Source organism: Listeria sp. ILCC792, from assembly GCF_900186135.1.
Lineage (GTDB): Bacteria > Bacillota > Bacilli > Lactobacillales > Listeriaceae > Listeria > Listeria goaensis.
Genome location: NZ_FYBO01000007.1, coordinates 1 through 115,343, shown reverse-complemented (window position 1 = coordinate 115,343; position 115,343 = coordinate 1). Strand labels below are relative to the sequence as shown.

Genomic DNA, 115,343 nt, shown 5'->3' with positions numbered 1-115,343 from the left:
AGTGATTCTTCCACGAGTTAAATCATACGGGGAAAGCTCAACTGTCACTTTGTCCCCAGGTAAAATACGGATGTAGTGCATACGAATTTTACCAGAAACAGTGGCAAGCACTTTATGACCATTTTCGAGTTCTACATTGAACATCGCATTTGGTAAAGTTTCTTGAACAACGCCTTCCACTTCGATTACATCTTCTTTAGCCATATGTTCGCTACCTCCTTCTCGGTTACTAGACCACTTGGTTACTAAATTTTATCAGTGTAAAACTTGATTACATGAAAAAACGGTAAACAAGCCAAAACTCGTCGCATATTTGCAACGTTTTCGGTGTTTTTAGACAACCCACAGAGTGAATCCGTAATGCCGAGATTTTGAGCAAACATTACTCAAAGTTAAAGCTCGATATAATCTTTCGGATGATCTTCAAATGGTTCTCTCGTTCATCATGATTTGCTATGATGCTTTTATTCCACTGCCAATTATCCATTATACTACAATCCAATTGAATTTGCACGTATTAATTTGTTAGCAGGGCAAGCACTTTCCGCACTTAGAAAGCAGCAAGAATCTTGTCCACATCCGCAAAAACATCATTGATATCTTGTTCACCGTTTACGTTGTGAAGCTTACCTGTTTCTTTATAGAAATTAAGAAGAGGTTCTGTTTGTTTCATATTGACATTCAAACGATTTTCAACAGTTTCTTTTTTGTCATCTTCACGTTGATAAAGTTCTGTTCCATCCACGTCACATTTACCTGCAACTTTGGGTGGATTATAAATTTCATGATACGTGCGACCACAAGTTTTACAAATCCAGCGGCCCGTTAGGCGTTTCATCAAAATTTCTTTATCAACATTAATGTTAATGACAGCATCAAGTTCTGTTCCTAAATCTTTCAATATGTTTTCCAGCTCTTCAGCTTGTGCCACTGTGCGTGGAAAGCCATCTAATAGAAACCCGTTTCTTGCATCATCTTGAGCTAAACGTTCACGAACAATACCATTTGTCACTTCATCGGGAACTAAATCACCTTTATCCATGTAAGACTTAGCTTTTAGTCCTAAATCTGTTTCATTTTTCATCGCTGCGCGGAACATATCCCCTGTAGATATATGAGGGATATTATATTTTTCAACAATTTTCTCAGCTTGAGTACCTTTTCCAGCTCCTGGTAGTCCCATTAATACTAATTTCAACTATTTCGCTCCTCGGCTACGCGCAGGGGCCCTGCTAGGTAATCCTAAGCAAGTGCCTGCGTGTTATTTGATGAACCCACGATAATTCCGTTTCACAAGTTGACCTTCGAGTTGTTTCGTTGTATCTAGTGCTACGCCGATTACGATTAGAAGACTTGTACCACCGATAGCGAGCGTTTGAGGAAGACCAAAAGCGGTCGTACCGATAGTTGGAATTACAGCAACTGCCGCTAGGAAAAGTGCACCAACAAATGTTAGACGGTAAAGTACCGAAGTAAGATATGCTTGTGTTTCTCTACCTGGGCGTTTACTAGGGATATATCCACCTTGCTTCTTCAAATTGTCAGCCACTTTTTCAGGGTTAACTTGAATGAAAGCATAGAAATAAGTGAATGCGATAATTAGTGCTACATATAAAATCATGCCGATAGGTTTCGTATAATCAAACACATTTTTGAGCACAGCAACAACTTCATTACTACTATCAAAGAAAGTAAGAATGGTTTGTGGTGTGATAATAAACGCACTCGCGAAGATTACCGGAATAACCCCAGCAGAGTTAAGTTTAAGTGGCAAATGAGTTGCCTGAGCACCAGCTTGCTTGTTACCTGCAACACGTTTTGAATATTGAATCGGGATTTTACGTAAAGCTTGTTGGAAGTAAATAACTACTACTACGATTAGAAGTGCAGCTAGTGCGATTCCAGCAAGAACTAAAATGTGTAGGAAAAGCTGATCTCCAGCTCCTTCGATTTGTTGTACGTAAACTTGACGAACACCATCAGGAATACGTGCAACGATACCAGCAAAGATAATAATGGAAACCCCATTACCAACACCTTTAACTGTAATTTGTTCCCCTAACCACATAAGGAACATTGTACCTGTCATTAGTACAATCGCAATTAGAATGTACTGTGGAATTGACGCATTAAAAATCAAAGTAGATCCTGAAAGTCTGTTAAAGCCATATGCCATACCAAACGCTTCTACTAAACCTAAAATGATTGTTAAATAACGAGTAAGTTGGTTGAGTTTTTTACGACCCATTTCCCCTTGCTTCGCCCATTCCGTAAGTTTAGGAACAACATCCATTTGTAATAGTTGAACAATGATGGACGCCGTGATGTACGGCATAACACCCATTGCTAAAACGGAGAAGTTTTTTAATGCTCCACCATTAAATGTGTTTAGAAAGCCAAAAATCCCGCCTTCCATCGTTTGTTGCAATGCAGCAGCATTCACCCCAGGCACGGGCACGAATGTTCCAATACGGAAAATAATTAACATCGCAATTGTGAAAAGAATTTTTTTACGGATATCAGCTACTCTAAAGAAGTTGACTAACGTTGAAAACATTAGATCACCTCAGTTTTCCCGCCAGCGGCTTCGATTGCTTCCTTAGCAGCTGTGGAAAATTTATTTGCTTTCACTGTAAGTTTTTTCTCAATAGATCCATTTGAAAGGATTTTAATACCAGATTTTGCATTACGCACAATACCAGTTTCAATTAATAATTCAGGTGTTACTTCTGTACCTTCTTCAAAGCGATTTAAAACATCTAAATTCACAACTGCGAATTCTTTACGGTTGATGTTCGTAAATCCACGTTTTGGTATACGGCGGAATAATGGAAGTTGTCCACCTTCAAAACCTAAACGTACACCGCCGCCGGAACGAGCTTTTTGCCCTTTATGTCCACGACCGGAAGTTTTACCGTTACCAGAGCCTGTACCACGACCAACACGATTACGCTCTTTGCGAGAACCTTCAGCAGGCTTAAGTTCGTGTAGTTTCATGTCAAGCACCTCCTCCTAATTCTAGTTTATTACATTTGAAAATTTCGCTTAAACTTCTTTAACGTCCAGAAGATGACTAACTTTGTTAACCATCCCACGAATTGCAGGATTATCTTCTTTAACGACAACGGAATTTGTTTTACCAAGACCTAACGCTTGAACAGTTTTACGTTGTGGTTCGGGACGACCGATTAAGCTACGTTTTAGAGTGATTTCTAATTTAGCCATAATGATAATTCCCTCCTTATCCTAGCAATTCTTCTACAGTTTTGCCACGAAGTTTTGCAACTTCTTCAGCTTTTTTAAGTTGTTTGATACCGTCGATTGTAGCGCGCACCATGTTGATAGGTGTATTTGATCCAAGTGATTTGGAAGATACATCTGCAACACCAGCAAGCTCAAGTACGGCACGAACAGGACCACCAGCAGTTACACCAGAACCGGCGCTCGCAGGTTTAAGAAGGATTTCTCCCCCACCGAAGTGACCTACAACTGTATGCGGAATTGTTGTGTCAACAGTTGGTACGAATACCATGTTTTTCTTCGCATCTTCAACAGCTTTACGAATAGCGTCTGGAACTTCTTGTGCTTTACCAGTACCGAAGCCCACGTGACCGTTTTTATCACCAACAACAACAAGTGCTGTGAAGCGGAAACGACGACCACCTTTAACTACTTTAGCAACACGGTTGATTGTAACAACGCGTTCTTCTAAATCTAATTTGTTTCCATCAATAATTTCAGCCATGCAAGGTTTCCCTCCTTCTTATTAGAATTGTAATCCGTTTTCACGAGCAGCTTCAGCAAGAGCTTTTACGCGACCATGATATAAGTAACCTCCGCGGTCAAATACAACAGCAGAAATTCCTTTTTCAGAAGCACGTTTTGCGACTAATTCGCCAACTTTGCTAGCAGCGTCAACTTTTGATTCGCTTGATGCGAAATCTTTATCTAAATTCGATGCACTTACAAGTGTCACGCCATTTACATCATCAATTAATTGAGCGTAAATATTTTTATTAGAACGAAAAACGTTTAAACGTGGACGACTTTCAGTTCCAGTAATTTTAGAACGAACACGAGCATGTCTCTTTTTACGAACTTTATTTTTGTCGATTTTGGTAATCACACGACTCACCTCTTCTCTAATAGCCTATGCGGCATTATTTACCAGTTTTACCTTCTTTACGGCGTACATATTCGCCTTCGTAACGAATACCTTTGCCTTTGTATGGCTCAGGCGGACGTACAGCGCGAATATTCGCAGCTAGTTCACCAACGTGTTCTTTATTGAAGCCTTTAACGATAATTTTCGTATTAGCAGGAACATCAATTTCTACACCTTTTGGCGCTTCGAATTCTACTGGATGAGAGTAACCTACGTTAAGAACAAGTTTAGAACCTTGTTTTTGTGCACGGTAACCGACACCGATTAATTCTAAAGTTTTTTCGTAGCCTTCAGATACTCCGACAACCATGTTATTTAAGATTGCACGAGTCGTACCATGAAGAGCACGATGAGTTTTATTATCAGTTGGACGGGAAATGTTAATTTCGCTTCCTTCAATATCAATTTTAATGTCTGGGTTAAACTCTTTAACGAGTTCACCTTTAGGACCTTTAACTGTAGCCTTAGCTCCGTCAAGTGTAACAGTTACACCAGCAGGAATTGTAATAGGCTTTTTACCGATACGGGACATTTATCGCACCTCCTTGTGTTATATATTTCTTACCAAACGTATGCTAGAACTTCTCCACCGACTTGTTTAGCGCGAGCTTCTTTGTCAGTTAAAACACCTTGCGAAGTTGATACGATTGCGATACCAAGACCGTTAAGTACTTTAGGCACCTCATTTGATTTAGCGTATACACGCAGACCTGGTTTACTGATACGTTTCAAACCAGTGATTACACGTTCGCCAGACGGACTATATTTTAAGAAAACACGGATAGTGCCTTGTTTGTCGTCTTCGATATACTCAACATCGCGTACAAAACCTTCACGTTTCAGGATTTCAGCGATTTCTTTCTTGATTTTAGACGCAGGTAATTCTAATTTATCATGCTTTACCATGTTCGCATTACGGATACGAGTTAGAAAATCTGCAATTGGATCTGTCATCACCATGTGTAATTACCCTCCTTCCTTAAACTTTAACTTACCAGCTTGCTTTTTTTACGCCGGGAATTTGACCTTTATAGGCAAGTTCACGGAAACAAATACGGCATAATTTGAATTTGCGAATAACGGAATGTGGACGTCCACAACGTTCGCAACGAGTATACGCTTGAACTGCGAATTTTGGTTCGCGTTTTTGCTTAGCGATCATTGACTTTTTAGCCACGTTTTCGCCTCCCTACTTTTAATTATTGATTATTTTTGAAACGGCATTCCAGCTAGAGTTAATAACTCACGGGATTCTTCATCAGTTTTGGCAGTTGTAACAATAACTACATCCATACCTCGAACTTTAGATACTTGATCATAATCAATTTCAGGGAAAATTAATTGTTCTCTCACACCCAGCGTATAGTTCCCACGGCCGTCGAAAGCTTTTTTCGAAACACCACGGAAGTCACGTACACGTGGAAGTGAAACAGTAATTAATTTGTCTAAGAAATCATACATACGCTCACCACGAAGCGTTACTTTAGCACCGATTGGCATTCCTTCACGAAGACGGAAACCAGCGATAGAGTTTTTTGCTTTTGTGATTACAGGTTTTTGACCAGTGATTAAAGCTAATTCTTCAACAGCACTGTCCAAAACTTTAGCGTTTGCTACTGCGTCACCAACACCAGTGTTGATTACGATTTTTTCAATTTTTGGTACTTCCATAACGGAAGAATAGTTAAACTTGCTCATCATAGCAGGAACAATTTCCTTAAGATAGCGATCTTTAAGGCGATTCATGTAATGTTGCCTCCTTCCTCAAATACTTATTTATCGATTACTTCACCGGATTTTTTAGCTACACGTACTTTTTTATCGCCTTTTACTTCATAGCCTACACGAGTAGGTTCACCAGTTTTAGGGTCGATAAGCATTACGTTTGATACGTGAATTGGTGCCTCAACATTCAAGATTCCACCTTGTGGATTGATGTTGGAAGGTTTCGTATGTTTTTTCACCATGTTAATTCCTTCAACAATTACACGATCTTTTTTCGGAAATGCAGCAAGGATTTTGCCGGATTTGCCTTTATCTTTACCAGTAATAACTTGTACTTTATCACCTTTTTTGACATGCATAAGTTTTAGCACCTCCTTGGTTTGAAACTTGTTTTTTAAAGAACTTCTGGAGCTAAAGAAACGATCTTCATAAAGTTGTTTTCACGAAGTTCGCGAGCAACAGGTCCAAAAATACGTGTTCCACGAGGACTTTTATCATCACGGATAATGACACATGCATTTTCATCAAATTTGATGTAAGAACCATCTTGACGACGTGCTCCACTCTTAGTACGAACGATTACTGCTTTAACAACTTCACCTTTTTTGACAACGCCGCCTGGTGTTGCTTGTTTAACGGTACACACGACAACATCGCCAATGTTAGCAGTTTTGCGTCCTGATCCACCTAGCACTTTAATAGTTAACACTTCACGTGCGCCAGAGTTATCAGCCACTTTCATACGACTTTCTTGTTGAATCATTAGGACACCCTCCTTCCAGAATAACGGGTAAGAAATAATTTCTTATTTTTATAATAAACGTTAGATAATTACTGCTTCTTCTACTACATCAATTAAACGGAAACGTTTAGTTGCGGATAGAGGACGAGTTTCCATGATACGAACGATATCGCCAGCTTTAGCAGTGTTATTTTCATCATGCGCTTTGAACTTTTTCGAATACTTAACGCGTTTACCATACAAGCCATGCTTTTTGTATGTTTCAACTACTACAGTGATTGTCTTATCCATTTTGTCGGATACTACGCGACCTGTATAAATTTTACGTTGATTACGGTCAGTCATGCATTAAAACCTCCTTACGATTTTCTTTTTAAGCAAGTTCTCTTTCTTTAACAATTGTTTTCATGCGCGCGATAGATTTACGTACTTCTCTAATACGTGCAGTATTTTCCAATTGTCCTGTAGCTAATTGAAAGCGCAGGTTGAAAAGCTCTTCTTTTAGCGCTTTTTCTTGATCTTTAATTTCGGTAGTGGATAGTTCACGGATATCATTAGCTTTCATTTGCTTCACCACCAATTTCTTCACGTTTTACGATCTTAGTTTTGACCGGCAGTTTGTGTGACGCAAGACGTAACGCTTCACGCGCAACTTCTTCAGGTACACCTGCGATTTCGAACATAATTTTGCCGCGTTTAACTGGGCTTACCCAGCCTTCCGGAGCACCTTTACCTTTACCCATCCGAACCCCGATTGGTTTAGAAGTGTAAGATTTATGAGGGAAAATTTTAATCCAAACTTTACCGCCACGTTTCATATAACGAGTCATAGCGATACGAGCAGCTTCGATTTGACGGTTAGTAATCCAAGAAGCTTCAACCGCTTGAAGACCGTATTCACCAAATGCTACTTCAGTTCCGCCTTTTGCACGTCCGCGCATGTTACCACGAAACTCACGACGATATTTAACACGTTTTGGAACTAACATTATTATTTTCCTCCTTCCACATTGTTTTTCTTCGTAGGAAGGACTTCACCGCGATAAATCCAAACTTTAACGCCTAGTTTACCGTAAGTTGTGTCAGCTTCTTCCCATGCGTAGTCAATGTCTGCACGCAATGTATGAAGAGGTACTGTTCCTTCGCTATAATGTTCAGCACGAGCGATATCAGCTCCGCCAAGACGACCAGATACTTGAGTCTTAATTCCTTTAGCACCAGCGCGCATAGTACGTTGAATTGCTTGTTTTTGTGCACGACGGAAGGAAACACGACCTTCAAGTTGTCTAGCAATATTTTCTGCAACAAGTTTAGCGTCTAAATCAGCACGTTTAATTTCAACGATATTGATGTGTACGCGTTTGCCTGTTAATTCGTTAAGTGATTTACGAAGTGCTTCAACTTCAGAACCACCTTTACCAATTACCATACCAGGTTTTGCAGTGTGAATTGTAATGTTTACACGATTAGCTGCACGTTCGATTTCAACACGTGAAACAGAAGCATCAGCAAGACGTTTTGCGATAAAATCACGAATGCGTAAGTCTTCATGTAAGAAGTCCGCATATTCTTTTTCAGCGTACCATTTAGAATCCCAGTCACGAATGACACCGATACGCATACCTATTGGATGTACTTTTTGACCCAACGTTATCCCTCCTTCACTTCAGATACCACAACTGTGATGTGGCTAGTACGTTTATTAATTGCACTTGCACGACCTTGTGCACGTGGACGGAAACGTTTAAGAGTTGGACCTTCGTCTACGAAAGCTTCAGATACAACTAAACTATTCACGTCTAAATCATAATTGTGCTCAGCATTTGCCATAGCAGATTTTAATACTTTTTCAATGATTGGTGAAGCCGCTTTTGGAGTAAACTTCAAAATTGCGATTGCTTCGCCTACTTGCTTACCTCGGATTAAATCAATAACGATTCTCGCTTTACGAGGAGCAATACGTACCGTTTTGGCAACGGCTTTTGCGCTTGTAACTTCATTTGCCATTTAGATAGCCTCCTCTCGAATTATCGTCTAGTTTTCTTATCGTCTGCCGCGTGGCCACGGTAAGTACGAGTTGGTGCAAATTCACCTAATTTATGTCCTACCATATCTTCTTGGATATAAACAGGAACGTGTTTACGTCCATCATATACAGCGATTGTTTGACCTACAAATACTGGGAAGATTGTGGAACGACGAGACCAAGTTTTGATAACTTGTTTTTTGTCGCTTTCATTAGCAGCTTCCACTTTCTTCATCAAGTGATCATCGACAAAAGGTCCTTTTTTCAAACTACGACCCATGACGGAACCTCCCTTCGTATAGTCAGGCAGCTCGGAGCATTTCTCCGTGCTGTCCTGCTAACTTTAATTTAATCATATTAACCCAGAAATTATTTACCTTTACGACGACGTACGATAAATTTATCGGAGTTATTGTTTTTCTTACGTGTTTTGTAACCAAGAGTTGGTTTACCCCATGGTGACATTGGAGATTTACGTCCGATTGGCGCTTTACCTTCACCACCACCGTGTGGGTGATCGTTAGGGTTCATAACGGAACCACGAACCGTTGGGCGTTTGCCTAACCAGCGGCTACGTCCAGCCTTACCGATGTTGATAAGTTCGTGTTGTTCGTTCCCAACTTGACCGATAGTAGCACGGCAAGTAGCAAGAATCATGCGAACTTCACCAGAGTTAAGGCGAATAAGAACATATTTCCCTTCTTTACCAAGTACTTGTGCACTTGTGCCGGCAGAGCGAACTAATTGTCCACCTTTACCAGGTTTTAATTCGATATTATGGATAACTGTACCCACTGGAATATCTTTAAGTTCTAAAGCGTTACCGACTTTAATGTCTGCTTCTGCTCCAGAGTAAATTGTTTGGCCTACTTCAAGACCTTTTGCTGCGATGATGTAGCGTTTTTCTCCATCAGCGTAGTTGATTAACGCAATATTTGCTGAGCGGTTAGGATCGTATTCGATTGTTGCTACACGACCTGGAACGCCATCTTTATTACGTTTGAAATCGATCACACGGTATTGACGTTTATGTCCACCACCGTGATGACGAACAGTTAACTTACCTTGGTTGTTACGACCAGCCTTCTTTTTCATAGGACGTAGTAAAGATTTTTCTGGAGTACTCGTTGTAATCTCAGCAAAATCAGAACTTGTCATATGACGGCGGCCGTTTGTGGTAGGTTTGTACTTTTTAATCGCCATTTTTTTCCCTCCTCGTTAGATTTTTTTATTCTAAACGTTCGTTTTAAACTTCAAAAAGTTGAATTTCTTTACTGTCAGCACTCAATGTAACAATCGCTTTACGACGTTTGTTTGTGTAGCCAACGTAACGACCCATGCGTTTCTTTTTACCTTTGTAGTTCATAACGTTTACTTTTACAACGTCAACTTCAAAAATTTCTTCAATCGCATGTTTAATTTGAGATTTTGTCGCGCGAGTGTCTACTTCAAAAGTATATTTCTTGTCATCAAGAATACTTGTAGATTCCTCCGTTACGACTGGGCGCTTAATGATGTCGCGTGCATCCATTACGCAAGCACCTCCTCTACTTTTTCGACAGCTGCTTTAGTAATGATTAATTTATCATGACTAGCAACTTCTAGTACTGAGATACTTTCAGCTGGGATAACTGTAATGCCTTGGATATTGCGGGCAGATAATTCTACGTTTTCGCTTTCTCCAGCAACTACAATTAGAGCTTTAGAATCTACAGAGATATTTTTAAGGAAAGCTGCAAAATCTTTTGTTTTAGGCGCATCAAACGCTAAGTTTTCAAGTACAAGAACGTTTTCGTCTTTCACTTTAGAAGATAGGATTGATTTAATCGCTAAACGGCGAACTTTCTTTGGTAATTTGTATGCATATGAACGAGGTGTTGGGCCGAATACGACACCGCCTCCACGCCATTGCGGGGAACGAATCGAACCTTGACGAGCACGACCAGTACCTTTTTGACGCCATGGTTTACGTCCACCACCACGTACTTCAGAACGATTTTTTACTTTATGAGTTCCTTGACGTAAGGAAGCTCGTTGGCTCAAAATCACATCAACAACTACTTTTTCATTCGGTTCGATACCGAAGACAGCATCATTCAATGTAATTTCGCCAGCTTTAGAACCATCTTGTTTAAGTAAGCTTAGTTTTGGCATTCGTTAGTCCTCCTTTCCAAATAAATTATTTTGCTTTAATAGCAGTTTTAATTTGAACTAATGATTTTTTCGCACCAGGAACGTTACCTTTAACTAAAAGTAAGTTCTTTTCTACGTCTACTTTAACGATTTCCAAGTTTTGGATAGTGATTTGATCTCCACCCATACGACCTGGAAGAAGTTTATTTTTGAAAACACGGTTAGGCGCTACAGGACCCATTGAACCAGGGCGACGGTGGTAACGAGAACCGTGAGCCATAGGCCCGCGAGATTGTCCGTGGCGTTTAATTACACCTTGGAACCCTTTACCTTTCGATACGCCGGTCGCGTCGATGATGTCACCTTCTGCGAATACGTCTACTTTTACTTCAGAACCAATCTCATACTCGTCTAAGTTAACATCGCGGAATTCGCGAATGAAGCGCTTAGGAGTAGTATTGGCTTTTGCTACATGACCTTTTTCGGGTTTGTTTGATAAAACTTCACGTTTGTCTTCGAAGCCGATTTGTACTGCTTCGTAGCCGTCAGTTTCAACAGTTTTCTTTTGAAGTACTACGTTGTTAGCCGCTTCAATTACTGTTACTGGAATTAATTCTCCATTTTCAGTGAAAACTTGAGTCATCCCTACTTTTCTACCTAAGATTCCTTTGGTCATGAGTCACACCTCCTGTTAATAGTTAATTTTTTTCGGACAAAACATGCCCAAGAGTTTATTAGAGTTTAATTTCGATATCTACACCGCTTGGCAAGTCTAAACGCATCAAGCTATCCACAGTTTGTGGTGTTGGATTAACGATGTCGATTAAACGTTTATGCGTACGCATTTCGAATTGTTCGCGCGAATCTTTGTATTTGTGAACCGCACGTAAAACTGTGTATACAGATTTCTCTGTTGGAAGTGGAATCGGACCAGATACAGAAGCACCAGAACGTTTCGCAGTTTCCACAATTTTTTCAGCTGATTGATCCAAGATACGGTGATCATAAGCTTTTAAACGAATACGAATTTTTTGTTTTGCCATTATTTTCCCTCCTTCTCGCCTACTTTTAAAATAGACATTCTCCATGGAAATTACCTGAGTACCCGCCATGGCAAAGCGGCCGGGTGTGTCAGCAACCTTCCACTTCATCACATCTTGCGCCCCAATAGCTTAGGGGTGCTCATACAAAAGGGCAGACGGATGCCTACTCATTTGCACTTTATCTATTATACACGTGTTGAGGCTTGTAATCAACCGCTTTTTGAAAAAAGTTTGACTTTCTTTTCATTGTAAAAACAGGCGTTCGTTTCTTTCTTGTTTTTTAATAAACTATTGGCGCGAAGTAATTGCTTGCTCCGCACAAATTAAGGCCGGCCAAAACGGTGAAGGGAGTTAAAAAAAGAGCCTATATGGCTCTTTTCGCGGAGTTTGGGCAATTATTTTTTATAAACCGAAAGAATCCATGACGTTAAAAGTTGTTTTGGCATCATTATCACTACCAAATAATAGATTCCAGTTAATCAGATTTACGTTTTGTACATTTTGTCCCATGAAGCGATATTTTGTCGTCTCATTTGCTTTTGGAATATGCATACCCGTTTCGTTAATCACTTTTCCAAGGTCAATATCTACATCTACTAAGATACGAGATTCTACAATATAGGAGAAACGCGGATTTTTAAAGATTAGAGTATTATCTTCTATAGAAAAGTCTTGTTGCATATATTTGTAACTTTTCATTGTGATTCCCGTTGCTTTTTGTCTGAATTTCGCCGTTACTGCTTTTTTGAAAGAATCCGTTTTACTGATTTCTTCAAATTCTTGCGGTAATTTTAGCGTATAGTAGGTTTGGTCGGCAACTCCCCCGCCAAAACCATACTGTGCGTAATAATTTAAGGACAATACTCCTGTCGCATTATTTTTAGCATCGTAGCTAATTCCTGATTTCGCTGCGGTTCCTTTAATTTTTAGCGATCCACGCTCATAAACTGATATCCCTCTAGCTTGAATCATCTCGTTATCTGAAGCTAGGGCTGTTCCAGCCGGTGAACCCGCCACTATCATACCCGCAATTAAGCATGGCGTTACTATCGTCTTTGCTAATTTTTTCTTATCCATCTTTTATTTGACACTCCTCATTCTTATATTCCTTACTCCGCCAAAACATTATACTTTAAACCTATATAGGTGTAAATATACCCTATTTTTCAGATTATTTTTCAGATTTTTATGTAATTGTACAAAGAATGTTCATAAAGCTGTTGTTTTTGGAGTTTTGCGCTATAGCTAAAAAGTTGTTTTACATATAAGGTATACTTAAAATCATGCTATAAAACACAATCGTATTTGGATTTGAACTCAATTTTCGCAAAAAAAATCTAAAAATCTTCAAAAAGTGAAGATTTTTAGATTTTAAGTACGCAATACAATTAGCATGGCTGTCAATAAAATAAGAACAAACAATGCGATTAAATCATTGAGATGGAAATGGAGAATTTTAAATCGCGTCCTACCTTTATCTCCTTGATAGCCGCGAACTTCCATAGCGTCTGCTAATTCTTCGGCCCGGTTGAATGAGCTGACAAATAATGGGATAAAGATGGGGACGACGACTTTCATTTGCTCAAACAAATTGCCTTCACCAAATTCGACTCCGCGTGCGCGCTGAGCTTTCATAATTTTATCCGTTTCTTCCATTAAAGTTGGAATAAATCGCAGAGCAACGGATAACATGAGCGCGATATCTTGAACTGGCATTTTAACATATTTAAAAGGTTGTAAAAGATACGCAATTGCGTCGGTTAAGTCCATTGGCGTTGTCGTGAGTGTAATCGCTGTTGATAAAATAATGATGAGCGTAAAACGAATGAATACATAAATACCATTTATAATACCAAAAGAAGAAATGACGAATGGACCGAAATCTAAATAAATCGTACCGCCACTCGTGAACAGCATTTGCATCATGACTGTAAACAGAATTAGCCAAATGAGCGGCTTGACACCTTTTATAAAAACTTTGATTTTAATGCCCGTCATCGTAATAACCATGAGCGTAAATAAAATCATAAGCGCATAAGTTTGGATGTTATTCGCTAAAAATAGAATGCCGATGAAATAAAAACCTGCTAGCAATTTCGTTCGCGCATCTAACGCGTGGATAAGCGATTGACCAGGAACAAAACGACCAAATATAAGTTTGTCTATCATTTTCGCCCTCTCCTTTAATGCGTGAAATAAACGATGCCAACACTAAGCGCCATCAAGACGGTTAACGATGCGTTAATCATCACAAAATTTTTAATGCCAATAACAAACGTTTTCGCTTTCACCTGCTCTTGATTGAATTTTTTCAAATTGTTGTAAACTGGTAGGATTACGATAAGCGAAAGCAGCATGACTGGGTGCAGGTATCCAAGCAGGACGGCTACTACTACGGCTAAAAACGACGCGTAATAAAGCACGTTGAACAAGAGAACCCCCATTTTTCTTCCAATATAATAAGGAAGTGTATAGCGATGGTTGCGAATGTCTTCATCGAGATCGCACAAGTTATTCGCGAGCATGATGTTTCCGATTGTGAAAATGCACGGTAGTGAAACGACGGCGATTTGAATAATTTCGAGCAGGTTGAAGCGAATGTTGATCCACTCGCCTTGCCAGATGAGATTGGCAATTCCTGCGTCAAACGCGTTTACATAAATGGCGAGAAAAAAAATGCCGAACCCCATCGTCACGCCGGAAAAAATTTCGCCAAGTGGCATGCGCGATAGCGGCACAGGACCGAACGTGTACAAAATCCCGATGCAGAAACATACAAAACCGATTAGGAGGACGAGCAAGTCGGTTCTAAAAACGAGCCAAATCCCTAGCCCTGTTGCGATGAAAAACATCGCAAAAATTAAAATGATGACCGTAAGTTCCGGAATTTCCTTTTGTCCAATTATATTACTTGTTTTGCGAAAATCATAGTCGTGATTATTTGTTGCTTTGCGGTAGTCCATATAATTATTAATGGTCGTTGTTGTTAAATCAAAAATCAGCATTGCGAGGAAGAAAATAATGGTATTTTGCCAGTTGAACACTTGATACTCATAAAGCACGTATAACGTCCCAAGCATAAATGGATATACGCTTGCAATTTTCGTGCGGATTTCAACCAGTTCTAAAAACGTCCGAAACGACAATTATTTCTCCCCCTTTCCATCTAGCTCGGCCATTTTAAACGCCTTATCAGTAAGTTCAAATTTATCTTTTAAGCCATCTGTGACATACACTTGCTTATCTTTCGTTACGAAAATCGCTTCCACGTCTTTAAATGAATCGACATATGCCATACCATCTTTGACGCCTTTCATGAAGACGGCGGTGGAAAGTCCATCACCATCGATTGATTTTTTCGAAACGATGCTAACACCTGCCAGTTCATTGTTGCACGGGTAACCTGTGAACGGGCTTAAAATGTGGTGATACTTCACCCCGTCAACTTCCAAATAGCGCTCATAAATGCCGGAGGTTACGACCGAAATATCCGAACCAGGCAGCTTCCCAATTGTTTGTCCGCGAGTTTCAAACGGATTTTGAATACCAATCGTCCAGTTGCCACCTTTTGGATTGTCGCCGCGCACAAAAATATTGCCGCCTAAATCAATGATCGCAGATGTTACGCCCTCGCCTTTCATGACCTTGTTTACCTCATCAGCAATATAGCCTTTCGCAATACCACCAAGATCAAGCGCCATGCCTTTTTCAGGCAAATAAATGGTTTGTTCTTCCTTGTTCATTTCAACTTTCTTATAGTCAATTAGCGGTAAGACAGCTTGAATTTCAGCTTCTGTTGGTTTTTTGGCATCTGAAAAACCGATGTGCCATAAATCCGTTAATGGTCCTACCGTAATATCAAAATCGCCGTCAGAAGCTTTGCTGTATTTAATACCTTCTTCAACAAGATAAAACATATCTGATGTCACTTTAACTGGTTTTATCCCTGCATTTTGATTGACTTTATCAATTTCAGATTTGCCTGCATCACTCGTCGTAATTTCAGCGGCTAGCTTTTTAATGCGTTCAAAGCTCTTGTCAATCGCTTCTTCTTTGCCTTTATCATAGACTTTCAACGTAACGACTGTTCCCATTAAAAATTCCGTTTTCGAATATGGCTGATCGAGCAGCTCGACCTGTTCTTTTTCCCCAGAGCATGCACTTAGTAATAAAATAAAAATAAGTCCTGTTAAAAAAACGATTTTCTTCATGCGCGAACACCTTTCAAACTTTCTATTGCTTCTTACACTATAGCGTAAAATCCGTTCAAACGCTATATTAAAACACCCTTAAAGTTCGCATAAACTTTAAGGGTGTCACTATGTTTTAAGTCAATTGCTAAATCTTATTCTTCTTCAACTTTGTTATACACTTTAATTGTATCAGTGTCGCCATTTTGAGCGGCATTTTCAAGTTGTGCAGCGTAAATTCTGAATTGGTTAGAAGAACTTGTAGCACCAGAAACTGTATCTACTTCAGCTGGGCTTTGTTTGTCAACTAAAGATTTGTTTAATGCTGGAATGTATTCTTGTGGACCAGTACCAGATTTCGCTTTCATGTTCTTTTCATAGTCAGCATCGTCAGTTTTCTTTTGTCCATCTTCGTTTACATAGTTGTAATCAGAAGTTACGATTTTACCATCTTTAACTTCCATAGCGAAGACAGCGCGGTATCCGTGTGCATAGTTTTGTTCTTCAAGGTTATATTTACCATCTTGAAGTTCAGCACCGTTGTTGATAGAAATTGTTGTAGTATCAGCGCGTTGTGCAGCTTGAATTAATTGGTTAGCATAGTTGATGAATGTATCAGAAGAATGAGTTGCTCCTGTTACAATGTCTACACCAGATGCAGATTGCGATTTAACTAATGAATCGCTTAATTGTTTTAAGTATTCTTGAGGGCCTGTCCCCACTTTGTCTTTCATTGCTTTTTCATAGTCAGCGTCTTCAGATTTCAATTCGCCGTCTTTGTTTTTATAATCGTAGTTAGCTTTAGTGATTTTACCATCTTTAACTTCGATTGATGCGAAAGCTTTCCAGCCTTTATCATCATAATTTTTTTCTTCTAGTTTGTAAGTTCCATCAGTCATTGTACCATCAGTTTTAGCTTCAGTTTTTTTCGTTTCAGACTGTTTTGGTTCCTCACTAGATTTTTTGTCGGAACTGTTATCGTTCCCACAAGCTACTAATAACATACTGGACGCTGCAACTACTGTAAGGCCCATTGCCACTTTTTTCAATTTCATAATTTGCTCCCACCTTTTGGTTTAATTAAAATGTTTGTGATATCACGAGCAATATAAGATGCACTGCGAAAGCGATATCACGATACATACAAATAATAACATCTAGCACTTAGTTTGTCTAGATTTTTCAAAATTACTTAATTCCATAAATTTTCAAAAAATGACGTTAGACTTATGTTTTGATCCAACTTTGCAGATTTAATTGTATATAAAAAACAAAATAGACCTTTCGCCTACTTAAAACGAGGAGTTTTTAACCATAAAAATTGGCTTTTTTATAAGAAAGAACTATTTTTATTTTTTATGCACTTATTCCTATATATTGTGTAGACAATCCCCCCTGTTTTCTGTTACACTATGTTAGGTTATTACTATATTTTGGTTATTGAACTAATACTATTTTTGTGAAAAAATAAACAAGGAGTTGAGAAAGCATATGCCTGAAAAAAATATCGTTCTAATAGGGGCAGGGTATGCAGGTGTACATGCAGCTAAGAAATTAGCGAAGAAGTACAAAAAGGATAAAGATGTTAAAATCACGCTTATCGACCGTCATTCGTATCATACGATGATGACTGAATTACATGAGGTTGCAGGTGGACGTGTAGAGCCAACTGCTATTCAGTATGATTTGCGTCGTTTATTCAATCGCACGAAAGTAAATCTTGTTACTGATAACGTGACAAACGTTGACCATGACAAAAAAGTCGTTGTAACAGAACATGGTAGCTATCCGTTCGATTATCTAGTGTTAGGTATGGGCGGCGAACCAAACGACTTCGGTACTCCGGGTGTTGCTGAAAACGGCTTCACATTATGGTCTTGGGAAAATTCCGTTCGCTTGCGCACTCATATTGAAGAAACTGTAACAAAAGCGAGTCGCGAACAAGACGTTGAAAAACGTAAAGCTATGCTTCGTTTTGTTGTTTGTGGTTCTGGTTTCACCGGCATCGAAATGGGCGGCGAATTACTTGAATGGAAAGACCGTCTTGCAAAAGATAACAAAATCGATAAAGACGAAATTGAATTGATGGTTGTCGAAGCTGCTCCAACAATTTTGAATATGCTTGAACGCCGTGATGCTGATAAAGCTGAAAAATACATGGTGAAAAAAGGCATTAAAATTCTTAAAGAAGCTGCAATTGTTGAAGTTAAACCTGAGAGCATCGTTTTAAAATCAGGCGAAGAACTTCCGACACATACTTTAATTTGGACAGCGGGTGTTCGTGCTAACTCCGATACGAAGGATTACGGTATGGAAACAGCTCGTGCTGGACGACTTAAAGTTAACCAATACATGGAAGCTGAAAAATTCGAAAACACTTATGTTATCGGTGACCTTGCTTACTTCGAAGACGAAGAAGGAAAACCAACTCCTCAAATCGTTGAAGCAGCCGAACAAACAGGTATGACTGCTGCGAAAAGCATTATTGCTGAAATCAGCGGCGGACAAAAAGAAGCTTTCCACGGTAAATACCACGGTGTTATGGTTTCCATCGGTGCCAAATACGGCGTTGCTCACTTAGGTAGCATGCATTTATCTGGTTGGTTCGCTATCTTTATGAAACACATGGTAAACTTGTACTACTTCTTCGGGATTCGCAGCGGTTACTATATGTGGCAGTATATCGTCCATGAGTTCTTCCACATTCGCGATCATCGTAACATTTTCCGTGGCTGGACTTCACGTTACGGAAACGTACTTTGGAGCTTACCACTACGTATTTATCTTGGTTGGTTCTGGGTTGATGAAGCACTTGCAAAAATTTATGGTGAAAGCACATGGGACAAAGTTAGCCTTACAAACTTAAAACCATTATTCCAAGGTTTAGGTCCTGATTCTTGGTTGACTGCTGAAACATCGAAAATGCCATTCTCTTGGTTGCAAACTGCAGCAACATCAGGCGCGAGCCAAGCTGCTGGAGATGCAGCTGGTGAAGCGGCGCAAAACGTTACAACTCCAATCTTCAGCCACATGCCTGGTTGGTTTGAATGGATTATGAAAATTATCATGCCAAATCAAGACGTAGCGGTATTTATGCAAAAAGTAGTTCCTTTCGTGGAATTAGCTATTGGTCTTGCACTTGTTGTTGGTCTATTTACTTGGTTAGCAAGTATCGGAAGTATCGGTTTCCTAGCTATGTTCACATTAAGCGCTATGCTTGGTTGGGACAAATTCTGGGCGCTACCTGCTTCTATCGCCATGTTAAACGGTGCTGGACGCACATTTGGTTTAGACTACTGGGTTGTTCCTTGGTTCCAAAAACACCTAGGCCACTGGTGGTATGGTAAACCTCGCGCTATTTATCGCGATTCAGGCAAATAACGATACGATTTCGAGATAAGCGAGAGGCTCGTCCTTTCGCTTATCTTTTCTTTTCATTTAAGGTATATTTTTTATACGAAATCCTTTATAATAAGGTTAGAAAAAATGTTTAGAGGGGGCAAAGATGTGAAACCATATTTAAAAATGATTCGTCGCTTTGATGTTATTATCGTTATTACGCTTAGTCTGCTCTCTTTTCTGCCTCTAGCTATTTTTTCTTATGTGCAAGCAAATGCGCCAAATAACGGGGCGGATAAAACGCTTGTAGCGGTTATTACGGTAGACGGGAAAGAATATAAGCGCGTTGATTTGACGGGGCACTCTGGAACAGATACTTTTACGGTTACGCAAGAAGATGGCGACTACAATACTATTGAAGTTAAAGATGAAAAAATCAGGATTAGCAAGGCGAATTGTGGGGATCAAGTTTGTGTCCGCACAGGCGCGGTTGGGAAACTAGGCGAAACGATTGTTTGTTTGCCGCACAAGTTGGTCATTGAGGTTAAAGCGACTGACGGGACATCAAATGATGACGACATGATTATTTCTTCTTAATTTTTATAAAAAAGGATTGTGAATTTTGATGACTAAAAATAAACGCCTTGTTTATATAGCGCTTTTGGCGGCTCAAGCGGTTGTCATTAGCTTGCTAGAACGAGCGATTCCTTTTCCGTTTGCTTTTGCGCCTGGCGCTAAACTGGGGTTATCGAATATTATAACGTGTATTTCACTTTATACGTTATCGACGAAAGATGCTTTTATGATCGTCTGTATTCGTCTTGTGCTTTCGACGCTTTTAGGCGGGACAATTTCGACGTTTTTATATAGTGCGGCGGGGGCTTTGCTTAGTTTCGTGGGCATGTGGGCGGTTCAAAAGCTTGGTCCAAAGCGCGTCAGCATTATTGGCGTGAGTACGACTGGCGGGATTTTGCATAATGTTGGTCAACTTGTTGTGGCCAGTTGGATTGCTGGATCGTGGAATGTTATGCTTTATTTGCCGGTACTTTCGTTTATTGGGATTTTATCGGGGATTGCAATTGGGATTGCAGCAAACTATTTACTTCAGAATGTGCAAACATTGCGCACTTTTTTCGATGCTAAACAAGAACGCGCTTTAATAAATAAAAAAGGAGTTTCATGATGCAACTTCATTCCATGTGGGCTTCGTACCCAGATTTAGAAACTGATTTAAAAGATGTATTAACTACAATTGAAAAAAACATTCAAATTCGCGACAAGCGTGTTAACCAAAATGTAAAATCACTGATTCATGCGGGCGGTAAGTTGCTTCGTCCGGCATATGCACTTTTGATGGCAGAAATTGGGCCGAATTACGAACGCGAACGGGCGGTTTCGGTTGCGGCAGCACTTGAAGTTTTGCATATGGCTACGCTCATTCATGATGACGTGGTAGACGAGTCACCACTTAGACGCGGGGAGCCTACGATTCATTCGCGCTACGGGAACCATTACGCGGTTTATACAGGAGATTATTTATTTACGGTTTGCTTTAAAATTTTGTCGAAGCATTCGGATTCATTGCAAAACATTGAGTTTAGCAGTCGCAATATCGAGAAGATTTTGATGGGCGAGCTGGATCAAATGCGGATGCGCTATAATCTTGATGTGTCGGTGAAGGAGTATTTATCGCGGATTTCTGGGAAAACGGCGCAACTTTTTGCGCTTAGCTGCTATTCTGGTGCAACAGCGAGTAAGGCTCCACGAAAAATGGCGATAAAAGCTTGGAATATTGGGCACTATTTGGGGATGGCTTTCCAAATTATTGATGATGTTTTGGATTATACGAGTACTGACTCGGGGCTTGGGAAACCGGTTTTAAACGATGTTTTGCAAGGTGTTTATTCGCTTCCGCTTATTTATGCGATGCGCGGACAAAAAAATGAGTTTGAACCTTTGCTCTCTAAAAAAGAAGCGATGACTGATGACGATTTGAAGGCGCTTCTCGAATTAATCGAAAAACATGAGGGTGTTGAAAAAGCGTTTGATTTAGCGCAAAAATACACGAAAAAAGCGCAAAAAGAAATTTCGAAATTGCCAGACGGGGCCTATAAAACGACGCTTGAGCGTTTGACGAGCGAGATTTTAACGCGGAAAATTTAATTTTTTCTGCACACATGTGTTTGTGAATTATTTTTCAAAGGAGGAATTAGCATGAAACGTTTCAGTCTTCTTTTTATTTTACTTTTTACATGCGCCTACCTTTCTGCATGTTCATCTGGCGAAGCAACAGAAACGATTAAGCCGGTGAAAGATAAGACAGATATTTCCATTCGGGTCGCAACGGACGTTCATTATTTGGCGCCTGAATTAACCGATTTTGGCGAGGCTTTCAAAACGTATGTAACTTCTGGTGATGGCAAGGCGCTTCAAGTGAGCGATGAAATGACCGATGCCTTTTTGGCTGATGTGTCAAAAGACCAGGCGGATATTTTGATTTTGAGTGGCGACTTAACGAATAACGGGGAACGGAAAAGCCATGAGAACTTGGCAAAGAAGCTTGAAAAAGTTGAGAAATCTGGTACCGATGTTTACGTCATTCCAGGCAATCACGACATTAATAATCCGTGGGCACGGAGTTTCAAAGCGGATAAGCAGTACAAAACGGACAGCATCACACCCGAGGAATTCGCAAAAATTTACGAGAATTTCGGCCTAAAAGAGGCGGTTTTAAAGGATAAATTTTCTCTTAGTTATTTGGCGCCTGCTTCAAAAGATGTCTGGCTACTTATGCTTGATACGAACCATTATAAGAGCAATATGCAGCTTGGCTCACCGCAAACTGATGGCGGCTTAACGACGGGGACGCTTGAATGGATTAAAGAGTGTGCTGATTTAGCGAAGGCGAATAATGTAAAAATCGTTCCGGTGATGCACCACAATTTAATGAATCATAGCGAAATTCTGCAACAAGGTTATACGATTAATTATGCAGAGGACGTCCAAAATGCGTTCAAGAAAGCGAATTTCACATTTGCACTAAGCGGGCACATTCATACTCAAAACATCGCGACTGACGGCAAACTCACAGATATTACAACAAACGCGCTTTCTGTCTACCCACATAAGTACGGAAAAATCACTTATTCGGGAGAAAAGGCTCTTTTTAATTATCAAACGGGGAAAGTTAATTTAGAGGAATACGCCAAACAAAATAATCTGACGAGCGATAAATTCCTTTCTTTCAACCAAAAAGATTATGATCAGTTTTATTTAAATGGTTACGGAAAAGCGATGGAGGACCTCGCAACGAGCGACGATTTTGACAGCTATTCTGAGCAAGAAAAAGAGGCGATGGCCGATACGATGGCGCTAAACAATCTCTCTTATTTTGCTGGTGTTGCACCGCCAAAATCGGACGGGTTAAAACTATGGCAAAGCGCGCCAAATAGTTTCCTGAAGAAGTACGTTATCAGCACAAGTGGCGCACCGAAACGGTCGAATGATGAGTGGACTGGGAAATGATTAATCATTATGCCTCTTCGTCACAGGCCATTTTAGATGGTGACAGCTTCATCAGATGAATAAAAATCGAGCAGAAATTGCCTTTTCTGCTCGATTTTCTTATATTCAATTGGTTATTTCCGTCTTAGCAGAAGCCCGCCAGTTCCGAGCATTAATAATCCGGATAGGCTTATGAGAAGGCCTGCGCTATCTCCTGTATGTGGCAGCGAAATGGTGGTTTGGTTTTCGATGCGCACAATTAATTTTTGCCCAACGTAAACGTTTTCGCTCGGCAAATTGTTCCACATCATTAGTTGTTTTGGCGTCGTTTTAAAGGAAGTTGCGATACTTTTTAGCGTGTCGCCTTTTTTTACTTCATAGTAGTAAATCTTTTCACCGTTTTTCTCCACAGTAGTAGTTGGTGGTTCGGTTGTGGCTTCTTCCATGTTAGGTGTTGGTGTTACTTCTGGCTTTGGTTCTGGGGTAGACGTTGGTGGCGGTGTTGCTTCGCCCCCGCCTTTCCCGCCGTTACTATAATCATTCACGGTTGAGTTTCGGGAGTAAATTTTAATGTTATCGCCGTATAACGTTGCATTGTTTTTATAACTTGTCTGGCCGCCGTTCACCTTCGTTTGATACGTGATGACAACCGATTGCTTGCTGAGCGACCCGACATCAATGCGGAAAGCTCGGTTTTGCACGTTTACTGTCTGCGTATATGTTGCCACTACTTTTTTATTTTCATCGCGATAACGTACTTGTACAGGGTTGATTAGCTCATGTCCCGGGCCAATCGTATCGATTACATAGCCGTTCTCAATGTCAAGCAGCGCATTATTAACTGTCACCGTCCAATTGATTCGGTCCGGCTGCTTCGTGTCGATGCGTCCTTGCTTGTAAATGACAGAAGTCCCCTCACTACTGCCACCACTTGTTGTATCTTTGACTAAAACGGATTTCACGACAGCCTCGTTTTGAACTGGGAAGGTCAGCTGATTCTCGCTACCCAATTGGATTTTTTCAACATTGAATTTCGCCCAAAAAAACATACTTCCTTGAATATTTTGATGCGTTTCAACAAAATTAGTAAACGTTAGTGTTAGCATTCCCGTTGTAGAGTTCGTCTCCGCTAGCGCAACCACATTCCCCTCTGAATCCTTCAATTGAAACGGCGCATAACTTACCATAGTCAGCTGTTCCGGCAGCGCGATCGTCATTTGATCCCCCGTATGCACTTGCTGGTTCACCTTAAAGTCATACACCACTTTCACCTTATCCGTTTTGCGGAATTCTGAGCTTTCTTTGCCTGAAACATTTTCTAAGCTCACATTTGTAAAAAATTGCGACCCATAATCTACCGCCGCTTGCGCACGAAATGGTAGAACAATTCCTATAAGTAAAATAAGAATCGCAACATAAAAAAGCTTTTTCATCTAAAGTCCTCCTTTATTCAGTGATTGCGCCACCTCCTATTAGTTCCCAAAGTAGGACACAACAAAACCTGTTCAGTATTGAACAGGTTTTGTTTGTAGAAAACGTATACTAGACTTATGACAACGGGTTTAATTTAATTACTCGAACTATTTGCTGCAGCAGCGCTAGCCGCCGCGGCTGCGGCCGCTGCACTTGCTTGCTCAATGGCAATTAAGACGTGCACACTGACCATTAAATTTTCAATTTGCGCTTGGTTCATTTTTCCAGTCACTTCTTCAGTATACAGACTAAGCGCAAGTGCCGTATAAAATGTTTTTCCGAAAAACTTTAATCCCGAAACTTGGCTAAGCTCTGAAACGAGTTCGAAAAAGTGCGCATCCAGTTTGGCCCCGTCATTTACATACGCTAAAATTCCAATGGTATTATAGTATAGTTCCTTCACTTTAATCCCTTTTTTGTCCAGCTCATTTAAAAGCGTTCTGACACGCGTCACAAATATGCGATCCTTTTTACCATAAAGTAGGGCTGCTGTTGCCGCAAGCGCCTGCAAGCCATTGTTTTTATGGAAATCCAAGTCCGCAAACTCTTGGAAATAAAACTCTACAATGTCAGCAATTTCTTGCGCCGAGAGCGAGGTATCAAGCGATGCTAGCATCACACTTGCCGTTGCATCTTCTGGTCCGGTTAAAAAAGGATGAAATTTTTTGAGGCATGTATAAATTTCCTTCGCCCGTTTTGCTGTCGCTACACTATCCGCATTCTCCTGTTTCAAAAGTAAATATGCCGCAAAATAGGTGAACTCTGACCTGCCAAATTTCACCTCAACCAGTTCGCGGTAATGCTGAATGAGGCGCAACACATCCGACCTATCATCGGTTCCATCGGCTACTAAAAGCCCCGCTAGCGACGCCCGAACATTTCCATTCAGGGCGGTAAAAAAGCCTAATTCAGATTTTATCGCGCGGTCCGCGGCAAAAAATCGTTCTGCATCGACTAACTCATTTTTCCCCGTAAAAAGTCTTGCGATTAAAAAACGAATTCGTTTATCTACAAAGTTTACTTTACTTTTCCGAATCCGTTCATAGTTTTCGGAAAGCAGTTGTGTTAATTCATCTACATAACTTAATTCATTTGCCAATTCGCTACACTCCTTTATCTTGCATCCATAATAAGTATACCAATTTTAGACGTAAAAAAACCAGCGGAACTATTGTCCCGCTGGTTTTAAGTTATTGTTAATTATTTTTGAATGCTGGAAACAACGCCAGCTCCTACAGTACGTCCACCTTCACGGATAGAGAATTTAGTACCGTCTTCAATCGCGATTGGCGCGATTAGTTCAACAGTTAATTCTACGTTATCGCCAGGCATAACCATTTCAGTACCTTCTGGTAAAGTAACGATACCAGTTACGTCAGTTGTACGGAAATAGAATTGTGGACGGTAGTTATTGAAGAATGGAGTATGACGTCCACCTTCTTCTTTAGATAAAACATAAGTTTCAGCTTTGAAGTTCGTGTGTGGAGTAATCGAACCTGGTTTAGCTAATACTTGACCACGTTGGATATCTTCACGCGCAACACCACGAAGCAATGCACCAATGTTATCGCCAGCTTCTGCATAATCAAGAAGCTTACGGAACATTTCTACACCTGTAACAGTTGTTTTGGAAGTTTCAGTTTCGATACCGATGATTTCGATTTCATCACCAACACGAACTTCACCACGCTCAACACGTCCAGTTGCAACTGTACCACGACCAGTGATAGAGAATACATCCTCAACTGGCATCATGAATGGTTTAGCTTTATCACGTTCTGGAGTTGGGATATAAGAATCTACTGCATCCATTAATTCGTAGATTTTTTCTTCCCAAGCTGCGTCACCTTCAAGAGCTTTAAGAGCAGAACCTTTAATTACAGGAATATCGTCACCAGGGAATTCGTATTCAGATAATAGATCACGAACTTCCATTTCAACTAATTCTAATAATTCTTCATCATCAACCATGTCGCATTTGTTTAAGAATACAACGATGTAAGGAACACCTACTTGACGAGAAAGTAAGATGTGCTCACGAGTTTGTGGCATTGGGCCATCAGCAGCAGATACTACTAAGATCCCACCGTCCATTTGTGCAGCACCAGTGATCATGTTTTTAACATAGTCAGCATGTCCTGGGCAGTCAACGTGTGCATAGTGACGGTTTTCAGTTTCGTACTCTACGTGTGCTGTAGAGATTGTGATTCCACGTTCGCGTTCTTCTGGAGCACCATCAATTTGGTCATATGCAGAAGCTTGTGCAAAACCTTTTTTAGATAAAACAGTAGTGATAGCTGCTGTTAAAGTAGTTTTACCATGATCGACGTGTCCAATTGTACCAACGTTAACATGGGGTTTAGAGCGGTCAAATTTTTCTTTTGCCATTTTATAAAATCCTCCTCAATGTTTGAAAAAATGATATTTAAGTCACTAAATGAAATTCATTTAGTAGATACTTCTAACTAATGTTATACAAGAAATCGAGCAAAAATGCAATTCATTGCGTTAAATCAGAAGAGATTAATCTTCGTCTTTATTTCCACCGTTTTTCTTGATAATGTCTTCTGCAATAGATTTAGGAACTTCTTCATAGTGGTCAAATTGCATTGTGTAAGTACCGCGACCTTGAGTTGCAGAACGTAAGTCAGTTGCATAACCGAACATTTCAGCAAGTGGAACGAAAGCACGAACAACTTGAGCGTTTCCGCGAGCTTCCATACCATCTACACGTCCACGACGGCTTGTGATGTTACCCATGATATCACCAAGATATTCTTCTGGGATAACAACTTCAACAGACATGATTGGTTCTAAAATAACTGGATCACATTTTTTAGCAGCATTACGAAGCGCCATGCTTGCAGCTACTTTAAATGCCATTTCGTTGGAGTCAACGTCATGGTAAGATCCATCATATAGTTTTGCTTTGATATCAATTAACGGATAGCCTGCAAGTACACCATTATCTAGTGCGCCTTCAAGACCTGCTTGGACAGCTGGAATGTATTCACGTGGAACAACCCCACCGACAATTGCATTTTCAAATTCAAAACCTTTACCTTCTTCGTTAGGAGCGAATTCAATCCAAACGTGACCATATTGACCACGACCACCAGATTGACGAACGAATTTACCTTCGACTTGTGCTGATGTGCGGAATGTTTCACGGTAAGATACTTGAGGCGCACCTACGTTAGCCTCAACCTTGAATTCACGTTTCATACGGTCAACAAGGATATCTAAGTGAAGCTCACCCATACCGGAGATGATAGTTTGTCCAGTTTCCGTATTTGTTTCAGTACGGAAAGTTGGATCTTCCTCTGCTAATTTAGCAAGAGCTTGACCCATTTTATCTTGGTCAGCTTTTGATTTAGGCTCAATCGCAACCGAGATAACTGGTTCTGGGAATTCCATAGATTCTAAGATAATTTGGTTCTTTTCATCACATAGAGTGTCCCCAGTTGTAGTATCTTTAAGACCTACAGCTGCAGCGATGTCACCAGAGTAAACGATATCGATTTCCTCACGGTGATTGGCGTGCATTTGTAGGATACGACCTACACGTTCACGTTTACCTTTAGTTGAGTTTTGTACGTAAGAACCAGAGTTCAAAGTACCAGAGTAAACGCGGAAGAAAGTTAAACGACCTACATAAGGGTCAGTCATAACTTTAAATGCTAGAGAAGAGAATGGTTCCTCATCACTTGCATGACGTTCAGATTCTTCACCATCAGGTAAAACACCTTTGATAGAAGGAACGTCAGTTGGTGCTGGAAGGTAATCGATAACAGCATCAAGCATTGGTTGAACACCTTTGTTTTTAAATGCTGTACCACATACTACTGGATAAAACTCAACTGCAAGTGTTCCTTTACGGATCGCTGCTTTAAGCTCATCTTTCGTAATTTCTTCACCTTCAAGATATTTCATCATAAGTTCTTCATCAAGTTCAGCAACTGCCTCGATTAGTTTACCATGATATTCTTCAGCAAGATCTTTCATATCTTCAGGAATTTCTTTAATATGAGGATCGTTACCTAAATCGTCTTCATAAAATAGTGCATTCATTTCAATTAAATCAATGATACCAGTGAAAGTATCTTCAGCACCGATTGGTAATTGAATTGGATGTGCATTTGCATCAAGACGATCATGTAAAGTGCCTACAGAATATAAGAAATCTGCACCAATTTTATCCATTTTGTTGACGAATACTACACGAGGAACCCCGTAAGTAGTAGCTTGACGCCAAACAGTTTCTGTTTGTGGTTCTACACCAGATTGTGCATCTAGAACCGCAACAGCGCCATCAAGTACACGAAGTGAACGTTCAACTTCAACTGTGAAGTCTACGTGTCCCGGTGTATCGATGATATTTACGCGGTAACCATTCCATTGTGCTGTTGTCGCAGCAGAAGTGATAGTGATACCACGTTCTTGCTCTTGCTCCATCCAGTCCATTTGGGAGGCACCTTCATGCGTTTCACCAATTTTGTGAATACGCCCTGTATAGAAAAGAATACGCTCAGTAGTAGTAGTTTTACCCGCATCAATGTGCGCCATAATACCAATATTACGAGTCTTTTCTAAGGAGAACTCTCTTGCCATGTTTTCTTTCTCCTTCCATAAAACGTTTTTTAGGCGATTAGCCTTTTCGAGTTTAATTTATGCTGATAAAACTTAATATTACCAACGATAATGAGCGAATGCTCTGTTTGCATCTGCCATTTTATGAGTATCTTCACGTTTCTTAACAGAAGAACCCGTATTATTAGCAGCATCCATGATTTCGCGCGCAAGACGAAGTTCCATCGTTCTTTCACCACGAAGACGTGCATAGTTTACTAACCAACGAAGACCAAGAGTAGTACGACGATCTGGACGCACTTCGATTGGAACTTGATAGTTTGCACCACCGACACGACGAGCTTTTACTTCAAGAACTGGCATGATGTTTTTAATCGCTTGATCAAAAACTTCCATCGGATCATTACCAGTTTCTTCTTTAATGATGTCAAAAGCAGCGTATAAAATTGCTTGGGATTTTCCACGTTTACCATCAACCATCATTTTATTAATTAAGCGAGTTACCAATTTCGAATTATAAATAGGATCTGGCAACACGTCACGTTTAGCAACAGGACCTTTACGAGGCATTGGATATCCTCCTTTCATAAGGATAGAATTTTAAAAAATTATTTACTTGCTTTAGGTTTTTTCGTTCCGTATTTAGAACGACTTTGTCCTCTATTTTCAACACCAGCAGTGTCAAGAGCACCACGCACGATATGATAACGTACCCCTGGTAAATCTTTTACACGTCCACCACGAATAAGAACAACACTGTGCTCTTGTAAGTTGTGTCCGATACCTGGGATATAAGCCGTTACTTCGATACCGTTACTTAAGCGCACACGAGCATATTTACGAAGCGCGGAGTTAGGTTTCTTTGGAGTCATTGTACCAACACGAGTACAAACACCACGTTTTTGCGGTGAATTCACGTTAGTAAGTTCACGCTTGAAAGTGTTAAGCCCTTTGTTAAGTGCTGGAGAGTCAGATTTCTTAGATTTAGATTGACGCGGTTTGCGAACTAATTGGTTAATAGTAGGCATTGGATAGGTTCCTCCTTTCTCGGTTTAGTAGTTCCACACATCCAGGTGGTTCATTTTTTCGAAAAAATAAAACTGCTGTAGATGCGTACTACAACATTCATTATTTCAAGACCTCTATAGGTGAGGCACCTTGAATATAGTAACACTTGACGGGTTTCATGTCAAGTGCTTTACGTGAGTTCCTTCTGTATCTTGCCAAAGAAATTGAAAGAAAGTAAAATAGGCTTAGACATAACATACATTGGAGGCTCAAGATGGCTTTAACACAAAAAAGAAAAGAACTTTGGACCATGTTTTTTTCTATTATTTCTTTATTTATACCATTTGGACTAATCATTGCAATCCCTACATTAATAATTAGCAGAAACGCAGTGCGGACTAATCCAAACACTATTAATAAGAGTACAAAAATCATTTCCATTATAAGTATTGTATTATCAACTGTCATCATTGTACTAATGTTAATTGGTGCCATAACTTTTTTTCTATCAAAAGGTAAAATTAATTGACCAATATCTAAGTTATAGTAATCACTATGCGCAAAGCCGAAACTATAAAATATAGATAGGCTACACCCGCTGCAGCCCTGTACACTAGATTTCAAGTTAACAGCAATAAAACACGCACTGACCAGCCATTGGAGAGTGCGTGTTTTTAATTACAAAAAACTTACTATTCAACTAATCTTAGCATATCCGTTATACTTACCACCACCTGAGGTTCCTTCTACATGTACTGTTATAGTCCCTAACTCAACCCCGTACTCCTTATGAACTAAACTATATTTAAAACGTGATGTCGTTTTTGCTCGATTGTTTGCAATCCAAGCATTTTTTTCGATACGGCTTGTTTTAACAGTTGGGTTATAATTCTTATCCACGTAGCCCGAGGAAGATACTATAGATTTAACCGTCCCTCCACTAGTTGTATACTTAACTGAAACCACATATTTAGTCATAGTAATGCCGAAAAATTTCATCGAATAGCTATGTGTAGCATTACGAGTTTTAGTTACTCCAGCTTTTAATAAAGGTTTTGTTGACTCAAACACATCTTCTGATTCAATAATTACATCCTCATTAGCATCATCTTCGATTGCAGCTTGCATTGCCTCTGGATCACTGAAATAATATGCTAGCTTTTCTTGTTCTTCTTCACTTAAGTTAGCAAGTTCTTCTTTGAGTTCATTGATATCATTTCGAATAGTTTCACTATTGGCATTTTCCACCCCATTTTCTTCTGCTGTTTCTACAGAGTAGTTATCTAAATAACTATCCAAATCACTAAGGATATCCCCCGTCTCCTCTACCCAATTGCAGATGCCCTTACTTGTGTCCCTGTTACTTGCATCAAAGCTAGAGCAATAATTGTCGTTAAAATAGCTTTTTTAATAAATCTTTTCATCTTAATCCCTCTTTTCTAATGATGTTATGACTGTTTACAAGTCTTGTTCATCTAAACACAAATGATAAAAAAAGTCTCTTTAGATATCCACTTGTATTTATTCAAAAGAGGGGGTTGCGCGTGTTTCTATTTAAAGCTGAATCGCTTTTAAGGCTTTGATGCTAGTTGCTAAGCTTTCGAACATGTCTAGCTTGCTACGATCTTGTTCGATGCAGTAAAACTCAACGCCGTTTTGTTCGCCCCATTCGATGATGCTTTTAAAATCGACAGCGCCAGAACCGATTTCCGTTAAGTTATGATCCATATCGGTTATTTCAAAACCCGGGATATAATCTTTCATGTGAACAATTGGGGCGCGCCCGGAGTAGCGTTTGATATATTCGACCGGGTCCACATCAGACGCCGAAATCCAATATGTGTCTGGTTCTGCGTAGATTGAAACGCCCGCTTCGGGGTCGGTAATGAAATCCATCATCATTCGGCCATCAATTTCCGATTTAAAATCGTATTCGGGGTTGTGGAGGCCGACTCGGAATCCTAGCGGCGCCAGTTTATACGCCACGTCTAGCAAAGCCCGCTTTGTTTTCCTGTACCCTACTTCATTTTGGTCTTCTTCTTCGATGTATTTATCATAAATTATTTTACAATCGAATAGGCAAGCTTCGTAAATAATGCCGTCCAAATCGTCGAAGAAACGATCGTGTTTAATGTGCATGCCAACAACATTTAAGTCGTACTTTTTCAGCAATCTCGCAACTTCAAGTGGCGGGTTATTACGCATGCCGTCAAGCTGAACATGTTTGATGCCGAGTTCGCTCACACGGCGCAGTGTTCCTTCCAAATCTGCTTCCATTTCTTTCCGAACGGAGTAAAGTTGAATGGCAATCTTGTCGTGGAAGCTCATCGGTTGTCCCTCCTTAGGTCAAGCCAGTCGACCTCCAGTTGCGTTAAGTGAATATCAGCGGCTTCGATGGAAGAATTCAGCTCGCTCGTCGTTTCTGGGCCGATAACTGCGGCTGTTGGGAATGATTGATGCAAAACGTAGGCGAGTGAAATTTGAATTGGTGTCACGCCTTTTTCTTGTGCCAGTTTTTCCGCTCGGCTGTAACGTTCCCAGTTCTTTTCGCTGTAATACACTTCGACCATTTCGGTGTCTTCCAAATTATCTCTCGTGAACCTACCTGAAAAGAAGCCACCTGCCTGACTTGACCAAGAAAAGAGCGGCAAATCAGTTTGCTCGTGCCATTTTATCATCGTGTCGTCTGCCGAAACGCAGTCTTCCCAGCGCGGACGATTGACTTTTGGCAAGCTTAAATTGGGGCTGTTAAAGCTAAGTGGGGTCAAACCGTGCGTTTGCGCATATTCGTTCGCCTCAATGATTCGCGCTAGCTCCCAATTGGAAACGCCAATCGCATAGACGCGGCCATCTTCTACTTCTTTGTGGAGCGCCTCCATGAGCGGCCCAACTGGGACAGTTTCATCATCGCGGTGAAGCGCAAAAAGTTCCACATGGTCGGTTCGAAGCATCTCTAAACTCGTTGAAATGTCCTCATGAATGGCAGCTGGTGTCACCCGAGGCACGTCTAGCGCGCCACGCACTGGGTGGCAGCCTTTCGTTTGGATAATGACTCGGTCGCGGTTTTTGCGTTCTTCCATCCAGATGCCAATGGCGTTTTCACTATGACGGTAATGTCTTGCGGTATCAAAAATGTTGCCACCGCATTCGAAGTAGCGGTCTAAAATTTGCGCCGCCACGTCCATGTTGTCTGCTCGCAAGAAGTCGCCTGCGCCCATGACAAGGTTTGCACATGGGATTAAAATGTTTCTTCCATCTTTTTTTCCGTTTACTCGAATTTGTTTCAATTTTATCGCCACCTGTTTCTTTTTTGATTAAAATTAGTTTGCAAGTCTAAACGCGTGCGCCCGCTTCCTGATCTACGAAAAACTGAGTACTTGTTGCGTTTTTAAGTAAAGTAGCTGGAATATTTGCGGTTGGTTCGCTATTCATTGTTAATTCGACGATTTCCACTTTTTTACTGCCGGTTGCGGCTACAATAATCTCTTTCGCCTGTTTAATTTGCTTCATGCCGAGTGAAATTCCATTTGTAAGCGGCAAATCTTGATCAAAATACTTGCTCATCACTTTTTTCGTGACGTCATCAAGTTCGACCACGTGGGCGTTCACATCGACTGGCACGCCTGGTTCATTGAAGCCAATATGGCCGTTCATGCCGATTCCAAGCAAAATGAAATCAATGCCACCTCTTTCGTCAATAAAATGATCGATTCGTTTGCATTCGACCGCCAAATTTTTCGCTTTTCCGTCAAAAAAGCAAACATGGTCAGGATTTATATTTTCCAATTGGTCATAAAAATAATCATAGAGCGTCTGGCGGCAACTACCTTTTGTTTCACGGCCGAGCCCAACCCACTCATCTAAGCCGACAAAATACGCCTTGCTGAAATCAATTTGGCCGTTTTTATTGCGGCGCACAAGTTCCGCCATCGTTTTGAGCGGCGTGTCGCCTCCCGCGATACAAATAAGCGCATCTGGCTTTTCTTGTAAGAGGGACTCAATTTGGTTGCTGATAGCGATTGCTACCGCCTTGTCGTCATCAAATTTTTTTAACATCTTTTTTCCTCCTAAAAATCAAGGTCTAACGCTTCGTGTGCAGCTTGCCGTTCTGAAACGACCGACTCCTGCTTGACGAGGCTTCTTTCATACATTTTGAAGAACGGATAGTACATCAAGGTCGCCGCGGCCAGTACGAAAACGATTAAAATGATGGCGCGCCAGTCCATCGTCGCTAAATATTGTGCGAGTGGAATCGGCGTTCCGCCTACGTTTGCAATTGGAGGGCGAACCCAACCTAAGTGGAAGACAAACCACTGTCCTACCGCAATAATCGGCGTTCCGAGAACAAACGGAATGAATAAGTATGGGTTGTAACAGATTGGCAACCCGAACACGACTGGCTCAGAAATTGTAAAGACGGCTGGCACAACGGAAGCTTTCCCGACGGCTTTTAGTTCTTTCGAGCGACTAAATAGCGCGAGTAACACGAGCGCACCGGTAATCCCAGAACCGGAGAAGCCCATGAAATAGTCCCAAAAATTGGGGGCAAAAACATGCGGAATTGGTTCGCCTGCAGCATAAGCCGCCGCATTCGCGCCCAAGTATTGTGTCATAAATGGCATAACGAAGCCGACTAAAATGGCATATCCGTTTAAGCCGATGAACCAAAATAGCATTTCGAAGAAGCAAATTAAAAAGACTGCGTACGGCGTGTCGATGCTATTAATTGCTGGCGCAAGCATAGTTGTAAATGCTTCTGGAATAATTTGTCCTTTTGTAACCGTTTGCATTAAAATGCTAATGACTACGGATAAAAAGAGGATAACAACGAGCGGCACGATGGCTTCAAACGTTTGAGCAATCCCGTCTGGTAAGCCTTTAATTCGAATCGTGACTTTCTTTTTAATAAAAAAGTGAATCGTTTCAACGGCAAGAAGCGAACCAAAAATTGCGATGAACAAGCCGCGTGAGTCTAAATATTCCGTGCTTAGTTTTCCATCAATAAACTTCGTGTTTAAAACTATGGTCGTCATTACAGCGCCTAGAATGCTATGTAAAATAGGCACTTTTAATTGTTTGGCGTGATTATATGAAATCGTAACGGCCGCATAAAGTGATAGCAAACCGAATGTGAATTGGAAAGGTAAATTTAACATTTCGGCATTATCAACGAAGAACGTTTTAATGGCAGTGCCTTCTGGAAACATATTTCCGATAGCGGAGATAATCAGTGAAAATGAGCCAATGATAAGGACTGAAATAAGGGCAATCATACCATTTTTGATGGACTGGATATGTCGTTGTTTTTCAATTTTGGCAGCAATTGGTTCAAAATACTTTTCCATGAATGCAATAAAGCGCTCCATGATTGATGTCTTATTCGTACTCATGACTTTTCCTCCTAAATTTTAATGGCTTGTTTTAAGAATGATGGCGTCTTTTAAAATATTCGCGCCATTTACTGTGCCATAATCTTTCGTGTCAATGACTTGAATGGGTTTCCCCGCTGCATCCGCAATTTCTTTCAACATTTTAAATTGATGTTTAATTTGCGGACCTACCATGACAACATCAAAGTCTTCAATATATTCGCGTAGCTCGCCAGCAGGATGCGCTTCAATGCGAATGTCTGTATTTTTCAGCTTCTCGCTTCCCGCTGCAATTTCTTTCATTTTTGTGACCATCACACCTGTTGAAGCTCCTAAGTTACAAACTAATAAAACGTGTAGTCTATCAAAATTCATCTTGTGTCGCCTCCTGATTTCCTTTTAATTCGATATACATATCAATCATTTCACGGATTAGCGTAGAAGCTAAAATCGTGTTCATTAGAGTGTCTTGTGCATGTACAAGCAAGACGGAAAATTCCGTTTTATCCCCGCGGATTTCTTCTACCATCAATTCTGTTTGCACTTTATGTGCTTCATTCATCAATCGTTCAGCTCCCGCTAACTTTTCTTCCATTTCACTTTTTTTGCCAGCTTTTGCACATTGTAATGCTTCAACAAGCTGCGAAAAGGAATCTCCAGCAAGTGAAATTAATGAAAATGCGATTTCTTCTGTTTTCATAAAACTACCTTCTCTCATTCATAAATTGCAGATTTCACATAACTATAAATATCTTTGTGGCTTTTGGCTGAAAGAATTCGGCTAACTTGTTCTTCGTTTAGCACTACTTTCATCAGCTGCTCGACTAAACGTCTTGCTTCCTTCGATTCAAAGGCAAGCGTAAAAATCAAACGAACGGGCTCGCCGTAGCGATCAAAAAAGGAAATTCCCTCTTCTAAAACGGTCACTGCCATGCTGTCTTTTAAAACGCCGTCTTTTGGACTCGCATGCGCTAAAACAATTCCGGGAGCAATGACCATATACGGACCGAACGCCTTTAAATGCTGGATGATTTTCTCCGTATAACGTTTTTCAATACAACCTTTTTGGAATAAAACTTCTGTTCCGAGCCTGATGGCTTGTTGCCACGTATTCACATGCTTTTTAGTGACGATAAGCTGCTCTTTGAACTCGATTTCAGGTAGTTCAACATGTTCTTTTTTAGGCTGTTTAGTTAATACGTCTAACAAATCCAGTTCTAGCTTGCTAAGATTGATAATTTGCGTGTTTTCACTAATGATATTCATGATTTCGCTAAACTTATCAATCGCTTGTTTTCTGTTTGTTACGAGTTTCATTTGGAAATGCTCTTGCAACAGTTGCATATCTTCTTTTTGCAAATAACTATGGATGCGAATCATTTTTTTCGATGTGATATCGGGAATTTTAACGGTTGTAATGACATAATCGAACTGCTCCAACATTTTTTGGTTGAATTTTCGAAGGGAGGTTGTCGAAATAGCCGAAAACTCAAACAGCTGATTTAGCTGAACTTGAAGCATATTCGATACAGCCATCCCTTCTGCACAAACAATTAATAACGTTGGACGATTTCGTTCTACAGCAAGGCTTCGTTCAAGTTCAGAAGCAAAATAAATGGCTAAAAACGAAACTTCTTGCGCGCTTGTAGAAAACTCAAATTCATCTTCTAGTTCTTCGCAAATCCGCTTAGTTGCTAGAAAAATTTCTTTGTTGTCGCGCATAAAATCTGAAAAAATTGGATTTTCTACGCTAATGCCACCACGAATTCGTCTAATCATTAAACTAATATGCGACGTAATTTGGTTAAAAAACGCCTGATTGTCTGTCAAAAAATCGGTATGGTAAAGCTCACCCATTTTGATGCAAAGGCGCTTGGCAAATCCAATGACATGCTCAACCTGGCCGGCATCTTTAAACTGCTTCACCGTGTTAATAACCGTTTCCAGCCCTTTATCATACACACTCCCGTTATTTTCCCACGTATCATAACGAAAATCCTTAGATACTCCGCGCATTTTAAGAAGCATGACCAAAATGGTAAGGTAGAGCTGGTCATCCACAGTCCTTCTTAAATTTTGCGTAATCGCATCCACTTCCGACACCGTTTCTTCCAAAAGAGAAAGATCAAAAAGATTATAAAAAAAGAGCTCTCCTTTTTTGGATAAACTTTGTTCTGATTCGAGAAACTGATAAAATTCGCGCATATTCATGAATTTAAGCAGCTTTCTAGCAAAAAGTGTACACTTCAAAACAACATCACCAGCAATTTGATATCCGATGCGCGTTTTGTGCACAAGCGCCATGTCATTTAGAAACACATCGCCGTCAATCGCGCGCAAATGATTGAGCACCGTTGACCTAGAAATAAATAGGATGTCCTGAAAATATTGCACAGAAACGGGCTTTTCCTCTAAAAGTAGTTTGAGTAATAAAAATTGTTCCATTTCTTCAGCATCATATTTATATTTTTCTGGTGTCATTTGCTGCTTGAATTTTTTAAAACTTCCGCTAATTTTGTTGCGATTTTCAATCATTACGCCTTTTTTAGGGTGCCTGCTCAGCTTTTCCCCATTTAGTTCCACCAAAAAGGCATCAATTTTTTCCAAACTATAGCGAATATTGCGTTCAGAAGTTTTAAAAACTAATGCAAGTTCCTTCACTTTCTCATAATCATCACGAGTCAACAGTAAATCGAGTATATCTATGCAACGTCTATCTAATTTCAACTTTATCCCCCACCAACTCTTTAAATTTAGCTTACACGCAAATAAAAACGCTTTCAATTGCGCATATAACTTCTTTTGTCACGAAGTCTGAACAAGAAGTTTTACTTTTATTTTAGCTAGAAAACCGCAGCATATGAATAGGTCTTCCGTCTTTCAATGTATAATTACATAGCGAATTGTATCCCCAAAAAAGAATATCTGTTACAATTAAAATAACGTTTGACTAAAGGAAAGCGAGGAATTTCAAATGACAAAACACCGTATTTTCACAACGAGTTTTGCGAGCGTTTATCCGCTCTATGTGACGAAAATTGAACGCAAAGATCGCACAAAAGAAGAATTAGACACAACAATTTGCTGGTTAACAGGGTACGACCAGGCGGCTTTAGATAAACAAATTGCGGAGCAGGTTGACTTTGAAACTTTTTTTGAAAAAGCACCCGAAATGAATCCAAAGGTGGCGCTCATTAAAGGAAGCATTTGCGGCGTTCGCGTGGAGGAAATCGAAGACCCTTTGATGCAAAAAATTCGCTATTTGGATAAACTGGTGGACGAGCTTGCGAAGGGGAGGAGCATGGAGAAGGTTTTGAGGGAGAATGTGTAAATAAATCAAAAACCGCAAATACACTATTCAAGTTGAGCCGACCCCAAAAGTTAGATTTTTGGTCTAGCTTTTGGGGATTTTTAGCCATTATTAGCTGAGCGTTTAAACGGGGAGAAGGGAAAACATACTTTTATGGATTATTCTGTTTAAAGTGTTTCAAGGAAGTACCTGAATAGTTTAAACAAGTATAAAAAGATGGAACATTTATAGCGAGGGATTCATTCTCAAATCTGCTTGTTTTTTCTGTCTGCTTTAGTATAATTATTCTAAACTTCATTAGTTGAGTAGTTGTTCTAATCCCATATCAGGATTGACTTTTTCGTTAGTTCTTTGTATCATATAAGGATGAAAGGGGATGTTGATTTTGAGGTTTATAGGCTCAAAAGCTACTTTACTAAAAAATATAGATAATATTTTGGCTGATAAGTTAACAGGCAAAGAAGAGACGTTCCTTGACTTGTTTGCAGGAACAAATGTGGTAGGCAATTATTTTAAGGATTACTTTACGGTATATTCTAACGATTTGTTATATTTTAGTTTTGTGAATGCAAAAGCAATCATTGAGAATAATGGACACTTAACATTTGAAGGTCTCAAAACGATAGGAATAGCATCTCCGTTAGATTTTCTACAAGAAAATGCTGAAAAGTATGTTCAGTCAAATGTTATAGGATATTACGAAGAAAATTACACCCCGACTGGCGGAGCAATGTATCTGACTACTGAAAACGGGAAACGTATTGATTATATAAGAGATACAATTGATAGTTGGAATTCTGAAGGAATACTAAAAGTATCCGAATACTTTTATTTAGTTTCTGTTTTAATTGAGGCGATTCCATATGTAAGCAACATTACTGGTACTTACGGGGCATTTCTGAAACATTGGGATAAGCGTTCTTTAAATCCACTAGAATTGATACCACTCGAAGTAAAAAATAATGGGAAATATAATAAAGCTATTAATCAAGATGCAAATGATTTAGTTACAAAAATATCTGTTGATATTGTTTATATAGACACACCGTATAATAATAGACAATATGCTTCAAATTATCATCTGTTAGAAAATGTTGCAAAAAACAACAAGCCTGAGTTATCCGGGAAAACTCGCATTTTTGATTGGTCACCACTGCGTAGCGAGTATGCTATGAAGCGAAATGCAATGAGAGCAATGTCTGATTTGCTAAACAATATTGATGCAACTCATATTGTGTTAAGTTATAACAACGAGGGAATCATTGAAGAAAATGAGCTGATAGAATTGGTGAAGAAGCAATCGTTCAATGGTGAAATTCAGGTTGAAAAAATACCTTACAGAAAGTATAAATCTAAAAATCCGTCTGATTCATATGATTTATATGAATTATTAATTTACATTCAAAAAAAAGCAATTCCTACAACTAATGAAGTTAAGCAGTCAGAAATAATTAAACCTGATGGAAAGAAAAAGTGGGTTGGTGAAAGGCAACATTATATAAAGAGCCCCCTTAATTATATCGGTGGAAAATACAAACTATTAAAGCAAATAATCCCATTATTCCCATCAACTATTGATACATTTGTTGACCTGTTTAGCGGAGGAGCAAATGTGGGAATCAATGTTAATGCGAATAAATATATTTTCAATGATATGAATAATCGTATTAATGAGATGTTCCGATATTTTGCTACGCAAGATGAGGAGGAGTTGGTAACAAAAATTAATAAGAGGATATCACAGTATAACTTAAGTAAAACTAATGAAGAGGGATATCTAAATTTCAGAACTCAATATAACTCAAATCCTAATCCTTTAGATTTATATGTTCTAGTATCTTATAGCTATAATTATCAATTTAGATTTAACAATTCGATGGAATTCAATAATCCATTTGGACGTGATAGAAGTAGATTTAGCGAGAATATGGAAAAGAATTTGCGCCAGTTCGTCAGAAAGCTTAGGACCATAGATGCGACATTTACAGATAAATTTTTTAATCAAGTAGACCTATCATCATTGCGAGATGGCGATTTTGTTTACTTAGATCCTCCATATTTAATCACTACAGGGAATTATAATGATGGGAATCGTGGTTTTCTCAATTGGGGTGAGGATCAGGAGAAAGTAATGTATAACTTGATGGATACATTAACGACCCAGGGAGTCAGATTTGCGTTGAGTAATGTGAGCAATCATAAAGGCAAAACAAATGATTTGTTGAAAGAGTACATTGAAACTCATAATGTTGAAGTTCATTATTTAGATTTCAATTATAATAATTCATCACATAATTCAAAAGGTGCTGGAAGTGTTGAAGTTTTGGTTACTAATTATGATGCAGAAACACATAAAATTTTGAAACAAACAAGTGAACTCATGAAAGAAATCAGCACCCTGATATAAAACAAACCTCTCGAGATTCTTATTCCCCAAGAGGTTTACTTTTACCAAATAATCTCTTTATTATTCATATAGCTTGGAAATGTTGAAATGTCTAATATGCCTTGCTGTGCATTTGCAGCGCCAAGTAATAACTGTTCAACGTTAAGAGCAGCCCCTTTAACACCAGTTCTATTTGAAGTACTATTCAACTGTTCTTGGAAGTTACCAGTAAAGTTGCTTGAAACCCACATAAAATAATAACTATTGGCAGGAATTGCATCATTAAATTTCTCCCACCAGGTTATAGAATTCCTATTTTTATCCCTTTGTTGATTATCTTCGATATATCTAACCATTTCGTCTTCTTGGGTTATTAATTTCCCATATCCTTCCCCATAAGCCTTAGTATCAATAATAACACCGAATTTATCAGTGAAAATCAATCCATCAGGTTTCCTTCCACCACCCAAAAGAATAGAGTGAAATTTATAGAGATTTTTAAATATGTCAGCTACCAATATCTCAAAATCTCTATTCCTCCTACCATCATAAGCAATTTCCAGCAATTCTATATATTTTATTGGAAGTTTTGTTAATTGCTGATATTTGAGTTTCTTCTCCTCCAATGCAGCATCTTTTAACTCTTGGGTTAAATTCAATTGAGGAATTGAAAAATCAAAGATTCGATCTTTAAGAGTTACAGTGTTTCCTATTTTCTCAATTCGTATTCCAAAGGTGTTAAGTCCAGCAATATCATTTTCAATAACTTGAGGAGCATCACTAAAACCAAGTTGTTTTAGTTTTTCAAGTAATTTTATGTATGACTTCGTTTCTTGTAAAAATTTTAAAATGTATGCTCTTCTTGAACGAATATAGTTCTTGTTTCTTCCTTCAACAGCAAGAAATTCCCACGTTAAGTATTTTTCTATACGAGAGTTTTTAGAACTTCCATGAGCCTGTTTTAATGCATGTTTCCCTCGACCAGTAATTGAATAGGTTTGAAAGCCGGCTCGTTCCCCGCTATTAACAGTTAAGATATTATTGGAATGTCTATCAATAAATCCTACTTTTTCTAGCCAAGTACAAATCATACGCGCGTATTTATCACTTGTACCCTCAATATTTGATTTGATTTTATCTAGCTCATTTTTGTCTCCAGTTCTAAACCAATCAAGCATTAGGGATTCATCATATGATGTAAAACCTTTTTCGCCAGAGAAACCTAACCGATTACCGATAAAAAATTTAGTTATAGGAGCTACTGAATTATCAAGAATGCTTAACACCTGAGTGGCAGGTGGATAGGCAAGTAACGCATCTTGGAGTATGTCTTTTTCAGTTGTTGACCCATCAACTACTTTTGAGAACTGGTTCCCTAATTCAGTAATAGTACAAGTATCTGTATTTCTATCATGCTTAAGAAAATTTAGACTTAAAGCCCATCTTAAGTACCCGTCAGAAGTCCAGTTATCAGTCCAGTATTTTCCTTTTGTAGTTATAGACTGTGGCTGTATCGTAACTTGGATGAGTCCATCAGCAACTGCATCTGCACGTTTTACTTTGCTACCATCTGTTTTTGTACTGCCAACACTTTTTCCATTTATATCTTTTGAAGAACCAACTAATTCTGAGTAAGTGAATTCTTCGATTCCTGCGTTAAGTTTGCTAAGTAAGTTCTTTTTGATATCAGTGAAAGGAATATAGTTTTTAACTAAGTTACTTTTTAAATTTTGATAATGGATAGAAGTATTATCAAAGATTTGAACGACGAGCTTTAATTTTGAAAAATCTGAAGGATTTTGAACCCAACCGTAGGTCCTTGTATGCATTTATTATCTCCCCTCTAGTTTCAGATTCCCATGATGTCTTCAATGTCACAATCAAATGCACCACAGCCTTTGAGTAAAAAAATTTTTTAAGTTGTATAAGCAAGGCAGAGTTGATATTATTTTTCTAGGTTTTGTAATCTATTCTTTCTATTTTTAGTGAAGTGTCCCTTCCCAAAATAGTATAACATGTTTCGTATCTCTTTTAGTAGTATATATCCATTTTGTAAAAATAGATATTGAAAACCTGCTTGGAACAAGAAGAAAATCCAACTTGTGAAAAATATGGAGAAGGTTTTGAGGGAGAATGTGTAAATAAATCAAAAACCGCAAATACACTTTCTAAGTGATTTGCGGTTTTTGATTTAGATAATATGTCAGTATATTAAATGTGTTGTATAGAACAACTCATAATAACCTGATGTTCTCAGCCAAAATTTCCCACTATATTTCATATTAAATTGCGTCCAGTAGTATCCTCCTGTACCTTTCATAGAAGATGATGCACTTATAAGATTCGAGGTGTTAAAAGTAAAATAACTACCTTTGCTTAAAATTTGGTCTAGTGTTCTATCCCCGTTTAAATATACTTCATCTACATCTCCAACCCCAATACCATTATCAGTCCAGTCAAATCCAACTGGAACTAGAGAGTTGCATCTTATTTGCCATATCCCGTTTACTTTTTGCAAATCATCTACTCTATATATCTTTAAATATAGAGCTGCATCAACACTTGCTGGTTGAGCAAACATTACTACGCTCATTAGCACTACAAGAAATGCTCCCATAATCTTCTTCATTCTTAGCCACTCAATTTTTCTCATCATTCCAAACATCTCCTTCCATTCTCTTTAATTATTTTTAAAATTTATTTGTGAATATAATCACAAATAAATTGAAACTACTTTCTTAACTGTTATATCTCTGGTTTTATTATATCATGGAAGCGCTGTCTTTTTTGTGCCTATTTTATGAACTTTTCTCTTTATTTAGACAATTTAATAGACAAAAAACTGAAATTAGGTAAATTCCGTTTTAGGAAGTTACTTAATTTCAGCTGCAATTTTACTTCTCCACGCGCAATCTTTCATACATCACTAGGAAGAGTGCAATCAGACCGACTGCGAGCAGAATATGTCCCAATCCTGCAATGCCTGACACGGCGGCGCCAGTTTCCTTCCCGATGACGGTCATCGTTCCGTGAAACGTCATTAAGCCGACGGTTAGGAGCAGCCCCGCGTTGTAGGTGTAGTAGAAGATGTTAAATTTTTTGCTTTGCATGATGTGGAAGTTTTTTTCGAGTAAGAGGACGATGATGAATGTGAACATGCCGAGCATTAAAAGGTGCGTATGTAGGACGGAAAGTTGTGTATCGCCGGTAAAATCATTGAATTTCGTAATTTCGCGGTAATAAACACCCGAAGTTAGTCCTAAAATACAGTAAATTAAAGCTGTGGTTAAAAGTTTTTTCAAAATGGTTCTCTCCTTTTTGTTTAGCGTAAGCCATTTAATTCTTGATATAAATCTTTCGCATAGCTGTCTGTCATGCCGCATATGAAGTCGGTGATAAGAAGTAAGCGCAGGTAAAGTTTGACCGTTTCGTCTTGCCCGGTAGCGTTTTTGCGATAACACCCGATGTAGTTGTCTGAAATGAGCGACAGCAGACGCTTATCCTTGGCGGTAATTTTTTCAGGCATTGGGCTGTCGTAATAAAGCACTGCCGGAATGTAGCTGTCTAGTAGCGATGTGATGATTTTGTTGCCGGCAATTTCGGACTCGACAACGCCTTGATTCGTGTAAATATATGTAGCGGAAAGGTTTTGCAACACTTGTACAAGTTCAAACGCCTCGGACACGTCGAGAAGTGAATCTTGAAACGTTCCCGCCATAATTGCCGCGTAATTTTCATAAAACTTCTCAAGCGAACGGTTGATTAAATGCCCGCGGACGTTAGACGCAAGCCACTGCTGCGCAATAAATCCGTCTTCTTGTCCCGCATAACGATCGGCTTTTTTCTTTAGCTCATTAAAGCAAGCGGACGTTACCCAATTGTGTTCTGGAACCTCTTCAAAGCCGCGCAAAATTTGCGGAATCGTGATGGTCCCTTTTTTTACACCATCTTCTAAATCCGCGTTTAAATAGGCGATGTCGTCGGCGACTTCAAGCAAGAACGTCAGCGGATGGCGACTATTCCCCGCACCAGTAGCCTCTGTCACTTCGTGAAAAATCGCTTCATCGGCATAAAAATAGCCCAATTTCTTACTCCGAATTTGTTTCTTATTTATTTTTAAAGATGAAACCGGATATTTAATAATCGAGTTCAGTGTGGCGTGAGTCAAATTGAGTCCGTACTCATCAAACAAATAATGCAACTTTGAAACTACGCGTAAAACTTGCGCATTCCCTTCAAAATTATAAAAGTCTTGTTGCATTTGCTCGTTTAAAATGTCTGTTAAAACTTGACCGTCGTATTCAAGCTCCGCCATGTTTTCCCTAAACCATTCACGAATCGATTCTTCGCCAAAATGGCCAAACGGCGGATTTCCCATGTCATGAAGCAATCCAGCGCAAGATAGAATATCAGCCATATTTTCAGCGTGTTCACGCGTAAATGCATCATCTAATTTTTCCGTTAAAATTGTATGAGATGCCATGTTACCCATTGATTTCGCAATCGTTGCCACTTCCATCGAATGCGTCAGCCGCGTCCGCACAAAATCGCTTTTTTCTAGCGGGAAAATTTGTGTTTTATCTTGCAAACGTCGAAAAGACGCACTCATTACAATTCGTTGATAGTCATTTTCGAAAGCACTACGAATATCGGTGCTTTTCGTGCGCGTCACAGAAGATTCCCGGCGCCTTTTGTCATTTAAAAGTTGATCCCACTTCATAAAAAACCCCTACTTTCTCAAAAAATCATGTTCAATTTTCCCTTCTTTCAGTATAACGGAATTACCGCCTGAGCGCGAATAAGAACCTATCAAGGGTTAAAAAGCATCTCGTATTGCTCAAACGTTCTCACAAACCCAATTTCCGTAAGCAATTGGATAAGCGACTCATTTCTAGCATCCACATTAATCGTGCTTAGCGTTTCAAAAGCGAACAGCGCCAAAATATGCGCAAGTAAGGCCGCGCCGGCTTTTTTCGTGCGCGCCCCCATCTGAACAAGCGACTGGCTGGTCGGATTTATGACGGCGTACCCAAGCACTTCCTCCCCTTTTCGGTACGCAAAACACTGGAAGTCACCGCGCAAAGCTAAAATTGCGTGCTGATTGTTCTGCCATGACGGCGGGAATTCAAGCGTGGTTTCAAAATTTGCGACTTGGTCTACCGCTTCTGTCGTGACATGAGTTGACAGTTGCGGCTGAACTTGTGGGGTGTCTAGGCGGAAGCACAAAAAATGCCTCGCGACTTGGAAGCCTTTTTGCTCATAAAGCGCGAAAGCCTTTCGATTTCCCTGCAAAACCTCGAGAAAATACGCCGCTGCACCGCGCTCCTTTAGCGTTCGAATACTTGCGTCAAGCATCTTAGAAGCGATTTTTTGCGCCCGAAATGCCACTTTCACACCCGTCCCGAGGTTATAAAAGTTGTTTTCGCGTTCAGCATTTAAAATAAACCCGACCATGTCGGTGCCACAAAAGGCGCCAACGGAAATATCCGCATGAAATCCTTTGCCGACAAGCATCTTCTGAAAGGCATCCAGACTCGGCTTCATCGGAAGCGCATAATCTGAAAAAGCATCTAAAAATGTCGCGTAAATCGTTTCAACGGAGACGCCGTTTAAGTTTTGGTAATGCATCATTCTAACCGCTCCCTTCATCTTCTCATTATACATGAAAAATCCCTTCTGATAGAAGGGATTTCAGCTTGGAGAAAAACTCATTTTTTCAAAAAATCTGCCGTCACTTTTTTATCCGCACTCTGGAAGAAATACGAGCCTGCGACAAGAATATCGACACCCGCCGCCTTGCATAAATCCGCCGTTTCCTGATTGATACCACCATCGACCTCAATTAGGTAATTTAAATCGTTTTCTTTTCGATATTGGTCTAAAAAAGTCATATTGCGGAGCGTTCCTGGAATAAAACGTTGTCCGCCAAAGCCTGGATTGACCGTCATTTGTAGCACTAGATCCACTTCCGCTAAAACGCTCGTCAAATTTCCAGCCGGCGTACCCGGATTTAAAACGACACCCGCCTGGCAGCCCGCTTCTTTAATTTGGTGAATGACACGATGAATATGCGGACAAGCTTCGATATGCACCGAAATAATTTTTGCCCCTGCTTCCGCAAATTTTTCGATATACAAATCTGGATTCGCGAGCATCAAATGCACATCGAGCGGAATGTTCGCCACGCCAGCAATTGCCCCCACCATATCAATCCCAAACGTCAAATTGGGCACAAAATGGCCGTCCATAACGTCAATGTGCAAATAGTCCGCGCCAGCAATTTCGGCTTCGCGAATCGATTCGCCCAGCTGCATATAATTCGCCGCAAGGAGCGACGGAGCTAGAAGCGTCATGCGCGCTCACCTCCCTCTAATGTGAGTTGCATCATCATTTTTCCCTCCTAATCAATTTCCGACCAAATTTTTAAAGACCGCGTCGTATAATCATACGTATCATTTTGATGAAAAAGCGTCGACGTCCCAAGCACAAAGACATCTGGAAGCGCGTCCCGCATGAGCCCCACCGTATGGCCGTTAATATTCCCGTCGACTTCTATAAGCGGAGCATACGGATTATCTTTTATTTTTTCTTTTAAAATAGCGATTTTAGTTAGGACGTTCTTGTTAAATTCCTGCCCCGCAAAGCCTGGATTTACCGTCATCATGAGAACCATATTCACGTGATCCAAATACGGAAAAATGGCCTCAACGGGCGTTTCGGGATTGAGCGCAATCGAAGGTTTAATGTTGTACGATTTAATCCTCCGAATGACCTCCATCGCATCACTCGCAGCCTCCACGTGGAATGACATGTATTCCGGCTTTGCAACTTGAAACATATCCACATATTTAAGTGGCGTTACCGTCGCCAAATGAATATCAAGCGGAATGGACGTTGCCGCACGAAGCGCCGTCAAATATTCCGGTCCGAGTGCCAAATTGTTCACATACACGCCGTCCATAACATCACAATGCAAAAGCTGAATGTCCGCTGCTTCTAGGCGCCTAAGCTCATCTGCCAAATGAAATTGGTCCGCACACATAATCGATGCCGCAATTTGCCTCACCGTAACCCCTCACTTCTTTCGATATTTTCGACTAAAGCAAGCCGTTTTGAATGCCGACCGCCGCTAAACTCGGCGGAAAGCCAAGTATCCACGATTCGAAGCGCGAGCCCATCGCCTAGCACCCGCTCCCCTAAACACAACACATTGCTATCGTTATGTTCGCGCGTCGCTTGCGCCGAAAAACAGTCTGAAACGACCGCTGCTCGAATGCCCGGTACTTTGTTTGCCGCAATACTCATACCGATGCCCGTCCCGCAAACTAAAATGCCTAAATCCGCTTCTTTATTTGTGACGCTGCGCGCAACTTCCTCTGCATAAGACGGGAAATCGACGCTTTCCGTACTGTACGTCCCAATATCCGTTACTTCATAGCGTTCTTTTAAATGCTGCACAATGGTCTCCTTCAGACGAAGACCGCCGTGGTCACAACCAATTGTTATTTTCATCCTAATCCACCTTCTGTGCTATAATAATCAGAAGGATGACTGCTTACAATTCCCCAGCCCGCCAGCTTGGTTTTGTAAAAGTTGTCCTTTTTTTGTAAAAGGTTGCAAAACAGTCATCCTCCTTATGGTTACTTAATTTGATTTCACTAATACTTTGATTTCATTTCCGGCCATCACTGCTTCAAAACCCGCGCGCCAGTCGTCTAAATCATAGACTTTTGTAATCATTTCGTCTGCGTTAATTTGACCTTTAGCGAGTAAATCAAGCGCGAGAATCCACGAACTTGGTTTCTGTGAACGACTGCCAATATAAGCTATTTCACGTTGAATAATTGCTTCCTCATCAATTGCATTTTTCTTTTCAGCAAATAAGCCAACTTGAACGAAATCGCCTTTTTTCTTTGTTAACGGAAGGCCTTGATTAACCGCTGGGACCGCGCCAGAGCAGTCAAACACTTTATCCGCACCGTAGCCGTCTGTCATGCTTAGAACGATATCCTCTAAATCATCGGTTAGCGTATCGACAACCTTGTCTACGCCTAGTTTAAGTGCCAGAAGAAGTCGCGCCTTATCTTTTGTAATCCCCGCCATGATGACTGTCGCACCTTGTGCCACCGCAACTTGCGCAAGTAGGAGTCCAATCGGTCCCGGTCCAAAAATGAGGACTGTGTCACGCGCACCCACTTCCGTTTTTTCCAAAGCCGCATGCACACAACAAGCAAGTGGTTCCGTTAGCGCCGCTGCCTCGTATGAAATGCTATCTGCGAGCAAATGACAGCTCTCCTCGCGCGACAACACATACTCCGCAAAACTGCCGTTAGCTTGCGTTCCAATTCCTTTTCGGTTGCTACATAAATTGTAATCACGCTCTTTGCAATAAACGCACTCGCCACAAGTTTCGAACGTCGTTTCACTCGTCACCCGGTCACCAATTTTGAATTTCGTAACCAAAGGACCAACCGCAACCACCTCACCTGAAAATTCGTGGCCGAGCGTCACTGGCGTTGTCGGATTTTTGTACTCCCCTTTAAACGTATGAATATCCGATCCGCAAATCCCTGTATACGCAACTTTAATTGTGACACGGTCGCCGTAAACCTCTGGAACAGGCACATCTCGGAGTTCCATTTTGTCATAACCAGGTTCTGTTTTCACTACCGCTTTCATTTATAACACTTCCTTCTGTGGTAAAATCAGCACTTTGTTGTAATCTTCCTTGCGACCTAAAATCATTTCAAAAGCGTCTGCCGTATCCTGAACAGCATAGCGATGCGAGATAAGCGGTTTCAATTTAATCTTCCCTTGCCGCACGAACTCAATCGAATTCTGCCACTCTTTCCCTGGAAACGGCGCCGAATACGAATTCCAAAAACCCTTTAGCGTCAACTCGCGCCGGAAAATATTCTCAAACGCTTCCTCACGCAAGAGCACGTCCGCATAAGCAATTCCTTGGTAACCAATCTTGCCCTTCTTCCTCGTCACAAGCAAACACTGCTCCTGCGTCACCTTCGAACCCGCGCATTCCATCGCAATATCAACACCTAAACCATTTGTTAGCTCTAAAACGCGCGCCAACAAATCTTCCTTTAGGGGGTTAATTGTGTGCGTGCATCCGAACTGACGCGCATCTTCCAGTTTCTTGTCACTAATGTCCACCGCAATGATGTCCTTTACACCCGTCAAATTCAAGCATTGCACCGTCAAAATCCCAATCGTCCCAACACCAAAAACTAACACCGTATCGCCGACTTTCGGCCGAATGCCTAGTACCCCGTGCATCGAAACCGCAAGCGGTTCTAGCATTGCCGCCTCCTCAAAATCGAGGTCATGAATTTTAATGACATTTTCCGCCCTCAAAACGGTATTTTCCGCAAAAGCGCCGTAAAAGTGTGAACCAATCATGCGATAATTGTCACATAAGGAAAACTCGCCTGATTTGCAGTACGTACATTTGCCGCATGGTTCAAGCGGAATACCCGCCACACGGTCGCCGACAGCAACATTCGTCACGTCACGACCAACTTCCGTAATCACACCCGAAAACTCATGTCCCATGACAGCTGGCAGCGGATATTTCCATCTCGTTTGCATCTTATGAATATCCGAACCGCAAATCCCAGCCGCCATCACCTTAACGCGAACTTCATCCGCATGACAAACAGCTTCTTCAATTTCTTCCGCCTTTATTTCATTGTTCTGATAGAGCACAGCTGCTCTCATAATCCGTCACCTCGGTTACATATTTCTTAGAAAATTGCCGCCCACATTTGGGAGAATTTCAAGATAATCCAGTTAAAGAAGTTACCACCCATATCAAGCGTACTCACCTCAGATGCTCCTTTAGGGAACTCATATACACCGCTCATCATTTCCGTATGCACAGGCCCAAAGTCCGTCGCCATCAGAAGCGCAAGAGCGATAACCACTGTTCCGGCTAAAACGGAGTGTAAAATGTTCCCTTTTCGACTAGCTACAACGAACGATACGTAAAATGGAATTGTGGCCAAGTCACCAAAAGGCAACACCTTATTCCCCGGAATAATAACCGCTAGGAAAAGTGTAATCGGTACGAGAATTAAACCAGTCGAAATGTTGGCCGGGTGCCCAATTGAAAGCGCCGCGTCAAGCCCAATATAAAGTTCGCGCCCTTTAAAACGAGATTTCATAAAATCACGCGCCGATTCGGAAATCGGAATTAAGCCTTCCATCAAAATTTTAACCATCCGTGGCATGAGGAACATCACGGCGCCCATTGACATCCCAAGTTGCGCTGTAGCGCCGACGTCGTAGCCAGCAAGAAGTCCAATCGCAATCCCGAGAATGAGGCCCATCATCATTGGCTCACCGAAAATACCAAAGCGTTTTTGAATCGTTTCCGGATCAATATGAATATTTTTAATCCCCGGAATTCTAGCAATCAGCCACCCAATTGGAATTCCGACAAACCCGAATGCCGCTGTGGAGCCTGTTGGTAACGAAATCCCTTTCAACCCGTAAAAATCTTCTACCATGTGTTGCGTTTTGTCTGCCATCCAAAGTACGAGCACCTCGTAAATGATGGCGCAGAGAATCGCGAACCACCAGCTGCCGCCCGTTACGATATAACCTGTCGCACCCGCTGCAATGAAGTGCCAATAGTTCCAAATGTCGATGTCGAGCGTCTTAGTTGCCTTCATCAAAATAAGTAATAAGTTAACCGCCAAACAAATTGGAATTAAAATCGCCGCAACTGGTGATGCCCATGAAGCCGCCGCTGCTGCTGGCCAGCCCGCATCAATAATCGTTAAGTTCATGCCGAAGCGTTCAACCATTTGTTGCGCTGCTGGACCCAAGTTGTCAGAAAGCAAACTAATAACTAAGTTTATCCCAACAAAACCGATACCAATTGTAATTGCCGAACGAACCGCTTTTTTAGCTGGCACACGGAAAATAAGTGCAATAAAGAAAATCATAATCGGTAAAATAACAGTTGGACCGAGATTAAGCACGTACTGTACTCCTGCTAGTAGTTTATCCATTTTCTTTTTCCTCCCTAAAGCAAGTCTTTTTATTTTGATAACAAGGGTCATCTATTCCGAAGATTTAGACAACCCTTAATCATCAGTTACTTTAAATACGATAAAATTTCTTCGTCCAATTCCTCCATACCCATTCCTGTAATATAGCTTGTCGCAATGATTGCCGGGATTTTGTACGTCGTCGGTAAAATCGTTGTCGACACAATCAAGTCCGCCCCGTCTTGAAGCCCTGCTGCCTCCGAAATTTTAATTTGCTTCACTGTCGCATCAATATGATGTTCCTTCACCAAATTTTCCACCTTATCAGTTACCACCGTTGATGTTGCAATTCCTGCCCCACATGCTACTAAAATTGTATATTGACTCATTTTAAATTCCTCCTATCGCTATTTTTTCCAAAGTTTGAATGATTTCCTCCGCTGAATTAGCCGCATGAAGCGCGCGAATATTCCCCTTATCTTGAATGATGCCCATTAGTTGCCGCAATACTTCAAGTTGACTGTGTGGTTCGTTTAAACCGAGCACAAAAATCACTTCTGCTTTTACATGTTGGTTTTTATCTTCCATGAGTTGAAACGGAATGCCTTCTTTACTCGTCAAAACGGCGATAAATTGTTCATTCACACATTCTGGGTCGGTATGCGGAAGCGCCACGCCATATCCATCGAGTTTTAATCCCGTGGGAAAGACCGCCTCACGCTCCATCAGTTTTCCTAGAAAATGATTCGTCACATAGTGGAGTTCCGCCCCTTTATCCGCTACCGTTTTAAAAACATCTTCTTGCGTGACGCAAGTTGTATCTGTCCATATCAGCTCTTTGTACAAAAATTTCACTAAATCCATTACGACTCCTCCTGTAGCTCGTTTCCCGTATTATTTTTAATAATTGCATGCATCATTTCTGTGTTTTTTGCTGCGCTAAGTTTGGCAAGCTCACTCTTTTTACCTGAAAGCTCCATCAGTTGACGAAGCGCCGTGAAATGCGCGTTTTTATCCACTGCTGCAATCACAACAATAAAATGCAGCGGCGTTCCGTCCTCCAAAAACAATCCTTCTTCCACAAAAAGCATACTCATGCCAAGACTCAAAACACCTTTTTCTGTTTCCGCATGAGGGATTGCAATCGTTTTCCCAAGAACAATGTTGAGCGAAGGCACCCCGTGTTGCTTTTGCATCTCAAGAATATATTCATTCGTGATTGAACCCGAGGCCAGAAGAGGACTCGCCGCGATTTCAATCGCATCTTCAAAACTTGAAATATTTTTCAAACGAATAATGCGTTCTTTTGGGATTAAATCAGCTAGATTTTGTTTCGCGTCGCGGTCGTCCAGCTTTTTCTCCTCCGTCGGGTGCAGCTTTTCCGCAAGCGCCCGTTCTAGTTTTTCCGGATCACGAATATCCGCATATTTTTGGACGGTTTTCATTAAACTATCCACGCTTAAATAGTCTTCAATCAAATAAACCGAGCGTAGAACTCGCCTTCTAAGTTCAATTTTTTCCTTTTCATCCATCAATTGACTTATTAAAAAGAATTTTTTGTTAGTCGTAAGTGGAACTGCTGAGAACACCATATCGTAAAGTAAATTCGTCTGCTCAAATTCCCGAATAGACATCGCTTGGTAAAAGAAAATTTCTGGAAACAAGCTTCGAAGTGTTTTTTCCATCAGACGTGAAATCGAAAGTCCATTCGGGCAAACCACAACAGCTTTCATACGCGTTTGCAGCTTCTCTGTCGTTTCAATTAAATGGCCGCCAACAAAAAGTGTGATGAAAATACTTTCGTTTTCAGGAACTCGCGTCCCAATAAATTTTTCCAAAGGGTAAAGCGACTGTTTCACAATATAGTGCACCGCCTGAAACTCCTCATCAATCCTGTCTAAAATGCTGTAATCCGTTGTTAAACGGTATTTGATACGATAATAAGCTGGTTTGATATGGGCAAATAACTTTTCTAGTAGCGTTTCTTTATCCACAAGCTGAACTACTGCTTTTTTCTCAAACTCTGTTAAAAATTCTGCCAATGCCAGCCTAAGTTTCGGCATTTCCTCCGATTTTAGATGGTCCTTCAAAAGAACATTTGTTGTTAAAATTTGAAGTGTAATGTACATCCGTTCTTCTTTCGATACATTTCCCAAACCGCTTATTAAAATTTCCGCCGCCCCGTACTCACGCGTATCCGAAAGTTCGCTATAATCAATTTGGAAAGCTGTCGTAATCGTCTGGTTGCTATTAATTCTTCTAAAAATCGCAATTAAAATGTACGGCAAAATCTGCATCTTGCTATCAATAAAGTGGAGATTGAGATGCGTTTCTACTTGCTCGAGTTTCAACCGCAACCCTTCAACTTCCGCTTTTTCCATCTGCATAAACCGTTTTAAATAATCTTCGCCGCCGTAACTTTCAATCACATGTTCCGCCGCGATAAGCATCGCCGTTCGCACATTCCACTCATCTCCCACAACCAAATACCCTTTCATGCGTGAATATTTGACTTCAAGGTGGAACTTATCCAGCATCTTTTGAACAGCTTTCAAATCGCGTAAAACCGTATTTTTACTCACCTCCAGTTCACTAATAAAATGGTTTAACGATAATTCCTCATTTCGGGTTGTGAGCATAAGAATGATTAAACTCGCTCGTTCTTTCTCTGAAGGAATGTACCAATCAGCTTTTTCAAACTCATCCTCACCAATAATTTTAAACAGGTCAGGATAGGTAACAAATCGCCCGCCAGCACCACGATGAATTTTAGGAAAAGCTTGCTCCTCCAGCCAATTATTAATCTTCAAGAAACTATAATCGACTTGCCTGCGACTAAGCCCAAATTTCTCTTGCAGCTCCGCATTTGTAACATCTGGATGTCTCAAAATCTCTTTTAGAAGCGTGTCGCTACGTTCATCCAAATACATGTCGTTCCCTCCTGTTCTACTTCATTATAATTCTTAGCCAAACAAAAATGTACACGCTTTCATCACCAAAATTCGTGGAAGCCGTGTACATCTTTGGACTTTACTTGTGTATTTATTAACAATTTTCACATGCTGCACCGCTAAAAACCGCATGAATAAGCAATCCTCTCTCAAAGTTTGTTAACCATTTTGTGCACCATGGGACCAACGAACAAAAAAAGACACCGCGCTTTGCTGTTCAAAACGCTGTGCCTACACTTATTATACAAACCCCCACTTACAAAAAGCAATCTAATTTTTGAAAAAAGCAATCGTCTTATTATGCGTAATCGCCTTCCAAAATCATAATCTTATTACCAATCGGGTCGATGAAATTTAATTCGCGGCCGCCCCACTCGGCAAGCCTCGGCGGCGTGTCTGTCACCCCGCGCGCGTTTAGTTCCGCGTAAGTTTCATCTAAGCTTTCACACGAAAAAACAAACTCAACTGGCGCGCTCTTCGCCTCTTCCTGCCACACAATGATGCCCGGTTCAGCGAGCGTAAAGCCAAGTTTCGCCCCAATGCTATCCCCGTGCCCCGGAAAAACAATTGGAATCCCAAGCTTCTCATGATAAAAATCGACCAATTCAGCCGCGCTCGGCCCCGCAATATTCACACCTTCAAATTTTCTAATCATTCATTCACACCTCCATAAACCTATTCTACCCTAAAATGTCACACCACATCTCCTTTTAAACAAATAACGTCTAAAAATCTCTTAATCTGGGTATAAAACAATATAGGAAAGGGTGAGAAAATTGACAACATATAAACGAATTTTAGTTGGCGTAGACGGTTCCAACGAAGCAGAAGCAGCCCTAAGACGCGGAATCACCATCGCAAAAGAAGCCGATGCCACACTCGGAATCGGCTTCATCGCAGACATTCGCCGCATCGCCCCACTCATTGATTACGAACAAACCTATGCAAAAAAAGCCAAAGCCTACGGGGAAGAACTTGTAGAAATCTACAAAAATGAGGCCGAAAAAGCCGGTGTCAAACACGTCGAAACTTTCGTCCACTTTGGAACACCCAAAACCACATTCGTGAAAAAAATACTTAAAAATTTTGGCGCCGACCTTGTGCTCGTCGGTTCAACCGGCCTCACCGCATCTGAACAACTTATCCTCGGTAGCGTCACCGAATTCGTCGCCAAACACGCGAGCTGCGATGTTATTGTTGTCCGGGGGAAACCGTGGAATGCGAAAAAGGATGTTTAAGAAACAAAAAACGTATTTTTCAACTTGAAAAATACGTTTTTATGTAATATAAAAATCTAAAAATTAATCTCAAACTAAATGGTAATACTTCCACGTTTTATTTGATTCAAGAGTGTTTCCAAGTTGACTACAACTCGATTAGCAAGTCCATCAAGCGCTGTTACAGCCTGTGCTTTATTGCCGCTCAATTGATATTGAATATCTTGAAACACCATCTCCGCACTTTCAAAAGCATTATAACTAGCTTTATTTAACAAAATAACATCATGGAATTTAGTGCCTTCAAAAAGTGCTGTATCAATATACGGGCGGTAAGCATTTAAAATATTGTCCAGGTTCCCTTCCAAATCTCCTACAGCTTTCTTTACACCTTTTAACATCATTTTCCATTGTTCTATGCTTGCAATATAACCGTCCAAGGCCTCCCTTGCATTATTATCAATATCTGTAAAAGGTATCTTTGCTAATCCCAATGCACTTCGAATATTTTTAAGTGTCACAAGAGCATCTTTTACAAGCCCATACAACTGATTCATAGTGCTTTTTAAATTAGCTAATGCAGGCTTAAGTGAAGTACTTGTTGCCGAACAAAATTCCTTAAAATTCTCATCCAGCAATAATTGCTTTTTCCCCATACCATCTTTTAAAGCATTAGATTCCTCCAAGGTAAAATTGGAAGTAACAGGCGGCGGACCAGCTTTTTCCACTCGTTCTGTTTCCGTTAGCAATTTATCCGCCTTCTCAATTTCATCAGACACATATTTCACTTGCGTACTAAATGTTATAATTTGACTTGTTACAATATCTTTATTGCTATCAATTACATTATAATGTGCCTTTAGCTCTGCTATCATTGCATCATTAAAAAAATCATTTGTAATTCCGTTAAATAGTTTAGGAATAGCATTATTTTTAAGGTGGCTAACCCGATCAAAAACCTCGTCCAGCTTTAAAATTGTATCCCCTATAACCCAAGGAATTTCATACAGCCAACTAATAACACCAGAAAAAGCACCTGTTGAAACAAAATCTAATATTTCGGATATTACTGGTGTCGTTCTAATTTCTTGCACCACATCGATAACTCCCATTAGATTTGGATTAATTTCTTCAAGTTCATTTCGAAGCGCCTCGTACTGCCCTACAAAAACCAGTACTCCCCCAAAGCTATTTTGTTGTAGTAAGTCATCAAATGATTGTTGTAAAGTTGTCTGCCGATCATCAAGCTTAGCTCCCTCATGATTGACAATATCCACTGCCTCGTCTAAATAGGTTTGAGCCGTTTTCACTTGACTATTCATTCTTGTAGATAAAGTCGTTGCTAAAATGCGCATATTCTCAGGGTTAATATCAATTTTTTGCCCCTTACTACCAGATAAAATTTCTCCACTCCAAACACCTACAGGCAAATAAGCATCTGCATCAACTTGAATTTTCTGCCCATTAATGACAACATCGTCATCATAACCCACATGGTTTGAAATCATCGTTTTCATCCACGGCATATTATTATGTAAAATCACATTATTACCTGGCAATCGTGACATATATCCCGCTGATCTCTCACCTAAAGTTAAAGGATCATATTCACTCATATAATTGGTGATTCTTGGATTGTTCGTATTATAGCTTCCCTCTGGTAAAATAGCTGGATTATAAGTGACACTATTTACATCATGCTTTGTGGCAACATAATTAGAAAGCCCACCACCTAATGAGTTACCTGAAACATTAGTAATATTATATTTCTCACTCATAGTGTTAAAGGCTGCCTCTGCATCCTTTAATTGCGCATCTGGAACAGCCCCTGGCAAAGTTCCGTCTGTAACCATATCTTGAAATCCCTGAGTCCCTTGAAATACCATACTAATCTCACCTGTTGCAACGTTTTCAACAATCATGTAATCCAAACCATTTGACGTGTTGTAGACGCCTTCTTTGACAATATATATATTCCCATTTACCGTTAATTCATCATCCTCTTGAGGACTTTTATAAACCCATTTACCGCTTAGTTCGATTAAATCTAAATCAGATGTTTCTTTTAATTTCGTTCCCATCTTCGCCTCACCTCAATTATTGTATTTTTATATCATCCTCAAAAACACCTTCACCATCTGGTAATCCAACTCTACTGACAACAGAATTTTTATAAATTTGTATATTGTATCTACATTTAGGAATCTCCGTTTGTTTACGTAGTTCATTTGATATACTTTTTGACAGACTCTCACTCGGAAGTTTGTCAGTTTGAGAATAAAAACTTATGGGAATAAGTATGTTTTCTGGGTTTCTCTTTTCAAACATTGCACGTACTTACATATTCGAAACATCTTGATTCATTAGGTACTCTTTGTACACTTCTGGAAATTCTAATGCAGATAAAGAAATAAAATAGTGTGCAGTTTGATAGCCAGAACTTGCCGTTTTATCAATTGCTTCTTCTTTTTGACCGTATAATCCATGTTCTTCACTCATTTTTTGAATAAATTTATCTAAATTTTGCAATTCACTAGAATATGCCTTCGCATACAAGCCACTAACAATCGCCTTCTCTACTTCCCCTTCCTCCGAACGTACCACATTCGCTTCTTTTGGATCCAATGCTTTCTTCGCCATATCTAATCCTACAATGACGGACGTATGGAATTGAATTGGTTCTTCCGCTTCTACCATCACCACAGCCGCACTTCTTGCTGGTACTACATTGTTCACTTTTACATCGGTTTTATATGTTTCTTTCATATACTTGATTGCTCGTCTACTGATTTCCGCTTCATTTTTCTCTACAATGTCTTTCGATTTATCTCCATCTACAAAAATAAAACCTTGACCTACATAATCTTGTACTGGAGTGGTACTCTCTGCCTCTTTTTTCTCATTGGTTTCAGAACAACCTGATAACGTAACTAATAGTATCAATAACACTGACACAATCTTTCTCATCATATTCCCGCTCTTTTCTATTTTTGCTCATGACCATTTAATTTTCTACAGATACCGATTCTCCATCAGGCAAACCTACTCTATTTATAATATTATTTTTAAAAATATTTATCTTATATCTTCCTAAAGGGATGTTAGGTTCCTCCTCTAAGCCTGCAAGCATCTCTTGTGCCTTCTCCACTTTCGGCAAATGCTCAGTTTTAGAATAAAAATTCACTGAAATAAGCGGTTGAATTCCTTTCTCTCTATTTGCTTCAAACAAAAGCTGTAAGGCCTTTGCATCAACTTGTGTGTTCGCCATGTACTTGTTGTACAAATCATTATAATTTAACGCTGAAAGAGAGATGAAGAAATACTCAGTTTGATATCCCGAACTCGCTGTTTTATCAACAGCTTCCTGTCTTTTTCCTAAAAAACCATATTTTTTACTTAACTCTGCTAAAAATTGGTTTAGATTTTCAAACTCTTCTTTATAAGCCTTCGCATACAAGCCACTAACAATCGCCTTCTCTACTTCCCCTTCTTCCGAACGTACCACATTCGCTTCTTCTGGATCCAATGCTTTCTTCGCCATATCTAATCCTACAATGACGGACGTATGGAATTGAATTGGTTCTTCCGCTTCTACCATCACCACAGCCGCACTTCTTGCTGGTACTACATTGTTCACTTTTACATCGGTTTTATATGTTTCTTTCATATACTTGATTGCTCGTCTACTGATTTCCGCTTCATTTTTCTCTACAATGTCTTTCGATTTATCTCCATCTACAAAAATAAAACCTTGACCTACATAATCTTGTACTGGAGTGGTATCTTTTGTTTCTTTTTCTTTCTTTTCATCCATTTTTGAACATCCTCCTAATATCATAATTCCAACTAATAAACTTAAAACAATTTTTTTCATTTCATCACTCTTTCCCTATTTTCCTCTACAAACTTAGTAGCGTTAGTTCATTTTAAGTCAAACTTTTTAGCTACTTAATTTGTCTAGATAAATTTCTTTTGAAGCATTTTCTCCATCTGGAAGCCCTACCTTACTCAATATTTCATTTTTATAGAGGATTACATTATATGTTGCTATAGGAATCTCATTCACTTTTTCTAGTTCTTTAACTGCTCTATTTACAATCTCTTGATTTGGCTTCTGACCATCTCCCATAAACAGTCTTACATTTATAGAAATATTTTTATTGTCAGGATGCGTTTCGAACATTTTCTTTATATCTTCTGACGAAATATTAATATTTCCTAAATAAGCATTTAAAATCTCATTATAATTCTCAAAAAAACTAACAAAATAAAACTGATTAGCATACCCGGAGTTCTCCGTTCTATCAATCGCTTTTTGGTTATAATGCTCTACCTTCTCTTCCTTTAAAAGGCTAATTAGTGTAGAATCTAAGGTCTGAAAATTGGATGAATATGCTTTGTGGAATAATCCTCCTAGAATAGCATTCTCGACAACCCCTTCTTCTGACCGTACCACATTCGCTTCCTCTGGGTCTAACGCTTTCTTTTTCATATCCAGCCCTACAATGACAGATGTATGAAATTGAATCGGTTCTTCTGCTTCCACCATGACTACAGCAGCACTTCTCGCTGGTACTACATTATTCACTTTTACATTGGTTTTATACGTTTCTTTCATGTATTTGATTGCTCGTCTACTGATTTCAGCTTCATTTTTCTCCACAATGTCTTTCGATTTGTCTCCATCTACAAAAATAAAGCCTTGACCTACATAATCTTGTACTGGAGTAGTACCCTTTGCCTCTTTTTTCTCCTTGGTTTCAGAACAACCCGACAACATAACTAATGTTACTAATAAGCCCAGTAAGACACCCTTCATTTTATCCCTCTTTTCATCTGTTTTTCTTCCTCATGTCAGTACTTGTTTGTTCGACATCAGGCATGTTCCATAGCTTGCTTCTCCAGCCATTTTTTTGCTTCTACATCGTATAAAATCATATCGTTCTCAATGATGATGCTTTCAATTTTTGCTTTATCTACATTCATAATATTACTGAATTTAGTTCCTTTAAAACAACAATTTTTTAGTGTAACCTGCGAAAAATCAATATTTTTCAATCTACTTTCAGAAAAATCCACATTTTCAAAAGCACTCTCGGTCATATTAACATTAAGCAAATGCACGTTACTTAGATTAATTTCATAAAAGAAACTATCAATAAAATCAACATACATTAAGCTAGTTCGAAAGAAGTTACATTTATCGAATGTTGTTCCCACTACTCTTAGATAATCCATATCCACTTTTATAAAATCAATATTTTCAAATATTGATTTTATAAATTGTGTATGTCCAAAGTTTCCATTTGAAAAGTCTATTTTCTCAAAACTGCTGTTCTTAAATTTACAGCCTAGCACTCCTACATCTACTAAATCTATATTACCTATTGAAATACCATCGTACTGTTTATTTTCTAAAAATAATTGTTTTCCTTTTTCTTCATTAGATTCATACCAAGCAACGTGGTCACTTAAAGCTTTGTTCAACTCTATTTTCATAAATACCTCCTATTTAGGCCGTATCTTCACATTATCAATTAATCCGCCCCTTGTTAACGCTTCTACTAATTCCTGAACATGTTCAGGAAACATCTTTCTGGTGTCAAGCATCACATTTTCACCTTTAGAAATACTATCTCTTATATTCTCTAGTGCACTATCTAGATTATATCCTTTACCTTTCTCGGTGGAGTTTCTTTCAAAGCATTTGCCCACATTTGTTCCATGCTATACCTTTATCAGAACGATTAATTTGACTATTTTGAGCGACTAAATTGTCTGCATCTACAATTCTTCCTAACTCATCCGTTATAACGATAACTATTTTCGGTTACATATCCCGTATTTGAAGAAAGTTTTTTTCTGCCTTGCTTACCTTTAATAATGTGCTCTCCATAAAATAAAAACGTATTTTCGGGATTTAAAAATACGTTTTTACTCATCTATTCTAGTTCTTTTTATATTTCTAAATATCACGGCAAATGAATTTGCAAAATTATGCCCTCTTTTTTTAGTTTCTGTGAAACAAAATCAATAAATTTCAACCCATTTTTAGTTATTTTATATTGAAATTGAATCTCAAATATTATTTTTTTAAAATTATCACCATACTGTGAAACATATTGTTTACTTTCAACATAATTAATATAACTATTTATTTTACTTTCCAGTACCTCTAGATGCATATCTTCAAATTCCCAATCTAGATAATCAATAATTACCATACTCAACTTATCTTCCTTTATACCAATGGCATCAATTGTATTTATATCTGTGACAGTCATTTTCAATTCCTCTCTATACATTTGTTACAATAATCAACAATATATTCATAGATATACTTACCTTCATTATTGAATCTTCCATACTTATTATTTTCCATACATTTAACAGCATTTTCTTTCGCATCTGTATATTCTTTTTTGTATATCAGTAATAACATATTAACTAAATCATAATCATACAGCTGCTCTTTAGTTTGCGTCTTTGTAAAATCCAGAAAGTCATTATAGTTATTAAAACTAAAAACAAGTTGCTCTAGATATTTATAGGACTTATTAAGCAATTCTTTAGATAAAGTTTGTAGACTCTCTAGACTCTTAAATTCTGAATCCTCATAGAACGCTTCAAAGCCATCCACCTTAAATGCACCATTTGCACGTAAACTCATTGGTTCATCTATATTTGACTGCATATTAAATACTTCCCAGAAAATGTCATCAGAAACAAATGGTTTTATGTTTCCTCTCACACGAAGAATATCATTATTCATTCCTGTCACATTAAGACGCAAATAAATAAAATAATCTCCCAACTTTTTATAAAGGATACCTCCTTTTAGTTTTAATTTATATAATTTTACATCTTCTTTAGTTGAAGCAATAATTATTTTATCTACTTCCTTTCTCTTAGCTTTCAAAGCCATGCTCCTTTCTCACCCAGGTCTAATAATTTCAACAATTGTTCCAGGGGGTACTTCAAAACCTCCAATAAATATTCCCTTTTATCAAAAACAAATAAGAGATGCGAAGAAAATTTCAAAAAACAGATTGGTACATCTACTAAGCTAATTATTTTCGGCAGAATCAAATTACTAACCACATAAAAAAAGGAGCTCTTGCCCCTTCACTATACTAAAATTATCTTATTACAACCGTTCATTCTAACTTAAGTCGAAATTCTGTATCTTCTTAATCTCCATTATTATCTTTTGAATGAGGAAATCCAAAAATTTTACAGGTTTAACATTCTCTTCCAAATTAACATAAACTTGATGATATTCCATAGTCAACAAATGTATTCTCATTTTGTTGAAACTTTTATTCTGTTTATCTTTCGGCAAGCTTTTAATGGTTTGTCCTGCGCTAATTAAATATGATATCGCAGCTTGTCGAACTAACTCACTTTCACCCAATCCCAGATATGGCAACGCATCATCAAAATAAAGACTTACTGTCCCATCCATGCAGCAAAACAAACTAGCTTTTCGACTACTTAGCTTAAAATCAATTAGAGAAGCGATTACTTGGTCCTCACTCTCCACCCTTAAGTTCACGGTTTTCGGAGTAGTTTGTAAAGCTTGCTGTCTTAAATCTTCATATATAGCTTCATAATTCATATTTTCTTCCCCCCTCTATCTTCTTTAATTTTCCGTTCTTATTTATAGTGTAAAATGTTAAAGAACCCTTTTCTAAATCCTGTTTCAAAGTATAAATCGCTACATTTATATTTGTTTTTGTTAATGTATTCTTCAGTTCATTATGATTTGCAAAAAAATGAGCAAAATTCCCGTTGTTCTCAATCTTTAGAGTGAAGTAAAACTTTTCATACTCAAAAATAATCTTATAACTTTTATAAAAATAAACCAACCTATAGAACCCCATACCTGCACTATCATTAGAAAACTCTCTACTTTTTAATATAGCCTCTTCGTTAAAAATATCATAAAATTTATCTTGTGTGTATTGTAAATACTCAATATTTACAAATTCATTTTCAGGTAAGTCCATGCCAAATATCACCATACCTTTCGAACCTAAATCCGTGATCCATTAAATATTGTATTTCTCGCGAATAAAACGATCCATCTCCAATATATTCGACTGGATTATGGGATAAGAATATGTCCCTTTCCGAGCCAATTTGTATATCAAGAAATTTTTCGTTTATTTTCCAAATTTCATCGTCTGTATATACTGAGCTCAGCTCATCCCAATTGTCTAATTCAAAAAATTGCGCTCCATATTCTTCTGCTCTTGCCGTATAACTTGTGGGACCTCCACCATCAAATTTCCCCTAGCATTGCAGAATCCGCTTTATTTGAACCTTTAATAGCACTAAATGCATACTCTTCTGCCTCTAAAGAAGTCATAGCTTTTAATTGCTCAACTGTTTCATCTATTATACCATCTGTTTTCTTAGCGGCGCCACCCAAAGAAGTATCAATCTTACTCAAAATCGCCCTTACTTCATCAAGAAAGGTGGCTAGACGTTTTTCAGCTGATTAAATCACATCATCTATTTAAGACGTAACCGTCTTCATCCCACTTGTGAAAAACGTTGTCTGTCAGCCCTGTTAGGCCGGATACCTGTCGTCATGGCTGTTACACCTGAAACAAAATCAAGTAGTGATAGGTCCTCCTTGTAATACCCTGCCGATTTCAAGCATGCCACAAGCTAGACTTGGTTGGGGTACTAAGTACATTCACTGACGAAGCCATGATAAAATGTAGCTTTAAAGAAGCCAAAAGAAATAATCCGTAATGACAAAATAATATCTGTTACGGATTATTTCATGTTAACTATTTAAACGCTTTTTTCATTCGATTGTTGAAGATGTTGCACTTCAACGATACCATATTTTCGAACCATAATCATTTCAAGAGGCATGGGTGACAACCCTTAGATTGGATTGTTTGGATACTCCTCTAAATATTTATTAACAACTTTTTGTAATTCTTCGTCTTGTGGCTTTTCATTTAAATATTTGTACTTCCATATAACCATTTGGTCAGTAAAATCATAATTTGTCTTAAACCAATTAGTATAATCATAATGCATTTTAAATTTACCTGTAGTATCTAGACTCATAGTAAATGAATACCATAACTCTTGACCATTTTCTTCAAATACTTTTCGTAGTTCTTCACTTAAATCAAATAATTTAATTTTATTATCGCTAAACTTACTTTTATCTATCCTATACTTAAACGGAAGTTCAACACTATATTGAAAAGAATTCGGTCTATCCTTTGTATTATAAAAGAAGTATGTCCCCCCCCCATTTTCTGAAATCTGAGCGTAAAAATAAAACTTTTCCCATGTTTCTGGTATCATTTCATTTACTGTCTCTGCAATCTCTCTGTATAAATAATTTAATTTTTCTTCCATTTCCATATCAACCACCCAACTGATTTTTTATTATTTTATCAAAAATACCTTTTCCCTCAATTTCATAAATAACTTCAAACTTATCTGGCCTTAAAGATGAGCCCGTATATTTTGGAGATATTTTAACAGATACTTTTCTCGGTGGAGTCTCTTTCAAAGCCTTTGCCCACATTTGTTCCATGCTATACCATTCTCCACCAGAACGATTAATTTGGCTATTTTGAGCAACCAGATTGTCTATATCCCCTGATCCATTAAATTGACTACCGATTAAATGGCCTCCATCATCATCAATTAATCTATCTTCTCGTCCAGCAATTCTTTGCATCCCTTCATTTCTCTCTGCTGTTTTCAAAATCAGATTATCTGCATCTACATCTACAATTCTTCCCAATTCATCGGTTGTATAACGATAGCTGTCTTCCGTTATATATCTTGTATTTGGAGATAGTTCCTTTCTACCTTGCTTACCTTTAATAATATGCTCCCCATGAGGGACTTCTTTTATTGTAGTTACATCATCTATTATACCATCTGTCTTCTTAGCCGTGCCACCCAAAGAAGTATCAATCTTACTCAAAACCGCTCTCACTCCATCACTTGCTTTTGACAGGCTTGTTGCTGCTTTATTGCCAGCTGGTAATACACCTGCGCCTTCCATTGCTAGTTGTCTCTTTGGCAAAGCATTGCTTATATTATCAGAAAAACGGGCTACGGCTTCACTTGCTTCATCAATAGAGGTAGTTAGACGCTTCCCAGCTGATTGAATCGCATCGTTTGCGGCCGTTTTTAAATTTCCTAAACGTGACGCCACTTCCGATTTCCCAATGCGAATCACGTCATCTATTTTAGACGTAGCCGTCTTCATTCCACTTGTAAAAACGTTGTCTGCTACTCCTGTTATGCGGATACCTGTTGTCATGGCCTTTGTTCCACTTGATAAGGCTTTGACACCGGGAACAATATCGAGTAGGGATAAGCCACCTCGTAATATCCTTTCACCAGCGTCTAATTCGCGTCCGGAAACCCAATCTTTCCCAGAAATAGCTGAACTCATCTCTAGTGCCCCCATCGCAAAACCAAGCGCAAGGCCTGCTGGCGGGCAAAAGATTCCGACTCCGATAATGACTACTGCACTGACAATATTTACCCAAAATTCTTTCTCTTGTTGTTCATCCTTAATCGATTTATACTCGAAAGCTCTTGTGTGAACGGAGCCAACAATGAAATCAGACTTACTCACCTCTTCATCAGGATTAGCGAGTTTCCATTCGTTATACATGTCAGTAAGCTGGTTCCCGTAGAAATTATCACCACCAAGCAAGTCTTCCATGTTTGCTTCTTTTTTAGGAACTTCGATTGTCGTTGTTTGTCCGTAAGAGTAGCTATTATAAACCGTTTGCGTCGAAGTTGCACCAATCCGATTCGTTGTCGTATAGGTCGTAATGCTTAAATCTTGCATACCATCAACAAACGCATCTAAATCTTTATGGAAAGGTTCGTCTACTGTTTCATTCACAACACCATCTACTTTATCCATAAACTTGCTGAGAATGCCGATATCTTCCCCGATGCTGTCTCGTTTTGATTGGTTACTTGAATGGCTGTATGAAATAGCAAAAAGATATGGAAAAACTAATCTCACTATCGAGTTAGTTTTTCCATATCTTTTTTGATATTGCAACAATACGGCTAGCTTTTGTTAGCTATTAGCAACTTGATTAGCGAGTTTACCTCTTATCACTCAAGGCTCTATTTTCTCAATTCCCATCGCTTGGTAGAGTGTCTTTCTATTTTGTTGTTATTATCTCATCAATAGTTATTTCTCTATCAGTTTTCAAATCATAAAATCCAATATGAACATCTTTTTCATACAACCAACATAAATCTGCTCCATATGGGGCACTAAAAATTTCTAACATTACTGGAGCTATCTTAAATATAGAATCTGCATTTAAAATTGTAAAGTTACTAGAGTCATTTACATACTCTTCATCATCCAATTCAGAATAAAGCATCCAACCATTTAAATTATTATTTTCTGATTTTTCCCTAAATGAGTACTTTATCGGATTTCCTTTGCAAATATTATTAGAGACTATAAATCCTCCGAAATCAGAATTGTTTATTCTCACTTTCAAATTCCTCCACAACTGTAATAAAATCATTTCTCCATGAATATTCTTTCGCATAATCTAAACATGATTTCCCAAAGCTATCTTTTAACCTGTAATTTGATCCTTCTTTTAACAACACGTAATATAGTGGTTTATTTTCATTTGTTGATAGCTTATCAATTGTAACTATTCCTGTGACAACTTCTTTACCTAGTTCCTTTGCTACTGTTCCAAATATATCGTGTGTTTGTTGATTTCCCGCAAATTCAGAATAGCAGGGTGAAAACATAATCACCTTTTTTGTTACATGTATTTTTCAATTTCCTTTTGATTTACAGGATAAACTTTTCCATAAGGTCCTGTATACTCATTTCCACTAGTGTCTTCTGTCCATCCACATCCTGCACACTCTAAAAGAATCTTATCAGAATTGTCCTTATAAACTAATTTAATATATCTCAACTCATCATTTGGCGTGATAGGACAATCTTTCCCAGAATATACTGTGACCATATCCCATAATGTATCTCGAATTGACATTGCTAGTGTATCTATATTTTCATATGCTCTTACTAAGCGCTTTGCTTCCATGTCTAAACAAATATCTGGGGTAGCAACTAGATATTCATTTATATTAATATCTAGAAGTTCATTCAATCCCCATTCATCTTTTACTTCGTCAGTAAATTCTATGGGATGTTTTTTTACAAAAGATACTAATGCCTCATAATAACTAAAAAAGTTCTTTAACGCTTGAGAGTCACTAAAAATTTGATAATATTCTTTTAATAAATCTTCACTAATTGTCTCTTCTCTCATAATTGCCTCCACAATAATAATTTTAAGGTGCTGGAACTGGATAAGTAGTTATTAAATTTCCAGCTCGGTCAGTAATTATTTCAATCCAACTAGTAGGTTTGCCACCAAATTTCAAGGCGGTATTTCCAATTATTTCTCCTGTATCCACAATTCTCTTATACTGTCCACCAGACATATCAATCACAGTGGATTTAACAGCTCTGGGAGATTGCAAAATCTGTTTTAATTTATCAGTAGTTATTGAAAAAATAGAACGACTGTTTGCAAGCGGTCTATTAAAGTGCCCATCATATACATGTTCAAATCCTGCTGATACTGGCTTTCCTGTTGAAGGTCTTTTTGGAGTAAATCTAGTTCTCCCATTCGCTACATTAATTCTTGACTGTACAACTCCAATGTCTGAATTAGGAACATTAGCCCCTAAAGTGCTACTTGTATTTTTAGAAATCGCTTGATTGGCTGTACTCGTTTCAAAAGAACCTTTCTTTGGCGAGCTAAGATTGATGTCTTTTATGCTTTCAGGGGAAAGGACCGTCTTAGCTGAGATACCACTATTCGGGACAGCCTTAACTTGAAACGCACTCATATTACTTAATCCCTTATACGCACCCCAACCAGCTGTCAGCCCTGTCAGCAGACTGCCTCCAATACCTATATTCCTAGCCGCATCTTCCCCAACAAACTGAGGTAGGAACTCATTCGCTGCCCAATTGGTCGTATATCCAGTACCAGCTGCGGCTTCATACGCTTGTTGATTTCCCATAAAAATGGTATCTCTTAATCGTCTTCCACATCACGTAAATTTTTGTTTAGTTTTCTAGTAACATGCTAATTTCAACACTTTTGAAATTAGCAAAAAGATATGAGCACACTAATCTCGCTATAGAGTTAGTTCTCTCATATCTTTTTTGGTATTGCAGTCTCCATACAATGAATACGGCTAACTTTTGTTAGCTAGTGGCGACTCGATTAATGAGTTCCTGATTACTAGTCAAGACCTTATCACTTGATTACTAGTCTTGTGATAAAGTGCCTTTTTCTAGGGATAGTCTTTATTTACTAAAATCTTTCTTAATATCTTCTAAGCCTTTCATCAGAGCATCTTGTATAACATCAACAGTCGTTTGGTATTTAGAGTCTTTAGACTTAACGATATTAACAAACTCCTTAAGCATACCATCTACCATAATCGTCACACCTTCAACTTTTTCTCCCGTTTGCTCATTTTCAAATTCTTCTGCCATTATTGAAATAGTTTTTTTCAATTTAAAACATTCCTTCCTAATTAATCATTAAATAAATTGGTACCACCATGATTAAGCCAATATTTTTTCGAAATTGGAATTTCATTTTCAAAATCTGTATATTTAGAATCCCAAAATTCAGGAGCATAGTCTTCATATGAAGATGGTTCCGAGTAATTTGAATACAATATTTTCTTGTCAAAATCCACATACAAACTAGGTCTATAATCATATTTCCAGCTGTCATCTATATTACTTTTACTTTTTGATAAGGATTCTCTTAATTCTTCAACAGTTGTTTTATTTTCTTTTATTAAATTAAGAAATTCTAAAGCATTAGAGGTATCTAGAACTAAGTTGTTTTTTCTACTTTCATCAATATAGTCAGTATTAATACTATATCCTTTATTTTTAAATGCTTCAATACGTTTCTGATAATCTAAAAACCAAATTTCTTTATCAGAAACATACCATAATAAATTTCCTTCTAAAACAACTGCTACAATTATATTTTTCGTATAGTCTGGTATCAAATTCATTACTTTCCACCCTTCGTTACCTTAACATTAATAGCATGTTCTTCAATCCATTCAGACCAAGGCGGGGGAAACTCAACGCTTACTCCTGGAGTAGTTGGGTCAGTCAGTTTCGGTGCAGCTCCCCCTTGATTTGCTGGATTAGTTTTTGAGCCAGCTTGAGGAATTATATTTTCTTGTACAAAGTCATCAAACCACTTCGGCATCTCAATTTCTATCAAATCTGCACCCAATCTATTGCTTTCAATAAAATGTTTCGCATGTTCTCCATTATCAATACTTATATTTAAATCTCTATCTTTTTTGTTGATAAAAATATTTCCATCTCCATCTACAACAATTCTATCTTGGCTAGATTTAGTTCCTTGTCCGCCTTGAACTCTACGATAAATAACTGTTTCTTCTGCTACCTCAAGTCCACTAACTTTCTCACCAGTCTCAAAAGTACTACTCGCGTTTTTAGAAATCGCTTGATTAGTTTTACTCGTTTCAAAAGCGCCTTTCTTTGGTGAACTAAGATTAACATCTTGTATTCCCTCAGAGGGAATGGTAGGCTTAGACAGAACTCCACTATTCGGGACAGCCTTAACTTGAAACGCACTCATATTACTTAAGCACCCCAACCAGCTGTCAGTCCTGTCAGCAGACTGCCTCCAATACCTATATTCCTAGCCGCATCTTCCCCAACAAACTGAGGTAGGAACTCATTCGCTACCCAATTGGTCGTATATCCAGTACCAGCTGCAGCTTCATACGCTTGTTGATTTCCCATAAAAATGGTATCTCTTAATCGTCTTCCACATCACGTAAATTTTTGTTTAGTTTTCTAGTAACATGCTAATTTCAACACTTTTGAAATTAACAAAAGATATGAGCACACTAATCTCACTATAGAGTTAGTTTTCTCATATCTTTTGCTACATTTGCTGCTATATCAGCTCCTCCAACACCATCTATTCTACAAGACCAGAAAAATGCAGCATCTGAATCTGTTTTTAATTTTATTCGAATTTCATTTTGCTTAAAATTAAGTAGTAGACTCTATACTTTCATTAAGTTCTGTCCATTCATCATCTGAGAAACTAGAAAATTCCAAGCCAATAACCTCACCCTCTTCATTTAGAAATAAAGATACATGGCTAGACATTTTTATAACAGAATCTATCTTTTCTTCATCCAATTTAAAATATATTTTTTTTCGTTCCCTAAGTATTTTAAAAGCAGCTTCTTTAGTTATAATCGAATTTACATCAAAAATATTTGTTTGTATCACTGGATTTTTTTCTGTATACTCCCCAACAATTAAATTAGAATCTTCTATATCATTGATGGATGTGAATACTACTTCTACAATTTTCTGTGTAACAGAATTAATTTTGATCTCAACAAATGATTCATGTTCGTTAACGAATCTATAATAAAAAAATTCTCCTAATCTATACTTATCATCATTTTCAGAAAACGATATAGTGAGTGGGACGTAATAGTCAACTTCCACATCATCTTTAACCAGTTTATTTTCATAACTTTTAATCTTCATATTATACTCCTTTCATAGTTAAGGTAGATACACAGCATGTTTAACAACTGGTAATTGTCCTGCTTCTCTAGCTGGACTAAATATTAATTCCCAATTATCTATCATTATTTTAGTATCAAAATTTATTCCTGTGGAAGTGGCTTGTTCTACAGCGCCTTGGAAACTTCTTAACAATTGTTGTTCAGTAAGTTTTTGTCCATGGGATAGATTCCTAGTTGAATATTCTATCATGTGCTTGGTTCCGTTTGGATTTACCCACAATTTCCCTCCGTTAACGTTTATTTCAAAAGATTTAGGAATTGTAGTTCCTTCTCTTGGAGGTTGCGTGCCTTTAATATCATCCCAAACGGTACCCGTGGCCTCACCAGTTCGCTCACTAAATCTTGCAACATTGCTCAAATCCTCTGTAATTATTGTTCCAGCCTTAACTTGAAACGCACTCATATTACTTAATCCCTTATACGCACCCCAACCAGCTGTCAGTCCTGTCAACAGACTGCCTCCAATACCTATATTCCTAGCCGCATCTTCCCCAACAAACTGAGGTAGAAACTCATTCGCTGCCCAATTAGTCGCATATCCTGTTCCACCTGCTACCGCTCCTGTAATTGCTTCCTTACCTAGTTCCTTGGCTACTGCTTGTGCGACTAATTTCTTTGTTACAGCCGTTCCAGCTGTTTTCGCGGTGGTTTCCGCCGCTTTTAATCCGACACCAACTGGAATGCAAAGCCCTGCAGCTGTTGTAGCTACTGTTCCAAATATATCATACGCTTGCTGATTTCCCATAAATATTGTATCTCTTAGTGGGTTTATTGCCATTGAAAAACCGTCACCAGTCGCACCGTAGTATATATCTTGTCCAGCCTCGACTAAATTAGAAGCACCGTATGCCATAGATGCAGTCCCTGCAACTGTTGCCGTCACTACCAGCGGTGTTGCTGCTCCTGCTGTTAAAACAATCGCAGCACCACCTATCACAATGGCACCTACAGCAAATACTGCATTCCATATTCCTTTTTCTTTTCTTGCATCCGCTAATTCTTTTTCGTATGCCTTCCATCTCGCTTCCTCGCGACCACCGGCAGCCTTGATTTGACTTTGACTCGCTTCCATACCTGTCGCCGAAGCTTGAAGGGCAGCACCTAAATCTTGTGCCCCGTTAGCAGTTGCAATACTTCCAGCTTCATATTGTGTAACAACGTTTGAATTTTTCCCCTGATAATCTGCTATCAACAATTTTAAAGCTTGGAGCATATTTTTAAAATTTACTAAGTCCTCATTCTTGTGTTTTGTTTCATACTCACCCGTTTTAGTTCTTAGCTCGCCTACTCTCTTTGAGGCATCTTCATAACTTTGTAAAACATTTTGGGCGGAAATTTTAGTAGCTAATATATCATTTATTGTCCCTATCGTACTGTCTAAATTCACTTCCTCTACTTCAAAAGCACTTTTCGATGATTTAAAAAAGCTAATTAATTCGTCAAAAACTTTTTCGTCCAATTGAGCATGTAAATCGTTGTCAATTTCTTGAAAATAGCCATCTTTGTATAATAAGAAACGCACCTGATATTCTTGAATAATTTGCCCTATGCTGCCTAAAATATTTCCGTGCACTTCCGCTAAGTAAGTCTTCACGCTGTCAGCTGCCTGCCCCTTTAATTGGTTCATCGAGATGATTGGACTAATGGATTTTGAAATAGCTTCAAGTTGATCCGAATAAGCTTTACTAGTAGAATTAGTAAACGCGCCTACGGACATTATATCATCATACTTAATCTGATAAACCATTTTGTATCCCCCGTCCTAATGCATTGTCCGTCTCCACTAACGAATTTCCAATATCATGTATCGTTGACAAGTCTTTTTGTAGTAGTGTCTTATAACTTTCTAAAACAGATTGCATCTCCTTAAACTGGTCTACAAAATTATCTAACGCAATTGACTTGGACGTAATTTCTGGCATAGAACCTGCATCTGCAAGAAAATCTCCAGCATTTTTTTGAGCTGCTCCCACAAGAGCGAAGAAAATAATGGAGTTAATTTGAATCATTTCAAACCCCAAAATCATTCATCTCCTTTCACAAAATTAGTGATGCACTAATTTGTCTATTTCATTTCCCAAATTATTGATTTGGTTTCCTAACCACCCGATTAATCCACCTTTTTCATTCGCCTCATTTTCTAAACGTGTAATTTCGTCACATATCTCGTCATAGTAGTTATCGATTTTTTTATAGTACGTGTCGTAATCTGTCTTAAAGGTGCCCTCCATGAGATTTTTAAAGTCTGTTAATTTTTTACCTTGCCAAGTATCTGGTTGCTCGGATTTATCCTTTACCTTACTTTTTAAATCTTTTATTTCGGTTTGGACATTTGCGACTTCTTTCTTTGCCGTCCTCAAGCGCTCTAATTTTTCTTCAATCGAAGCTTTATCACTTACACATTGATTGAGTTCTGCTTGTTTGGCGGATTTTTGACTCTTTAAGGTTGCAGCATCAGTCATTTAAACTCCTCCTGTTACCCTAAGTTTAATTTATTGCTATTCGTTGTAGTATTTTTTTGAAGTTCAGCAGGGTTTCCTTTTGGTATATCTGCTTGCTCAATCCACATTTTCAAATTATCAAGCATCAATTCATTATCATCATCTGAAAATCCTTCTACTACAATCTTTTGTATATCTTCATTGTTGAAATAAATCAGGCTATCACCCATCATTCCTTCTGGATATAAGCAGGCTCCGTAATCAAAGTATTTAGCCTCATTCTCAATGAAAGTTGCTAATCCCCTGGCAATAACCATAATTTTCTTTGTGTTTCCTTTAACAATAACTATGCTCCCTAGCGGTAAAAATGTAGTGTTTTCATCCATCTCAAATATCTCCTCTCTAAACTCAAATCGGTGCTACTAGCTTGATACGTTCTGCTTGGCCTTGATTAATGTAATAGGCTTCATATGGCGGTAGCATTTGTTCTTTATAAGGTTTGTTCATAACTTCAAGCACATTTTGGTCGCTGATACGGCCGATTAGGATGCCCACTTTTTGTTTTTTGAAGACGCCGGAGATGTCGTCGTAGGCGCGATAAAGTTGACCTGTGATGGCACCTGTAATGAAGTAGATGCCCATTCTGGAGCCATTCTCCACCAGTCTTTGAAGCGGCTTCTGCACATCAAGCGAGGTGTTTTCAGCAAGAAAAGTAGCGTCTGTCACAAGAACAACCACAGAGCTCATCTCTTCGACGAAAACGGAGAGTGGCGTGTTGCCGTTTGAATTTGCTTGTGTTTCCCGCCAAGCGTTTTCACGGTTATCAAGTAGCCCTGTTAGTTGCGTGACAGTTTCTGTGATGCTCGCTTCGTCACCTGCGAATAAATTGACGGTCTGACTGTATGGTTGGAAACGCGAATTGGCATTGTCAAAGAGTGCAATTTCAATTTTCGTATTACGCGTTGCGATTTCAGTAAGCGACAGCATTGTGCGCTCGATGACGTCGTTCATGTCAGAAAGCACAAGCGTATTGCCGTTTTTATTTAGTGCTAGATCAATTGGTAGCACATCTTCGAAATCAACTGCAAATGGAAGTTTGCCATCTGCAAGCATGTCCGTTACAAGCGGCTTCGCCAGGTAGTCGGCAATTGGTAAGACGTCTGGCACCATTGGAATTGGATCCGGTAAAGCACCTTTCCAGGCCTCGCTCATTTGTTTGCTTTCTTTTTGAATATTTTCGATGACAACTAAAGTGTCTTCCCCGATGACCGGTAGCGCGGTTTGGAATGACGTTGGATTTTCTAGTTTAACAAGCCCACGTCCTGGAAGTTCTTCGACTGTCAAATCTGTTTTTCCAACAATGTTGCGCGGTTCAGTTGGATCAATCATGTATAGCGAAATTTGCGTTTTAATATTGGCGAGCACTTGAATTCGGATAGCGTTTAGGCGGACAGCACTAATCGCGAGGTGAATGCCGACACCGGCACCTTCACGGGCTACTTGCGCAATAATTTTTTCAAAGTCGTCTTTAAATGGCGATTCTGAAACCGAATCAAACGCGTCAATGACAAGCAAGATAGTTGGCACTTCTGTTCCACTTGCCTTCTCATACATCGCGATACTGGCAACGCCGTACTCACTTAACTTCTGCTTCCGCTCTTTGAGTTCACGCGTGATGCGCCGAATAAGTTTGTGCATTTTAATTTCTTCGTCAACCATGATAGTGTCTGCCACATGTGGCAAGTCTTTAAGCGGTAAAAGGCCGTTTGTTCCTAAATCGAGTAGGTAAACATGGAGTCGTTCTGGGCTGTGTTCGCGCGCAACTGCCATTGTGAGTGTTTGTAGGAATGTTGATTTCCCGAAACCTGGACTGGAGAACACAGCAACATGACCGTCTTTCGCGAGGTCAATGGAAAGTGGTTCTTGTGCCTGCATTTCCGGAATATCTAGGAAGCCGATTGTCGCTTGTAGTGGTCGTTTTTCGCCTGTCCACGCTACGTCAAAGTCAACCGGATGTAGCTCTGGCAAGAAAATCTCTGCTTCAAGCGGTGGCAACCAAGGTCTTGGTAGTGGTGCAATTTGTTCTGCTTCTGTGTATTCGTGAATGTGGTCAATGACAGCATCGAGTTCGGACGGTAGTTTTGTTAAGTCTTCTTTTTTGTCAAGACCGCTCAAATCTTCCGTTAAAATTTCGTATTGGCCGAGGTCATTAATCGCGTAGACCGTTGTATCCAAGTAGTCCTCGTCTTCCTTGTCGGGCACGTAATCCGCGCCGCTCCATGCACTTTGGAAAAGTTCGTAAATTTCGTTATTACCCACTTGGAGGTAACTACGTCCAGGTAGGGTGATATCGGCCGCATCTGGTGTTTTCAAGATCTCGTTTGAATCGCTCGCATTTTGAACCTTCAGCGCGAGTTTAAATTTCGAGTTTGACCAGATTTGGTCGTCGACAACACCGCTCGGTTTTTGCGTTGCCAAGATTAAGTGAATGCCGAGTGAACGTCCAATACGCGCAGTCGAGACAAGCTCTTTCATGAATTCAGGTTGTTCTGATTTCAATTCCGCAAACTCATCTGAAATGAGGAATAAATGCGGCATTGGCTCACTCGCCTCACCTTTTTTATACAGCTTTTGGTATTGATTGATATGGTTCACATCATGTTCGCCAAATAAGCGTTGTCGTTTTTGTAACTCCGCTTTAATTGAAGCTAGTGCCCGCATGGACTGAGCCCCGTCTAAGTTTGTAATCGTTCCAAGTAAATGTGGCATATTTTTAAATAAGTTCGCCATCCCGCCGCCTTTATAGTCAATAAGTAAGAAAGCAACTTCATACGGATGGAAGTTGACAGCAAGCGAAATGATGTACGACTGAATGATTTCCGATTTACCGGAACCTGTTGTACCGGCCACTAAGCCGTGCGGTCCGTGCGCTTTCTCATGCAAGTTCAAGTTAACAATATCGTCTTTTCCGCGAAGCCCAAGTGGCACCGCCAAACTTTTATATGTTTCATTTTGTTGCCAGCGAGTAGCGATGTTTAACTCTTCAACGCGCGTCACGCCGTACATTTCGAGGAATGTGACGGACTCTGGGATTGAATTCTTCAGATTTTGCAAATGATTCAGGGGTGCGAGCGCACGGGAGATGGATTCCTTGTCAAAATCGTGTGGCAAGTGGTCTGGAACGAAGGCGCGATTTACGAGCTCACCTTTTTCCAAAATAACGTTCCCGCTGTTGTAATCGCGAATATCGACAACCGTTTTCACGTGTTCAGGTAGGCTCTGCATCACATCTTGCACGAATACGAGCGATACGCCAAGTTCGGCTGGATCTTCGTTAAAGAATTCCATCACGGTATGGTCTAAAACTAGTTTTTCGTCAGTAATTAAAACCACGTAATGTGGAGCAAAGTACATTTTTTCGTTCTTATTTGGACGCTCAGTAAGCGCTTGTTTTCGTTCTTTTAAAATTTGGTACAGCGAATTAAGCACTTGATCGCGCGAGCGTTCGTGATACACAAAGCCGCGGACGTTGACATCACGCACATTCGCATGTGGCAGCCAGCGCATCCAGTCCCATTCGCTCTTTTCTTCTTCTGGGAAAATCGTGACAAATTGCAAATCGAAGTAGCTGTGGAAAAGTGCTGTTTGCATCACGAGCATTTGCAATTGCTCCAGCACAAGACGACGCGGGCCAATGTAGCCGACTGGGCCATTCATTAGGTCGGTTGCAATCGGAATATTTTTCACTTCATAGTACTGCGCCTTCAAGTTTGTGGCAGCTTCTAGCAGCTCATCTTTTTCTTGCGTGAATTCCTCTTCTTTGTAATCCACCGAAAAACTAATCGGCTCCGTTCCCGTCCCCACACGAAATGTCAGGAAATCATGGTGAAGCATCGTTTTCTCATAAATCCGTGAATCCACACTAACCGCCATGTCGCGAATTTCCTCAATGCTCGGATAATGATACAGCAGCGCGTGACGTTGTTCTTCGCTCGCACTGTGAAGTTCTTTCGTTTTTCTCTTTAGGTATAAATCGTAGCTTTCCTCGCGTTCCTTCGTTCCGACCTTATATTCCTTACGATTTTTGACATAGGCTACTGTAGACATGATAACCGTCATACCAGTCATCGCAAGCGTCATGAAAATGTAAATCCCTCTAGGTTGGAAAATCGAAATTAAAACGGTGATGGCAATCATCACGAGCGGCGGCAAAATGATTTTCAAAAGGCCGTCAGTTGGTTTTGCCGGTTTGTTTGCTGGTTTCGCCAGTGTAAATTTATCTTCCGGTGCACGGTAAATAATGCGCGGCGACCGGTGGTAATCTGGATAGTCCACACTGTACGCATTGTCAGCAGCAACTAAGGAGCCCAATTTTGCCTGCACCCGATTATCACGCCCTAAAACCGTAATGTCATCTTGACCAACTGTAATCGTCACACCGTCAACATAAAGCTGGTCACCAACTTGAAGCGACACTTTCCCAGTTACGCGCTCCAAATTGTGGTACACTTCACCCGCAGAAACTTGGACAGAAAACGCCTCTTCTGTGCTGTCACGCAGGAAAACAAAATCGGCTTTTGTGCCTGCAATGGCAACATCTTGGAAGTCTCCCGCGCCAAATGTCACAACAAATAAGCCTGCCACATCATAGGACCGCGGCACCATGTTTTCCGTCACGTAAAGTGACAGCTTTTCTTCTTCTTCCGTGTGGAAATCTTGCTTTTCATCCAAAGCAAGCGCCGTACTTCCAGCGAACCATGTTTCATTTTCGAATTTGATATCTAAATTTTCCGCGAGTCCCGGGTAAAAAATGTTCGCATCCTTCGAACTCCCGATTTGAATCACTTTGTCGCGATTTAAATGCTGTTTATGAATTTCTCTCCCGTTGCTAACAATAAGTAAAGTTTTATCCTTCATCTGTCTGTTCTCCCTTATCTGAGCCTTCTAGTTTTTCCATGTATTTCTTCAGTTCCGCTTCAATTTCCGCTTGTTTCTTCACTGATTCATCCCCAGAAAGCGTCTTATCCGCGCGAACTTCTTCCAATTGTTTCGTAAGCGCATAAGTAATCAGCACATCGTCCTGTAATCGTTGTCCCGCATCAAGCGACTCATCAAAGTCCCCGCGCCCGTTATAAATCCAATATAATAGTGCCTGCTCGTCAGACTTCAAACTTAAATTCTTCATGATATTTTCTTTTTTCTTATCGTCCAATTTTTCACCTTGCAAGTACGAATACGACAAAATGTATTTAGAGGCTTGTGGCAATTTCTCTGGATCTTCATTTTCCAAATCCGCAATCACCTTCGAATAGTCCGTTTTCAAGAAATCTTCATTCGCCGTAAGCAACTCGTTCTGATAGGGCACTTTCATAAACGCCAAGTAAATGAGCGGCGCAGCAAGCAACACAGCCGCAATAATAAACCCAACCGCAAGACCTTTATACGTTCTAAACGTCTTTTTAGGGACGAGCGCCATCTTCTTGCCAGAACTTTCCTTCTCCTTCTGAAACGCCTCATCTAAAATGCCCACTAATTCCGCGGTCGTTTTTGCATCTACAATCGCCTTCAAAAAGGCCGTTCCGCGTGCATTTTGAACAGATCCCGCATATAAATTGTCAAAGTCATATTTTTTCTGGAACATCGCCACAATAAGCGATTGATACTGTTTGAAAAATGTTTCGCGCGTTAAATCGTAAGGCTCCAAAATCCCTTTTAATCCCCGATGAACGATTTTGGGCATTAAGTTTTCGTCAAAAATAATATTGCTCGGGTGAAGGAAAAAAGTGAAGCGCGTTCCAATTAGCGCCTCAAGTTCCGCCACGTTTCGCAGCGCGCGCAAGCTATCTTTTCGTTCAAAATTTTTCAGCTCGTCAAAACTGTACGTTTCCTTTGCAATCGTATAATTAAATGTATATGTATCATTCGCATGTTCCATCTCTACTGGAACAAAATACGAGGAAGGCTTTGCCAAAATTTCCAGCTCTGCATCGTCTTTAATGCGCGTCCGCGACTCAGTAAAGCTAACAGACCACACTGTATCCTCATAGTTGTATTCGTAAGAAACTCCGCCAATCTCAATCTTGTTTTTCATTATCTCTACTCCCTCATTTATAAAATTTCTAAAATGTCCCCGTCAGTAATTGGGTAATCTGTCAATTTGTCATCGTCACTTAATAAAATGCCTTTATTCGTTGCCTTTAGTGAATATTTCGTATCATTCGCACCCTCAAATTTAAGCGTCTCCGCCAAATTTAAAATCAGCGCTTTAATCGGCTGATGAATGGGGATGCGCAAATCCTTTTGCGTGGCACCCCACTTTGTGAAATCAACTGTAACGTTTAGATGTGTTTGTTTCGCCAATGTTCTTCCTCCTATTCCATCACGTGCCGGCTAGCAAAATAAATGCCGCCTGCAAGCGCTAAAACGATTCCGCCAATAATGGCGATCATCGAGTTTGAAGTTTTATCTTCTTTCGTGTCTTCCACTACTTCCTCATCAGCCTTTAAAGCATAGTTTCCCTCAAAAAGTTTCTTTTGCGTGTCTTTTGCCGTTTGATTTGTCACTTCTTTACCTGTAAATAAACTATCTTGCAACTCTTTATATTTCTCTTTTTGCGCCTTTTCTTGCTGCTCTATTTTCTTATCCAGCTCATCTGTGAAAAGTGGTAAGCCGAGTTCATCAAGCATTGTTTTTTCTTGCTCGGTTGTTTGCGTTTTTTCTTCCTCGGATTTTTGAAGACGGTCCGCTTTCATTTCCATTTTGCCGTCATTTTCCAAATAACCATTCTCCGCAAAAACCGTTGCGCCACTAACAGACACAAACATTAATAGCAAAAGAGAAAAAATGACGCTTTTACATATCTTCATGAGCAACTTCCTCACTTTCCGGAGTTGTTTTTCGAACAACAAATAAGTTGAGTACAACAAAAACTGCCGCTGCGCCAATAAAAATGTACATTAGAACTAAAAAGTTGTTTTCTCCGTTCAAAATACGATTTAACAGCAATTCTATATACTGGAGCGGCGAATACTTTTGTAGCGTCCCAAAAAGAGAAGTACGGTCAACATTTAACCCCACTGCATCTGTTAGGAAAAGGTAGGTGCCGACTAGGAATAAAATGATAAACATGCCGAGCATTTGCAGTTGGCGCAGTAAATAGGTGAATCCCATAACCAACACGAGCATCAAAATGATACAAATCCCGATCCAAAGGAACAGCCCAATTTGCTGAGCATCAAAAATATTTCCAGAAATCACGCCAATAATAAGACCTTCTACGATGGCCACACAAGCCGTCAGGAACGTAACTGGTAAGTTTTTCGATGCAATCGAAAGTTCCTCGCTAAACGCATCACGCTGCATTCGTTTTTTCTCCTGACTAGAAATCACATAACTTGTGAAAAGCGCGATGAGCGTCATGATAAGCACCATATAATACGGCGTCGCCTTATCGCCAGCCGCAATTGTTTTACCATTTACTTTTTCAACTGGACTACTCAAGAAATTATATAAGCTTTCATTTTGCCGATCTCCCACACGACTATTCGACATTACATCCGAAAAATTATCAGAAAATGTTTCATCAGCCGTGAGCTTCTTCGCCAAGTCTTTCGATAATGTGCCCGCATCTGAAATTAAATCTTCACCGCTTGACTTAATATTTTTTGCTTCTTGATCAAGTGAGTCAAACGTTTTATACACGCCGTCTGCTGACTTCAAATTACTGCTAGTTGCCTCTGCCAAACTCTGGCTTCGCGTAAGAAGACCACTAAAGTCACCATTTATCGACGTAATTGCAGAGTTAGCATCTGAACCATTCGACATAATGACTTGATTTTCTTCTAACAGTGCCTGACTCGTCTCTTGCCAAGTCGCCATTTCTTCTAACATTTTGGTTAAATTTTCATTTTGAGATGCCGCTTCTGAACTTGTATGCACTAATCGTTCTGCCACATCTTTTGAACGCGTTTCAACTTCGGCCATCGTTTCTTTGTACGCAGCAATTTGCGCTTCAAAACTCGCTAAACTTTCTTTATAAGCCTTTGTAACATTCCCAGATGCCATTGCGGCAATACTGTCCAGCAAATTATCGCGATTAAAAATCGCATAGTAAGAATCATCCGTAGCTTGTTCAGCTAGTGACTTCCCATCTAAATTAAAACCCACATCCAGCGGGTCTAAACCATAATAAACTTGGAATAAAGTCGCTGTATGGTCATAAGACTGTGAAATCTTTTGGAATTCTTTAAACATCTTTGTAACATCTTCAGTTAAATCTTCTTCTGTGTAATAAGAACTCTGTTCGTTCATTTTAATCGGTGTAACCTTTTGAATGAATGTTTTATTTAGCGTGAGTCCACTATCAGTAACAGCAACATTTTGATCTGTGTACTGGATTGCCATCATGCTCACATCAAATGTCCCAAACATTCGGAATCCCTCTGGTACAGGCGTTTTTAGAAATGCTGTAAAAGTGACTTCATAATCTCCAGCCTCATCCTCTTGAGAAAAAGTAAGCGTCGTTTCATCGTCTTTTAAGTCAAGTTTTTTTCTATAAGAAACTTCTTGTCTTACCCCATCAACAATCTTAAATACCTGTATATTATCTAAACGAAAAGTGTCTTCATGATTGATTTTAATTTCTGTATTTTTTGTCGTCGCTGGTAACGAGAAAGTTTGCGAACTAACCGGTATACCTTCCGTCGCTAGCCTTTGCTGAATCGCTCTATATGTATCTTCCACTGGTTTAGTAATCGTTAAATCAGTGACTGTCTGATTCAACTCCGTGTCCGAAAAATCATCAGCATTTTCCGACATAAATTTCGCCGCTAATGCTTTTATATTATTGTACTCATCCGTATCAATCCCAAGAATCGCAGCATCTTCTGGAGTGAAATATTGCAACCCTTTAATTTCTTCTTCTAGCTTACTCTTAAAGCGATTATTAATGTCATTACGTAGCTCTTGAATGGTATAGTTTTTGCTTTCGCCACCTGCTGAACCAGATAAAATTTGCGCAAGCTCCTTCTGTATATCTTCTTGAATATCCGCTTGAATCGTCGTGTTAAGCTGATTATCCAAATCAGTAATCCGACTGTTGACATCTTGTATATAGTTTTGCAGAGCTTGCGTTTGTGACATTAACGAATTAGAATCTTGCATGGTTTGAAGTTCCGCATATAAAACGGCATTTGCTTGTTCTAGCGCTGCAAGTTGCCCTTGCACAGAATCCGCCGAAATACTAGCAGAATATTTTTGCAAGTTATCCGTAAAAGTAGTTCCAAACGGTGCATTTTTTTCCTGCATCGCAACCAAACTATTCAAAGACTCTTGGTATGCCGCATTTTCTTTACTTGCGTCTGCAAGAGAAGATTCCTGATTTTTTAATAATTCTTCAAAACCAGAAAAACTTTCCTTCGAAGAACCTGTATAACTTTGAACCGTTCCAAACTGATCTGTATAGTTGGAAAGCGGGTCTTTCACCGCGCTATCATAGCGCGAAGTATGTTTCTTTTCTTTCGCAACGAGCGTACTAATATTATCTTGCGCTTCTTGTAAGTTTGTCAGTATACTAGCAAAATAAACGTCGATAACCCGCTGATTAATATCCGCCACCAAATTGGATGCCGTCTTTTCTGCCTCTACTTTTAAATCATTATTACCCACATCATTAATTTTGTAATTTACTTGAATTTTTTCTGGCGACGTAGAAGTAAGCGATAAAGCTTTTTCAGAAAAATTATCCGGAATGATAATCATTAAATTGTACACATCTCGTTTTAAGCCGCTTTCTGCCACGCCCCGACTTACCGTCGCCCAGTCATGTGTTGTATCTTTTAAAACACTCGTTTGAATATCATCTCCGAATGTATATTTCTTACCCGAAAGCATCGCGCCTTGGTCCTCATTAACGAAGGCAATACTCATTTTATGTGTGTCTTTTTTATCCGGAGTAGTCTTTTCTTTACTTAAATTTTGACTAAGCCCCAGATAGGAAATTCCTGCCGTAAGCAAAACAGCCAAAACTAAAAATAGTAAAATGTTCCATTTTACTTTCCGCTTCATAATGTTTAATTCACTCCCGCTGTTATTTTTATATCTATAATGTCGTTCATTGTATTCAATTTAATGTCAGATTGTATATTTTTCAGAAAAAGCTGTGTAACAAATGCTACACAGCTTTTCTTACGTAGCAGAATATGTACTACTAAGCTACACAAATAGAGATTTGGAAATCAATTGAATCCAAAGTTTTGAGACAATTGTTGGTCTTGTTCTTCGACAGCTTGTGCTGTACGTTGTAATTGGTTTTCAATTTGGTCCATTAAGTTTGCAAATTCTGTTACTTTTGGACGCAATTGGTTGAATTGGTCATCAAAGCGTTGGAATGCTTGACCTTCCCATTCACTACGTAAAGTTTCTTGAAGCCCAGATAAACGTTGTAACAATTGTTCGATTTCGCGACCACTTTGGCCATATGTTTTAGCACGATCACGAAGTTCTGCAGGGGTCATTCTAATTTGTCCTGACATATTTCTTCATCTCCTCTTATGTTTTTATGGATATAAACCCACTGTATAATTATACCATATATACTCATCGTATTTGTGACAATAAATTGAACATTTCATACTTTATTTAATTCGAATTGAAACCTTTTATCAATTGTTATCCAGACTGGCTTATGACGACTTTTCTACTTTTAAAACTTCCATTTTATAAATTATTTTTTACGTGTATAATGTAGATAAATAACCTTTAGGAGGAATCTAAATGAACATCTCAAAAGTGGCCATCGCTTCCGATCATGGCGGTATAGCACTTCGAAAGAATATCATTGCCTTTTTAAAAGAACAGAAAATCGATTTTGAAGAATTTGGCCCAGAAACTAAAGAATCTGTAGACTACCCAAATTTGGCATTCACTGTTTCTGAAAAAGTCGCTACCGGAGCAGTCGAACGCGGCATTTTAGTTTGCGGGACTGGCGTCGGTATGAGCATTGCCGCAAATAAAGTACACGGCATTCGCTGTGCGCTCGTTTCGGATACTTTTACGGCGCATGCTACGCGAGAACATAATGATTCCAACGTCCTTGCACTAGGTGCCCGTGTTATCGGCCCGGGACTTGCACTCGATATCGTGAAACTTTGGCTTGAAACGGACTATGAAGGCGGGCGCCACGCAAATCGCCTTAGTCAAATTGAACAATTCGAAAACACTCAAAGTTGATTTTTCCCCAAAAAGATGGTTTAATGTTTATAAATCAAATGAAAATACTCGGAATTCTTATCAAGAGAGATGGAGGGACTTGGCCCGTTGAAATCTCAGCAACAGACCTACGGGCACTGTGCTAAATCCAGCAGGCGCAAAGCTTGGCAGATGAGAAGAGTTTGTTTTAGGCGCTCTTCTTTTTCTGAAAGGAGAGTTTTTCTTTTGTCGAAAGGAGCAAATAAAATGAATTCATTATCCGTTAGTCATGCCGTCCACTTCGTCCACGATTTAGAAGCGGTCCGCACTCAGTTGCATCATTTTGGGTTAAAACTGTATACGAACAACGAGCGTAGCCTACCCGGCACCCAGTCTGCCTTAACCGAATTTAGTTTTCCACATATCAAATTTCTAAGTATTACCGAAAAAACAGCCGCATCTAAAAGTTTCCTTGGAAAAGAGGCGCTCACCTTTTTGCCAGTCAAACAAATTTTAGGGCACCTTGTCCTCGAAACCGATGATTTAAACGGCCTACGCAAACGCCTTTTTGAAAAAGGACACGAATTGACACTCATTTCAACGGCCGATGAAGCTGAACCGCTTTATGCCATTCCAGGCTCATTACATGGCTTAGCATATCCACTTATTCAGAAAAAAAAGACGGTGACGCCGCCGAAAATCCACCACACACTTAAAGAAATCCACATTCGTGTGGATAACCCCAAATACGTGTTGAAATACTGGGCAGAACTTTTTAATCTACAGGTTATCCACAATTCGTTGTTTTTTGATGATATTGCTGTGAATTTTACAAAAGGGTCAGCTAATCGCTTACATGCGCTTGTGTTTGACGCTACATCAGACGTTATCAGCCAAACAGAATTTCGAATTGGCGAAGGATTTTATCGCTTCCGTTAGCATACTTATGCACATAGTTATCCACATTATCCACAAGCGCTTATCCAATTGGCTGATGTAACATATTTTATACTTGTGGATAAAAACACCCGTCACTTTTCAGCTTGTGGAAAAGTGACGGGTGTTTAATTTTTTGGTTAATTCGTCGTAGTCGATTTCTGGATTGCCATCTTGATACTCTGCGCGCAACCACTCATAGGCTTGCAATTGTTTGGCGCGTAATTGTTGGCAAGTCGCTGCTTCAAATAGTAAACTTTGAGCTTCTAAAATGGCAGCTTGATCTTGGTAGACGCCGGCGCTTAAAATGACACGGTCTAACACGGCGATAATCCGCGCATCATGACAGCCTAGCGCGTACGCTTCTTCTAAATCGGCTAAATAATTCAATTGTCGGCCTCCTCTACTTTAAAACATCAAAAAACGATTGCGCACCATCAATTAGTTCCGCGTTGACTGAATAAATATGCGTCGTTCCTTCCTTTCGTAGTTGAATTAAATCGGCATCTTTTAAGATTTTAATGTGGTGCGATAAGGTGGATTTGGCGATATGATATTCGCTACAATTTACGGAGCGCTCACCGTTTTTTAACAGGCAACGAAATATTTTCAAGCGAATCGGGTCAGCGAGTGCTTGCAAAATCATTAATAAATTTTCCTCAGATAAAGTTTTCATAAAACCATCTTATCACAGGACGATTTATTTGCCGATAAAAACATTCTGTGCTAAAGTACAATAGTTCGATAAAATTAGAACTTTGGAGGCATACAGATGTACAAAAATAATGATTTTCAAGACTTAATGAAGAATCGCCGCTCGATTCGCGCTTACGATGAAAATGTGAAAATTTCGCACGAAGAAATGCTCGAAATGATAAATGAGGCGACAACTGCACCTAGCTCGGTTAACATGCAACCTTGGCGCTTTGTCGTGGCAGATACGGCCGAAGCAAAAGCAAAACTTCGCCCGCTAGTGCGCTTTAACACGACGCAAAACGACACGTCTTCTGCGATGATTATTCTTTTTGGGGATAAAAATGCTTTCGAAAATGGCGAAAAAATTTACGGTACGGCGGTTGCAAAAGGTTTGATGCCGCAAGAAGTGAAAGACAAGCAACTTCCTGCTTTAAGCGCAATGTTTGCAAGCGCTCCTGAAAGCGAACTAGAACGCACCAGCCTAATTGACGGCGGCCTCGTTGCGATGCAATTCATGCTCGTTGCCCGCGCTTACGGCTACGACACAAATCCAATCGGCGGCTTTGAACGCGATGAAGTGGCTGAAGCCTTTGATATGGACACAAAACGCTACACACCCATTATGATCCTTTCAATTGGGAAAGCAAAAGATGCAGGTTATCCTTCTTATCGTTTGGATGCCACGGAAATTACGAGTTTTAAATAAGGCTAATTAAAAAGCAGAATTTCATGTCTAACCATTTTTTGAATGGCGGATTCATGAAATTCTGCTTTTTAGTGTTCATTCGCTTTATAAAACGCCCTTAATTCAGCTTTTCGAGTTGAGCTGATTTCTTTTTTAGGGATATCCGAAATGGCGCCTTCTAGCGCGTATAAGAAATGTAGGCAGGCACCCTCATCAACAAGGTGTTTCGTTTTTAAATACGCGGTTTCCGTACCGACTGAAATAAGTTGTTCAGCGGTCATAATTCCGGCTTCGTTTAATTTTTCTTCGTTGATTTTACCTAAATTTTGCATGTCTGAAATTTTCATTTTTCACTCCTCCACCATTCGGTAGCCGACGCCGACTTCTGTTAGAATGTAGCGAGGTTCTGCTGGATTTTGTTCGATTTTGCGGCGGATATTGCTTAAATTAACCCGTAAAGTTTGGTTTTCATTGGCGTACGGGCCCCAGATTTCGCGGATTAGAAAATCGTGCGTTAAAACTTTTCCGGCGTGCTGGGCGAGCATTTGGAGGATTTTATATTCAATTGGAGTGAGGTGAACGACTTCGCCAGATACGGTGACGAGGCGTTTGTCGGCATCAATTTGGAGGTCGCCGATTTGAATGGTGCCGGAAGTCGCACGAGGCGTTTTGCGCGCACTGTGCCTTAGGGCTGTTCGGATTCGGGCTAGCAGTTCGGACGTGCCGAATGGCTTTGTGATATAGTCGTCCGCACCAAGGTCGAGGGCTTCGACTTTTTCGCGCTCATGAAGTCGTGCCGACACAACAATTACGGGTAAGTCAGACCAGGAACGAATGGTTTTAAGCAAAGTGAGCCCGTCCGTATCTGGCAGTCCTAAATCAAGCAAAATTAAATCGGGGGCGTGCGAAGCCGCCATGCTTAGACCTTCTTTACCTGTGCGCGCTTCAAGTGTTTTATAGTCGCTAGCACTTAATATAGCGTTCATAAAATGGCTGATACCCGGTTCATCTTCAATAATTAAAATGAGCTTGTCATTTTGCATGCGAATTCCCTCCTAATGGCAACGTAAAGCGGAATAATGCCCCTCCGCCAGGATTTTCTGCCACTTCCATTTTACCACCGTGCGCCCGAATAATCGACATGCAGATAGAAAGCCCGATGCCAAGACCGCGCGTCATATCCACACGGTCGCGCTCCTCCACGCCAAAATTATTGAACAGCTGGCTAAAACGCTCTTTCGGAATGCCGATGCCGTCATCTTTCACCGTGAACACGACCTCATCAGAAGCCAAAATCACGTTCACCCAAACCTCAGCATCCGCGCCGCCGTGTCTAAGCGCGTTTTCCATTAAGTTTATTAAAACTTGTTCGATTAAAGTACCGTCCATGGGAATGAGAACGACTTCGTCTGGGACTCGAACGGTGATTTTTCGGTTTGAAAATCGGCTACGAATTCGTCTTACCGCTGCGCTTACTACTTCTTCAGGCGCTTCCAAGTCGGCGTTTACCGTGAGCATTCCTTCGTTTATCCGTGTGACAGAAAGTAAATTTTCAACCATTCGAATGAGCCATTCAGAATCCTCTTTAATATCCAAGACGAGCTTCGTGCGCGTTTCTTCGTCCAATTTATTTTCAAGTAGCGCCGAGCTAGCGCCTAGAATGCCGGTGAGCGGCGTGCGCAAATCATGCGAGATGGCGCGCAGCAAATTACTGCGCATTTGTTCTTTTTCGGCTTCAATTAGGATTTCGCGTTGTTCGTCTGAGAGCTTCTGCCGTTCAAGCGAAGTGGCCACCTGCGAGCTGACCATTCGCAAGAACAATCGATTATCCTGTGTGAGCGCTTCTTTTTTAGGGTCGCAAAAAATACCAATGACACCTAAAATTTTCCCACCAGAAATAACGGGTAAATAAAAGCCTGCAGCCCCAGAAAGCGTGTCCGTAGCCTGCCCTGCTTCTTTGCCGCTTCTAAACACCCAGTGCACGACGGCGCGCTCATCTTCTGAGAGCATTGCGATTGCCCCAGCTTCCTCTTCTTCTTGTAAAAAGGTCCCCGCTCCGTGTTCCTTCGGGTCTTCCGCGTACACGATGACCGAGCGACCGAGCAGGCGGACGAGATAGGTTGTGACTAGCTCTAAAATGCCGTCTAGTTGGCGGGTGACAAGCAGTTTCCGATTGAGCTCGTATAAAATTTCCGTACGGCGCTCCCTGACAACGGCTTGCTTGGCAATTTTTTTCACTCGAACCGTGAGCGCACTTGTGATTAAGGCGACAAGTAACATGATGCCATATGTGACTGGATAGCCCGCTTGAACGGTATTGAAGGTGTATAGTGGTGTCATGAAGAAGAAATTAAACATAAGTACGGCAAGAAGTGACCCGATAATTCCGTATAAATAGCCTGACGTCATTCGGGAAATGACGAGCACGGATAAAATGAACACCATAATGATATTTTGATCGCCAATGCCAAGCTCGGATAGACCAGCCGAAATTAAGGTGGCTAAAATGAGGGCTGCGAACATTTTGGCGGTGTCGTGCCACGTAAGTATATTTTTAAATGTCCACGCATGCGGTTTTGCTTTTTCTTTGCGGCCGCTTGGAATGATGTGGATTTCAATTGCTTGCAGGGAGTCAATTAGTTCGTCTTCCAAATCGGTCCCCAATTTTCCCAAAAGAAAAGATTTGCGTTTGGATTTTCCGAGAACGATATTCGTCACACCCGACAGCTTGGCGTATTCGGCGATTGTTTCGCCCAAATTGTGACCGTTTATCGTGACCGTATCCGCGCCTAATTTTTCCGCGAGCGCGATGTTCTCTTGCAGCGTCTTCTTCTCAGCGAACGGCAAGCTTTCCGTATCCCCATCGTCCACATAAAGCACCGTCCAAGTCGCGTGAAAAGCCTCTGCCGCACGCGCCGTCCAGCGAATCAATTTTTGCGATGACTTTGAGGCGCTAATGCAGACGAGCATCTTCATACTCGCGCGCTTCTCCGCATAGGAAATCGTCTGTTCATTCTCAAAACTAATGCGGTCAGCCACTTTCCGCATCGCAATTTCCCGAAGCAACTTCAAATTCTCTTTTGTGAAAAACTTGTGCATCGCAAGCGCGGCGCGTTCCGCTTCATAAATTTTCCCTTCGCTAAACCGCTTCAACAGCTCATCTGGTTCAATGTCAATCAATTTGACAAAATCAGCTTGGTCAAAAAATTGATCCGGAACCGTTTCCTTGACTGCAATTTGCGTAATGTTTTCCACAATATCATTTAGGCTTTCAATATGTTGGACGTTGACCGTCGTATACACATCAATGCCGGCGTCAAGCAGTTCCTGCACGTCTTGATAGCGCTTTTTGTTCCGCGAACCGGGCGCGTTTGTATGGGCAAGCTCATCGACCAACACAATATCCGGCTTCCGCAAGAGAACCGCATCAACATCGAGTTCTTCCAAACTCATATTTTTATATGCCATCGATTTTTTCGGAATTGCAGGTACGCCGTCTAAAAGCCGCATCGTTTCTTTGCGATTATGTGGCTCAATATAACCGGCGACAACCGCCACTCCGCGCTCAAGCTCTTCGCGGGCATCATTTAGCATCGCAAACGTTTTGCCTACGCCTGCTGCATAGCCAAAATAAATTTTCAATTTTCCTGAAGAAGCCTCCCGTGCCTCTTGTAGTAACGCATCTGGATTTGGCCGATCATCTTGCATTGCTAGCACCTCCTTTAGACTCAAAATGAGTGAAAAAAGCGTGTATTTTTTATTTGTTTATGTTATAATTTGAATTGAAAAGGGATATGCGTCAACATATCCCCGTACAGAGCCGTTAAGACGGTGGCAGTTTCTAATGATTTATTAAATAACCATCTTCACTCGCCAAGTGGAAAGATGGTTATTTTTCTTGTTTATCGTTCGAGTTACGAATGGCTAGCACTAATGATGCAAATGCAATCATCAGTACCAGCGCCTCATACACCGACACGGCTAACTCCTCTCTAGGAGGAGAACCTGAATAAACATAGGCGTCACCCCCTTAGTAGGGATTTCGCCACCATCTTCACTTCTCTGCTCGTTTAATTTAACACGAAACGAGTTCTTTTTCCATTTTTATTTAACCTTTTGATCAAGCTCCAAATTCACGCCAAGAACATTTACAACAGGTTCCCCCATAAATCCTAACGCACGGTTTTCCGTGTTATTTTTTATGATTTTTTCCACAGCAGACGGGGACATATCGCGCGCTTTCGCGATTCTATCCAACTGGTATTCCGCCGCAGCGACCGAAATGTTCGGATCCACACCACTTGCAGAACTTGTGACTAAATCAATCGGAATTTGTTTTGTATTCGCTGAATCGAGCTTATGGAAAAAAGCCACACGCTCCGCAACTAATTTTTCCTCTTCTGAACTTGATGGATTCAAGTTGGAGGGCGAACCGCTATCAGGGCGACCAATTAAATATTTTGCTTCTGTAAAGTTTTGACCAATCAACTTGGAACCTTTATTTCCTTCTATTATACTGCCATTTGCTTTGTTTTGGAAAGCAGCTTGTGCAACAAGCGTTACGACGGCCGGGTAGAGGACGCCGCACACAATTGTTAGGGCAGCAAACACGACCAGTGCCTGTCTAAAAAGTGGTTTCATTTCCATCGCCTCCTATGAAATACCAATAAACGTTAAAATCAAATCAATCAACTTAATCGCCACAAATGGCGCTATGAGTCCGCCTAACCCGTAAATCAAAAGGTTGCGTCCAAGTAATTTTTGCGCCGGCATCTCCGTATATTTCACGCCTTTAAGCGAAAGAGGAATTAAGAAAATAATAATCAGAGCGTTATAGATTATCGCGGATAAAATCGCCGTTTTAGGGCTCGTTAAGGCCATGACGTTTAGCGCCGCTAGCTCCGGATAAATGCCGTAAAACAGGACGGGAATAATCGCGAAATATTTGGCGATGTCGTTCGCTACACTAAATGTCGTGAGCGCTCCCCGCGTCATCAAAAGCTGCTTGCCAATGCGAACGATGTCGATCAGTTTGGTCGGGCTCGAATCTAAATCCACCATGTTCCCCGCCTCTTTTGCTGCCTGCGTTCCCGAATTCATTGCCACTGCAACATCTGCTTGCGCAAGCGCTGGGGCGTCATTTGTGCCGTCACCGGTCATCGCAACAAGGTGGCCTTCTTGCTGGTAGCTCCGAATTAAATCGAGTTTCGCTTCTGGTGTCGCCTCCGCCAAGAAGTCATCCACCCCCGCTTCCGCTGCAATTGCAGCCGCAGTCATTGGGTTATCCCCGGTAATCATAATCGTTTTAATCCCCATTTTCCGAAGGTCAACAAAACGCTCTTTGACGCCATTTTTAACGATATCTTTTAAGAATATAACGCCTAGCACTTGCTTGTTTTTAACGACGACAAGCGGAGTTCCCCCGACATTCGCTACTTTTGAAACGAGTTCGTCGCATTCATCTGGATACGCGCCACCAATTTCCTGCACATATTTTTTTACCGCGTCTGCGGCCCCTTTTCGAATCGCGTCATTCGCGTAATCAATGCCACTCATACGCGTTTTAGCTGTAAACGGAATAAATTCTGCTTGCGTCCCGCTAAAATCACGCCCGCGAATATCAAACCTTTCTTTAGCCAAAATAACGATACTTCGTCCTTCAGCAGTTTCGTCAGCGAGTGAGGAAAGTTGCGCTGCATCTGCAAGATCACGTTCGCTTACGCCTGTTACAGGTAGGAACTCGCTTGCACGACGGTTTCCGAGTGTAATTGTCCCAGTTTTGTCGAGTAGTAAAACGTCCACATCACCAGCCGCCTCGATTGCCCGACCGCTCATCGCAAGTACATTCGCTTTATTTAAGCGGCTCATGCCAGCAATTCCAATGGAAGAAAGTAGCGCGCCAATGGTTGTTGGTGCCAGACAGACGAGCAGTGCGACAATGTTTGTCACCGAAACGGCCGAGCCATTTCCTGCTAGTTTGCTGGAAAAATCGGAAAACGGAAGTAAAGTCACCGAAACGGCTAGAAAAATAATCGTTAGCGTCACGAGTAAAATTTGTAGCGCAATTTCATTCGGTGTTTTTTTCCGCGCGGCGCCTTCTACCATCGCAATCATCTTATCTAAAAAGCTTTCACCCGCTTCTGTCGTAATTTCAATGACAAGCGAATCCGAAACTAGTGTTGTGCCGCCTGTCACGGCGCTTCTGTCGCCACCAGATTCCCGAATCACGGGTGCCGATTCACCGGTAATCGCGCTTTCGTCCACCGAAGCCGCACCAAAAATCACTTCGCCGTCCATCGGAATTTGCTCACCAGCTTCGACAATGACCACATCGCCTTTTTTCAAAGTATTGGATAAAACTTCGGTAAAGTCTTCGTGGTTATCAGCCGATTTCAACTTCCGCGTCAAAACATCTTTCCTAGCACTCCTTAAACTATCCGCCTGTGCCCGGCCGCGGCCTTCTGCAATCGCCTCCGCAAAGTTGGCGAACAAAACGGTGAACCAGAGTACCATCGCAATGACAAATGTGTACCACCGCGCTTCATCACCAATATTTATGAACGTTAAAAAATATAAAATGGTCGTTAAAACGGCGCCAAGATAAACGACAAACATGACTGGATTTTTAACTTGAATTTTAGGCGCAAGTTTTCTAAAAGATTGCTTTGTCGCGTCCATATATACATTTTTTTGACTGATTTCTTGTTTCATTTTTACTCACCCCTATTTTGTAGTGAAGAAGTCGGCAATTGGACCAAGCGCCAAGCTTGGCAAGAAACTTAAAGCGCCGACTAAGAAAATTACGCCAATTAAAAGGCCAACAAACAACCCTGTATCCGTTTTTAGCGTGCCACTGCTTGCTGCAACAGGCTTTTTCTTCGCCAAATTTGCCGCTAAGAATAGCGCAGCGACAAGCGGTAAGAAACGCACAATGAGCATGATGGTTCCGCCAATCAAATTCGTAAAGGTCGTATCGGCCGAAAAGCCTCCAAACGCACTCCCATTGTTATTTCCCATAGAAGTAAAAGCGTATAAGATTTCCGAAAAGCCGTGCGCGCCGCTATTTGTCAGCCAACCCGTAGCACTTGGCATCATCACCGCAAACATCGTGCCGAAAAGCGTGAATAGTGGCGGCCCAAGGATAATCAGACAGACCATTTTCATATCATAAGGTTCGATTTTCTTGCCTAAGTACTCCGGAGTCCGCCCGACCATAAGTCCTGCAATGAACACGGTCAAAATGACAAAAGCAATCATCCCGTAAAGCCCGCTACCAACTCCGCCAAAAATCACTTCCCCGAGTTGCATTAAGAACAGCGGTATAAAGCCTCCGAGCGGCGTCAGACTATCGTGCATCGCGTTCACTGAGCCATTCGATGCCGCCGTAGTTGACGTTGCAAAAAGTGACGAATCCGCAACCCCAAAACGCGCTTCCTTGCCTTCCATATTCCCCGCACTCACGTCTACACCAGCGTAATTTGGAACAGTTTGATATTCCGCCGCCGTGATGCCAACAAGTGCCACCACAAAAACAATTATCATGGTTAAAAATAGGGTTTTTCCTTGCCCCCGCTCTTTAACCGCATGACCGAACATAAAAACTAGCGCCGCTGGGATAATTAAAATCGCCAGCATTTCGAAAAAATTCGTAATTGCCGTAGGATTTTCAAACGGAAACGCCGAATTGGTTCCGAAAAACCCGCCGCCATTTGTCCCAAGCTGCTTAATCGCAATCTGACTCGCCGCTGGTCCCATCGGAATGATTTGACTTACCCCGTCCTGAAGCGTCGTCTGAACACTGTAGCCCGATAAATTTTGCACAACGCCACCAGAAACTAAAATTATCGAAAGCACGATTGATAGCGGCAACAGCACATAAAGCGTGATCCGCGTCAAATCTTGCCAAAAGTTACCTATAGTATGTTCCTTTTTTAAAATAAACCCACGAATTAATGCGAATAAAACGGCAATACCAGTTGCTGCCGACACAAAATTCTGCACGGTCAGCCCCATCATTTGCGAAAAATAGGACAACTGAGTTTCCCCCGCATAGGCCTGCCAATTCGTATTTGATACAAAACTCGCCGCCGTGTTAAACGCAAGCCCAATTGACATCCCTTTCATATTTTCTGGGTTAAGCGGCAAAAATCCTTGCATCATTAAAATGGCCATCAAAAAAACAAACCCAATTCCACTAAAAATTAACACCGAAAGAGCATATTTTTTTGGCGACATACTCGCCGTACTATTTTCACCCATCCCTTTATAAATCCACGTTTCAACTGGTTCAACAACACGCGATAAAAAAGTATGCCGGCCTTGCATTACCGCATACATATAACGTCCAAGAGGAATCGCCAGACCAATTAAGACAACAATGAAAATAACGTCTTTTAATATCGCTTGACTCATAAGTCTTCACCTCGGAATAAAACGTAAAATAAATACGCCATCAAAATAAGGGCTAGCACACCTAGAACACCAATGACCACGCTCATTTTTCTCAACTCCTTTTTCTATCCTAATCCTATCAGTTAAGGTATAAAGACGGTGTTAAATCAATTTATTAGGGTATAAAGATTTTGTAAAGGGGGTAGTCTGTGTAAAGTTTACACACATCACACACATTGTGTACACATTTCTACAGAATGAAAACGTTATTATATAGCGGTTTCATAGTTTCAAAAAGTTGGCACGGTTTTTGCATATATTATAACTATAAGAATTCAACCTATAGGAGGGTTTACAATGAAAACGATTATGTTAGTATGCTCCGCTGGTATGTCCACTAGCTTGCTTGTAACTAAAATGGAAAAAGCTGCTGAAGCGGAAGGTATGGAAGCAAAAATCTTTGCTGTTGCTGAAGCGGAAGCTGATAAGCACTTAGATGAAATCGATGTTTTACTACTTGGTCCACAAGTTCGTTTCTTAGAAGGAAACATGAAGAAAAAATTAGAGCCAAAAGGTATTCCACTAGGCGTGATTAACAGCATTGACTACGGAATGATGAAAGGCGACAAAGTTTTAGAACAAGCTAAAGAGTTAATGAAATAATTTTGTTAGCAAAGGGGCAACCCTTACTATAAATTAATGGTTCTTTTAAAGGCCACAAAAAAGGAGATTTTTTAAATGAATGGTTTTATTGCATTTATGGAGAAGCACTTCATTCCATACGCAGCTAAAATCGGTGCACAACGTCATTTAGTAGCCGTGCGTGATGGTTTCATCGCGACAATGCCACTAATGATTCTCGGTTCGTTCGCCGTACTAATTAACAACTTACCAATCCCTGGTTATATCCCGATGATGAATAACATTTTTGGGGAAGGAAAATGGCAAGCCTTCGGTGGTAACATTTGGGCTGGTACTTTCGCTATTTTAGGTCTTTTTATTGCTTTTACAGTAGCTTACAACCTTGCCAAATCTTATGACAAAGATGCTTTATCTTCTGGTGTCGTATCTGTAGCTTCTTTCTTTGCAATCGGCGCTGGATTCGTTACCGTTACTGACGGGGCTGGAAGTGTCGCGGGTCTTGGATCTGCTGGTTTATTCTTAGCACTTATTATTTCTTTAATTTCAACTGAAATTTTCACTCGTTTAAGTGGAAACTCAAAACTGATTATCAAAATGCCTGAAGGGGTTCCACCAGCAGTTGCTCGTTCATTTGCTGCATTATTCCCTTCGATGATTACCGTTTCAATTTTCGCTTTAATTACAGCTTTCTTCCAAGCTGCAGGTATTACAGATTTAGTTGGCGAATTCTACAAACTTGTTCAAGAACCATTCATGGGTCTTGCTAACTCGTTGCCAGTTGCTTTACTATTAGCATTTATTTCTTCATTCCTATGGTTCTTTGGTTTGCATGGTGCAAACATCATCGATCCATTTATGCAAACAATTAACGTTCCTGCAATCGAAGCTAACGTAAAAGCTCTAGAAGCAGGCGACAAAATCCCTTATATCGTTAACAAACCTTTCTTCGATTCTTTCGTAAACTTAGGTGGTACAGGGGCGACTCTAGGTCTTATCATTGCGATTTTCCTAGTAGCTCGTAAACATAAAGCTTACATGACAGTATCTAAATTATCTGCTGCACCAGGTGTGTTCATGATTAATGAACCGATGATGTTTGGTTTACCAATTGTGTTAAACCCAATCTTCTTCATTCCTTATATCTTGACACCAATGATTCTTGTAACAATTGCTTACTTTGCAACTGTACTTGGACTTGTTCCAGCTGCAACAGTTATCACACCTTGGACTACTCCGCCAATTATTGGTGGTGCCTTAGCAACACAAAGCTTGTCAGGTGGTATTTTAGCCGCAGTGAACTTAGTTGTCGCTGTTATTATCTACCTTCCATTCGCGAAAATGGCTCAAGTTCAAGAGCTTAAACGTGAAAAAGAGGCTGCTGCTGAGGAAGCAAAATAATTTCAACTTGAACTCTACACTTTAAGGACGTGTTGAACATGAATTCTGAAAATCTAGAACAAACAATTATGGGGCTAATCGTTTTTGGTGGTAATGCTAAAAGCGATGCAATGCTCGCAATTGATGCCGCTAAAAAGGGAGATTTCGATAAAGCTGACGAGCAAATTAAACTTGCCGAAGACGCTTTACTCGAGGCTCATCATTCTCAAACTGCTTTAATCCAAGGTGAAGCTCGTGGTGAAAAAACAGAAGTATCACTACTTCTTGTTCATGCTCAAGACCACTTAATGAACGCTATCACTTTCAAGGATTTAGCAAAAGAAATTGTTGAGTTATATCGTACAAAATAAGGTAAGAAAAGAAGCAAGCCAACTGGCTTGCTTCTTTTTAATTTATCGAACTTAAAAATCATCTTCCATTTGATCGACCGGCGCCACATATTGATAAACACCTTGTTTTCCCGCTTCAATAATTTGATTCGCTAACACGTTTAGCGGTAAGCTCTCTCGGTTTATAAATGCTTCTAGCAGTAGCGGTATATTCACGCCCGTTACAAGTTCTGTCTGACTAAAATTCAGAAGAAGCGTGACTAGCACATTAAAGGGGGTGCCTCCTTTTAAATCAGTGAGGAATAAAACGCCTTCTTCTACATTTAAATTGCTGATTTCCTGCATGATTTTGCTTTGTAGGTTTTCAGGCGTTTCTCCCACTTCGAATGGGACAAAACTGGTATTTTTCTGCGTGCCGCAAATCATTTCCGCTGAGCGAATTAATTCTTCTGCGGCATTCCCGTGCGTGCAAACAAAAATTGCTGTCATTTTCAAAACCGCCTTTTTAATAGTCTAATTGACGATAGTAGCGTCTGATTTCCATTGGATGGCGATTTAAACGCTCGATATGCACATCAATTCGGTTGTTTACAGCATGAATGATGAACGGGGATAAGATGCCTCTGAATTTTTCTGAAATGCCAGGCAAAGCGTAGTCTTTTGCATCGATGATTGTATAGTTGCCGCAAATTTGTGGAATAAAACGGGCGACTCGTTCACTTAATGCGCGCTGGCTATCTTCGGTTACATAAATCGTTACAGGTGTATCACGCTCAACAATTTCGAACATGCCGTGGAAAAATTCATGCGCCTCAATTGATTTCGTTTTAATCCAGTGCTGCTCTTCCCAGTAACACATGGCGTAGGAATACGTTGCGCCCCACTGGTTCCCGGCGCCTACAAAATAATGAATGTCATCGCGATGGTGTTTTTCGGCAAATTCACGCCCAAATGCGTCGGCGGATTTTTCAATTTCAACAATGCCTTTTGCAAAATGTTGATCCATTTCATTATAAAACTCGTCATACTCGGCAAACTCGCCAGCCAAATGCATAAAGCGGTCCCCCACCATGAAGAATTTCAATTGTTCGTTTAGCGGATAGGAAATTAAATGGTCAACAAGCGAAGCTAGTTCCGCATCGGCTTTATCAATGAAACCAAGAACCGTTGCGCCAAGCGCGTTACACTTTTTGACGGCTTGCACAACCTCTTCTGTGCTACCTGTGACCGATGAAACCACAACAAACGTATCTTTCGTCACTCGCTTATTCCCTGTCGTTAGAAACACGGCGGCGTTTTCATAAAAAGTTTCAAGCTCCGTTCTCTCTTTCATGTGCACAACCGCCTGCATAGCTGACGCGTAAGTGCCTCCAATACCTAACCAGCATATGTTACTAAAGCCTCGGTTAAAGACATGATCAATAACCTCATTAATTTGCGGACGTAATTTTAACGCCCCCTCCATATTTTTTAATACTTTTCCTTCGTCAAATTTTAGCATTGCTAGTCCTGCCTTTCTCTTCAAATTTTCGATTTTGTAATTGTGTCAAATTCCGGGAATGCGGATTTTTCCAAATTGATGCCCTTTTCCTGCGACACTTTAAACGCGAGCAGATGAACAGGCACCGTCATAAATAGCGAGGCGAGTAGTTCCTCTGTTTGAATGTCCAGCGCTAAATCTCCACGTTTCGCTTTGTCCCCATTCGCATAAATGGTCTCTACACGCGAAACATGTCCTTGCAAAAACTCCTTCAATTTATCCGCGCGTTCCAAAAGTATCCCTTCCGGTTCCAAGAAAATCACATAATCATCTGCAGATAAACCAATATATGGTCCGTGCATGTATTCTTCTAACTCTTTGCCAAACGCCGTAATTCGAATGGTTTCGGTTACTTTTGTTTCTCCTTCGCGCGCTACACCATACGTGCTTCCGTAGCCAATAAAGAAAATTCGGTTCGCCTTTAACCATTCAGGCGTGCGTTCGTCTACCCATTTGGTCGCTTTCGTGATAAGCGCTGGCAATTTGGTAGCGATTTTTTGCATTTCAGCCAAATCAAATTCATATTGTTCGGTCGTTACTTTTCCAGTTGCTAATGCCATTTCAAGCGCCAGTAAATTCAAGATGAGAATCGTCGCGCTGTAGCCTGCCGTCACATATGGCATTTCTTCAATGCCCATGCCCATTTCAATGACGTGCTCAGCCGCTTTTGCGATTGGACTAGTCACATCACTTGTCACCGTAAAAATTGTACCGCCTCGTTTTTGAATTTCTTCCACAAGATGGATGGTAGAATAACTATGGCCGCCTTGCGAAATCGCCACATATAACGTATTTTTATCCAAATGAAGCATGTAATTTCCAGAAATAGACGGCTCTTCTATATAAACGGGTATACCTAGTTTCGCGCTCATATAAAGTTGTGCCCCGAAAGCCGCATTCGAACTTGATCCTGTAGCAAAAATGACGATGGAATGATACGTTTTATGCTCCATTTGAATGATTTCTGCTAAAATTTGTTTGCGATTTCGCATAATATTTGTATATATTTCTGGTTCTGCATGAATATAATGTTCCATATTTTTCATTTTTTCACCCGCTTTATTTTAATAATCCTGTAAAGGCTCCTAAAATTCCAATTCCTGCGATTAAAAGGAGTATCCAATGCGCTTTAAGTCCTTTTTTATCTAGCCAAAAGATGAAGAAAGTGAAGCCAAGCGCTAGAATCCCTGGAACAATGCCATCAAAAATACTTTGAATACTGACGGCTTCTTTTCCCGTACCGAATTTAAACGGCATATTTATGCTTACCATGGTGGCTACCATCGCGCCAACAACACCTAACCCAATAATGGACGCGCCATAAGATAATTTATCCATTAAACCTGTCTTTTGGATTTTCTCAATAAAGTTAGCTCCAATATTATAGCCGACAAACAAACCGTAATAACGAGTCAGAATAGCCGGAATATTGAAAATAAGAAGGAACAGAATGGGGCCTAAAATATTTCCCTGCAGGGCAAGTGAAGTCCCGATTCCCGTTGCAATAACGCGTAATGTTCCCCAAAAGAACGAGTCGCCAATTCCGCTTAATGGGCCCATGAGCGCCACTTTAATATTATTAATGGAGTCTGTGTCAAAATCTTTTTCTTTGGCAGCTTGTTCCTCCATCGCGATTGAAATCCCTAGCGGAAATGTAGAGAGCCACGGTGTGACGTTATAAAACTCTAAATGCCTTTGATAAGAAGCGATTTTTTGATCTTTGTCATTTTTAAAAATCTTATTTAGTGCTGGTAACATTGAAAATCCGTAACCGAGATTTGATTGCCGCTCATAGTTCCACGACCATTCCATTGTGAATGAGCGCCAGAAAACTTTCATCAAATCTTTTTTAGTGAGTACATCAGAATTCTTCATCTTCATAGTTAATCCCCCCATCATTTGCAAGAGCTGGTTTTGTCTGGTCATTTTTTGGCGAATTATCATTTTTGAGTGTCGCATAGCCAGTTAAAATTAGCGCTAAACAAGCGGCAAAAATCGCAACACCAGTAACAGGTACTTTTAAGTAAACGGCTAAAGCAAAACCGAAAACAAAGAATACCGCATTCTTTTTATTAATCATTAGTTTAAGTAGTAACGCGAAACCGTAAGCTGGAAGAAGTCCTGTCGCAATCCCTAGACCCGTAATAACAAATTGCGGAATAGCATCAAGAACCGTTTGAATAACAGGGCTCCCGACAAGGTAAGAAACCGCGACGATAATCCCTATCGGCAAGTTAATGGATAAGAAGCCTCCCAGAAGCTGCATTCGACTTATCCCACTGGAATTCCCCTCCAAAGCATAGCGGTCAGCTTTATGCACAAAATAAGGTAGAACAAAGATAAAACAGAGATTTTTTACGACTAAAACAAGGGAAGCGATTGGAATCCCCAGCGCTAATGCTACCGCTGTGCTTTCCCCAGTCGCTATCGCAAAAGCAGTTCCTAAGATGCTGCCTGAAATAATCTCCGGCGGAATCGACGCACCGATGGAAAAGGAACCAACAAACGCTAATTCTAAAGTGGCTCCCATAATGATGCCCATCTGAACATCCCCCATAATAAGACCTGCGAGCGTACATGTTACAAGTGGCCTTGATAGCATGGATGAACCAAATAAGTATTCTCCATTTGCAAGCATTGCAACCAGTGCCAACAAAATTGCTGTTACAATATTTTCCATAATTTAGCCCTTCTTTCTAAGTTTATGCCTCAAAAGTGACTTTCTTTTCGTTCGGTACTTGTTGGATAAAAATGTCAATATTCCGTTTTTTCAAATCGTTCAAGCGCTCAACTTCGTTCGCCGTCAGATTTACCGCCTTAGAAAAATTGGTCGTGCCTTCTCGCTGCTTCGTTCCACCTAAATTCAACATTGGAATTTTGCCATTTGTGCCTTCGATTAGTTTGTAAGCGTCTTCAACCGATTCCACTACAATGAGCAAGTTATACTTGTCTGTGACTCCGGAATTAATAGCTTGGACACTCTCTTCTATGCTCTTCATTACTAACTTCGCCGCTTCAGGTTTAGCCAAACGAATGGCAGATTTTCGAAAATCATCTGCGGCAACGCTATCATTGGCGACCAATATCGTGTTTACGTCTAGTGCATTAAACCAGGATACCGCTACTTGTCCATGAAGCAAGCGGTGATCCACTCGTAGAAATTGAATCATTTTTTCTTCCTCCTTAGTTAAAATCGACTACATATTTGGTTGACTGGGCATCTTCATAACGATTTTGAATGGCAATGGGCACTCCGTTTTCTGCAAAAAACAGGCTACTTAATTTGAATACGGGGGCATTTTCTTGCACATGCATTGATTTTATTTGCTCATTACCGGCTAAAATAAGTTGAAGTTCCTGCTCAAGCTCAAACAATTTATATTTACCTGAATTGACAAGCTCTATGACATTAATAATTTGAAAATCATTCGCTTGTAAATTAGGATATAAACGCATTGGTAAAACAAGTATGTCTAGCGTTGTTGCGCGCTCATTTTTTTGAGTAAATTTAATGTAATAAATAAGCTCATTTTCCTTAACACCTAATTTTGCCGCATAAAACTTCCCTGCTTTACGCACATAAAAGTCTTTTATTTCCTTTTTCGAGTCCTCATTGGTGTTATTTTTCATAACACCTGTCATCTCTAGAATGTTTTGCGCGGTTAATTTTGGCTGCACATAAAGTCCGACACCATTTTTTCGCATAACAAGCCCTTCATTTACAAGTAAATCCACCGCGCGGCGAATCGTAGTTCGGCTACTCGAAAAAATGTCCTGCAATTCCGTTTCATTTGGCATTAGCATTCCCGCTTTATATTCATCGCGATTAATTTTTTCTTTTATTTCTTGCGCGATTTTCTCAAAAAGTGGCTGTTTTACGCCCATCTTCACTCATCCTCCAAGTAATCAAAAATATGTTTCGCGTTGATTTTATATTTAATTTGATTACCAATAAGATACTGTTTACTATATTCCACTGGCTCATCATTTTGGTCGAACGCCTTACTCACAACCTCGAAAAGCGGCGTTTCAAGCGGGACTTTCAAGCTATCTGAAAGCTCCTCGTCCGCCGACACAAAGCGCAACTCTTCTCGCCCGTAGGTTGGCCGCGTTTTAAATTCCTTTTCTAAAACATGGTAGAGCGATCTATTGTTAAAATCGATTGCCGCAATACCCGCAAATCGCCGAATATCTACGTACGATATTTCGAAAGAGAACGGCCTTCCAGAAACCTCCCGCAAACGAATTAATTTGAAAATCGGCTGATTTAAATCGAGTCCAAGAAATTGGTTGACTTCAGGAACCCCGTTCGCTACTTCATTTGAAACCACTGTAATGATTTGCTCACCGGGGAGCTGGCTACTCATTGAATTCATTTTCAAAATATTAATGGTTTGTTTCGTGTTGATGACCATGCCTTTGCGATTTCTTTTTTGCACGATGGCCTCTTTTTCAAGCGTATCAAGCGTCCGCCTGAGCGTTGTCCGGCTTACGCCTAGCTCTGTTTCAAGCGCGCGTTCCGATGGCATATCGATTTCACCACTAGCTGTTTTTTCTTGCACAAGAAACCGCAACTGCTCCTCGCTTTGAATAGCCGGCGATATGTCTTTGTACTCCATGGCGACACCTCCTAAAAAGATACAGCTAAATATATTTTTAATACCAACTTCATTGTAATCGCTTGCATTTTATTTGTCAATAGCTTTTCAAAAAAAGAAAGTATCACGGAGATACTTTCTTTTTTCGCCTTTCTAACGGGAGCGCTTCATATTTTATTTTGTAGAGCGAGTAAAAATGTGTTTTGTTTTGGAAGCCGACTTGTTCGATAATAGCGTTAATGGGGATGTTCGTTGTTTCGATTAATAAATTGGCGGCGAAAATTTTTTGTTTGTTAACAAGTTCGGTGAATGTTTGGCCTGTTTTCTTTTTAATGACATTGCTTAAATAATTTTTATTGTAGCCGAGCGTATCAGCAGCTGTTGTAAGCGTTATATCACGGTATTCTTTTTCAATTAAGTGTAGCGTATTAAGCGCTACGTTGTCCGTTTCCGAGTGCAAACTGCGCACCTCATCCGACAAGTAAGTATCACATTTGCGGACGAGCTCGGTAAATAAAATCGGCAAGTATAGTGTGATAATTTTGGTTGAAAATTCTTCATCACGAAAATATTCGGTTATAATTTGATCTAAAATTTGCTGGATGTGCGGGATATTGGCGCTTTTGAAGATAATATATTTTTTCATACGGTTGCCAGAAACGCTGGAGTTTAACAAAAAATCATACACGAGACTGTTTTTCTTCTTTATTCCGGTCAGCCACTCTAGGTTAATATTTTTATCCCGAAAAAGAATGTTGATCAAAATATCCTCCTCGCCCATCGCTCCGATTGAGTGATGGCAACCACTGTCGAGTAGCAGAAGTTCCCCTTTGTTTAAAACTTCGGGTTTTCCTTCAATCGTTTGATGACACTGTCCGCGGAGCATATAATTGAGCTCTAAAAATTGATGAGAGTGGTTCGGATAATCGGCAAAGCGGTTATGTTTACTGATGTAAATGTCTTTATTTCGAAAAAAGTATTCATTTAGCAAATTCATATTGCCATCTTTTTCAGAAAACGATTTTTTCGGGTAATCCATGATGAAATCGCCTGTTTCTTTTTGAACCTTTTCTTTACTGTTCATGCGGTATAACCTTGATTTAATGACCTCATCCACGATGCTCACCACCTGTATATTTGATACTATTATTATAATCCTACGTTATTGTAAACGCAATCATTCAAGAATATATTATAAGTAAGCGCTTAACAAAAATACGTAGGAGGGTTAATTATGAGTACAGTTGCAAAGGAGAGCAAAAAAGGAACCATCGCGGTATCCTTAACAAATTACTTAGACTCAGGTTGTATTGTTGCAGGTGCAAGTGGCTTAACTTTATGGGCCAGCGAATTTGGTTTAGATAGTTTTGCTGTAGGATTACTAGGTGCGGTGAGTGCGAATGCGTTTGGTTCTGCTTTTGGAGCGTTAATTGGCGGTCATTTGGCCGATAAATATGGTCGGAAATTCATTTACACATACAATATGCTGGTTTACATTTTAGGTGTTGCAATCATTATGTTTGCGATGAACTTTACGATGTTATTGCTTGGATTTTTAGTTACTGGATTGTCTGTTGGGGCAGGCGTTCCCGCTTCGTGGACGTATATTTCTGAAATGGCGAACCCGAAAATTAGAGCTAGAAATATCGGCATTTCACAATTTGCTTGGTCATGTGGCCCAGCGATTATCTTTACACTTGGCATTTTAGTTTCGCCACTTGGGCTTTTTGGAAACCGCTTACTATTTTTATCACTACTTATTGTAGCTATTGTAGCTTGGTCGCTGCAACGCCGTTTAGATGAATCGAAAGACTGGGAAGCCGAGCAAGCGAAATTAAAAGCGGCGGCCACAAAACAGTCGCATCCATTCAAACACGCTTTTTCAAATATGATAAACATTAAATCGATTTTATTTTTAGTTGGCGTTTACATGTTTTGGAACTTGGTTGCTGGTGCAATGGGCTTTTTCATGCCGTTTGTTTATGAAACAGTTGGCGGACTTACAAATACGCAAGCAAACTTACTTCAAGCTGTTTTATGGATTCTAACAGCCGCAGCTACTTATTTCGGATTTGCCAAATTTGGCGACCGTGTCAGTCACAGATGGTTATTTTTCGTCGGAGCCGCAATGGCTGTTGCCTCATGGGTTGTACTTACTTATGTTGGCATGTCTTGGGTTGGTCTTTGGACGTTCGTTATCCTTTGGGGGATTTCAGCAGGCATCGGGGCGCAAGCTTTTTATGCACTTTGGTCAACCGAACTCTTCCCGACGCAGTACCGCGGCGGAGTCCAAGGCATTATGTTCTTTATCGTTCGCGGAAGCGCCGGCATTTGGTCGATTATTTTCCCAGTTATTCTCACCAACCTTGGTTTCACTGTAGCAGGAACTATCATGATTGTTTTACTCGCTATTTCGCTATTCATTGGCGTCATTTGGACACCAAATACTCGCGGGCGGACACTTGATGATATCACGGAGGAACGTTACGGCGCTTTAAACAAAAAAGAAGTGAAAGCAACTCTTGCAAAGGAAAGTGATTGATGTGAAACACTATGTAGCAGTTGATATTGGGGCATCGAGCGGGCGACTTATTTTGGGAGAAATCGCGCAAGATAAACTCGTTTTACGGGAGGTGCACAGATTTAAAAATGGTTTTACGTTCCGAGATGGTCATGACCGGTGGGAAATCGACCAATTGATTCGCGAAATTTTCGCCGGGCTTACGAAATTAAAACAAGAAGGCATCGCAGAGTGTAGCCTTGGCATTGACACGTGGGGCGTCGACTATGTTTTGATTTCAGAGGAAGGGCAGAAACTGGCCGATCCGATTAGTTATCGCGACAAACGGACCGAGGATAAAATGACCGAAATGACCGCGCTTTACCCAAAAGACTTTATTTACAAAAAAACCGGGATTCAGTTTTTGGAATTAAATACACTCTACCAATTGTACGCGGAGGACAAAAACCAAATTAAGAAGGCAGACAAAATTTTGCTCATCCCTGATTATATTGGCTACGTATTAACGGGTAAAATGGTCGCTGAAACGACGAATTCGTCTACAACACAAATGCTTAATTTGCGGGAACAATTGTTTGACGCTGAGCTTCTCGCCCACTTAAATATCGACCCGAACAAGTTTGCCAAATTGACGGATGCGGGAACGACGCTTGGCGAATTGCTTCCAAAATGGTACGACGAATTCGACATTCCAACTTGCGAGGTCATTACAGTGGCGACGCATGATACCGCTTCAGCAGTCGTTGGAACGCCGCTTACTGGTAGTAATTCCGCCTTTTTAAGTAGTGGAACATGGTCACTCCTTGGCACGGAATTATCTGCGCCCATTACAAGCGACCGCGCCTTTCAGGAAAATTATACAAATGAATGGGGCGCATACGGGACGTATCGCTTTTTGAAAAATATTATGGGTCTTTGGATTGTGCAGGAAATTGCTCGTCAGGCGGGGCATTCGATTTCGTTTGCGGAGATGGCTGAGGAAGCAAATCGTTATCCGTATTTTACGAGCGTTATTGATGTGAACGACGCCCGTTTTAACAATCCGGAAAACATGATTGCAGAAATTCAAAATTATTGTCGGGAAAATGGGCAGCCGGTGCCGGAGTCAATTGGGGAGCTGACAAACTGTGTTTATTCGAGCCTCGCCATTTGTTACCGGGACGCACTAAAGACGCTAGCTGAAATTACCGGCGAACAAGTTCAGTCGCTCCACATTGTTGGCGGAGGCAGTAATGTTGCCATTTTGAACCAATTGACAGCTGATCTTGCGGGCATTCCCGTTTACGCTGGACCAAGCGAGGCGACGGCCACCGGGAACTTATGCGTGCAAATGATAACAAAAGGCGTCTTAAAAAATATGTCTCACGCAAGAAACATCGTTCGTTCTTCTTTTCATATAAAAAAATATGTTCCAAAAACGAGCGATTTAATTTTAGGAGGGAAAATCAATGAGTGAAGTAGAAAAACGTTATGAGAGCGCAAAAAGCCGTTATGCGGCGATTGGTGTAGATACGGAGGCGGCTCTTCGGAAGCTGCAAGAAATCAAAATCTCGATGCACTGCTGGCAAGGCGACGATGTGAAAGGGTTTTTAAATCCTGGCGGCGAACTGACTGGCGGCATTATGGCAACGGGCAACTACCCTGGTGTGGCGACAACGCCGAATGAGCTCCGCGCTGATTTAGAGAAGGCTTTTTCGTTAATTCCCGGGAAACATAAAGTGAATTTGCACGCGATGTACGTGGATACGGATGAAAAAGTGGATTTAGATGAGATTGAGCCAAAACATTTTGAAGGTTGGGTGAACTGGGCGAAGGAACACGGGCTTGGACTCGACTTCAATCCGACTTTCTTTTCGCATCCGATGTTTAAAGACAATTATACGCTTGCTTCTCCTGATCAAACGGTTCGCGATTTTTGGATTGAGCACGGGAAACGTTCACGGAAAATCTCGGAATATTTCGGGCGCGAATTAGGGCAAACGAGCATTAACAATTTCTGGGTTCCAGATGGTATGAAAGACAATCCAATTGACCGTCTGACACCTCGGAAACGCCTAATGGAGGCACTTGATGAAGTTTTTGCGGAAAAATTGGATGAAAATTTCACGCAAGAATCAGTTGAAAGCAAACTTTTCGGTTTGGGCGCTGAAGCGTATACAGTTGGCTCTCATGAGTTTTATATGGGGTACGGTTTAACACGTGATAAATTAATTTGTTTAGATGCTGGGCACTTCCATCCAACCGAAGTCATTTCAAATAAACTTTCCTCCTTAGCTTTATTCAGCAAAGGGGTTATGCTCCACGTAAGCCGGCCAGTGCGCTGGGATAGCGATCATGTTGTGCTCATGGACGATGAGCTTGTCGAGATTGGCCGTGAGCTTGTGCGTAATGACTTATTGCCGATTACAAATATCGGGCTCGATTTCTTTGATGCGACGATTAACCGTGTCGCCGCCTGGGTTGTCGGCGTTCGCAACACCCAAAAAGCACTTTTAAAAGCACTCCTTGAACCGACCGCTGATTTGAAAAAAATGGAGCTTGCAAACGACTTTACATCGCGTTTAGTTTTCACAGAGGAACTAAAAGACTTTCCTTACGGGGATGTATGGAATTATTTCTGCGAGCAAAACGGCGTTCCAGTTGGGCTTAACTGGCTTACGGACGTGCGTGATTACGAAGAAAGTACGCTGTTAAAACGAAACGCAATTTTAGAACGATAGGAGTCTTAAAAATGGTGAATCAAATAGTAAACAAAATTGAAACTGCCCCTTTTGTAGAAGAAATGGTCGAAACGGCAAGCAATTTGTACCGCCTAGGCTGGGATGAACGAAACGGCGGAAATATTAGTTACTTGCTTTTCGAGGAAGAAATCGCGCCTTATTTGGATGCTAGCAAAACTATCCGCAACATTCCAATGGATTTTGATGGCAGTGCTCTAATCGGCAAATATTTTTTAGTAACGGGATCAGGCAAATATTTCAAAAATGTGCGAAAAGCGCCTAGCGAAAATATTGGTATTATCCGCGTTACAAATGACGGGAGAAGCGTAGACCTCCTTTGGGGACTTGAAAACGGAGCTGTGCCAACAAGCGAACTTCCTTCTCATTTTATGAGCCATATCGCGCGCCTCTCTGTCAACCCAAATAATCGCGTTGTCATGCACTGTCACGCGACGCATCTTTTGGCGATGACTTTCACGCACAATTTAGATGAACGCCTCTTCACCAGAACACTTTGGCAAATGTGTACAGAATGTCTGGTCGTCTTTCCAGATGGTGTTGGCATCATTCCTTGGCTTATCCCGGGGACGAACGAAATTGGCACGGCGACTTCGGAAAAGATGAAGGAAACTCGCCTCGTCGTTTGGCCGCATCACGGTATTTACGGGGCCGGCGAAACGATGGACGAAACATTCGGTCTAATTGAAACCGCAGAAAAAGCCGCGCAAGTTTACACGATTGTCCGCGCACAAGGCGACGTTTTACAAACGATTACTGATGAACAATTGCACTTGCTCGGCGAACGCTTTGGCGTCACCCCAAAAGCCGGTTATTTGAACATATAAGGAGGAATCCACATGGAACGCATCGCACAACTCATGTATTTGTACCCAGACAAGCAAGAGGAATACAAAAAACGCCACGACGAGCTTTGGCCTGAGCTTGAAGCCGCATTAAAAGCGCACGGGGCAAGTAATTACTCCATTTTTTTGGACAAAAACACCGACATTTTATTTGCGTATCTGGAGGTCAGTGATCTTTCGCGGTACAACAAAATCGCGGACACTGAAATTTGCAAAAAATGGTGGGCATACATGGCGCAGATAATGAAAACAAATGAGGATAACAGTCCTGTCACAAAAGATTTACGTGAAGTATTTTATTTAGCCTAGCGAGTTACGGGTCGCCAGTTGCGGCCCTTTCGCACATTGTTTTTTGTGATATTTCGAACAAAGGAGAGGATTTTTATGGTAAACCGCATGATTTTAAATGAAACTTCGTATTTTGGGAAAGGTGCGATTTATAAAATTGCGGATGAGGTTCAAAAACGCGGATTTCAAAAAGGCTTTTTGGTGACGGATAGCGGCCTAGTTGATGCGGGTGTGGCCAAACGCATAACGGACATTCTGGATGAACACCAATTGCCGTATACGGTTTTTGATGGCATCACGCCAAACCCTAATTTAGCGGTCGTAAACGCCGGCGTCGCTGCCCTAAAAGCGTCTGGCGCTGACTATATTTTGGCGCTCGGGGGAGGTTCCCCAATTGACGCGGCCAAAGCACTTGGCATCATTTACGCAAATCCAGAACACGCGGGCATTTTAAGCCTAGAGGGAGAACCTGGAACTAAAAACCCGAGCTTGCCAATTTTGGCTGTCCCGACAACATCAGGAACTGCTGCCGAAGTGACGATTAACTATGTGATTACTGACGAGGCCAACAACCGCAAATTTGTTTGCGTCGACCCGCACGATATCCCTGTATGCTCTTTTATTGACAGCGACATGATGATGGGCATGCCGAAAGCGCTTTGTGCCGCAACAGGAATGGACGCTTTAACCCACGCCATCGAAGGTTTTATTACAAAAGGGGCTTGGGAGCTAACCGACACCTTGCACTTAAAAGCCATCGAAATAATTAGTCACGCCCTTCCTGCTTCTGTAGACGGTGATTCAGCTGCACGCGAAAAAATGGCGCTCGGTCAATATATGGCTGGAATGGGCTTCTCAAACGTGGGGCTTGGCCTCGTTCATGGCATGGCTCACCCACTAAGCGCTTGGTATAACGTACCTCACGGAGTTGCCTGCGCCGCACTTCTTCCGATTGTGATGGACTACAACAAAGACTTTACGGGGGAAAAATATCGAGAAATTGCCCGTGTCATGGACATTCCAAATGTTGAAGCTTCCTCAATTGACGAGGTTCGCATAAAAGCCGTAGAAGCCGTGAAATCACTCGGCAAACAAGTTGGCATCCCACAAAACATCACCGAACTCGGCGTTCTAGAAACTGATTTAGAAGCCATTGCAAAAGATGCCCTTAAAGATGTCTGCACTGGCGGAAATCCGCGTGAAACTAGTTTAGAGGACATTTTATCACTTTATAAAGCGATGTTATAAAAAACGCCAGGGAGACCTGGCGTTTTTTAACTCCTCATATTCTTAATTACATGGCGAACAGCCCAAATTGGGTGGTGAAACAGCATTCTCGGACCTGAAAAGCGCATAACTTGCTTGATTTTATCGCGATAGTCGGCGCGGTAGCAATGAACACTACACTTCTCACACGTGCCTTTTTCTTCACCAAAACGGCAAAAATCCAAACGTTTCATCGCATAATTTTGCAAGTCTTGACAAGTATCGCATAAGCACGGCGTATGATGGTTTTTCTTGCAATATAGCTCAATCATTGCTGTAACCGTCTGACGTTCACGCGTGATTTTCGGTCCATTGTTCACTATTCTCATTCCCATTCGCCTCTATTTCATTAATTTATCCAAAACATTTGTTAAAAGTTCCGCATTAATCGTAATTTTAGGCGGTCTCGCATAAATCGTATCATTGACCCGCTCAACCATCGTTAATAAGATCACACTGTTTAAAACAAGGGAAATTGTTTCCGATTGTTCCGATTTCTCTTTTTCGCGCATGAATTGCTTAATTTTCTCCCCAACTTTTAGATATAAATATTCAATTATGGTCGGATTGATGAATTCCATGTCCTTACTGCCCATTTCTTTCACCGAAATAACCATAAACGCTTGGTATTTATCATAAAGAGTGAGAATAAATTCACTGGCCTCTTTTAAAAAGCTGTGACTGTCTTCAAAATCGCGCTCAAAAAAGCGATTGATTTCCTCTTGCATCATCTCAAATTGGAATTCAAGAGTCATATGAATCAAATTTTCTTTGCTTTTAAATTTTTTAAAAATGGTCGCCTCATTAATTCCCGCCGCTTCAGCGAGTTGGCGCGTAGTGGAACCTTTAATGCCATTTTGAGCAAGCATTTTAAGCGTTGCCTCCATAATTGACTCTTTCGTAATCACTTGTTTTCTCCTTCCTTGCACACAAAGCAAGTACTTACTTAACAAAAGTATAGCAGAGGATGAAATGTTGTTCAAGAGGTGTCCTCTTTTGACTAATAGTCTGCAGAATCACAGAACTGTAATCTGTTTGAAATAGCAACTGAAAGGGAAAAATGGGATAATGATAACTAAATTAGTGTACCTAGCCCGGGAAGATTTCCCTCAAAAGGAGTGACCATGTTTGAACAAAACAAGAAAAGAGAGGATTTTAGCTGCCCGCAAAAACGGACAGTTAAATAAAAAGAAAAGCGCTCTACAAACAGGAGCGAAAGTTGCAAGCTTTACAGCTATCGCAAGTACAGCTTTAGTCCCTGCGTTTTCAACTGTAGTGAGTGCAGATGAAGTCGCAAACAACAGTCAAAACGATAAGACACCTGCGAAAACATTAGAAAATCAGCGTGTCGCTACCGGAGGAAAAGAAACGGTTTCCGTTAAACCACTCGTAAGTTATTCTTCAGGCGCAACGTTTAGTAACTTTCAAAAAACGACACTAAAAAGCACAGCTTCGGTTCAAAGTTTTATCAATCAGATTAGTTTAAGTGCTTCCCAAATTGCTACTGCAAATGACTTGTATGCTTCCGTCATGATTGCACAAGCGATTCTAGAAAGCACCTACGGAACAAGCGCCCTCGGTTCAGCGCCAAATTACAATTTATTCGGCATAAAAGGCACATACAACGGACAATCCGTTTTAAAACAAACGTTAGAAGATGACGGCAATGGCAATTATTATCCTATTAACGCTCATTTCCGCAAATATCCGTCATACCACGAATCTTTGCAGGACTATGCGCGCGTCATCCGAAACGGTCCGTCATGGAACCCGAACTACTATGCCGGCGCTTGGAAAAGCAACACATCATCTTATCTCGGCGCCACCCAAGCACTGACCGGAACATACGCAACCGACACAAGCTACTCCGTCAAACTAAACAACCTGATCAAAACTTATAACTTAACTCAGTACGACACACCCGGAAGCGGAACAGGTTCAGGAAACATCGTCGGCAGTACTTATTATACTGTGAAAAAAGGCGACACCTTGTGGAGCATAGCTACGCGCCACGGATTGTCTGTCTCGAATTTAAAATCATTAAACAACTTAAAGAGCAACACCATTCACATCGGGCAAAAACTCGTCATAAAACAAGGCACACCTAGTGGTAGCAGCAATACATCGGCCACGACATACAAAGTAGTTTCTGGCGACACGCTTTGGCGAATTGCTACAAAATACAAAACGACACCCGCCAATCTTAAAGCTTGGAACGGCCTAAAATCCGATACCATTCGTGTCGGACAAGTTTTAAAAGTGAGCGCAGGTAGTACAAATACCGGCGGAAGCGGAAGTTCAACCACTGCCACGTACACCGTTAAAAAAGGTGACACACTTTGGAAAATCGCAACAGCCAACAAAACGACTGTCGCAAATATTAAGTCTTGGAATAAACTACCGTCAGACGCCATACGAGTTGGGCAAAAGCTCATCGTTTCAAAATCCGCTAACACACCGTCTAGTTCAAAACCAAGTACAGCAAGCTACACCGTAAAAAAAGGTGACACGTTATGGGGTGTTGCCTCAAAGAACAAAACTTCCGTCACCAAATTGAAGTCCCTCAACAAACTAACAAGCAACACGATTTATGTTGGGCAGAAATTGAAATTGAAATAAAAAAAGGAGTTGCGGCATCTTGCAACTCCCAAAAGTTAGACTTCTGTAGAGTGGGCTTTTCCCACTCTACTTTTTCATGTGGTAGATTGCTTCCTTTAGCAAACTTTGCCAATCAATTTGTCTGGTTCGTCTTGTTGTTTCATCGGCAACATAATCCACATCACCTTTTCCAACTAGATATTCTTGTACAATCGTTAACTTTAATTCTTTCAGGAGTTCTTCGCTACCCCTTCTATACGTCGATGCTCCCGCGTTTTAGTTGGGCGATCAATGTGCCTAAATTGGCCACCACTTTATCCGCCTGTTTGTCCAGTGCGAGAACCGCCGCCGCTTTGTTATCACTTAACTGATACTTA

Annotated in this window: 132 protein-coding genes, 1 pseudogene and 1 riboswitch (1 of these 134 running past the window's edge); of the genes and pseudogenes, 22 read left to right on the top strand and 111 right to left on the bottom strand. The window is 40.3% G+C overall.

What is annotated here, in order from left to right:
- The 29 genes from infA to pplA form a co-directional block, all read right to left on the bottom strand.
- Positions 1-204, bottom strand: the 5' portion of a protein-coding gene (infA, locus tag CFS60_RS09175) for a translation initiation factor IF-1 (protein WP_003720929.1). It extends 15 nt beyond the left edge of the window; the window shows 204 of its 219 coding nt (coding positions 1-204); it begins with the start codon at positions 202-204; its stop codon lies beyond the left edge, outside the window.
- Positions 205-550: 346 nt separating this feature from the next.
- On the bottom strand, positions 551-1,198 hold the full coding sequence (locus CFS60_RS09170) for an adenylate kinase (RefSeq protein WP_088810715.1): 648 nt from the start codon (positions 1,196-1,198) through the stop codon (positions 551-553).
- A gap of 63 nt (positions 1,199-1,261) precedes the next feature.
- Positions 1,262-2,557, bottom strand: a complete 1,296-nt coding sequence (gene secY, locus CFS60_RS09165; protein WP_088810714.1) for a preprotein translocase subunit SecY — start codon at positions 2,555-2,557, stop codon at positions 1,262-1,264.
- Positions 2,557-2,997 (bottom strand): 50S ribosomal protein L15, encoded by a 441-nt coding sequence (gene rplO / locus CFS60_RS09160; protein WP_088810713.1) that lies wholly within the window; start codon positions 2,995-2,997, stop codon positions 2,557-2,559. Before rplO ends, secY begins: the two co-directional genes overlap by 1 nt.
- 48 nt (positions 2,998-3,045) lie before the next feature.
- On the bottom strand, positions 3,046-3,225 hold the full coding sequence (gene rpmD, locus CFS60_RS09155) for a 50S ribosomal protein L30 (protein WP_088810712.1): 180 nt from the start codon (positions 3,223-3,225) through the stop codon (positions 3,046-3,048).
- Positions 3,226-3,241: 16 nt separating this feature from the next.
- Positions 3,242-3,745, bottom strand: a complete 504-nt coding sequence (gene rpsE / locus CFS60_RS09150) for a 30S ribosomal protein S5 (RefSeq protein WP_007474795.1) — start codon at positions 3,743-3,745, stop codon at positions 3,242-3,244.
- A gap of 21 nt (positions 3,746-3,766) precedes the next feature.
- A complete protein-coding gene (gene rplR / locus CFS60_RS09145) occupies positions 3,767-4,126 on the bottom strand; it encodes a 50S ribosomal protein L18 (protein ID WP_088810711.1) in 360 nt (119 codons plus the stop codon).
- Between the two features lie 34 nt (positions 4,127-4,160).
- Positions 4,161-4,697, bottom strand: a complete 537-nt coding sequence (gene rplF / locus CFS60_RS09140) for a 50S ribosomal protein L6 (protein WP_088810710.1) — start codon at positions 4,695-4,697, stop codon at positions 4,161-4,163.
- Positions 4,698-4,726: 29 nt separating this feature from the next.
- Positions 4,727-5,125: a 30S ribosomal protein S8 gene (rpsH, locus tag CFS60_RS09135; protein ID WP_007474801.1), complete on the bottom strand. Its 399-nt coding sequence runs from the start codon at positions 5,123-5,125 to the stop codon at positions 4,727-4,729.
- A gap of 31 nt (positions 5,126-5,156) precedes the next feature.
- Positions 5,157-5,342 carry a type Z 30S ribosomal protein S14 gene (locus CFS60_RS09130; protein WP_007474803.1) on the bottom strand — a complete coding sequence of 62 codons (186 nt, stop codon included), beginning with the start codon at positions 5,340-5,342 and terminating at the stop codon, positions 5,157-5,159.
- A gap of 29 nt (positions 5,343-5,371) precedes the next feature.
- On the bottom strand, positions 5,372-5,911 hold the full coding sequence (gene rplE, locus CFS60_RS09125; protein ID WP_007542993.1) for a 50S ribosomal protein L5: 540 nt from the start codon (positions 5,909-5,911) through the stop codon (positions 5,372-5,374).
- 26 nt (positions 5,912-5,937) lie between these two features.
- Positions 5,938-6,249, bottom strand: coding sequence for a 50S ribosomal protein L24 (rplX, locus tag CFS60_RS09120; RefSeq protein WP_007474807.1), 312 nt, complete (start codon positions 6,247-6,249; stop codon positions 5,938-5,940).
- 35 nt (positions 6,250-6,284) lie between these two features.
- Entirely contained in the window at positions 6,285-6,653 is a 369-nt protein-coding gene (rplN, locus tag CFS60_RS09115; RefSeq protein WP_003723686.1) for a 50S ribosomal protein L14, read from the bottom strand.
- Between the two features lie 60 nt (positions 6,654-6,713).
- The gene (gene rpsQ / locus CFS60_RS09110; RefSeq protein WP_088810709.1) at positions 6,714-6,977 is read right to left on the bottom strand and encodes a 30S ribosomal protein S17; all 264 of its coding nucleotides are present in this window, start codon (positions 6,975-6,977) and stop codon (positions 6,714-6,716) included.
- Positions 6,978-7,005: 28 nt separating this feature from the next.
- Complete coding sequence (gene rpmC / locus CFS60_RS09105; RefSeq protein ID WP_007474820.1) at positions 7,006-7,197, bottom strand: 50S ribosomal protein L29; 192 nt, start codon at positions 7,195-7,197, stop codon at positions 7,006-7,008.
- Complete coding sequence (rplP, locus tag CFS60_RS09100; protein WP_007474821.1) at positions 7,187-7,621, bottom strand: 50S ribosomal protein L16; 435 nt, start codon at positions 7,619-7,621, stop codon at positions 7,187-7,189. The genes rpmC and rplP overlap by 11 nt, the downstream gene beginning before the upstream one ends.
- Before the next feature lie 2 nt (positions 7,622-7,623).
- Positions 7,624-8,280, bottom strand: coding sequence for a 30S ribosomal protein S3 (rpsC, locus tag CFS60_RS09095; protein WP_007474823.1), 657 nt, complete (start codon positions 8,278-8,280; stop codon positions 7,624-7,626).
- A gap of 2 nt (positions 8,281-8,282) precedes the next feature.
- On the bottom strand, positions 8,283-8,639 hold the full coding sequence (gene rplV / locus CFS60_RS09090; protein WP_007474825.1) for a 50S ribosomal protein L22: 357 nt from the start codon (positions 8,637-8,639) through the stop codon (positions 8,283-8,285).
- Between the two features lie 20 nt (positions 8,640-8,659).
- A complete protein-coding gene (gene rpsS, locus CFS60_RS09085; protein WP_007474827.1) occupies positions 8,660-8,938 on the bottom strand; it encodes a 30S ribosomal protein S19 in 279 nt (92 codons plus the stop codon).
- Between the two features lie 89 nt (positions 8,939-9,027).
- On the bottom strand, positions 9,028-9,861 hold the full coding sequence (gene rplB / locus CFS60_RS09080) for a 50S ribosomal protein L2 (RefSeq protein ID WP_007474829.1): 834 nt from the start codon (positions 9,859-9,861) through the stop codon (positions 9,028-9,030).
- A 43-nt stretch (positions 9,862-9,904) separates the two neighbouring features.
- Positions 9,905-10,189 carry a 50S ribosomal protein L23 gene (rplW, locus tag CFS60_RS09075; protein ID WP_007474831.1) on the bottom strand — a complete coding sequence of 95 codons (285 nt, stop codon included), beginning with the start codon at positions 10,187-10,189 and terminating at the stop codon, positions 9,905-9,907.
- Positions 10,189-10,812 carry a 50S ribosomal protein L4 gene (gene rplD / locus CFS60_RS09070; protein ID WP_088810708.1) on the bottom strand — a complete coding sequence of 208 codons (624 nt, stop codon included), beginning with the start codon at positions 10,810-10,812 and terminating at the stop codon, positions 10,189-10,191. Before rplD ends, rplW begins: the two co-directional genes overlap by 1 nt.
- Positions 10,813-10,837: 25 nt before the next feature.
- On the bottom strand, positions 10,838-11,467 hold the full coding sequence (gene rplC, locus CFS60_RS09065) for a 50S ribosomal protein L3 (protein WP_088810707.1): 630 nt from the start codon (positions 11,465-11,467) through the stop codon (positions 10,838-10,840).
- A 58-nt stretch (positions 11,468-11,525) separates the two neighbouring features.
- Positions 11,526-11,834 (bottom strand): 30S ribosomal protein S10, encoded by a 309-nt coding sequence (gene rpsJ / locus CFS60_RS09060; RefSeq protein ID WP_007474836.1) that lies wholly within the window; start codon positions 11,832-11,834, stop codon positions 11,526-11,528.
- Between the two features lie 402 nt (positions 11,835-12,236).
- A complete protein-coding gene (locus CFS60_RS09050; protein WP_088816188.1) occupies positions 12,237-12,911 on the bottom strand; it encodes a hypothetical protein in 675 nt (224 codons plus the stop codon).
- Between the two features lie 294 nt (positions 12,912-13,205).
- On the bottom strand, positions 13,206-14,003 hold the full coding sequence (fmnA, locus tag CFS60_RS09045; protein ID WP_088816187.1) for an FAD export ECF transporter transmembrane subunit FmnA: 798 nt from the start codon (positions 14,001-14,003) through the stop codon (positions 13,206-13,208).
- 14 nt (positions 14,004-14,017) lie between these two features.
- On the bottom strand, positions 14,018-14,980 hold the full coding sequence (menA, locus tag CFS60_RS09040) for a 1,4-dihydroxy-2-naphthoate polyprenyltransferase (protein WP_088839113.1): 963 nt from the start codon (positions 14,978-14,980) through the stop codon (positions 14,018-14,020).
- On the bottom strand, positions 14,981-16,045 hold the full coding sequence (locus CFS60_RS09035; protein ID WP_088810703.1) for an FAD:protein FMN transferase: 1,065 nt from the start codon (positions 16,043-16,045) through the stop codon (positions 14,981-14,983).
- 134 nt (positions 16,046-16,179) lie between these two features.
- On the bottom strand, positions 16,180-17,079 hold the full coding sequence (pplA, locus tag CFS60_RS09030) for an extracellular electron transfer flavoprotein PplA (protein ID WP_088810702.1): 900 nt from the start codon (positions 17,077-17,079) through the stop codon (positions 16,180-16,182).
- Between the two features lie 436 nt (positions 17,080-17,515).
- Here pplA and CFS60_RS09025 point away from each other — a divergent pair, with 436 nt between their 5' ends.
- From CFS60_RS09025 to CFS60_RS09005, 5 genes are all read left to right on the top strand, one after another.
- Positions 17,516-19,405 carry an FAD-dependent oxidoreductase gene (locus tag CFS60_RS09025; RefSeq protein ID WP_088839112.1) on the top strand — a complete coding sequence of 630 codons (1,890 nt, stop codon included), beginning with the start codon at positions 17,516-17,518 and terminating at the stop codon, positions 19,403-19,405.
- Between the two features lie 126 nt (positions 19,406-19,531).
- Positions 19,532-19,960, top strand: a complete 429-nt coding sequence (locus CFS60_RS09020; protein WP_088810700.1) for a NusG domain II-containing protein — start codon at positions 19,532-19,534, stop codon at positions 19,958-19,960.
- A gap of 28 nt (positions 19,961-19,988) precedes the next feature.
- Positions 19,989-20,546 (top strand): flavinylation system FAD exporter subunit EetB, encoded by a 558-nt coding sequence (gene eetB / locus CFS60_RS09015; RefSeq protein WP_088810699.1) that lies wholly within the window; start codon positions 19,989-19,991, stop codon positions 20,544-20,546.
- On the top strand, positions 20,546-21,526 hold the full coding sequence (locus CFS60_RS09010) for a polyprenyl synthetase family protein (protein WP_088839111.1): 981 nt from the start codon (positions 20,546-20,548) through the stop codon (positions 21,524-21,526). The genes eetB and CFS60_RS09010 overlap by 1 nt, the downstream gene beginning before the upstream one ends.
- Before the next feature lie 51 nt (positions 21,527-21,577).
- Complete coding sequence (locus CFS60_RS09005; RefSeq protein ID WP_088839110.1) at positions 21,578-22,888, top strand: metallophosphoesterase; 1,311 nt, start codon at positions 21,578-21,580, stop codon at positions 22,886-22,888.
- A gap of 113 nt (positions 22,889-23,001) precedes the next feature.
- On the opposite strand, the gene CFS60_RS09000 is transcribed toward CFS60_RS09005, so the two are convergent.
- The 6 genes from CFS60_RS09000 to rpsL all read right to left on the bottom strand — a co-directional run bounded on the left by CFS60_RS09000 (position 23,002) and on the right by rpsL (position 29,958).
- Positions 23,002-24,300 (bottom strand): LysM peptidoglycan-binding domain-containing protein, encoded by a 1,299-nt coding sequence (locus tag CFS60_RS09000; protein WP_088839109.1) that lies wholly within the window; start codon positions 24,298-24,300, stop codon positions 23,002-23,004.
- Between the two features lie 134 nt (positions 24,301-24,434).
- Positions 24,435-25,439, bottom strand: coding sequence for a DUF4003 family protein (locus CFS60_RS08995; protein ID WP_088810695.1), 1,005 nt, complete (start codon positions 25,437-25,439; stop codon positions 24,435-24,437).
- Between the two features lie 101 nt (positions 25,440-25,540).
- Positions 25,541-26,728, bottom strand: coding sequence for an elongation factor Tu (gene tuf / locus CFS60_RS08990; protein WP_088810694.1), 1,188 nt, complete (start codon positions 26,726-26,728; stop codon positions 25,541-25,543).
- Between the two features lie 135 nt (positions 26,729-26,863).
- A complete protein-coding gene (fusA, locus tag CFS60_RS08985; protein ID WP_088810693.1) occupies positions 26,864-28,951 on the bottom strand; it encodes an elongation factor G in 2,088 nt (695 codons plus the stop codon).
- A gap of 78 nt (positions 28,952-29,029) precedes the next feature.
- A complete protein-coding gene (gene rpsG, locus CFS60_RS08980; protein ID WP_088810692.1) occupies positions 29,030-29,500 on the bottom strand; it encodes a 30S ribosomal protein S7 in 471 nt (156 codons plus the stop codon).
- A 38-nt stretch (positions 29,501-29,538) separates the two neighbouring features.
- The gene (gene rpsL / locus CFS60_RS08975) at positions 29,539-29,958 is read right to left on the bottom strand and encodes a 30S ribosomal protein S12 (RefSeq protein WP_007474870.1); all 420 of its coding nucleotides are present in this window, start codon (positions 29,956-29,958) and stop codon (positions 29,539-29,541) included.
- A 254-nt stretch (positions 29,959-30,212) separates the two neighbouring features.
- On the opposite strand from rpsL, the gene CFS60_RS08970 reads away from it, so the two are divergent.
- Positions 30,213-30,467 (top strand): hypothetical protein, encoded by a 255-nt coding sequence (locus CFS60_RS08970; RefSeq protein ID WP_088816182.1) that lies wholly within the window; start codon positions 30,213-30,215, stop codon positions 30,465-30,467.
- A gap of 167 nt (positions 30,468-30,634) precedes the next feature.
- On the opposite strand, the gene CFS60_RS08965 is transcribed toward CFS60_RS08970, so the two are convergent.
- The 8 genes from CFS60_RS08965 to CFS60_RS08930 all read right to left on the bottom strand — a co-directional run bounded on the left by CFS60_RS08965 (position 30,635) and on the right by CFS60_RS08930 (position 38,034).
- Positions 30,635-31,237 (bottom strand): hypothetical protein, encoded by a 603-nt coding sequence (locus CFS60_RS08965; RefSeq protein WP_088816181.1) that lies wholly within the window; start codon positions 31,235-31,237, stop codon positions 30,635-30,637.
- Positions 31,238-31,492: 255 nt separating this feature from the next.
- The gene (locus CFS60_RS08960; RefSeq protein WP_088816180.1) at positions 31,493-32,266 is read right to left on the bottom strand and encodes a sugar phosphate isomerase/epimerase; all 774 of its coding nucleotides are present in this window, start codon (positions 32,264-32,266) and stop codon (positions 31,493-31,495) included.
- A complete protein-coding gene (locus CFS60_RS08955; RefSeq protein WP_088816179.1) occupies positions 32,263-33,225 on the bottom strand; it encodes an aldo/keto reductase in 963 nt (320 codons plus the stop codon). The genes CFS60_RS08960 and CFS60_RS08955 overlap by 4 nt, the downstream gene beginning before the upstream one ends.
- 46 nt (positions 33,226-33,271) lie before the next feature.
- Positions 33,272-33,994, bottom strand: coding sequence for a glucosamine-6-phosphate deaminase (locus tag CFS60_RS08950; RefSeq protein ID WP_088839108.1), 723 nt, complete (start codon positions 33,992-33,994; stop codon positions 33,272-33,274).
- An 11-nt stretch (positions 33,995-34,005) separates the two neighbouring features.
- Positions 34,006-35,328: a PTS sugar transporter subunit IIC gene (locus CFS60_RS08945; RefSeq protein WP_088810686.1), complete on the bottom strand. Its 1,323-nt coding sequence runs from the start codon at positions 35,326-35,328 to the stop codon at positions 34,006-34,008.
- 18 nt (positions 35,329-35,346) lie between these two features.
- Positions 35,347-35,682 (bottom strand): PTS sugar transporter subunit IIB, encoded by a 336-nt coding sequence (locus tag CFS60_RS08940; RefSeq protein WP_088810685.1) that lies wholly within the window; start codon positions 35,680-35,682, stop codon positions 35,347-35,349.
- Positions 35,672-36,007: a PTS lactose/cellobiose transporter subunit IIA gene (locus tag CFS60_RS08935; protein ID WP_088810684.1), complete on the bottom strand. Its 336-nt coding sequence runs from the start codon at positions 36,005-36,007 to the stop codon at positions 35,672-35,674. The genes CFS60_RS08940 and CFS60_RS08935 overlap by 11 nt, the downstream gene beginning before the upstream one ends.
- Before the next feature lie 14 nt (positions 36,008-36,021).
- Complete coding sequence (locus CFS60_RS08930) at positions 36,022-38,034, bottom strand: BglG family transcription antiterminator (RefSeq protein ID WP_088816177.1); 2,013 nt, start codon at positions 38,032-38,034, stop codon at positions 36,022-36,024.
- Positions 38,035-38,281: 247 nt separating this feature from the next.
- Between CFS60_RS08930 and CFS60_RS08925 the strand changes: the two genes are divergently transcribed.
- Together CFS60_RS08925 and CFS60_RS08920 are read left to right on the top strand one after the other, a co-directional pair.
- Positions 38,282-38,638 (top strand): DUF2200 domain-containing protein, encoded by a 357-nt coding sequence (locus CFS60_RS08925; RefSeq protein WP_088810682.1) that lies wholly within the window; start codon positions 38,282-38,284, stop codon positions 38,636-38,638.
- 364 nt (positions 38,639-39,002) lie between these two features.
- Positions 39,003-41,024, top strand: a complete 2,022-nt coding sequence (locus CFS60_RS08920; protein WP_179946604.1) for a Dam family site-specific DNA-(adenine-N6)-methyltransferase — start codon at positions 39,003-39,005, stop codon at positions 41,022-41,024.
- 41 nt (positions 41,025-41,065) lie between these two features.
- Here the strand turns inward: CFS60_RS08920 and CFS60_RS08915 are convergent, their stop codons facing one another.
- The 15 genes from CFS60_RS08915 to CFS60_RS08845 all read right to left on the bottom strand — a co-directional run bounded on the left by CFS60_RS08915 (position 41,066) and on the right by CFS60_RS08845 (position 55,618).
- Positions 41,066-42,832 carry a restriction endonuclease FokI C-terminal domain-containing protein gene (locus tag CFS60_RS08915; RefSeq protein WP_088839106.1) on the bottom strand — a complete coding sequence of 589 codons (1,767 nt, stop codon included), beginning with the start codon at positions 42,830-42,832 and terminating at the stop codon, positions 41,066-41,068.
- A 374-nt stretch (positions 42,833-43,206) separates the two neighbouring features.
- Positions 43,207-43,659, bottom strand: coding sequence for a lytic exoenzyme target recognition domain-containing protein (locus CFS60_RS08910; RefSeq protein ID WP_205408917.1), 453 nt, complete (start codon positions 43,657-43,659; stop codon positions 43,207-43,209).
- Positions 43,660-43,897: 238 nt separating this feature from the next.
- Positions 43,898-44,305 carry a DUF2871 domain-containing protein gene (locus tag CFS60_RS08905; protein WP_088810678.1) on the bottom strand — a complete coding sequence of 136 codons (408 nt, stop codon included), beginning with the start codon at positions 44,303-44,305 and terminating at the stop codon, positions 43,898-43,900.
- A 20-nt stretch (positions 44,306-44,325) separates the two neighbouring features.
- A complete protein-coding gene (locus CFS60_RS08900; RefSeq protein ID WP_088810677.1) occupies positions 44,326-45,723 on the bottom strand; it encodes a deoxyguanosinetriphosphate triphosphohydrolase in 1,398 nt (465 codons plus the stop codon).
- Positions 45,724-45,812: 89 nt separating this feature from the next.
- The gene (locus CFS60_RS08895) at positions 45,813-46,667 is read right to left on the bottom strand and encodes an N-acetyltransferase (protein ID WP_255387561.1); all 855 of its coding nucleotides are present in this window, start codon (positions 46,665-46,667) and stop codon (positions 45,813-45,815) included.
- A gap of 44 nt (positions 46,668-46,711) precedes the next feature.
- Positions 46,712-47,356 carry a ribulose-phosphate 3-epimerase gene (gene rpe / locus CFS60_RS08890; protein ID WP_088839104.1) on the bottom strand — a complete coding sequence of 215 codons (645 nt, stop codon included), beginning with the start codon at positions 47,354-47,356 and terminating at the stop codon, positions 46,712-46,714.
- Positions 47,357-47,403: 47 nt separating this feature from the next.
- The gene (locus CFS60_RS08885) at positions 47,404-48,069 is read right to left on the bottom strand and encodes a ribulose-phosphate 3-epimerase (RefSeq protein ID WP_088839103.1); all 666 of its coding nucleotides are present in this window, start codon (positions 48,067-48,069) and stop codon (positions 47,404-47,406) included.
- Positions 48,066-48,515 carry a ribose 5-phosphate isomerase B gene (gene rpiB, locus CFS60_RS08880; RefSeq protein WP_088825908.1) on the bottom strand — a complete coding sequence of 150 codons (450 nt, stop codon included), beginning with the start codon at positions 48,513-48,515 and terminating at the stop codon, positions 48,066-48,068. The genes CFS60_RS08885 and rpiB (CFS60_RS08880) overlap by 4 nt, the downstream gene beginning before the upstream one ends.
- Before the next feature lie 132 nt (positions 48,516-48,647).
- Positions 48,648-49,682, bottom strand: coding sequence for a zinc-binding dehydrogenase (locus tag CFS60_RS08875; protein WP_088810672.1), 1,035 nt, complete (start codon positions 49,680-49,682; stop codon positions 48,648-48,650).
- Positions 49,683-50,735 carry a galactitol-1-phosphate 5-dehydrogenase gene (locus CFS60_RS08870; RefSeq protein WP_088839102.1) on the bottom strand — a complete coding sequence of 351 codons (1,053 nt, stop codon included), beginning with the start codon at positions 50,733-50,735 and terminating at the stop codon, positions 49,683-49,685.
- Positions 50,736-50,761: 26 nt separating this feature from the next.
- Entirely contained in the window at positions 50,762-52,033 is a 1,272-nt protein-coding gene (locus CFS60_RS08865) for a PTS galactitol transporter subunit IIC (RefSeq protein WP_088810670.1), read from the bottom strand.
- 86 nt (positions 52,034-52,119) lie between these two features.
- Positions 52,120-52,401 (bottom strand): PTS sugar transporter subunit IIB, encoded by a 282-nt coding sequence (locus tag CFS60_RS08860; RefSeq protein ID WP_088810669.1) that lies wholly within the window; start codon positions 52,399-52,401, stop codon positions 52,120-52,122.
- Between the two features lies 1 nt (position 52,402).
- Positions 52,403-52,876, bottom strand: a complete 474-nt coding sequence (locus CFS60_RS08855; protein ID WP_088810668.1) for a PTS sugar transporter subunit IIA — start codon at positions 52,874-52,876, stop codon at positions 52,403-52,405.
- Complete coding sequence (locus tag CFS60_RS08850) at positions 52,876-54,942, bottom strand: BglG family transcription antiterminator (protein ID WP_088810667.1); 2,067 nt, start codon at positions 54,940-54,942, stop codon at positions 52,876-52,878. Before CFS60_RS08850 ends, CFS60_RS08855 begins: the two co-directional genes overlap by 1 nt.
- Before the next feature lie 319 nt (positions 54,943-55,261).
- Positions 55,262-55,618: a VOC family protein gene (locus CFS60_RS08845; RefSeq protein ID WP_088825906.1), complete on the bottom strand. Its 357-nt coding sequence runs from the start codon at positions 55,616-55,618 to the stop codon at positions 55,262-55,264.
- A gap of 121 nt (positions 55,619-55,739) precedes the next feature.
- On the opposite strand from CFS60_RS08845, the gene CFS60_RS08840 reads away from it, so the two are divergent.
- Positions 55,740-56,201 (top strand): universal stress protein, encoded by a 462-nt coding sequence (locus tag CFS60_RS08840; RefSeq protein ID WP_088810665.1) that lies wholly within the window; start codon positions 55,740-55,742, stop codon positions 56,199-56,201.
- A 74-nt stretch (positions 56,202-56,275) separates the two neighbouring features.
- On the opposite strand, the gene CFS60_RS08835 is transcribed toward CFS60_RS08840, so the two are convergent.
- From CFS60_RS08835 to CFS60_RS08690, 32 genes and pseudogenes are all read right to left on the bottom strand, one after another.
- Positions 56,276-58,261 carry an SA1320 family protein gene (locus CFS60_RS08835; RefSeq protein WP_088839101.1) on the bottom strand — a complete coding sequence of 662 codons (1,986 nt, stop codon included), beginning with the start codon at positions 58,259-58,261 and terminating at the stop codon, positions 56,276-56,278.
- Positions 58,262-58,517: 256 nt separating this feature from the next.
- Positions 58,518-59,150 (bottom strand): DUF1672 family protein, encoded by a 633-nt coding sequence (locus CFS60_RS08830; protein ID WP_369823190.1) that lies wholly within the window; start codon positions 59,148-59,150, stop codon positions 58,518-58,520.
- Positions 59,151-59,184: 34 nt separating this feature from the next.
- Positions 59,185-60,054: a DUF1672 family protein gene (locus tag CFS60_RS08825; RefSeq protein WP_088810663.1), complete on the bottom strand. Its 870-nt coding sequence runs from the start codon at positions 60,052-60,054 to the stop codon at positions 59,185-59,187.
- 66 nt (positions 60,055-60,120) lie between these two features.
- The gene (locus CFS60_RS08820) at positions 60,121-60,999 is read right to left on the bottom strand and encodes a DUF1672 family protein (protein WP_088810662.1); all 879 of its coding nucleotides are present in this window, start codon (positions 60,997-60,999) and stop codon (positions 60,121-60,123) included.
- Between the two features lie 56 nt (positions 61,000-61,055).
- Positions 61,056-61,679, bottom strand: coding sequence for a pentapeptide repeat-containing protein (locus CFS60_RS08815; protein WP_088839100.1), 624 nt, complete (start codon positions 61,677-61,679; stop codon positions 61,056-61,058).
- Between the two features lie 176 nt (positions 61,680-61,855).
- Positions 61,856-62,074 (bottom strand): annotated as a pseudogene (locus CFS60_RS14070) (ubiquinone biosynthesis methyltransferase UbiE); the annotation flags it as partial.
- Positions 62,075-62,152: 78 nt separating this feature from the next.
- Positions 62,153-62,464, bottom strand: coding sequence for a DUF6572 domain-containing protein (locus CFS60_RS08805; protein ID WP_088839098.1), 312 nt, complete (start codon positions 62,462-62,464; stop codon positions 62,153-62,155).
- Positions 62,465-62,466: 2 nt separating this feature from the next.
- On the bottom strand, positions 62,467-63,105 hold the full coding sequence (locus CFS60_RS08800; protein WP_255387560.1) for a hypothetical protein: 639 nt from the start codon (positions 63,103-63,105) through the stop codon (positions 62,467-62,469).
- Between the two features lie 237 nt (positions 63,106-63,342).
- A complete protein-coding gene (locus CFS60_RS08795) occupies positions 63,343-63,798 on the bottom strand; it encodes a hypothetical protein (protein WP_088839096.1) in 456 nt (151 codons plus the stop codon).
- Entirely contained in the window at positions 63,788-64,189 is a 402-nt protein-coding gene (locus tag CFS60_RS08790; RefSeq protein WP_088839095.1) for a hypothetical protein, read from the bottom strand. Before CFS60_RS08790 ends, CFS60_RS08795 begins: the two co-directional genes overlap by 11 nt.
- A gap of 275 nt (positions 64,190-64,464) precedes the next feature.
- Complete coding sequence (locus tag CFS60_RS13860; RefSeq protein WP_159458302.1) at positions 64,465-64,635, bottom strand: hypothetical protein; 171 nt, start codon at positions 64,633-64,635, stop codon at positions 64,465-64,467.
- 446 nt (positions 64,636-65,081) lie between these two features.
- Positions 65,082-65,570 carry an immunity protein YezG family protein gene (locus CFS60_RS08785; protein WP_088839118.1) on the bottom strand — a complete coding sequence of 163 codons (489 nt, stop codon included), beginning with the start codon at positions 65,568-65,570 and terminating at the stop codon, positions 65,082-65,084.
- 7 nt (positions 65,571-65,577) lie between these two features.
- The gene (locus tag CFS60_RS14065; protein ID WP_255387559.1) at positions 65,578-67,215 is read right to left on the bottom strand and encodes a DNA/RNA non-specific endonuclease; all 1,638 of its coding nucleotides are present in this window, start codon (positions 67,213-67,215) and stop codon (positions 65,578-65,580) included.
- A 145-nt stretch (positions 67,216-67,360) separates the two neighbouring features.
- The gene (locus CFS60_RS08775) at positions 67,361-67,705 is read right to left on the bottom strand and encodes a DUF2185 domain-containing protein (RefSeq protein ID WP_088816168.1); all 345 of its coding nucleotides are present in this window, start codon (positions 67,703-67,705) and stop codon (positions 67,361-67,363) included.
- Positions 67,686-67,976 carry a hypothetical protein gene (locus tag CFS60_RS08770; RefSeq protein ID WP_088816167.1) on the bottom strand — a complete coding sequence of 97 codons (291 nt, stop codon included), beginning with the start codon at positions 67,974-67,976 and terminating at the stop codon, positions 67,686-67,688. The genes CFS60_RS08775 and CFS60_RS08770 overlap by 20 nt, the downstream gene beginning before the upstream one ends.
- A gap of 14 nt (positions 67,977-67,990) precedes the next feature.
- A complete protein-coding gene (locus CFS60_RS08765; RefSeq protein ID WP_088816166.1) occupies positions 67,991-68,506 on the bottom strand; it encodes a hypothetical protein in 516 nt (171 codons plus the stop codon).
- Between the two features lie 22 nt (positions 68,507-68,528).
- The gene (locus CFS60_RS14060; RefSeq protein ID WP_088816165.1) at positions 68,529-69,269 is read right to left on the bottom strand and encodes a hypothetical protein; all 741 of its coding nucleotides are present in this window, start codon (positions 69,267-69,269) and stop codon (positions 68,529-68,531) included.
- Positions 69,270-69,558: 289 nt separating this feature from the next.
- Entirely contained in the window at positions 69,559-69,771 is a 213-nt protein-coding gene (locus CFS60_RS08755; protein WP_244169966.1) for a hypothetical protein, read from the bottom strand.
- A gap of 20 nt (positions 69,772-69,791) precedes the next feature.
- Positions 69,792-70,289, bottom strand: coding sequence for a hypothetical protein (locus CFS60_RS08750; protein WP_088816164.1), 498 nt, complete (start codon positions 70,287-70,289; stop codon positions 69,792-69,794).
- The gene (locus tag CFS60_RS08745) at positions 70,289-70,891 is read right to left on the bottom strand and encodes a hypothetical protein (protein WP_088816163.1); all 603 of its coding nucleotides are present in this window, start codon (positions 70,889-70,891) and stop codon (positions 70,289-70,291) included. Before CFS60_RS08745 ends, CFS60_RS08750 begins: the two co-directional genes overlap by 1 nt.
- Before the next feature lie 5 nt (positions 70,892-70,896).
- Complete coding sequence (locus CFS60_RS13855) at positions 70,897-71,058, bottom strand: hypothetical protein (RefSeq protein ID WP_159458168.1); 162 nt, start codon at positions 71,056-71,058, stop codon at positions 70,897-70,899.
- Between the two features lie 255 nt (positions 71,059-71,313).
- The gene (locus CFS60_RS08740) at positions 71,314-71,826 is read right to left on the bottom strand and encodes a hypothetical protein (RefSeq protein ID WP_088816162.1); all 513 of its coding nucleotides are present in this window, start codon (positions 71,824-71,826) and stop codon (positions 71,314-71,316) included.
- Positions 71,827-71,844: 18 nt separating this feature from the next.
- Positions 71,845-73,614: a T7SS effector LXG polymorphic toxin gene (locus CFS60_RS08735; RefSeq protein ID WP_088816161.1), complete on the bottom strand. Its 1,770-nt coding sequence runs from the start codon at positions 73,612-73,614 to the stop codon at positions 71,845-71,847.
- The gene (locus CFS60_RS08730; protein ID WP_088816160.1) at positions 73,598-73,894 is read right to left on the bottom strand and encodes a hypothetical protein; all 297 of its coding nucleotides are present in this window, start codon (positions 73,892-73,894) and stop codon (positions 73,598-73,600) included. The genes CFS60_RS08735 and CFS60_RS08730 overlap by 17 nt, the downstream gene beginning before the upstream one ends.
- A gap of 18 nt (positions 73,895-73,912) precedes the next feature.
- Positions 73,913-74,329 carry a DUF5082 family protein gene (locus CFS60_RS08725; protein ID WP_088816159.1) on the bottom strand — a complete coding sequence of 139 codons (417 nt, stop codon included), beginning with the start codon at positions 74,327-74,329 and terminating at the stop codon, positions 73,913-73,915.
- Positions 74,330-74,343: 14 nt separating this feature from the next.
- Positions 74,344-74,694 (bottom strand): DUF4176 domain-containing protein, encoded by a 351-nt coding sequence (locus CFS60_RS08720; RefSeq protein WP_088816158.1) that lies wholly within the window; start codon positions 74,692-74,694, stop codon positions 74,344-74,346.
- A gap of 22 nt (positions 74,695-74,716) precedes the next feature.
- Entirely contained in the window at positions 74,717-79,225 is a 4,509-nt protein-coding gene (essC, locus tag CFS60_RS08715; protein ID WP_088839094.1) for a type VII secretion protein EssC, read from the bottom strand.
- Positions 79,215-80,399 carry a type VII secretion protein EssB gene (gene essB / locus CFS60_RS08710; protein ID WP_088810660.1) on the bottom strand — a complete coding sequence of 395 codons (1,185 nt, stop codon included), beginning with the start codon at positions 80,397-80,399 and terminating at the stop codon, positions 79,215-79,217. The genes essC and essB overlap by 11 nt, the downstream gene beginning before the upstream one ends.
- 17 nt (positions 80,400-80,416) lie before the next feature.
- On the bottom strand, positions 80,417-80,668 hold the full coding sequence (locus CFS60_RS08705; RefSeq protein ID WP_088810659.1) for an EsaB/YukD family protein: 252 nt from the start codon (positions 80,666-80,668) through the stop codon (positions 80,417-80,419).
- An 11-nt stretch (positions 80,669-80,679) separates the two neighbouring features.
- A complete protein-coding gene (essA, locus tag CFS60_RS08700; protein ID WP_088810658.1) occupies positions 80,680-81,174 on the bottom strand; it encodes a type VII secretion protein EssA in 495 nt (164 codons plus the stop codon).
- Entirely contained in the window at positions 81,161-84,373 is a 3,213-nt protein-coding gene (gene esaA / locus CFS60_RS08695) for a type VII secretion protein EsaA (RefSeq protein ID WP_088810657.1), read from the bottom strand. Before esaA ends, essA begins: the two co-directional genes overlap by 14 nt.
- 170 nt (positions 84,374-84,543) lie before the next feature.
- Positions 84,544-84,840: a WXG100 family type VII secretion target gene (locus CFS60_RS08690; protein WP_088810656.1), complete on the bottom strand. Its 297-nt coding sequence runs from the start codon at positions 84,838-84,840 to the stop codon at positions 84,544-84,546.
- Between the two features lie 241 nt (positions 84,841-85,081).
- On the opposite strand from CFS60_RS08690, the gene rpiB (CFS60_RS08685) reads away from it, so the two are divergent.
- On the top strand, positions 85,082-85,537 hold the full coding sequence (gene rpiB, locus CFS60_RS08685) for a ribose 5-phosphate isomerase B (protein ID WP_088810655.1): 456 nt from the start codon (positions 85,082-85,084) through the stop codon (positions 85,535-85,537).
- Between the two features lie 54 nt (positions 85,538-85,591).
- Positions 85,592-85,694, top strand: a riboswitch (SAM riboswitch).
- A 68-nt stretch (positions 85,695-85,762) separates the two neighbouring features.
- On the top strand, positions 85,763-86,434 hold the full coding sequence (locus CFS60_RS08680) for a VOC family protein (protein ID WP_088810734.1): 672 nt from the start codon (positions 85,763-85,765) through the stop codon (positions 86,432-86,434).
- 99 nt (positions 86,435-86,533) lie between these two features.
- On the opposite strand, the gene CFS60_RS08675 is transcribed toward CFS60_RS08680, so the two are convergent.
- Entirely contained in the window at positions 86,534-86,821 is a 288-nt protein-coding gene (locus tag CFS60_RS08675) for a hypothetical protein (RefSeq protein ID WP_088810654.1), read from the bottom strand.
- 13 nt (positions 86,822-86,834) lie between these two features.
- A complete protein-coding gene (locus CFS60_RS08670; protein ID WP_088810653.1) occupies positions 86,835-87,107 on the bottom strand; it encodes a helix-turn-helix transcriptional regulator in 273 nt (90 codons plus the stop codon).
- A gap of 96 nt (positions 87,108-87,203) precedes the next feature.
- Here CFS60_RS08670 and CFS60_RS08665 point away from each other — a divergent pair, with 96 nt between their 5' ends.
- Positions 87,204-87,833 (top strand): nitroreductase family protein, encoded by a 630-nt coding sequence (locus tag CFS60_RS08665; protein ID WP_088816154.1) that lies wholly within the window; start codon positions 87,204-87,206, stop codon positions 87,831-87,833.
- Positions 87,834-87,901: 68 nt separating this feature from the next.
- Here the strand turns inward: CFS60_RS08665 and CFS60_RS08660 are convergent, their stop codons facing one another.
- The 8 genes from CFS60_RS08660 to kdpF form a co-directional block, all read right to left on the bottom strand.
- The gene (locus tag CFS60_RS08660; protein ID WP_088810651.1) at positions 87,902-88,159 is read right to left on the bottom strand and encodes a TfoX/Sxy family DNA transformation protein; all 258 of its coding nucleotides are present in this window, start codon (positions 88,157-88,159) and stop codon (positions 87,902-87,904) included.
- 3 nt (positions 88,160-88,162) lie between these two features.
- Entirely contained in the window at positions 88,163-88,855 is a 693-nt protein-coding gene (locus CFS60_RS08655; protein ID WP_088810650.1) for a response regulator, read from the bottom strand.
- Positions 88,845-91,520 (bottom strand): sensor histidine kinase KdpD, encoded by a 2,676-nt coding sequence (locus CFS60_RS08650; protein ID WP_088839093.1) that lies wholly within the window; start codon positions 91,518-91,520, stop codon positions 88,845-88,847. The genes CFS60_RS08655 and CFS60_RS08650 overlap by 11 nt, the downstream gene beginning before the upstream one ends.
- Positions 91,521-91,701: 181 nt before the next feature.
- Entirely contained in the window at positions 91,702-91,791 is a 90-nt protein-coding gene (locus CFS60_RS14150; protein WP_220387115.1) for a putative holin-like toxin, read from the bottom strand.
- Between the two features lie 125 nt (positions 91,792-91,916).
- Complete coding sequence (gene kdpC, locus CFS60_RS08645) at positions 91,917-92,453, bottom strand: potassium-transporting ATPase subunit KdpC (RefSeq protein ID WP_088825891.1); 537 nt, start codon at positions 92,451-92,453, stop codon at positions 91,917-91,919.
- A 12-nt stretch (positions 92,454-92,465) separates the two neighbouring features.
- On the bottom strand, positions 92,466-94,490 hold the full coding sequence (gene kdpB / locus CFS60_RS08640) for a potassium-transporting ATPase subunit KdpB (protein ID WP_369823191.1): 2,025 nt from the start codon (positions 94,488-94,490) through the stop codon (positions 92,466-92,468).
- 45 nt (positions 94,491-94,535) lie between these two features.
- Positions 94,536-96,224 (bottom strand): potassium-transporting ATPase subunit KdpA, encoded by a 1,689-nt coding sequence (gene kdpA, locus CFS60_RS08635; protein ID WP_088816150.1) that lies wholly within the window; start codon positions 96,222-96,224, stop codon positions 94,536-94,538.
- Entirely contained in the window at positions 96,221-96,310 is a 90-nt protein-coding gene (kdpF, locus tag CFS60_RS08630) for a K(+)-transporting ATPase subunit F (RefSeq protein ID WP_088810645.1), read from the bottom strand. The genes kdpA and kdpF overlap by 4 nt, the downstream gene beginning before the upstream one ends.
- A 250-nt stretch (positions 96,311-96,560) precedes the next feature.
- Here kdpF and CFS60_RS08625 point away from each other — a divergent pair, with 250 nt between their 5' ends.
- The 3 genes from CFS60_RS08625 (at position 96,561) to CFS60_RS08615 (ending at position 98,593) form a co-directional block, all read left to right on the top strand.
- On the top strand, positions 96,561-96,866 hold the full coding sequence (locus CFS60_RS08625) for a PTS sugar transporter subunit IIB (protein ID WP_088810644.1): 306 nt from the start codon (positions 96,561-96,563) through the stop codon (positions 96,864-96,866).
- A 75-nt stretch (positions 96,867-96,941) separates the two neighbouring features.
- A complete protein-coding gene (locus CFS60_RS08620; protein WP_088810643.1) occupies positions 96,942-98,243 on the top strand; it encodes a PTS sugar transporter subunit IIC in 1,302 nt (433 codons plus the stop codon).
- A gap of 38 nt (positions 98,244-98,281) precedes the next feature.
- On the top strand, positions 98,282-98,593 hold the full coding sequence (locus CFS60_RS08615) for a PTS lactose/cellobiose transporter subunit IIA (protein ID WP_088810642.1): 312 nt from the start codon (positions 98,282-98,284) through the stop codon (positions 98,591-98,593).
- Positions 98,594-98,644: 51 nt separating this feature from the next.
- Here CFS60_RS08615 and CFS60_RS08610 read toward each other — a convergent pair whose 3' ends face one another.
- From CFS60_RS08610 to CFS60_RS08570, 9 genes are all read right to left on the bottom strand, one after another.
- Complete coding sequence (locus CFS60_RS08610) at positions 98,645-99,061, bottom strand: PTS sugar transporter subunit IIA (RefSeq protein ID WP_088810641.1); 417 nt, start codon at positions 99,059-99,061, stop codon at positions 98,645-98,647.
- Positions 99,062-99,077: 16 nt separating this feature from the next.
- On the bottom strand, positions 99,078-100,073 hold the full coding sequence (locus CFS60_RS08605; RefSeq protein WP_088810640.1) for an SIS domain-containing protein: 996 nt from the start codon (positions 100,071-100,073) through the stop codon (positions 99,078-99,080).
- A gap of 20 nt (positions 100,074-100,093) precedes the next feature.
- Positions 100,094-101,158: an SIS domain-containing protein gene (locus CFS60_RS08600; RefSeq protein WP_088810639.1), complete on the bottom strand. Its 1,065-nt coding sequence runs from the start codon at positions 101,156-101,158 to the stop codon at positions 100,094-100,096.
- Positions 101,159-101,171: 13 nt separating this feature from the next.
- Positions 101,172-101,993 carry a PTS system mannose/fructose/sorbose family transporter subunit IID gene (locus CFS60_RS08595; RefSeq protein ID WP_088810638.1) on the bottom strand — a complete coding sequence of 274 codons (822 nt, stop codon included), beginning with the start codon at positions 101,991-101,993 and terminating at the stop codon, positions 101,172-101,174.
- Entirely contained in the window at positions 101,974-102,792 is an 819-nt protein-coding gene (locus CFS60_RS08590; RefSeq protein WP_088816147.1) for a PTS mannose/fructose/sorbose/N-acetylgalactosamine transporter subunit IIC, read from the bottom strand. Before CFS60_RS08590 ends, CFS60_RS08595 begins: the two co-directional genes overlap by 20 nt.
- Before the next feature lie 22 nt (positions 102,793-102,814).
- Positions 102,815-103,282, bottom strand: a complete 468-nt coding sequence (locus tag CFS60_RS08585; RefSeq protein ID WP_088810636.1) for a PTS system mannose/fructose/N-acetylgalactosamine-transporter subunit IIB — start codon at positions 103,280-103,282, stop codon at positions 102,815-102,817.
- A gap of 13 nt (positions 103,283-103,295) precedes the next feature.
- Entirely contained in the window at positions 103,296-103,997 is a 702-nt protein-coding gene (locus tag CFS60_RS08580; RefSeq protein WP_088816146.1) for a GntR family transcriptional regulator, read from the bottom strand.
- A 2-nt stretch (positions 103,998-103,999) separates the two neighbouring features.
- A complete protein-coding gene (locus CFS60_RS08575; protein ID WP_088839091.1) occupies positions 104,000-104,731 on the bottom strand; it encodes a GntR family transcriptional regulator in 732 nt (243 codons plus the stop codon).
- 103 nt (positions 104,732-104,834) lie between these two features.
- The gene (locus CFS60_RS08570; protein WP_240310402.1) at positions 104,835-105,794 is read right to left on the bottom strand and encodes a helix-turn-helix domain-containing protein; all 960 of its coding nucleotides are present in this window, start codon (positions 105,792-105,794) and stop codon (positions 104,835-104,837) included.
- A 150-nt stretch (positions 105,795-105,944) separates the two neighbouring features.
- Between CFS60_RS08570 and CFS60_RS08565 the strand changes: the two genes are divergently transcribed.
- The 6 genes from CFS60_RS08565 to fucO all read left to right on the top strand — a co-directional run bounded on the left by CFS60_RS08565 (position 105,945) and on the right by fucO (position 112,350).
- Positions 105,945-107,252, top strand: coding sequence for an MFS transporter (locus CFS60_RS08565; protein WP_088839090.1), 1,308 nt, complete (start codon positions 105,945-105,947; stop codon positions 107,250-107,252).
- A 1-nt stretch (position 107,253) separates the two neighbouring features.
- Positions 107,254-108,687: a rhamnulokinase gene (gene rhaB, locus CFS60_RS08560; RefSeq protein ID WP_088839089.1), complete on the top strand. Its 1,434-nt coding sequence runs from the start codon at positions 107,254-107,256 to the stop codon at positions 108,685-108,687.
- Positions 108,680-109,951: an L-rhamnose isomerase gene (gene rhaA / locus CFS60_RS08555; RefSeq protein ID WP_088810630.1), complete on the top strand. Its 1,272-nt coding sequence runs from the start codon at positions 108,680-108,682 to the stop codon at positions 109,949-109,951. The genes rhaB and rhaA overlap by 8 nt, the downstream gene beginning before the upstream one ends.
- 11 nt (positions 109,952-109,962) lie before the next feature.
- Entirely contained in the window at positions 109,963-110,796 is an 834-nt protein-coding gene (gene rhaD / locus CFS60_RS08550; RefSeq protein ID WP_088839088.1) for a rhamnulose-1-phosphate aldolase, read from the top strand.
- 12 nt (positions 110,797-110,808) lie between these two features.
- Positions 110,809-111,123 (top strand): L-rhamnose mutarotase, encoded by a 315-nt coding sequence (gene rhaM / locus CFS60_RS08545; protein WP_088810628.1) that lies wholly within the window; start codon positions 110,809-110,811, stop codon positions 111,121-111,123.
- Between the two features lie 75 nt (positions 111,124-111,198).
- Positions 111,199-112,350, top strand: coding sequence for a lactaldehyde reductase (fucO, locus tag CFS60_RS08540; protein WP_088816143.1), 1,152 nt, complete (start codon positions 111,199-111,201; stop codon positions 112,348-112,350).
- Between the two features lie 26 nt (positions 112,351-112,376).
- Here fucO and CFS60_RS08535 read toward each other — a convergent pair whose 3' ends face one another.
- Both CFS60_RS08535 and CFS60_RS08530 read right to left on the bottom strand, forming a co-directional pair.
- Positions 112,377-112,697, bottom strand: a complete 321-nt coding sequence (locus tag CFS60_RS08535; protein WP_208611159.1) for a nitrous oxide-stimulated promoter family protein — start codon at positions 112,695-112,697, stop codon at positions 112,377-112,379.
- Positions 112,698-112,709: 12 nt separating this feature from the next.
- Positions 112,710-113,276, bottom strand: coding sequence for a TetR/AcrR family transcriptional regulator (locus CFS60_RS08530; protein WP_088816141.1), 567 nt, complete (start codon positions 113,274-113,276; stop codon positions 112,710-112,712).
- A gap of 220 nt (positions 113,277-113,496) precedes the next feature.
- On the opposite strand from CFS60_RS08530, the gene CFS60_RS08525 reads away from it, so the two are divergent.
- On the top strand, positions 113,497-114,987 hold the full coding sequence (locus CFS60_RS08525) for a LysM peptidoglycan-binding domain-containing protein (RefSeq protein WP_088839087.1): 1,491 nt from the start codon (positions 113,497-113,499) through the stop codon (positions 114,985-114,987).
- Positions 114,988-115,343 lie beyond the last annotated feature (356 nt).

Coding starts and splice junctions, on each gene's coding strand:
- CFS60_RS08900 (WP_088810677.1), bottom strand. CDS start 45,723: ATGAAGTGGGATCAACTTTTAAATGACAAAAGGCGCCGGGAATCTTCT.
- CFS60_RS08730 (WP_088816160.1), bottom strand. CDS start 73,894: ATGATTTTGGGGTTTGAAATGATTCAAATTAACTCCATTATTTTCTTC.
- essC (WP_088839094.1), bottom strand. CDS start 79,225: ATGAAGGATAAAACTTTACTTATTGTTAGCAACGGGAGAGAAATTCAT.
- CFS60_RS13855 (WP_159458168.1), bottom strand. CDS start 71,058: ATGGGAAATCAACAAGCGTATGAAGCTGCAGCTGGTACTGGATATACG.
- rplW (WP_007474831.1), bottom strand. CDS start 10,189: ATGGATGCACGCGACATCATTAAGCGCCCAGTCGTAACGGAGGAATCT.
- rhaM (WP_088810628.1), top strand. CDS start 110,809: ATGGAACGCATCGCACAACTCATGTATTTGTACCCAGACAAGCAAGAG.
- rpe (WP_088839104.1), bottom strand. CDS start 47,356: ATGACGCTTCTAGCTCCGTCGCTCCTTGCGGCGAATTATATGCAGCTG.
- CFS60_RS08970 (WP_088816182.1), top strand. CDS start 30,213: ATGGCTTTAACACAAAAAAGAAAAGAACTTTGGACCATGTTTTTTTCT.
- CFS60_RS08805 (WP_088839098.1), bottom strand. CDS start 62,464: ATGACTGTCACAGATATAAATACAATTGATGCCATTGGTATAAAGGAA.
- CFS60_RS08650 (WP_088839093.1), bottom strand. CDS start 91,520: ATGCAAGATGATCGGCCAAATCCAGATGCGTTACTACAAGAGGCACGG.
- CFS60_RS08830 (WP_369823190.1), bottom strand. CDS start 59,150: ATGATGAGAAAGATTGTGTCAGTGTTATTGATACTATTAGTTACGTTA.
- CFS60_RS08660 (WP_088810651.1), bottom strand. CDS start 88,159: ATGAAAATTTCAGACATGCAAAATTTAGGTAAAATCAACGAAGAAAAA.
- esaA (WP_088810657.1), bottom strand. CDS start 84,373: ATGAAGCGGAAAGTAAAATGGAACATTTTACTATTTTTAGTTTTGGCT.
- CFS60_RS08825 (WP_088810663.1), bottom strand. CDS start 60,054: ATGAAAAAAATTGTTTTAAGTTTATTAGTTGGAATTATGATATTAGGA.
- CFS60_RS08570 (WP_240310402.1), bottom strand. CDS start 105,794: ATGAACAGTAAAGAAAAGGTTCAAAAAGAAACAGGCGATTTCATCATG.
- CFS60_RS08850 (WP_088810667.1), bottom strand. CDS start 54,942: ATGTATTTGGATGAACGTAGCGACACGCTTCTAAAAGAGATTTTGAGA.
- CFS60_RS08670 (WP_088810653.1), bottom strand. CDS start 87,107: ATGAAAACTTTATCTGAGGAAAATTTATTAATGATTTTGCAAGCACTC.
- CFS60_RS08815 (WP_088839100.1), bottom strand. CDS start 61,679: ATGAAAATAGAGTTGAACAAAGCTTTAAGTGACCACGTTGCTTGGTAT.
- CFS60_RS08610 (WP_088810641.1), bottom strand. CDS start 99,061: ATGACAGCAATTTTTGTTTGCACGCACGGGAATGCCGCAGAAGAATTA.
- CFS60_RS08845 (WP_088825906.1), bottom strand. CDS start 55,618: ATGATTAGAAAATTTGAAGGTGTGAATATTGCGGGGCCGAGCGCGGCT.
- CFS60_RS08725 (WP_088816159.1), bottom strand. CDS start 74,329: ATGACTGATGCTGCAACCTTAAAGAGTCAAAAATCCGCCAAACAAGCA.
- CFS60_RS09035 (WP_088810703.1), bottom strand. CDS start 16,045: ATGAAGAAAATCGTTTTTTTAACAGGACTTATTTTTATTTTATTACTA.
- rpmC (WP_007474820.1), bottom strand. CDS start 7,197: ATGAAAGCTAATGATATCCGTGAACTATCCACTACCGAAATTAAAGAT.
- rplE (WP_007542993.1), bottom strand. CDS start 5,911: ATGAATCGCCTTAAAGATCGCTATCTTAAGGAAATTGTTCCTGCTATG.
- CFS60_RS08625 (WP_088810644.1), top strand. CDS start 96,561: ATGAAAACGATTATGTTAGTATGCTCCGCTGGTATGTCCACTAGCTTG.
- CFS60_RS09010 (WP_088839111.1), top strand. CDS start 20,546: ATGCAACTTCATTCCATGTGGGCTTCGTACCCAGATTTAGAAACTGAT.
- fucO (WP_088816143.1), top strand. CDS start 111,199: ATGGTAAACCGCATGATTTTAAATGAAACTTCGTATTTTGGGAAAGGT.
- kdpF (WP_088810645.1), bottom strand. CDS start 96,310: ATGAGCGTGGTCATTGGTGTTCTAGGTGTGCTAGCCCTTATTTTGATG.
- CFS60_RS08605 (WP_088810640.1), bottom strand. CDS start 100,073: ATGCTAAAATTTGACGAAGGAAAAGTATTAAAAAATATGGAGGGGGCG.
- CFS60_RS08680 (WP_088810734.1), top strand. CDS start 85,763: ATGAATTCATTATCCGTTAGTCATGCCGTCCACTTCGTCCACGATTTA.
- CFS60_RS08960 (WP_088816180.1), bottom strand. CDS start 32,266: ATGAGCTTCCACGACAAGATTGCCATTCAACTTTACTCCGTTCGGAAA.
- CFS60_RS08870 (WP_088839102.1), bottom strand. CDS start 50,735: ATGAGAGCAGCTGTGCTCTATCAGAACAATGAAATAAAGGCGGAAGAA.
- rpmD (WP_088810712.1), bottom strand. CDS start 3,225: ATGGCTAAATTAGAAATCACTCTAAAACGTAGCTTAATCGGTCGTCCC.
- CFS60_RS08665 (WP_088816154.1), top strand. CDS start 87,204: ATGTACAAAAATAATGATTTTCAAGACTTAATGAAGAATCGCCGCTCG.
- rplV (WP_007474825.1), bottom strand. CDS start 8,639: ATGGCAAATGAAGTTACAAGCGCAAAAGCCGTTGCCAAAACGGTACGT.
- CFS60_RS08740 (WP_088816162.1), bottom strand. CDS start 71,826: ATGAAGATTAAAAGTTATGAAAATAAACTGGTTAAAGATGATGTGGAA.
- rpsJ (WP_007474836.1), bottom strand. CDS start 11,834: ATGGCAAAACAAAAAATTCGTATTCGTTTAAAAGCTTATGATCACCGT.
- pplA (WP_088810702.1), bottom strand. CDS start 17,079: ATGAAATTGAAAAAAGTGGCAATGGGCCTTACAGTAGTTGCAGCGTCC.
- CFS60_RS08910 (WP_205408917.1), bottom strand. CDS start 43,659: ATGATGAGAAAAATTGAGTGGCTAAGAATGAAGAAGATTATGGGAGCA.
- CFS60_RS09000 (WP_088839109.1), bottom strand. CDS start 24,300: ATGAAAAAGCTTTTTTATGTTGCGATTCTTATTTTACTTATAGGAATT.
- CFS60_RS08690 (WP_088810656.1), bottom strand. CDS start 84,840: ATGTCAGGACAAATTAGAATGACCCCTGCAGAACTTCGTGATCGTGCT.
- CFS60_RS08655 (WP_088810650.1), bottom strand. CDS start 88,855: ATGCAAAATGACAAGCTCATTTTAATTATTGAAGATGAACCGGGTATC.
- CFS60_RS08865 (WP_088810670.1), bottom strand. CDS start 52,033: ATGGATAAACTACTAGCAGGAGTACAGTACGTGCTTAATCTCGGTCCA.
- rplB (WP_007474829.1), bottom strand. CDS start 9,861: ATGGCGATTAAAAAGTACAAACCTACCACAAACGGCCGCCGTCATATG.
- rhaD (WP_088839088.1), top strand. CDS start 109,963: ATGGTGAATCAAATAGTAAACAAAATTGAAACTGCCCCTTTTGTAGAA.
- CFS60_RS08770 (WP_088816167.1), bottom strand. CDS start 67,976: ATGTTTTCACCCTGCTATTCTGAATTTGCGGGAAATCAACAAACACAC.
- CFS60_RS09050 (WP_088816188.1), bottom strand. CDS start 12,911: ATGGATAAGAAAAAATTAGCAAAGACGATAGTAACGCCATGCTTAATT.
- CFS60_RS08580 (WP_088816146.1), bottom strand. CDS start 103,997: ATGGGCGTAAAACAGCCACTTTTTGAGAAAATCGCGCAAGAAATAAAA.
- kdpA (WP_088816150.1), bottom strand. CDS start 96,224: ATGAGTCAAGCGATATTAAAAGACGTTATTTTCATTGTTGTCTTAATT.
- rhaA (WP_088810630.1), top strand. CDS start 108,680: ATGAGTGAAGTAGAAAAACGTTATGAGAGCGCAAAAAGCCGTTATGCG.
- CFS60_RS08615 (WP_088810642.1), top strand. CDS start 98,282: ATGAATTCTGAAAATCTAGAACAAACAATTATGGGGCTAATCGTTTTT.
- CFS60_RS08835 (WP_088839101.1), bottom strand. CDS start 58,261: ATGGGAACGAAATTAAAAGAAACATCTGATTTAGATTTAATCGAACTA.
- CFS60_RS08950 (WP_088839108.1), bottom strand. CDS start 33,994: ATGTTAAAAAAATTTGATGACGACAAGGCGGTAGCAATCGCTATCAGC.
- CFS60_RS08895 (WP_255387561.1), bottom strand. CDS start 46,667: ATGTATAATGAGAAGATGAAGGGAGCGGTTAGAATGATGCATTACCAA.
- rpsS (WP_007474827.1), bottom strand. CDS start 8,938: ATGGGTCGTAGTTTGAAAAAAGGACCTTTTGTCGATGATCACTTGATG.
- rplO (WP_088810713.1), bottom strand. CDS start 2,997: ATGAAACTACACGAACTTAAGCCTGCTGAAGGTTCTCGCAAAGAGCGT.
- essA (WP_088810658.1), bottom strand. CDS start 81,174: ATGAAGATATGTAAAAGCGTCATTTTTTCTCTTTTGCTATTAATGTTT.
- CFS60_RS08750 (WP_088816164.1), bottom strand. CDS start 70,289: ATGAATTTGATACCAGACTATACGAAAAATATAATTGTAGCAGTTGTT.
- CFS60_RS08935 (WP_088810684.1), bottom strand. CDS start 36,007: ATGAAAACAGAAGAAATCGCATTTTCATTAATTTCACTTGCTGGAGAT.
- CFS60_RS08620 (WP_088810643.1), top strand. CDS start 96,942: ATGAATGGTTTTATTGCATTTATGGAGAAGCACTTCATTCCATACGCA.
- CFS60_RS08600 (WP_088810639.1), bottom strand. CDS start 101,158: ATGAAAAATATGGAACATTATATTCATGCAGAACCAGAAATATATACA.
- CFS60_RS08590 (WP_088816147.1), bottom strand. CDS start 102,792: ATGGAAAATATTGTAACAGCAATTTTGTTGGCACTGGTTGCAATGCTT.
- secY (WP_088810714.1), bottom strand. CDS start 2,557: ATGTTTTCAACGTTAGTCAACTTCTTTAGAGTAGCTGATATCCGTAAA.
- rpsE (WP_007474795.1), bottom strand. CDS start 3,745: ATGGCTGAAATTATTGATGGAAACAAATTAGATTTAGAAGAACGCGTT.
- CFS60_RS08575 (WP_088839091.1), bottom strand. CDS start 104,731: ATGGAGTACAAAGACATATCGCCGGCTATTCAAAGCGAGGAGCAGTTG.
- CFS60_RS08735 (WP_088816161.1), bottom strand. CDS start 73,614: ATGGTTTATCAGATTAAGTATGATGATATAATGTCCGTAGGCGCGTTT.
- CFS60_RS08745 (WP_088816163.1), bottom strand. CDS start 70,891: ATGAGTGCGTTTCAAGTTAAGGCTGTCCCGAATAGTGGAGTTCTGTCT.
- rpsQ (WP_088810709.1), bottom strand. CDS start 6,977: ATGACTGACCGTAATCAACGTAAAATTTATACAGGTCGCGTAGTATCC.
- essB (WP_088810660.1), bottom strand. CDS start 80,399: ATGAAAAACAAGATTGAGATTGGCGGAGTTTCTTACGAATACAACTAT.
- rpsH (WP_007474801.1), bottom strand. CDS start 5,125: ATGGTGATGACAGATCCAATTGCAGATTTTCTAACTCGTATCCGTAAT.
- CFS60_RS08535 (WP_208611159.1), bottom strand. CDS start 112,697: ATGAGAATAGTGAACAATGGACCGAAAATCACGCGTGAACGTCAGACG.
- CFS60_RS08765 (WP_088816166.1), bottom strand. CDS start 68,506: ATGAGAGAAGAGACAATTAGTGAAGATTTATTAAAAGAATATTATCAA.
- fusA (WP_088810693.1), bottom strand. CDS start 28,951: ATGGCAAGAGAGTTCTCCTTAGAAAAGACTCGTAATATTGGTATTATG.
- CFS60_RS08860 (WP_088810669.1), bottom strand. CDS start 52,401: ATGAGTCAATATACAATTTTAGTAGCATGTGGGGCAGGAATTGCAACA.
- eetB (WP_088810699.1), top strand. CDS start 19,989: ATGACTAAAAATAAACGCCTTGTTTATATAGCGCTTTTGGCGGCTCAA.
- CFS60_RS08925 (WP_088810682.1), top strand. CDS start 38,282: ATGACAAAACACCGTATTTTCACAACGAGTTTTGCGAGCGTTTATCCG.
- CFS60_RS09005 (WP_088839110.1), top strand. CDS start 21,578: ATGAAACGTTTCAGTCTTCTTTTTATTTTACTTTTTACATGCGCCTAC.
- CFS60_RS08855 (WP_088810668.1), bottom strand. CDS start 52,876: ATGGATTTAGTGAAATTTTTGTACAAAGAGCTGATATGGACAGATACA.
- CFS60_RS08595 (WP_088810638.1), bottom strand. CDS start 101,993: ATGAAGATGAAGAATTCTGATGTACTCACTAAAAAAGATTTGATGAAA.
- CFS60_RS09025 (WP_088839112.1), top strand. CDS start 17,516: ATGCCTGAAAAAAATATCGTTCTAATAGGGGCAGGGTATGCAGGTGTA.
- rpsL (WP_007474870.1), bottom strand. CDS start 29,958: ATGCCTACTATTAACCAATTAGTTCGCAAACCGCGTCAATCTAAATCT.
- CFS60_RS08785 (WP_088839118.1), bottom strand. CDS start 65,570: ATGGAAGAAAAATTAAATTATTTATACAGAGAGATTGCAGAGACAGTA.
- CFS60_RS08585 (WP_088810636.1), bottom strand. CDS start 103,282: ATGATTCAATTTCTACGAGTGGATCACCGCTTGCTTCATGGACAAGTA.
- CFS60_RS08795 (WP_088839096.1), bottom strand. CDS start 63,798: ATGAATTATGAAGCTATATATGAAGATTTAAGACAGCAAGCTTTACAA.
- CFS60_RS14060 (WP_088816165.1), bottom strand. CDS start 69,269: ATGGGAAATCAACAAGCGTATGAAGCCGCAGCTGGTACTGGATATACG.
- CFS60_RS08875 (WP_088810672.1), bottom strand. CDS start 49,682: ATGAAAGCGGTAGTGAAAACAGAACCTGGTTATGACAAAATGGAACTC.
- fmnA (WP_088816187.1), bottom strand. CDS start 14,003: ATGATAGACAAACTTATATTTGGTCGTTTTGTTCCTGGTCAATCGCTT.
- CFS60_RS08945 (WP_088810686.1), bottom strand. CDS start 35,328: ATGAGTACGAATAAGACATCAATCATGGAGCGCTTTATTGCATTCATG.
- CFS60_RS08790 (WP_088839095.1), bottom strand. CDS start 64,189: ATGGACTTACCTGAAAATGAATTTGTAAATATTGAGTATTTACAATAC.
- CFS60_RS08820 (WP_088810662.1), bottom strand. CDS start 60,999: ATGAAGGGTGTCTTACTGGGCTTATTAGTAACATTAGTTATGTTGTCG.
- CFS60_RS08800 (WP_255387560.1), bottom strand. CDS start 63,105: ATGGCTTTGAAAGCTAAGAGAAAGGAAGTAGATAAAATAATTATTGCT.
- CFS60_RS08915 (WP_088839106.1), bottom strand. CDS start 42,832: ATGCATACAAGGACCTACGGTTGGGTTCAAAATCCTTCAGATTTTTCA.
- rplP (WP_007474821.1), bottom strand. CDS start 7,621: ATGTTAGTTCCAAAACGTGTTAAATATCGTCGTGAGTTTCGTGGTAAC.
- tuf (WP_088810694.1), bottom strand. CDS start 26,728: ATGGCAAAAGAAAAATTTGACCGCTCTAAACCCCATGTTAACGTTGGT.
- rpsG (WP_088810692.1), bottom strand. CDS start 29,500: ATGCCTCGTAAAGGTCCTGTTGCTAAACGTGACGTGTTGCCAGATCCT.
- CFS60_RS08720 (WP_088816158.1), bottom strand. CDS start 74,694: ATGGATGAAAACACTACATTTTTACCGCTAGGGAGCATAGTTATTGTT.
- rpiB (WP_088825908.1), bottom strand. CDS start 48,515: ATGAAAATAACAATTGGTTGTGACCACGGCGGTCTTCGTCTGAAGGAG.
- rplX (WP_007474807.1), bottom strand. CDS start 6,249: ATGCATGTCAAAAAAGGTGATAAAGTACAAGTTATTACTGGTAAAGAT.
- kdpB (WP_369823191.1), bottom strand. CDS start 94,490: ATGGACGCGACAAAGCAATCTTTTAGAAAACTTGCGCCTAAAATTCAA.
- rplN (WP_003723686.1), bottom strand. CDS start 6,653: ATGATTCAACAAGAAAGTCGTATGAAAGTGGCTGATAACTCTGGCGCA.
- CFS60_RS08940 (WP_088810685.1), bottom strand. CDS start 35,682: ATGAATTTTGATAGACTACACGTTTTATTAGTTTGTAACTTAGGAGCT.
- CFS60_RS08565 (WP_088839090.1), top strand. CDS start 105,945: ATGAGTACAGTTGCAAAGGAGAGCAAAAAAGGAACCATCGCGGTATCC.
- rplD (WP_088810708.1), bottom strand. CDS start 10,812: ATGCCAAAACTAAGCTTACTTAAACAAGATGGTTCTAAAGCTGGCGAA.
- kdpC (WP_088825891.1), bottom strand. CDS start 92,453: ATGAAACCACTTTTTAGACAGGCACTGGTCGTGTTTGCTGCCCTAACA.
- rpiB (WP_088810655.1), top strand. CDS start 85,082: ATGAACATCTCAAAAGTGGCCATCGCTTCCGATCATGGCGGTATAGCA.
- rplF (WP_088810710.1), bottom strand. CDS start 4,697: ATGTCCCGTATCGGTAAAAAGCCTATTACAATTCCTGCTGGTGTAACT.
- rplC (WP_088810707.1), bottom strand. CDS start 11,467: ATGACCAAAGGAATCTTAGGTAGAAAAGTAGGGATGACTCAAGTTTTC.